The 91,737-nt window shown below is 46.3% G+C and carries 65 protein-coding genes; 32 read left to right on the forward strand and 33 right to left on the reverse strand.

The annotated features are described in order from the left end of the window. Window positions 1-161 precede the first annotated feature (161 nt). Window positions 162-1,142: an ABC transporter ATP-binding protein gene (locus QUB33_RS10015; RefSeq protein ID WP_333349938.1), complete on the reverse strand. Its 981-nt coding sequence runs from the start codon at window positions 1,140-1,142 to the stop codon at window positions 162-164. A 110-nt stretch (window positions 1,143-1,252) separates the two neighbouring features. Here QUB33_RS10015 and QUB33_RS10020 point away from each other — a divergent pair, with 110 nt between their 5' ends. Continuing rightward, a complete protein-coding gene (locus tag QUB33_RS10020) occupies window positions 1,253-1,441 on the forward strand; it encodes a hypothetical protein (RefSeq protein WP_333283429.1) in 189 nt (62 codons plus the stop codon). 89 nt (window positions 1,442-1,530) lie between these two features. Here the strand turns inward: QUB33_RS10020 and QUB33_RS10025 are convergent, their stop codons facing one another. Beyond that, the gene (locus QUB33_RS10025; protein WP_039887089.1) at window positions 1,531-2,460 is read right to left on the reverse strand and encodes a phosphoribulokinase; all 930 of its coding nucleotides are present in this window, start codon (window positions 2,458-2,460) and stop codon (window positions 1,531-1,533) included. 624 nt (window positions 2,461-3,084) lie between these two features. On the opposite strand from QUB33_RS10025, the gene QUB33_RS10030 reads away from it, so the two are divergent. After that, on the forward strand, window positions 3,085-4,218 hold the full coding sequence (locus QUB33_RS10030) for an adenylate/guanylate cyclase domain-containing protein (RefSeq protein WP_333349942.1): 1,134 nt from the start codon (window positions 3,085-3,087) through the stop codon (window positions 4,216-4,218). A gap of 74 nt (window positions 4,219-4,292) precedes the next feature. Here the strand turns inward: QUB33_RS10030 and QUB33_RS10035 are convergent, their stop codons facing one another. From QUB33_RS10035 to QUB33_RS10050, 4 genes are all read right to left on the reverse strand, one after another. After that, the gene (locus QUB33_RS10035) at window positions 4,293-5,936 is read right to left on the reverse strand and encodes a GTP-binding protein (RefSeq protein ID WP_333349944.1); all 1,644 of its coding nucleotides are present in this window, start codon (window positions 5,934-5,936) and stop codon (window positions 4,293-4,295) included. Between the two features lie 619 nt (window positions 5,937-6,555). After that, on the reverse strand, window positions 6,556-7,689 hold the full coding sequence (locus QUB33_RS10040) for a hybrid sensor histidine kinase/response regulator (RefSeq protein ID WP_333349946.1): 1,134 nt from the start codon (window positions 7,687-7,689) through the stop codon (window positions 6,556-6,558). A 54-nt stretch (window positions 7,690-7,743) separates the two neighbouring features. Beyond that, window positions 7,744-8,820: a hybrid sensor histidine kinase/response regulator gene (locus QUB33_RS10045; RefSeq protein WP_333349948.1), complete on the reverse strand. Its 1,077-nt coding sequence runs from the start codon at window positions 8,818-8,820 to the stop codon at window positions 7,744-7,746. 9 nt (window positions 8,821-8,829) lie between these two features. Next, window positions 8,830-17,070 (reverse strand): PAS domain S-box protein, encoded by an 8,241-nt coding sequence (locus QUB33_RS10050; protein ID WP_333349950.1) that lies wholly within the window; start codon window positions 17,068-17,070, stop codon window positions 8,830-8,832. Between the two features lie 1,164 nt (window positions 17,071-18,234). Here QUB33_RS10050 and QUB33_RS10055 point away from each other — a divergent pair. Both QUB33_RS10055 and QUB33_RS10060 read left to right on the forward strand, forming a co-directional pair. Next, window positions 18,235-20,166 carry a HAMP domain-containing sensor histidine kinase gene (locus QUB33_RS10055; RefSeq protein WP_333349953.1) on the forward strand — a complete coding sequence of 644 codons (1,932 nt, stop codon included), beginning with the start codon at window positions 18,235-18,237 and terminating at the stop codon, window positions 20,164-20,166. Window positions 20,167-20,419: 253 nt separating this feature from the next. Next, window positions 20,420-20,950 carry a DUF937 domain-containing protein gene (locus tag QUB33_RS10060; protein ID WP_333349955.1) on the forward strand — a complete coding sequence of 177 codons (531 nt, stop codon included), beginning with the start codon at window positions 20,420-20,422 and terminating at the stop codon, window positions 20,948-20,950. Between the two features lie 117 nt (window positions 20,951-21,067). On the opposite strand, the gene ilvD is transcribed toward QUB33_RS10060, so the two are convergent. Next, window positions 21,068-22,753 (reverse strand): dihydroxy-acid dehydratase, encoded by a 1,686-nt coding sequence (gene ilvD / locus QUB33_RS10065; RefSeq protein WP_333350051.1) that lies wholly within the window; start codon window positions 22,751-22,753, stop codon window positions 21,068-21,070. Between the two features lie 418 nt (window positions 22,754-23,171). Between ilvD and QUB33_RS10070 the strand changes: the two genes are divergently transcribed. Together QUB33_RS10070 and QUB33_RS10075 are read left to right on the forward strand one after the other, a co-directional pair. Further along, window positions 23,172-24,014 (forward strand): pentapeptide repeat-containing protein, encoded by an 843-nt coding sequence (locus QUB33_RS10070; RefSeq protein WP_333349957.1) that lies wholly within the window; start codon window positions 23,172-23,174, stop codon window positions 24,012-24,014. Between the two features lie 73 nt (window positions 24,015-24,087). After that, window positions 24,088-24,948, forward strand: coding sequence for a sulfite exporter TauE/SafE family protein (locus tag QUB33_RS10075; RefSeq protein ID WP_333349959.1), 861 nt, complete (start codon window positions 24,088-24,090; stop codon window positions 24,946-24,948). 94 nt (window positions 24,949-25,042) lie between these two features. Here QUB33_RS10075 and QUB33_RS10080 read toward each other — a convergent pair whose 3' ends face one another. Then, complete coding sequence (locus QUB33_RS10080) at window positions 25,043-25,843, reverse strand: hypothetical protein (RefSeq protein WP_333349961.1); 801 nt, start codon at window positions 25,841-25,843, stop codon at window positions 25,043-25,045. Window positions 25,844-26,216: 373 nt separating this feature from the next. Here QUB33_RS10080 and QUB33_RS10085 point away from each other — a divergent pair, with 373 nt between their 5' ends. Continuing rightward, window positions 26,217-26,543: a hypothetical protein gene (locus QUB33_RS10085; RefSeq protein WP_333349963.1), complete on the forward strand. Its 327-nt coding sequence runs from the start codon at window positions 26,217-26,219 to the stop codon at window positions 26,541-26,543. Window positions 26,544-26,602: 59 nt separating this feature from the next. Next, window positions 26,603-27,142 carry a GIY-YIG nuclease family protein gene (locus QUB33_RS10090; RefSeq protein WP_333349965.1) on the forward strand — a complete coding sequence of 180 codons (540 nt, stop codon included), beginning with the start codon at window positions 26,603-26,605 and terminating at the stop codon, window positions 27,140-27,142. A 301-nt stretch (window positions 27,143-27,443) separates the two neighbouring features. Here the strand turns inward: QUB33_RS10090 and QUB33_RS10095 are convergent, their stop codons facing one another. The 3 genes from QUB33_RS10095 to QUB33_RS10105 all read right to left on the reverse strand — a co-directional run bounded on the left by QUB33_RS10095 (window position 27,444) and on the right by QUB33_RS10105 (window position 38,907). After that, window positions 27,444-28,766, reverse strand: coding sequence for a response regulator (locus tag QUB33_RS10095; RefSeq protein ID WP_333349967.1), 1,323 nt, complete (start codon window positions 28,764-28,766; stop codon window positions 27,444-27,446). Between the two features lie 105 nt (window positions 28,767-28,871). Continuing rightward, complete coding sequence (locus QUB33_RS10100) at window positions 28,872-33,002, reverse strand: ATP-binding protein (protein WP_333349969.1); 4,131 nt, start codon at window positions 33,000-33,002, stop codon at window positions 28,872-28,874. Window positions 33,003-33,399: 397 nt separating this feature from the next. Next, window positions 33,400-38,907: a PAS domain S-box protein gene (locus tag QUB33_RS10105; protein WP_333349971.1), complete on the reverse strand. Its 5,508-nt coding sequence runs from the start codon at window positions 38,905-38,907 to the stop codon at window positions 33,400-33,402. 229 nt (window positions 38,908-39,136) lie between these two features. On the opposite strand from QUB33_RS10105, the gene QUB33_RS10110 reads away from it, so the two are divergent. Further along, the gene (locus QUB33_RS10110; protein WP_333349973.1) at window positions 39,137-42,949 is read left to right on the forward strand and encodes a sugar-binding domain-containing protein; all 3,813 of its coding nucleotides are present in this window, start codon (window positions 39,137-39,139) and stop codon (window positions 42,947-42,949) included. 84 nt (window positions 42,950-43,033) lie between these two features. Here the strand turns inward: QUB33_RS10110 and QUB33_RS10115 are convergent, their stop codons facing one another. The 6 genes from QUB33_RS10115 to dnaK form a co-directional block, all read right to left on the reverse strand. Then, complete coding sequence (locus QUB33_RS10115) at window positions 43,034-43,279, reverse strand: HNH endonuclease (protein WP_015179287.1); 246 nt, start codon at window positions 43,277-43,279, stop codon at window positions 43,034-43,036. Window positions 43,280-43,329: 50 nt separating this feature from the next. Continuing rightward, complete coding sequence (locus QUB33_RS10120; RefSeq protein WP_333349975.1) at window positions 43,330-43,797, reverse strand: KGK domain-containing protein; 468 nt, start codon at window positions 43,795-43,797, stop codon at window positions 43,330-43,332. Window positions 43,798-44,118: 321 nt separating this feature from the next. Continuing rightward, window positions 44,119-46,554: a dynamin-like GTPase family protein gene (locus tag QUB33_RS10125; protein WP_333349977.1), complete on the reverse strand. Its 2,436-nt coding sequence runs from the start codon at window positions 46,552-46,554 to the stop codon at window positions 44,119-44,121. A gap of 384 nt (window positions 46,555-46,938) precedes the next feature. Beyond that, complete coding sequence (locus QUB33_RS10130) at window positions 46,939-48,135, reverse strand: J domain-containing protein (protein WP_333349979.1); 1,197 nt, start codon at window positions 48,133-48,135, stop codon at window positions 46,939-46,941. Between the two features lie 234 nt (window positions 48,136-48,369). Next, entirely contained in the window at window positions 48,370-48,552 is a 183-nt protein-coding gene (locus tag QUB33_RS10135; RefSeq protein WP_333349982.1) for a four helix bundle protein, read from the reverse strand. A 182-nt stretch (window positions 48,553-48,734) separates the two neighbouring features. Next, window positions 48,735-50,879, reverse strand: coding sequence for a molecular chaperone DnaK (gene dnaK, locus QUB33_RS10140; protein ID WP_333349984.1), 2,145 nt, complete (start codon window positions 50,877-50,879; stop codon window positions 48,735-48,737). 55 nt (window positions 50,880-50,934) lie between these two features. On the opposite strand from dnaK, the gene QUB33_RS10145 reads away from it, so the two are divergent. The 10 genes from QUB33_RS10145 to crtB all read left to right on the forward strand — a co-directional run bounded on the left by QUB33_RS10145 (window position 50,935) and on the right by crtB (window position 60,461). Beyond that, window positions 50,935-51,111, forward strand: coding sequence for a hypothetical protein (locus QUB33_RS10145; RefSeq protein WP_333349986.1), 177 nt, complete (start codon window positions 50,935-50,937; stop codon window positions 51,109-51,111). An 85-nt stretch (window positions 51,112-51,196) separates the two neighbouring features. After that, window positions 51,197-52,447: an FAD-dependent oxidoreductase gene (locus QUB33_RS10150; RefSeq protein WP_333349989.1), complete on the forward strand. Its 1,251-nt coding sequence runs from the start codon at window positions 51,197-51,199 to the stop codon at window positions 52,445-52,447. Between the two features lie 180 nt (window positions 52,448-52,627). Further along, the gene (locus QUB33_RS10155; RefSeq protein ID WP_333349991.1) at window positions 52,628-52,882 is read left to right on the forward strand and encodes a hypothetical protein; all 255 of its coding nucleotides are present in this window, start codon (window positions 52,628-52,630) and stop codon (window positions 52,880-52,882) included. Next, on the forward strand, window positions 52,879-53,286 hold the full coding sequence (gene vapC / locus QUB33_RS10160) for a type II toxin-antitoxin system tRNA(fMet)-specific endonuclease VapC (RefSeq protein WP_333349993.1): 408 nt from the start codon (window positions 52,879-52,881) through the stop codon (window positions 53,284-53,286). The genes QUB33_RS10155 and vapC overlap by 4 nt, the downstream gene beginning before the upstream one ends. 80 nt (window positions 53,287-53,366) lie before the next feature. Beyond that, a complete protein-coding gene (locus tag QUB33_RS10165) occupies window positions 53,367-54,137 on the forward strand; it encodes a Uma2 family endonuclease (RefSeq protein WP_333349995.1) in 771 nt (256 codons plus the stop codon). Between the two features lie 122 nt (window positions 54,138-54,259). After that, complete coding sequence (locus QUB33_RS10170; protein ID WP_333349997.1) at window positions 54,260-55,348, forward strand: SPFH domain-containing protein; 1,089 nt, start codon at window positions 54,260-54,262, stop codon at window positions 55,346-55,348. Between the two features lie 86 nt (window positions 55,349-55,434). After that, window positions 55,435-56,697, forward strand: coding sequence for a hypothetical protein (locus QUB33_RS10175; protein WP_333349999.1), 1,263 nt, complete (start codon window positions 55,435-55,437; stop codon window positions 56,695-56,697). Window positions 56,698-57,165: 468 nt separating this feature from the next. Continuing rightward, a complete protein-coding gene (locus QUB33_RS10180; RefSeq protein WP_333350001.1) occupies window positions 57,166-57,795 on the forward strand; it encodes a TraX family protein in 630 nt (209 codons plus the stop codon). A gap of 271 nt (window positions 57,796-58,066) precedes the next feature. Then, complete coding sequence (gene pds / locus QUB33_RS10185; RefSeq protein ID WP_333350003.1) at window positions 58,067-59,440, forward strand: 15-cis-phytoene desaturase; 1,374 nt, start codon at window positions 58,067-58,069, stop codon at window positions 59,438-59,440. 91 nt (window positions 59,441-59,531) lie between these two features. After that, window positions 59,532-60,461, forward strand: coding sequence for a 15-cis-phytoene synthase CrtB (crtB, locus tag QUB33_RS10190; RefSeq protein WP_333060155.1), 930 nt, complete (start codon window positions 59,532-59,534; stop codon window positions 60,459-60,461). Window positions 60,462-60,615: 154 nt separating this feature from the next. Here crtB and QUB33_RS10195 read toward each other — a convergent pair whose 3' ends face one another. Together QUB33_RS10195 and QUB33_RS10200 are read right to left on the reverse strand one after the other, a co-directional pair. Further along, window positions 60,616-61,113 (reverse strand): hypothetical protein, encoded by a 498-nt coding sequence (locus QUB33_RS10195; RefSeq protein WP_333350005.1) that lies wholly within the window; start codon window positions 61,111-61,113, stop codon window positions 60,616-60,618. Window positions 61,114-61,332: 219 nt separating this feature from the next. Continuing rightward, complete coding sequence (locus tag QUB33_RS10200; protein WP_333350007.1) at window positions 61,333-64,098, reverse strand: valine--tRNA ligase; 2,766 nt, start codon at window positions 64,096-64,098, stop codon at window positions 61,333-61,335. A gap of 156 nt (window positions 64,099-64,254) precedes the next feature. On the opposite strand from QUB33_RS10200, the gene QUB33_RS10205 reads away from it, so the two are divergent. Further along, window positions 64,255-64,590: a hypothetical protein gene (locus QUB33_RS10205; protein WP_333350009.1), complete on the forward strand. Its 336-nt coding sequence runs from the start codon at window positions 64,255-64,257 to the stop codon at window positions 64,588-64,590. Continuing rightward, entirely contained in the window at window positions 64,583-64,957 is a 375-nt protein-coding gene (locus QUB33_RS10210; RefSeq protein ID WP_333350011.1) for a type II toxin-antitoxin system RelE/ParE family toxin, read from the forward strand. The genes QUB33_RS10205 and QUB33_RS10210 overlap by 8 nt, the downstream gene beginning before the upstream one ends. A gap of 317 nt (window positions 64,958-65,274) precedes the next feature. Here QUB33_RS10210 and QUB33_RS10215 read toward each other — a convergent pair whose 3' ends face one another. Further along, window positions 65,275-66,927 (reverse strand): FAD-dependent oxidoreductase, encoded by a 1,653-nt coding sequence (locus tag QUB33_RS10215; RefSeq protein ID WP_333350013.1) that lies wholly within the window; start codon window positions 66,925-66,927, stop codon window positions 65,275-65,277. A gap of 112 nt (window positions 66,928-67,039) precedes the next feature. Here QUB33_RS10215 and QUB33_RS10220 point away from each other — a divergent pair, with 112 nt between their 5' ends. The 4 genes from QUB33_RS10220 to QUB33_RS10235 all read left to right on the forward strand — a co-directional run bounded on the left by QUB33_RS10220 (window position 67,040) and on the right by QUB33_RS10235 (window position 70,846). Continuing rightward, window positions 67,040-67,363 carry a hypothetical protein gene (locus QUB33_RS10220; protein ID WP_333350016.1) on the forward strand — a complete coding sequence of 108 codons (324 nt, stop codon included), beginning with the start codon at window positions 67,040-67,042 and terminating at the stop codon, window positions 67,361-67,363. A 197-nt stretch (window positions 67,364-67,560) separates the two neighbouring features. Continuing rightward, window positions 67,561-67,764 carry a PIN domain-containing protein gene (locus QUB33_RS10225; protein WP_333197174.1) on the forward strand — a complete coding sequence of 68 codons (204 nt, stop codon included), beginning with the start codon at window positions 67,561-67,563 and terminating at the stop codon, window positions 67,762-67,764. A gap of 198 nt (window positions 67,765-67,962) precedes the next feature. Beyond that, a complete protein-coding gene (locus QUB33_RS10230; RefSeq protein ID WP_333350018.1) occupies window positions 67,963-69,645 on the forward strand; it encodes an AAA family ATPase in 1,683 nt (560 codons plus the stop codon). 7 nt (window positions 69,646-69,652) lie between these two features. Then, window positions 69,653-70,846 (forward strand): 5-methylcytosine restriction system specificity protein McrC, encoded by a 1,194-nt coding sequence (locus tag QUB33_RS10235; RefSeq protein ID WP_333350020.1) that lies wholly within the window; start codon window positions 69,653-69,655, stop codon window positions 70,844-70,846. A 91-nt stretch (window positions 70,847-70,937) separates the two neighbouring features. Here QUB33_RS10235 and QUB33_RS10240 read toward each other — a convergent pair whose 3' ends face one another. Then, window positions 70,938-71,942 carry a phosphoribulokinase gene (locus tag QUB33_RS10240; protein ID WP_332956917.1) on the reverse strand — a complete coding sequence of 335 codons (1,005 nt, stop codon included), beginning with the start codon at window positions 71,940-71,942 and terminating at the stop codon, window positions 70,938-70,940. Between the two features lie 587 nt (window positions 71,943-72,529). Between QUB33_RS10240 and petH the strand changes: the two genes are divergently transcribed. The 3 genes from petH (at window position 72,530) to QUB33_RS10255 (ending at window position 76,304) form a co-directional block, all read left to right on the forward strand. Then, window positions 72,530-73,735: a ferredoxin--NADP reductase gene (petH, locus tag QUB33_RS10245; protein ID WP_333350022.1), complete on the forward strand. Its 1,206-nt coding sequence runs from the start codon at window positions 72,530-72,532 to the stop codon at window positions 73,733-73,735. A 182-nt stretch (window positions 73,736-73,917) separates the two neighbouring features. Further along, window positions 73,918-75,234 carry a homoserine dehydrogenase gene (locus tag QUB33_RS10250; protein WP_333350054.1) on the forward strand — a complete coding sequence of 439 codons (1,317 nt, stop codon included), beginning with the start codon at window positions 73,918-73,920 and terminating at the stop codon, window positions 75,232-75,234. 218 nt (window positions 75,235-75,452) lie between these two features. Next, the gene (locus QUB33_RS10255) at window positions 75,453-76,304 is read left to right on the forward strand and encodes a hypothetical protein (RefSeq protein ID WP_333350024.1); all 852 of its coding nucleotides are present in this window, start codon (window positions 75,453-75,455) and stop codon (window positions 76,302-76,304) included. A 17-nt stretch (window positions 76,305-76,321) separates the two neighbouring features. Here QUB33_RS10255 and QUB33_RS10260 read toward each other — a convergent pair whose 3' ends face one another. The 3 genes from QUB33_RS10260 to QUB33_RS10270 all read right to left on the reverse strand — a co-directional run bounded on the left by QUB33_RS10260 (window position 76,322) and on the right by QUB33_RS10270 (window position 78,575). Further along, window positions 76,322-76,798 carry a hypothetical protein gene (locus tag QUB33_RS10260; RefSeq protein WP_333350026.1) on the reverse strand — a complete coding sequence of 159 codons (477 nt, stop codon included), beginning with the start codon at window positions 76,796-76,798 and terminating at the stop codon, window positions 76,322-76,324. Between the two features lie 117 nt (window positions 76,799-76,915). Further along, window positions 76,916-77,554, reverse strand: coding sequence for a type I restriction enzyme HsdR N-terminal domain-containing protein (locus QUB33_RS10265; protein ID WP_333350028.1), 639 nt, complete (start codon window positions 77,552-77,554; stop codon window positions 76,916-76,918). Between the two features lie 136 nt (window positions 77,555-77,690). Beyond that, window positions 77,691-78,575 (reverse strand): PhzF family phenazine biosynthesis protein, encoded by an 885-nt coding sequence (locus QUB33_RS10270; protein WP_333350030.1) that lies wholly within the window; start codon window positions 78,573-78,575, stop codon window positions 77,691-77,693. 4 nt (window positions 78,576-78,579) lie between these two features. Here QUB33_RS10270 and QUB33_RS10275 point away from each other — a divergent pair, with 4 nt between their 5' ends. Both QUB33_RS10275 and QUB33_RS10280 read left to right on the forward strand, forming a co-directional pair. Continuing rightward, window positions 78,580-78,711 carry a hypothetical protein gene (locus tag QUB33_RS10275; RefSeq protein ID WP_333350032.1) on the forward strand — a complete coding sequence of 44 codons (132 nt, stop codon included), beginning with the start codon at window positions 78,580-78,582 and terminating at the stop codon, window positions 78,709-78,711. Window positions 78,712-78,753: 42 nt separating this feature from the next. Then, window positions 78,754-80,082 (forward strand): WD40 repeat domain-containing protein, encoded by a 1,329-nt coding sequence (locus tag QUB33_RS10280; protein WP_333350034.1) that lies wholly within the window; start codon window positions 78,754-78,756, stop codon window positions 80,080-80,082. Window positions 80,083-80,217: 135 nt separating this feature from the next. On the opposite strand, the gene trpE is transcribed toward QUB33_RS10280, so the two are convergent. The 8 genes from trpE to QUB33_RS10320 all read right to left on the reverse strand — a co-directional run bounded on the left by trpE (window position 80,218) and on the right by QUB33_RS10320 (window position 88,409). Continuing rightward, window positions 80,218-81,765, reverse strand: coding sequence for an anthranilate synthase component I (gene trpE / locus QUB33_RS10285; protein ID WP_333350036.1), 1,548 nt, complete (start codon window positions 81,763-81,765; stop codon window positions 80,218-80,220). Window positions 81,766-81,863: 98 nt separating this feature from the next. Then, the gene (locus QUB33_RS10290; protein WP_333350038.1) at window positions 81,864-82,724 is read right to left on the reverse strand and encodes a GNAT family N-acetyltransferase; all 861 of its coding nucleotides are present in this window, start codon (window positions 82,722-82,724) and stop codon (window positions 81,864-81,866) included. 163 nt (window positions 82,725-82,887) lie between these two features. Beyond that, entirely contained in the window at window positions 82,888-83,313 is a 426-nt protein-coding gene (locus tag QUB33_RS10295; protein ID WP_332949173.1) for a photosystem I reaction center subunit II PsaD, read from the reverse strand. A 297-nt stretch (window positions 83,314-83,610) separates the two neighbouring features. Beyond that, entirely contained in the window at window positions 83,611-84,111 is a 501-nt protein-coding gene (locus QUB33_RS10300; RefSeq protein WP_333350040.1) for a peptidoglycan-binding protein, read from the reverse strand. Between the two features lie 622 nt (window positions 84,112-84,733). Then, window positions 84,734-84,916 (reverse strand): hypothetical protein, encoded by a 183-nt coding sequence (locus tag QUB33_RS10305; protein WP_333350042.1) that lies wholly within the window; start codon window positions 84,914-84,916, stop codon window positions 84,734-84,736. Between the two features lie 29 nt (window positions 84,917-84,945). Next, the gene (locus QUB33_RS10310; RefSeq protein ID WP_333350044.1) at window positions 84,946-86,931 is read right to left on the reverse strand and encodes a DICT sensory domain-containing protein; all 1,986 of its coding nucleotides are present in this window, start codon (window positions 86,929-86,931) and stop codon (window positions 84,946-84,948) included. Window positions 86,932-87,609: 678 nt separating this feature from the next. Further along, the gene (locus tag QUB33_RS10315; RefSeq protein WP_190662628.1) at window positions 87,610-87,921 is read right to left on the reverse strand and encodes a DUF2973 domain-containing protein; all 312 of its coding nucleotides are present in this window, start codon (window positions 87,919-87,921) and stop codon (window positions 87,610-87,612) included. Between the two features lie 158 nt (window positions 87,922-88,079). Further along, window positions 88,080-88,409, reverse strand: a complete 330-nt coding sequence (locus QUB33_RS10320; RefSeq protein WP_190662629.1) for a DUF2605 domain-containing protein — start codon at window positions 88,407-88,409, stop codon at window positions 88,080-88,082. Between the two features lie 410 nt (window positions 88,410-88,819). Between QUB33_RS10320 and thrS the strand changes: the two genes are divergently transcribed. Together thrS and QUB33_RS10330 are read left to right on the forward strand one after the other, a co-directional pair. Next, window positions 88,820-90,649 carry a threonine--tRNA ligase gene (gene thrS, locus QUB33_RS10325; protein ID WP_333350046.1) on the forward strand — a complete coding sequence of 610 codons (1,830 nt, stop codon included), beginning with the start codon at window positions 88,820-88,822 and terminating at the stop codon, window positions 90,647-90,649. Between the two features lie 168 nt (window positions 90,650-90,817). Continuing rightward, on the forward strand, window positions 90,818-90,949 hold the full coding sequence (locus QUB33_RS10330) for a DUF4058 family protein (protein ID WP_333350056.1): 132 nt from the start codon (window positions 90,818-90,820) through the stop codon (window positions 90,947-90,949). Window positions 90,950-91,017: 68 nt separating this feature from the next. Here the strand turns inward: QUB33_RS10330 and QUB33_RS10335 are convergent, their stop codons facing one another. After that, the gene (locus QUB33_RS10335) at window positions 91,018-91,563 is read right to left on the reverse strand and encodes a hypothetical protein (protein WP_333350049.1); all 546 of its coding nucleotides are present in this window, start codon (window positions 91,561-91,563) and stop codon (window positions 91,018-91,020) included. Between the last annotated feature and the right edge of the window lie 174 nt (window positions 91,564-91,737).

A 91,737-nucleotide genomic window follows, 5' to 3' on the forward strand; every position in this document is an offset into this window, starting at 1 on the left:
ACTACAAAAAACTACAGAGAAAATTATTCATATAAGTGTAGCATATTTTGGGTTAAAGTTAAGATGCGTTTACCCTGGCATCTTGCCCCTTTTCTTATTATTAGTCAGGGCGGGCAAGATGCCCAACCCCTACTCCCCACAATCAACTTGATGTATGGACTTCAACCACTAGAATAAATCCCTCTTTCTTGCAGTTGCTGCATAAAAAACTCTTCCAAACTAGGCTTAGCCAAATTCATCCCAATTAGCTGCCCTCCCGTACCGCTCAGACTAGAAAGAAACTCCTTCGGATCGCCCTGCAAATGACCGTACCACAAATCATTATCCACTTCCATATCCGGTATCCATTTTTTCAGGATATTCAAGTGGCCGCCCCTACCTTCAACCCGGTAAGTTTCAGTATTACCCAATAGTTCGTCGATCGCACCAATGCAGATTAACTCACCCTTCGCCAAAATAGCCACTCGATCGCAAATCTTCTCCACATCTGACAATATATGAGAATTAAAAAAAATTGTTTTTCCTTGATTTTTCAGCGATAAAATTATCTCCCGCATCTGATAGCGTCCCATCGGATCTAAACCCGACATCGGCTCATCCAAAAATACCACATCTGGATTGTTAATCAAAGCTTGAGCCATGCCGATCCGTTGCAGCATTCCCTTAGAATACTGGCGCAACTGTTTTTTAATTGCCGCCGATTTAGATAGCCCAACTAAGTCTAGCAAATTCGGAATTCGCTGTCGCTGAATTGAGGGGGGAATTTCAAACAAGCCCGCCGCAAATTGCAAGAATTCCCAGCCGGTGAGATAATCGTAAAAATAGGGATTTTCTGGCAAATAGCCGACTCGCTGCTTCACGGTGCGATCGCCCAAAGGCTTCCCCAACAGCAGCGCCCGCCCAGAAGTGGGGCGCACTATACCCAGCAAAGTTTTCAACAGCGTAGTTTTCCCCGCTCCATTTTGCCCTAACAACCCGAAAGTTTCGCCCTCAGAGACAGTCAGAGTGCAATTTTTGAGCGATTCAATTTTTTCATTCATCCAGAAGCCGGTACGGTAGAACTTCCCCAGATTAAATGTTTCCACCACTGGGGTAGCTCCGGGCATCTCGGTGAAAGTTGGCGCATCTATAAGAGGTTCCATTTTTGTCAGAGAAATAACTAGCACCTGATTATATTCTATTGCATAAGTTAAGTAATAATTGCTGTTTTTAATGTTAAACTAATATTAGCTGTACTTAAAATTGGCAGAATATGGATCGTTCAAAAATTATTGCTATTATCACTGGGGTGATTTCTATAATTTTAGCAGTTGCCTACCTGCTGCTCGTCACCCTCCTCGACTTCCGAGGCGAAATGCTGCCCGCACCTCAAAGTCAGTTGCCAGTCTCCATGCCACTTCAGCAATTAGGCACGGCTAACCCGACTTTGCGAGTACATTAGTTATTGGTTATTGGTTATTGGTTATTAATCATTGCAATAGCAACTAACAACTAACAACCAACAACTGCCAACTAACAACTAACAACTAACTAATAAACATGAATTGCTTTCATCATGTGATAGGCAACTAGCAACTGCGTCAAAGCTAGCGGATAACTTTGCAAAACTTCACCAGTGGTGCCGATCAGTTTGCCAATTTCCGGGTTGCCTTGGGCGGTGCAAAATCCCCGCAGGTGTGGCAACTCGCTGCACAAGAGCATTTCCAGTTCGTTTACTTGATCGCTGGTAGCGTGCGAGTCTACTTCCAAAACGTCAACAGGTTTGCCCATATCCCGATCGAGTCCCAAGCGAATTGCAGGTTTAAAGCTCTCGCTGCCTCGACCTAAAATTTCAGTAAAATCAGGGTGAGGAATTGTCGGCCTGAGAACTAAACGGACGCTCAAATTCGATTCATTGTCCGCTTCTGGCGGGTAAAAACTAACTACAACGTCGGCCGATTTGCGCTGAGGGCGAATGAAGTCTTCAGAGTCCGGTTCCCGTTTTTTTATTTCTGCAAGCACCTGTTCTTCAGTATAGCCGCGCTTCATAATATCGCGCTTAACTTTCCACTGAGTTCGCAACTCTTCGGGAGGAGCCAGATACACTTTTACGTCGTAAGAATCGCGGATTGTTCGAGTTGCGTAACCCAGCAAACCTTCAACTATTACAAATTTGCTGGGCTTGATATATTCCGGCGGGTCGAATGTACCTGTCGTGTGGTTGTAGATGGGTTTGAGAATTGCTTGTCCGGTACGCAGCAGGCTGAGGTGCTGCTGCATGATGTCGAGGTAATTGCAGTCGGGATGCAATGCTGTGATTCCGATTTCGGCCCGCTGCTTTCTGTCGTAGCGATGATAGTCGTCAGTGCAAATCACAGTAACATTTTCTGGCCCCAATACTTGGGCAATTCCCCGCGTCAGGGTGGTTTTGCCCGCTGCGCTGTCTCCGACAATACCGAGAATAATTGGTCGATCGCTCATTGTTTTTACCCGGACGCACAATAGCAAATTTTGTTGTCAATCTTAAATAGTATCAAAATTGTGTTCGATCCGATCGCTCGGTTTGACTTTATCCCCCCGGAGTCTTCCCCACGTGTAAAATTATTGTTATATTTCTTAATATAATGCGGCACCGCAGACTCAGGGAGCATCTGATTAAAAAATCACGCCAATTTATCAACCCCCCAAGATGTCGAGCGTACTTTTGAATCCAGCTATTGTCACAATTTCGGAAAAATTATCTCTGCAAAGTGTCTCGCTAGTCTGTTTCGTAGTGCAAATTGCAGCAGAGGTGGAGTTCGTATGATATTTGTGGTTTCAAAACCGGCAACAAGCAGTGCATCAACTTGCCCATCACTCAATCGACGCGAAGGTCGATTAAATTTACGCGCAATATGAAGTTTTAGCCCCAGCTTTCGCTGTTTTGAAAAATTAGTATAATAAATTTGAGTTCAGGAGGCAATCAGGCCCTCATAAACCTGTTTTTTTCCTCTTGCTAGCCTTCGGCAATGCGTCTTTCCGGGGAAAAAAATAGGTTGGGACGCACCCGTGCGTAATTTATAAATTCAAACAAATTTTAAGTTTACCTAAGCCCGTAGCAAGCCGATGAATCAACCATCTTCAGAAAAATTAAGGGGCAGTATTTTAATTGTGGACGACAGTCTTAACAATTTATTGTTACTGGAGCTGATCTTATCGAGGAAAGGCTATAAAGTAGAAGCTGCATCGAGCGGTCAACTGGGACTCGATTCTGTGGATTTGGCTCAGCCTGACTTGATTTTGCTGGATATTATGATGCCCGATATGGATGGCTATGAAGTTTGCAGTCGCTTGAAAGCGAGCGCTAGCACTCGTGGCATTCCCATTATTTTTCTGAGTGCTGTGCTAGAAGCTTCTGAGAAGGTGAAAGCCTTTAATTCTGGCGGGGCGGACTACATTACTAAACCTTTTCAACCTGTAGAGGTGGTAGCTAGGGTAGAAAATCAGTTGCGGCTGCGGGAACTAGAGTTGCAACTGAGGGATAAGAATCTGATGTTGCAGCAGGAAATCGCCTCTCGGGAACAGGCTGAAATGGAAACGCGGTTGCTGTTGGAAACAACCAAGTCTCAGAAAGAAAAAATTGAAGAATTGCTATTAAATATTTTGCCGAAACCGATTGCAAAGTGCTTGCAGGAGAGACAAAGCATAATTGCTGACAGCTTTTCGGATGTCAGCGTTTTATTCGCCGATTTGGTGGGATTTACGAATTTTGCATCTCAAACAAGCGCGGCAGAAACAGTGAAAGTTCTGAATCAAATTTTTAGTCAATTTGACGAGTTGTCGTTACGGCACGGTTTGGAGAAAATCAAAACTATGGGTGACGCTTACATGGTAGTGGGTGGTTTGCCCGAACCCCAGGAAAATCACGCTTTTGCGATCGCCCAAATGGCACTGGATATGCAGGCTGCTGTCGCTAGCTTCAATGTCGAAAACAATCACAACTTTAGTCTCCGCATTGGAATAAATATTGGTGGGGTGGTGGCAGGAGTCATTGGTTTAACTAAATTTAGTTACGATTTGTGGGGGGACACAGTAAATGTTGCTCAGCGGATGGAATCAAACGGTATTGCGGGGGAAATTCAGGTGACTCCTGCGGTTTACGATCGTTTAAAAGATAAATTTTTGTTTAAAAGGCGCGGTGCTGTTGAGATTAAAGGTAAAGGAGAAATGATGGTTTATTTGTTGGTAGGGCGAAATTAGTTATTAGTCAGTTGTGAGTTGTCAGTTGACAATGCCCAATGCCCAATTCCCCGTTCCCAATGCCCAATTCCCAATTACCACTCATCGTTGCGTTTGTTGCTGTAAGTTTCCCAGTCGTCTTGTTGCGGCTGCTGATACAAAGGTTCTGGTTCTATTTCTGATTCCAATTCGGCGGACATTTCTAATTCGGGTTCCGATTCCTGCTGATAAATATTCAGAGGTTCGACAACGCGGGCGATCGCATCTTTGACAAATGCTTTGACAAACTCGTCTTTTCTATTTAACTGAAACTGCCTTTGCACAACTTCGGCGATGCCGCCGTCGCCCCAATCTTGGTCGTGGCGGAAATATTCAATAAAACTTTTACCCGCAATTCTGGTTAAATAAGCCGCACTGACGGCTTGAATTGCTTTGCCCAGTACAAACCCGGCTACGCTCAACTGCAGCGCCCTTGACACTACTTGAATTACGCCTTCAACTATTCCCAAACTTGCTAGGGTTTTTGCTAAAGACAATGCCAATTCTTTCGCGCGATCGATATTTAACTCGCAGCCGTAAATCTTGGCAATTTCTACTACCATTTGAGCGTTAACTGCTGCTGTCGCTAACAAATCCACAACTGGCAAAGGCGTGACAGCAATTACTCCGGCTCCGATCCACTGAAATCGCTCTACTGCCTTATCAGCTTGCCGCCTTCTTTGAGCATCAATTAACTTGCGCGCTTGGTCTCCCAAGTGCTGAGATTGCAGCAAAATATTGTCCGCAATTAAGTCTTCGCCTTCAGCTCGCAAAATCGCAGCGACGCGCCGAATTAATGGCATAATATCCGGGTCGGGCTGAAAAATTGTGCCGTCTTCTAGTACAACTTTTTGCGGATTGGCGCTAATAGCGACTACATCCATTGCTGATACAAAACCTTTGACTCGCTGCCGCAGCCGATCGAGAATTTCATCTCTGTCGGTGTCGGGATAAAGGTCAACTTTATTAAAAACCACGATCGACCTTTTGCCAATTTCCGCCAAAGTCCGCAGCGGTTCGTACTCGGATTTTCGCAAATCGCCGTCCAAAACAAATAAGATCAAATCTGCCCTCGCCGCCAACTGCCTCGCCAATTCCTCTCTGTAAGTCCCCGCAACTCCCGCTTCCAAGATGCCTGGGGTATCGGTAATTGCTAATTCTCGATCGATTCCTTTCAATTTCAGAGTGTAAGTTTCCCCAACTTCGGTAGTTCCCATCGGCGCGCCCACCTGTCCCGCCATCCGCCCCACCAGCGCATTCACAGCGGAAGTTTTGCCCGCAGAACCGGTGCCGAAAACAACTACTCGAACGCTGCCCCTAGCCATGCTAGCTTCAATTTCGCGGGCTCTCAACAGCAAAGCTTGCCGCGCTACTTCATCTTGAATGCGATCGACTTGTTGCCTGATTGCTTTAAGATTTTCCGAAGCTGCTTCACTTTTTACAACAGGAACCTTCGGAGTAATCGGCCGTTTTCCCTTAACTTTCTGAGGGCGTTGCAGCAGCCTAAAATAGTAAACCAGCGCAAAAATTAGGGTTCCCAAAAGTACAATTATCAGGAAAATCAGCAAATTAGCCAGCAGCGGAGAAGCAGACCACGCAACTTGACTGTAAAGCCCTGTTAAGGAACTCACCAGCCCAATAATCAGCCCCAGGGCGAGGCAGAAAGCAGCAATTAAGGTTAACAGGCGCGGCAAAGGCATGAGGGGAGTGGCAAATAAAAGGGTTATGCTTTGATTTTTACATTACGCCGATCGTCATCAGTCATTGCAAATCTAAAATCTAAAATGGCGAAGCGCCCGATCGTACTGCGCGAACCCGCAAATCCCGATTCTGTCGCACTGCGGGCGCGATTTGCGGGGTTTTAGCGGTAGCGGGTGCAGATGGAGTGCGATCGCGCCCGAGCCTGCAATTGTAGCTTGCACGAGAACTAAGTAAGTCGGTGGGAAAATTCGCCAGTATGTAACAAAAGATTAAGTAGGGTGAATCGAGTTAAATTTAATAGGTTGTGTAAGGTTGTGTACGGTTTTTTCTTTACCTTCTACCCCATGAATTACCCCAGAAGCAAGCTCTAATTCGGAGTCAAATATTTGCCCTGCTCGTTCATCTTTTTTGATGTGTTGCCACTCCCATGCAAACCAAATTTATTCCTTCTCATTTTCCCTAACGATGCCACCGGACTTGATATAATATCATTTCCCGTTACACTCCTTATGATGTTGACTGTTGACGCCGTGAACAGTCAACAGTCACCAGTCAACAGTCAACAGTGAACTCGAATTTACTATTCCGATGCTAACGGATTTGATATAAAAACTCATGCTAATTGCCGACAATCGGCAGAGTGAGATGTACCGTTGTTTCCTTTTGATAGATACTGGTAATTGAGAACTCTCCTCCTGCCAGTTCGACAATTTTCTGGACAATTTTTAAGCCGATACCGGTGCCCTGTTGCTCATACTTTTTGCGCTCAAACTGCATGAAGGCACCAATTTTAGCAATTTGCTCTTCTGTCATGCCCTGCCCCGAGTCTTGTACAGATAAATGCAGCATCTCCCCTAGGACTTGACTACTAACTTGAATGGTTGTCTCTGGTGGGGAGAATTTCAGTGCATTATCAATTAATTCATAGAGCAGCCTTGATAGATATCGCTCTGATAGAGCGATCTCCGCTTCCTCAAGAGTTAACAACAGATCGTTGCTACGGTTGACCTTCTGAGCCTGGTATTTCAACTCGGCTTCAATGGCGGAAGCTGAAAATTGAGTCCGGGCAGATTCGAGCTTGTGCTGTTGACTTGCCGATAGTTCTAACCCTAAATAAATCAGGAATTTTTTCGTTAATGTTTCTAGGCGACGGGCAGAGTCATGTGCCCAGCCTAATATCTCCCGGATTTGGGCGATCTCCATGTCTTCCATCTCGTCCTTGAGCCACGCGATCGTGCCTAAGATGCCATTGAGGGGCGTATTCAGTTCGTGGGATAGAGTAGAAGCTAAGTTGCCACGCAACTCATTGAGGGTGCTGTCCAAGAGATTGATGGTATTTTCTTGGATGTGGTATAAGTTCTGGATATTATCATACTGTTGCTTGATTCTGAGCATTGAATGCACGCGAGCACGCAGTTCAATAGCATTTACAGGTTTACTGATGAAGTCGTCAGCACCGGCAGTTAGACAGTTGGCAAGGTCTGATTTTGAGCTTAATGCTGTCACCATAATGATGGGAACGGCTTGCCATTTTGACATGGCTTTGATTTGCCGACAAATCTCGATGCCGTCTATTCCCGGCATCATCACATCCAGCAAAATAAGATCCGGATCAAATATCTCCAGGGATGCGATCGCTTCTTGCCCGCTGGCAGCATAATGCAATTGATAATCCTGTTCTGATAACAGGGTTTCAATCACATCAAAGTTATCCGGCTCATCATCAACAATTAAGATAGAGAATTGAGACATAATCACCCGTTCAACAATGTAAAAAATTTTATGACTTCACGTGATAGCCATCAGCTAGGCTGCCAAAGTGATTTCAAAAATGGCTCCTTGGGGTTGGTTATTTCTTACACAAATGTCACCCCCATGTGCTTCAACTACCATTTTGCAGAAAGCTAAACCCAACCCTATTTGAGAAACCTCCGACATCAGATTTCCAATCTCGTATTTCTCAAAAATCTTGTGCCGCAATGTATCAGGAACACCCGGCCCCGAGTCGATAACCTGGATTTTGGCGTTGCCCGATGTGGGGAATTCTACATTCACTATGACTTGACTATTGCGTGGGGAAAACTTAATAGCATTCGAGAGGAGATTATCCAGCGTTCGATGTATCATGGTGGCATCAACCGAGACTTTCCTACTGGTTTCTTCGGGTAATTGAGCGACCAGCGACTGATTTTTTTTAGCAGCGATAGCTTCAAAGCTTGATATGGCAGAGTTCACGAGTTGGGACAAATCGACCTCTGTGTAATTGAGACGATTTTTACCGGATTCTAGTAAAGCAATTTGCAATAAATCATCAATTAATAGCTGTATTGCTTGTGCTGAAGAGTAAAGTCGAGCCAGTTGAGTTTGTAGTTTTTCTCTAGGATACTCTATGCTTTTTAGGAGTTCCAAGCCAAGCAAGATACCAGCCAGGGGATTGCGTAAATCGTGGACTACCATTTTAACCATATCTTCCCGCAATTTGAGTAAGCTTTGCAGGTCGTCATACTGGTGCTTAATTCGCAGCATAGAGTGAATTCGGGCACGCAGTTCAATACCATTTACAGGTTTACTAATGAAGTCGTCAGCGCCGGCCGTGAGACAATGGGCAAGGTCGGATTTTGAGTTTAATGCTGTCACCATAATGATGGGAACGGCTTGCCATTTTGGCATGGCTTTGATTTGCCGACAAACTTCGATGCCATCTATTCCTGGCATCATCACATCCAGCAAAATAAGATCGGCCTCAAATATGTCGAGGGATGCGATCGCTTCTTGCCCGCTGGCAGCGTAATGCAATTGATAGTCTTGCTCGCTCAAGAGGGTTTCAATTACATCAAAATTATTGGGATCGTCGTCAATGACTAAAACGGATGGTCTGTTCACGGGTTATCTTTACTTAGAAGCTAAAAGTTGTTGAATAGTGCTTGCCAATTGCTTCAGCTTGACGGGTTTGGTGAGGTAATCATTGGCTCCGGCGGCAAGACAACGATCGCGATCGCCCGTCATGGCTAAGGCAGTTAGGGCAACGATCGGCAGATCGACTAAGTTTGGATCGCTGCGAATACGCTGCATAGCTTCTAGACCATCCATACCGGGCATTTGAATGTCCATCAAAATTAGATTGGGGTTTTCAGACTTTGCCAGGGCGATCGCCTCTTCTCCATTCTTAGCCAAGAGAATGCGATAGCCTTTAGCTTTCAAGTAGCTCGAAATCGTAGTGATATTGGCTTCGTTATCTTCCGCCAGCAAGATTAAGGGAGAGGCTCCCCCTTCGGGCTCGCTGGGTTCGATGCGGGGCTCTGTCTGGGATTCGAGGTCAGGAGGAGAAGATGGCGCACAAGCAGTGCAGGGAAGGTCGATCGTGAAGCAACTTCCTACACCCACAGTGCTGGTGAGCCCCACCTGCCCGCCGTGGAGTTCGACGATGCGTTTCACCAGGGCAAGCCCCAAGCCAGTGCCTGTATATTGACGATTCAGGGCGCCATCGATTTGGATAAAGGGCTGAAACAGTTTGTTGATATGTTCTGGGGCAATACCAATACCTGTATCGATGACGGCAATTCGCAGAGTCTCTTTGACCAAAAAATGGGGTGGGGAATCGGCAGAACCTGGGTCGGCAGGGCGCTGTTGACCGCTGACTTCTAGGGTTATGCGTCCTCCGTTAGGAGTGAATTTGACAGCGTTATTGAGCAGGTTGATCAAGACTTGGCGCATCCGCCGTTCATCAATCAATAATTCGGGCAGATTGAGTTGCACTTTAATCTCTAGTTGGATGCGTTTTTGCAGGGCTTGTTGTTTGATAAATGCCAGACTGGATTGACAGAGATTATTGATTGAAACTGGGGTGCAATCGAGCTCCATTTGACCCGATTCAATTTTGGCGACATCCAAAATGTCGTTGATTAACTCTAGTAAGTGAGAGCTACTCCGCTCGATGGTTTGTAAAGCTTTGATTTGTTGTTCGTTGATGATGCCAAAGACTTGCTCTTGTAGCCCCTCGCTCATGCCCAGAATGGCGTTGAGGGGGGTGCGGAGTTCGTGGCTCATGTTGGCAAGGAATTCGTCTTTGAGACGGGTAGCACGGGCCAGTTCTTCGTTAGAGGCTCCCAGTTGTTGGTTGCGCTCGGTGAGTTGCTGCTGGGCTTGTTGTCGTTCTGTGAGTTCTTGCTGCAACTGCTTAAATAGGCTAGCTTGTTGAATTGCGATCGCCAACTGGTTGGCAATTTGTTGCAGGAGTTGCGCTTCAGACTCTTGCCATACTCGTTTTTCTCGACAGGCATGGACGACTAACACCCCCCAGAGCTTATTGGTTTGCCCAGGGGCAACCCATCTATGGCTTTCGCTGCTTCGGACTTCTTGCAGGATAGGTGCAACCATTTTGGACTGGACTTGACCAGCGGTTGCGTATTCCACCAAGCAATCAGTCCAGATATCCGTCATTACATCGGGGACGATGCGGGGCTTACCCTGCCAGTACCGGTTGAGGATTTCTGGAGACCACTGTTCGCCCTCCCAGTGATGGCCTTTGAGCGCGGGGAACTCGCTAGACACAGCTTCTTCAACAATTTGACTTCTGCCATCGCCAAATAGCCGGAACACGATGATCCGATCGCCTTGCAAGATTTCTTTGACTTGTGGTATCACAGTCGCCAAAATTTGGTTAATATCCAACGATTCGCGAATTTGCTGTGCTATCGCTCCCAAAGTTCGCTGCCGTTTCAGTTGTAAAGCGATCGCGTTTTCTGTTTGCTTGCGGATAGCCAGTTCTGATTGTACCTGTTCGTAGAGGTAAGATTGCTGAATTGCGATCGCTAATTGGTTAGCAATTTGTTTAAGTAAATTGATTTCCCAGTCTTCCCACTGGCGCGGACGATCGCATTGATGAACAATCAGCAACCCCCAGAGGGTTTGATTCTGAATAATTGGAACTACGAGTTTGGCTCTGACCTCGATGTCTGCGAGGAATTCAGCCAAGCAGGGTACGATTGACTCGTTTTCATCTTCGCTATCGTTGAGGGCATAAACTCTTCCTTGGAGATAGCGCTGGTAGTTCTCTTCGGGGAAAACCTCTTCTGGGAAGAGGATATCCAGGAGCTTAAGCCTATTTGGCGAAACAGATTCAGCAATGGCAGCCCCCGTCCCTTCAGGAAAAACTCGATAAACCAGCGTTCGGTCTGGTTGCAAGACCTGATGGATTTCCTCAACAGTGCTATTGAGAATCTCGTCGAGATGCAGAGACGATCGCATCCGTTTAGTAATCGCTCCCAGCAAACGTTCCAGGTCTGTTCGTTGTCGCACTTTCTCTTCGGCTTCTTTGCGATCGGTGATATCCTGAAACGTGCCTACCAGACCAATAACATTATCTGAGCAGTCTCGCAGGGGAGCCTTGTGGGTTTCGATAAATAGTGCTTTACCATTGGGTAGGGTTAGCGTTTCTTCGATCCCTAATATAGATTCACCCGTTTCTACTAACCACCGATCCATCGCACAATAGCTGCTCACCTCGACTTTTTTCGGGCAAATATCTAAATCTGTTTTACCTATAATTTCGGTCGTAGATGGCAAGCTTAGAGTTTTGGCAAACTTCTGATTGCATCCTAAAAAAACAGACTCTCTATTCTTCCAAAACACGGCGAGCGGGATGGTATCGAGTACCGTTTGCAGAAACTGCTGAGATTCCTGCAAAGCCTTCTGGGCCTGTTTGCGATCGGTGATGTCTACTAATACACAAATAGTTTGATCCTCTGAGCCTGGAAGAAGTGCGGCTCCGAGCAGGACAGCAATCCGGCTGCCATCCTTACGGTAGTATTCCTTTTCCAAGGACTCGATCTCGCCTTCCAGTCTCAGGCGATCGAGCGCTATAAAATCAGCGGGGAGATATTCGGGGGGGGTCATGGCATCCCAATGAATCATCCCAGCATTTAGTTCCTCCCTAGTGTAGCCAACCATCTGTAAGAAGCGATCGTTGGCCTCGGTAATGTTCCCCTGAAAATCGGCAAACATCATGCCGCTCACACAGGAATCAAACACCCGGCGGAAGCGCATTTCACTGCTTTCCCTGGCGAGTTCAGCTTCTTTGCGATCGCTGATATCCGATAAAATTCCCTGGATGCTAATCAATTCCCCTTCAGCATTTATAACGGGTGTGGCGCTGCTTCTCACCCAGACATAATTGCCATTTCGGTGGCGGTGTCGGAACTCATAATCACTTGACTTTTTACCGAATTTGATATTCTCCTGATAACCAGTAACCACCAAAGGGCGATCCTCTGGATGCACCAGAGATATAAACGACTTACCAATCCATGCACCCTCCTCCCAGCCAAACATCGTCTTGAATTGCGGTGACAAATAAGTGAGTAGGCCATCGGGTTCACATGACCAGATCAAATCATTAGCCCCTTCTACCAGCCGTCGGAATTTAGCTTCACTCTCTGCTAATTCGGCTTCGATCTGTTTGCGATCGCTGATATCCCGGCATACACAAATCAATAATCCATCGTCTGTGAGGGTGAGGGATAGCCCTTCGGCAAAGGTAGAACCATCTTTGCGCTTGGCGATCGCCTCTCCCTCCCAAGGGCGATCGCGCCCCAGCATCGGCAAGACTTCCCGCTCAAACCGTTCTACCTCGTGTTGGGGATACAAAAGTTGCCAGGTTTTGCCCAGCAGTTCTTGAGAATGTTCGTAGCCAAACAGTTCTAGATGGGCTTGATTCACATAGAGGTAGGTATCTCCTTGGATAATCCCAATGCCGTCGATCGCCGCCTCAATTGCCGCCAGTTGTCTTTTTAGGGTTTCTTCCGTTTGTTTGACATCGCTAATATCCGCAAAATAGCCAACAATCTCGGTTGGGCGACCTTGTTCATCTCGCACCAGGCGCAGTGCATCCCGTATCCAAACGTAGTGACCATCGCGATGCAAAAATCGATATTCATGCTGATGAGTGTCGTACTCAAAGAGAGCCGATAGATGTGTAAAAACTATAGGGGCATCTTCTGGGTGAATATGGTTAACCCAGAAGGCTGATTCCGAGAGAAATTCTTGTGGTTTGTAGCCCAAAATGGCTTCAATATTTTTGCTCATGAAGGTTGCTGCATAGTCGCCATAGGGCTTACAGCTATAGATCGTGGCGGGACTGGATGCCAGAAGAAATTCGAGGCGTTCTTTCAACAGGCGATTTTCTCGCTCTGTCTGTTGGCGATGGGTAATGTCTTGGATCAGGGCCAGCGAATAGAGATGTCCATCATCACACGATAGGACAGAGGTCGAAATGGAGATAGTGCGCCGCTGTCCATCTTGACGCTGGATTTCCCTTTCCACAGCGATCGGCTGCATCTGTCTAAAGTTGGCGATCGCCTGTTCTCGATCTTCTACATTCGGGTACAAGCTTTGATACCACCCCAGACGGTTAATTTCTTCTAAGGTGTAACTCGTAATCTCTTGCATTTGCTGATTCCAGACTGTGAAGCGGACAAAGGGAAACTCCTCAACTGGATGGAAAACGCACAGCCCTTCTGCCATGTTTTCTACAATTTGTTGACGGAAAGTATTTTCCTGCTGAAGCGTTGCTTCGGCCAACTTGCGATCGGTAATGTCGAAGCCAATGGCTAGATACTGAAAAGGTCGCCCTTGTTCGTCCAAAAAGGGGACGAGGGTGGTGGCAACCCAGTACAGGCTACCGTTTTTTGCGCGATAGCAAATTTCACCGCGCCAAATCAGACTGCTGTTAATGGTTCGCCACAAGTCTTGGAAAAAAGCAGGGGGATGATAGCCAGAGTTGACAATGCGATGGCTGTGTCCGATCAGTTCATCGCGGGAGTAGCCAGAGACTAAACAGAAGCGATCGTTGACGTAGGATATCACCCCTTCGCGATCGGTGATGACCACAATGGCAGACTGATCCAAGGCCTGTTTAAAGGCTGATAATTCTTGAATTAACTGCTGTCGTTGGAGTTCAGCCTGTTTGCGTCTGCTAATATCCAAGTTGACCCCAATCATGCTCTGGGGATTGCCTTGGGCATCTCGCAGGACCATACCAAAGGTTTTAATAAAGTGGAGGCTGCCATCGGGATGCAACACTCGAAATTCGGTATTAAATTCTGCCTGTCCTAAGACGGCTTGCTGGAGCAAGGTTTCGGTGGCGGTGCGGTCTTCGGGATGTAGCCGGTTTGCCCAAATCTCGTAAGGCAGAGGGGAATCAGATTGTTTTGTGACACCGTAAAGTTCGTACATCCGCTCATCCCAAAAGACGGTGTTCTGTACAATATCGAAGTCCCAACAGCCGATCGCCCCTGATTTGAGAGACAAGGCGAGGCGATCCGATACTTTCTGTAGTTCCACTTCTGCACGTTTGCGATCGCTAATATCTTGGGCGATGCCTAAAAAGCCGATAATTTGCTGATTGACATCCTTGAGGGTGCTGATGGATAGCGACATAGGAAATCGACAACCATCTTTGCGGATATAGCTCCACTCTTCTTCGCTGACAATACCTTGGCGTGCTTTGGCAACAAGAACCTCAAAGCCGGGGGGAATATTTTGCCCTAGTTCGGCAGATAGTGATGCTGCCCGGTCAATTACCTCATTTGCATCGTGGAAGAGTGCGGGGGAGGCTTTGCCGATGATTTCTTGAGCCGTGTAACCCAGCATCCTTTCGGCTCCAACATTAAAGGTCTGGATGATGCCAGTTGGGTCAGTGGAGATGATGGAGTAATCAGCACCATCAAGTATGGCGCGTTGCAGGCTGTTGACTTGCCAAAGCTCTTGGGTGCGTTCTTCGACTTTTGCTTCTAGCTGTTGGTTGAGTTCCTGGAGTTGTTGTTCGGCAAGTTTGCGATCGCTAATGTCTGTAGTAGTTCCTACATACCCGACAACTTGCCCGTCTGCATCCAGTTCGGGAACGGACTGCCCATATACCCAAACCACAGCACCGTCGGGATGTTGAAAGCGATATTCGAGTTGGAAAGAGCCCTTTTCTTGGAGAGATTGCTCCCATTCGGCGATGACCCAATCGCGATCGTCGGGGTGTAGCCCTTGTTGCCATCCTTCCCCGATGGCGGTTGTTGGGGTAAGTCCGCTGATGAGACACCACCAATCGTTAACATAGATGCACTTGCCCACAGCATCGGCGCGGAAAATCCCCACTGGTACCGCTTCCACTAGGCTGACGTAGCGTTCTTCGCTCTCTTGCAGGAAGGCTTCTGTTCGTTTGCGATCGCTAATGTCGGTAATGGTGCCTATATAGCCACTCGGATGTCCATTGGCATCGAGTTCGGCGACGCACTGCCCATAAACCCACGTTACCCCACCGCCGGGACGTTGAAAGCGATATTCGAGTTCAAAAGAGTGGTCTCCTTGAATGAATTGCTTCCATTGGGCGATGACCCAATCGCGATCGTCGGGGTGTACTCCTTGTTGCCATCCCTGTTGGATAGTGGCTCCTGGTGTGAGTCCGGTGAGCTGAAAGTAGCGATCGTTGACATAGGTGCATAGCCCCTCCGGAGCGGTGCGAAAAATCCCCACCGGAGCGGCTGCAGCAAGGGCGGCGTAGCGTTCTTCGCTCTCGATCAGGGTGGCTTCGATCCGCTGTCGCTTTACCAGTTCATTCTGCAATTTTTGCTGGATCATGGATTGCCCAAGGGCGATCGCCACCTGTAGAGAAACTTGTCGCAGGAGTTCGATCTCGTCAGTCGTCCAAGAGTGTGCAGTGGCTCGATAACTGGCGATCATTAATCCGCGCAGTTGTTGCTCAATCACGATCGGCACCATCAGCTTGGCACGAATATCAAACCCCACTAACATTTCCTCATGGCACTGGGTCATTTCTTCGTCGTAGATGTCGTTGATGACGCGAATTCTGCCCTGGCGATAGGGTTCAAGCCATTCTGGGCTCATGCAAGGATCGTGGGCTTCCCTATGGAGCACCGATCGCCCCGTGTCGGTAATAGCTTCCGCAATCACGGTGCCGCTATAGTCAGGCCGAAACTGGTAAATGATGACGCGATCGCACCCCAGAAGCGAGTGAATTTCGTGCACTGTAGTATGCAGAATATCTGACAAATTCAGGGAGGAGCGGATCTGTTCGGCAATGGTATTGAGAAGTTGCTCTCGATCGGCCTTTGCTTTGAGGGCGGCTGTCCGAGCTTCCACCTGCTGCTCGAGCTCAAGGTTGCGATTTGCCAGCAGCGCTACCTTTTCCGCCTCTAGGCGCACCACCTTCTCTTCCCACTTCTGAACCAGTTTGTATAGCTCCAGCGGGTTGAGGGCTTGCAGCAAACTGGTCTGGGTGACGATGCCTAATAGTTCTCCTAGCTCGCCTGTCACCGCCAACCGACGGATCGATCGCTGCTCCATGATCTGCTGCACAGTCCAGAGCGACTCCTCTGGCTTGACCTTAAAAATCGGCGTACTCATTACCGCCTCAGCTAGACAGGTTTCCAGGTTCAAGCCCAATGTCTGAAATTGCACAATATCCCGCTCGGTGAGAATCCCCACTGGAATTTGTAGCGGTTCAGTAGAGATTCCGCCCGGGTGTACAATCATCACGGAACTGACGCGATGCTCTGCCATAAGTTGAGCCATGACCAGTAGGGAAGAATCTGGCGCAGCACAAATCACTTCGCGGGTCATCACTTCTGCTACCATACGCAACCGCAGCAGGTCGATCGGTCGAGAGGTTTGGCGCAGACTTCCGTGAGTCACTAGGCCCACTAGGCGATCGAGTTCGTCCAGGATGGGCAAATGGCGAATGTGGTGCTGCAGGAGCAGATTAATCGCAAAAAATATATCGGTGAAGGCGGACTCGCGGAGGGTGACGACGGGATATGCCATCACCTCCCGGATCGCCAAATTTTCCAAGGAACGCTGCTGGGTAATCAGCCGCACCACGTCTCGCTCGGTCAGTACGCCGACCAATTCCTCGTTTTCCACTACAAACACGCAGCTCGATCGCGCCTCTAGGTGGAGGTCGTCAAGTTGACCATCGGCCGTTCTAGGGGTGTTGCAGAGCGATCGCACGCCGCTCATTTGGGCGATCGCATCCATCACCGTCGTATCGGGCGAAACCACCAAGGGTTCCCGGACGATCGCAGTCCTGATCTCTATTGGAGTGAGAGCCGTAGTACGCATGAACATGAGTTTATAGGGTTTTATTGCTGATTATTTTTGTAAACACTTCGCCTTAAACACATGAGCTGATAGCGTAGCCTGGGGTCAGCCATAGTAACGAGAAAAGTTACTTAGCTGCACGACATTCTCTAAATATTATATTTACTTACAGTTCGCTTCTGCATGAAATTAGTTAGGGAAATGTGGCGACTCTAAGGTAAAGATTTCTTATCACTTTCATGAGATTATAAAAAGATAAAGTAACAGTCTTTCATCACTTTCATGAGATAATAAAAAGATAAAGTGCCGTAAACCATTTATCACTATGTTTAAGCTCGGAGAACTCGGCGTAAAGATAAAATTTGTTGACGATTGACGATTACGGTGAATTATACAGAGCATACAGAACAATATTCCCAGAAGTGAGAAGTTGTGAGGCGTTTAATTACTTTCATATGGGGGTTTTCTGAGATTAAGCGTAAAATACTACCAGCAATATCTCGTGTAGTGGGATTAAGCAATGAACAAAAACTCTGGCATTTTCTAAGCGAATTGCTTGAAAATTAGAAGGCTTGAGAGAGCTAGATTAAACCTTATTCTACAAGAACTACCCGCATAATATTTTTTTATAATTATTGTTGATAAAGTCAATACTCCGGACAGTTTTGGGAACGATACTACAAGCTTACGCGGGGCAAGGATCATAAAAAAGTCGAATTAAATGTAAGTCAGGGGTGGAGCTGACATTGATTTAATTATCCACAGGGGCTGCGAAGTCCTACAGAATAAGCCATTGGGCCATATAAAAACTGTCCGGACTATTGTAAAGTAGGAAATTAAAATAAAGGGAAGACAACCGATTATCTGAAACGATGTCACCAATTAAATAGAGTTTAAGTAAGTCGGGGTGAAAAAAACGAACTCTGTTAAAAAAACCAGTGAATACAGAGAATGTTTCTACTGAGGCAACTCAATATATGGGCGCTATATTAACAGAAACCCGGTTTTTTAACACCAGTGCCTGCTGGAAGCTCCGAAAGTAGAAACGAGAAACCGGGTTTCTTACGCCAGGTAAGAGCGTCCTAATTTACAAAAATTATCAAATTAACTATCGATGCGGTACTCTCAACTCAGCCGCGAGTTAAGTTAGACTGAATTGTCAGTGCGTGAATTATTCACAGGTTAGCATCTATGCAGCTCAAACATCTGAATCAGCCTTCACAAGAACTCTCTACCTCTTGCGAGCATAACATCAAAGAGACCCAGCCACCAAAGCCCAATTATTTCGCTCACATAGCCCGTTCCTTGGGCAACCTCAGTATTCATGACAAAATCTGGCGTGGGTACGCACTGGCTCTTTGTGTTGCGATTGGGGGAACGACTGTCGGGATGTTGGTGGGCACTCATTACTATCGCAGAATTAACAATCAAGTACACCTCGATCGAGAAAGTCAGCTTTTACATAAGTTGCAGGTGGCTTTAGTGCGGACGCAAAACAGCCAAGAGTGGCTGATTTACGGCATCGACAAGCCCCAAATATTTGACAGCAAATACAAACAGCTACAAAAGAATATTTACAGCTTAAAAGTGTTGCTATCTGAAGTTAAGAAACCTAAATACCTGAAACAAATAAAAGGGATAGGTAAATTTAGAAATACTTGCGATTCGCTACTGTCTAAATATATTTATCAACTAGAAATAGTTAATAAAAAAGTTAGTCAGTTGCCTAATAACCCCGCTCAACAAAGCGTAAAACGTAAGTTGCTGTCGAATTTCGCTCGAAATAAAACAGGGTTGCAACTAGATACGGCTGTCAATGATATAGCAGCAATTATCGATCGCACCCAAGAGCAAGAAGATGCAGGGCGGGAGGATCTGCTGCGAGCCCAGACGCTGCGGGTGCAAATAATTTTGGGTAGCATGGCACTGTCGATCGTCGTTGCAGCAGTGCTGGCGCGCTTCACCAGTCGGGCGATCGCCAAACCCCTCGCCGCTGTAACTAAAATCGCTCAGCGAGTGACTGAAGAATCTAATTTTCAGTTGCAAGTACCAGTTACCAGCACCGATGAAGTGGGAGTATTAGCAGCTTCGCTGAATCAACTGATTCAGAAAGTAAATCAGTTGCTACAAGAATTGAAATCTGAACAACAAACCCAGATACTTCAAAATGAAAAAATGGCAACTTTGGGGCGGATGTTAGCCGGTGTTGCTCACGAAGTTAACAACCCAATCAATTTTATCTATGCCAATATCGACCCAGCCCGAAATTATGTTGAAGATATTTTAGATTTGCTCAAAACTTACGAAACACAAATTGCCAACCCGCCTGCCGCAGTGCTGGCGAAAGGCGAAGAAATAGACATCGATTTTCTCAAAGAAGATTTAATCAAAATATTTGACTCGATGCAAGTAGGCGCTGAAAGAGCCAAAGCTATTATCTTAAGTTTGAAAGATTTTTCTCGCCTCGATGAGGCAGCCCCTCATCCCGTCGATTTGCACGCCTGCATAGACAGCAGTTTGCTGATTCTCAACAGCCGCATCAAACAGGGCATTGAAGTGGTATGCAATTACGGGAATATTCCGAGTGTAGAAGGCTATATGGGTTTGCTTTACCAGGTATTTGTGAATCTTCTGAACAATGCACTAGATGCTGTGGAAGAGAAAGCGAAAATTGAGAAAACTAGCTCGGAGGAGGCGAAAAAACAATCGGCTTCCGACTCAAGCAAACAAGAAGCACCGAGTTTTTCGCCGAGAATTGTGATTGCTACAGAATATTTGGACGACGACTCCGTGGTAATACGAATTTCTGATAACGGTATGGGAATAGCGCCCGAGAGTCAAGAAAAAATGTTTGAAACATTCTTTACTACTAAACCGAGAGGTGTAGGTACTGGTTTGGGATTGGCAATTGGTCGCGAAATTATCGTTAAGAAACACGGGGGGACGATTAACTTTTGGTCGGAGGTGGGAACGGGGACGGAATTTTCGATCGCCCTGCCGATTAAGTATGAGGATTCAATGCCAAATCCGCTCTTACCACCTCCAATTGCTCGGGAATCAAATTCCCTAGGCAACGAGAAAGTGTCAACCAAGACCGAAAAAAGAGGAACTGTAAAAACTTAAAAATTATCCGTTTTTATCCCTGTTTGAAGAAAGAATGCAACTGCAAGCAAGCTCCCCACTCTGATGTCATAATTCATTCCACCTCTAAAATCTAAAATCTAAAATCTAAACTTGTATGAGATTGGTTAGTGAGTGGCTGTCGCTAGCCCACTCACTGAGTGATAATACCAAAATAAAAAGTATTTTCCATAATCTTGAAAAACAGGATTTGCTATAATTTAAAGTTGAGCAATCACTGTACGGAGCGAAAATTATGGGACTATTTGACCAAATTTTGAGCGCGATCGACAATCCTAACCAACAAGCAAACCCCAATCAGTTGGGCAACATTCTCGGTGCGGTAGAGCAGTTGAGCAGCAACCAGGGCGTCAATACGGGCACGACTCAGCTAGCAATGTCGGTTTTGGGCGGACACGTGCGATCGGCATTGCAAGACGTGCGAGCGCAGTCGGGAGACGCACAAGCTCAAGAAGTTGTCAACCAATTTAGCGGCACAAATCCCAATCCGCAGGCGGTACAGAGTTTGTTCGGAGCCGGCCAACTGACGCAGATAGTGAACGATATCGCCCACAGAACCGGTTTGAATAACGCCACAGTGCAGGCGATGATACCTGTTTTGGTGCCGCTGGTGCTGAATTTGCTAAAAACCGGCAGCAACGCCCAAAACCCAGCCCAAGGCAGCAATCCTGTTTTGAATACGTTTTTAGATGCAGATGGAGACGGCGACGTAGATATTACTGACGCCATGTCGATGGCAGGCCGCTATTTGAATCAGGGCCGTTAATTTGAAATTTTTGTAACCGCAGATATTAGCGGATGGACACAGATGAACGCAGATAGGATTTTATCTGCGTTCATTTGCGTTTATCTGCCTTCATCGGCGGTTACAAAAATTCCAACTTTAACCCAAACCCAAATCAGTCACAGCACCCACACTGCTAGAAGAAACCAACTTAGCGTATTTAGCCAAAACGCCCTTAGTATAGCGAGGTTTAGGAGGCTGCCAAAGAGCCCGCCGCTGCTCCAATTCTGCATCAGAAACATTGAGCTGCAACAAGCGATTTTGAGCATCAATCGTAATTGAATCGCCCTCTTGTACCAAAGCAATTGTCCCGCCAACTTGTGCTTCGGGTGCAACGTGACCGACAACCATGCCGTAAGTTCCGCCAGAGAAGCGACCGTCAGTAATTAACCCTACAGAATCCCCCAAACCAGCGCCAATAATTGCCGAAGTTGGTGCTAACATTTCGCGCATTCCCGGCCCGCCTTTGGGCCCTTCGTAGCGGACGATAATCACATCTCCGGCTTGAATTTTGCCCGCTAAAATTGCCTCCAAACAATTTTCTTCAGATTCAAATACGCGCGCCGGGCCAGTTATTTGCGCTTTTTTAACGCCAGTAATTTTAGCAACTGCTCCTTCTGTTGCCAGATTTCCCCTGAGAATTGCTAAATGTCCTTGGGCGTAAATCGGGTTGTTCCAAGGGCGGATGACATCTTGGTCGGTGCGGGGTTCGGCTGGAATATCTGCCAACACTTCCGCAAGAGTTTGACCGGTAATTGTCAGCGCGTCTCCGTGCAGCAAACCCTGTTCTAGCAGGATTTTCATTACTTGGGGAATGCCGCCGGCTTTGTGCAAATCGGTTGCTACGTATTTGCCGCTGGGTTTGAGGTCGCACAGCACCGGCACTTTTGCTCGAATAGTTTCAAAATCGTCGAGGGACAACTCAACGCCGATCGCATTGGAAATGGCTAATAAATGCAGCACAGCATTGGTTGAACCGCCGACTGCCATGATTACCGCGATCGCATTTTCAAAGGCCTTGCGAGTCAAAATTTGGCTCGGTAACAACTGTTTGCGGATCGCTTCCACGACAACTTTTGCAGATTCGGCAGCGCTGTCAGCTTTTTCGGCATCCTCAGCAGCCATTGTCGAAGAATAAGGCAAACTCATGCCCATCGCTTCAAAAGCGCTCGACATCGTATTTGCTGTGAACATTCCGCCGCAAGAACCCGCACCGGGACAAGCATTCTGTTCCACTGCATTGAGTTCTGTTTGGTCAATTTTGCCCGCGCTGAATTGACCGACTGCTTCAAAAGCGCTGACAACGGTTAAATCCTGTCCGTTGTGGTGTCCGGGCTTGATCGTGCCGCCGTAAACAAAAATAGCAGGAATGTTCATGCGGGCGATCGCAATCATCGCCCCCGGCATATTTTTATCGCAACCGCCGACAGCCAGCAACCCGTCCATACTTTGGCCGTTGCAAACAGTTTCGATGGAATCAGCAATTACATCTCTCGACACCAGAGAATATTTCATCCCTTGAGTTCCCATCGAGATCCCGTCGCTGATAGTAATCGTACCGAACACCTGCGGCATTCCCCCGGCTTCCTTTGCACCCGCAATAGCCCGCAAAGCGAGGTCGTTCAATCCCATATTGCAGGGCGTAATCGTGCTGTACCCGTTGGCAATCCCCACAATCGGCTTAGTGAAATCGCCGTCACCAAAACCGACTGCCCGCAGCATTGCTCGGTTGGGCGCGCGCTGCACGCCCCCAGTCACAGCTTGGCTTCTCAAATTTTCAGGCATTTTAAAATTTCCTTTGTCTGTTGACAGTTGACCGTTGACCGTTGACAGTTGACCGTTGTCAGTTGTCAACTGCCAGCTCGCCCAAAAACGAATACAAGTTTCCGATAATCGTCGTGGTGAGCCCATAATTTTAGACCAAAGTTCCGGCTCCCAGATGAATCTGTGGAGCAAATCTAAAATCTAAAATCTAAAATCGACTGACTCAGTTCCGAGCGCCGAGAGTTTTACCCTATTGTTGATTTTCTCAGAAGCTTTGATATTTGTCAGACCTTTTAGGAGGCAGTGGCACAGCAGTGCCCGGAAAGCTGTGCAAAGATTCTACAGATACTACAGCGTGCAGAGTGAATACCGTGGTTATCTGGGATGATGTGGTAACACCCATCACTCTAACGTTTAAAAAAATTGCGAGGCGAATGACATGGAGGCCGATCGAATTCTGAGGCAATATGCGGCCGGAGAAAGAAATTTTCGAGAGATTAACCTCGTCGGGGCCGACTTAAAAGGGGTAAACCTCAGCGAGGCTAACTTTACCAGAGCGAATTTCCAAGACGCAAACCTCAAAGGCGCTAACCTGACGGGAGCGAACTTGCGCGAGGTGAAATTGGCAGGGGTGGACTTGACGGAAGCCAACCTCAGCGAAGCAAATCTCATCGGTACCGATTTGAGCCGCGCCAATCTCAGCGGGGCTAACCTGATGGGAGCCAACCTGCGCGGCTCAATGGCCAGAGAAGTCAACATGACCAAGGCTAATTTGACCGAAGCTAATTTGACCGAAGCCAACTTTACCGAAGCGAATTTGTTTGCGGCCAACTTAACCGACGCTAGCATGATTCGCATTAATTTGATGAAGGCAAATTTGAGTTGGTCAACTCTCAAAGCGGTAAACCTGACAAATGCCATTCTTAGCCAGTCGCTTTTAGAAAGAGCTAACCTGAATCAGGCAATTCTCAGCGGGGCGATGCTCAGCGGGGCTAACCTGACTGGTGCAGACTTGCGCCAAGTAACGATGGTGGGAGCTAATCTGAGCGAAGCTAATCTGAGCAATGCTAATTTGAGAGTTGCTAATGTGAGTTGGTCAACGCTAGCAAAAGCTAATTTGAGCGGTGCGAATTTGTACCGGGCCAAGCTGTGCTGGTCTAATTTTAGCGGGGCTGTTTTGTTGGAAGCGGTTTTGATTGACGCTAATCTCAATCGAACTAACTTCCGCGATGCAGATTTGAGGCGGGCAATTATGCCGGACGGCACGACTAATGATTCTTAAAATTTGATTGTTAACTGTTAACTGTTGACTGTTGACTGTTAACTGTTAACTGTTAACTGTTGACTAATAACTAATGATGGCTGAATTATTGATTCTCGGTGCGGCAGGAATTTTTGCCGGAATTCTAGCTGGATTTTTGGGTATCGGTGGCGGTACGGTGCTCGTACCTTTGTTGGTTGCTCTCAAGTACGCCCCGGTAGAAGCGGTTGCTACTAGCGGTTTGTCGATCGTCATTACAGCTATTTCTGGCAGTATCCAGAATTGGCGCATGGGCTACCTCAGCTTGAGCCAAGTCGCAGGCATCGGATTTCCAGCCGTCATTACCGCACAAATCGGTGCTTATTTGGCGGGGATATTTCCGCCTTACTTGCTGTTACTTACTTTTGGGTTGTTGCTGTGGCTCAATATTTATTTGATTGAAGTTCGCAAGCACCTGACAGCTAAGAAGAAAGCGGAAGCAGAACGAGAGGAACTAGGAGGAGAAGCGGGACAAGGAGAAAAGGCTCAATTACCAATTACCAATCACGAATTACCCAATAATTCAAATATTTTATTCAATCCAACTTTTGCTAAAATTGCTACCGGCAGTGCTGCGGGTTTATTAGCGGGTTTGTTCGGCGTAGGCGGCGGCGTAATTATGGTTCCCCTGCAAATTTTGCTGTTAGGAGAAAGCATTAAAACCGCAATTCAAACCAGCTTGGGCGTCATCGTCATCACGGCTATTTCTGCGACGGCGGGACACGCGGCGCGCGGGAATGTTTTGTGGGTTGTGGGGTTAATTCTTGGCTGCGGCGGTTTGTTGGGCGCGCAGGTGAGCACGCGGTTTTTGCCGAGATTGCCCGATCGCATTGTTAGTTTAGCTTTTCGATCGCTCTTGGCAATCTTATCGATTTATGTTTTCTGGCAAGCTTGGCAAAAATTTAGTAACGGGTAATGGGTAATTGGTAAGGTGCGCGGCAGAAGAGCCCCCTACGAAAAAATCCCGGAAGGTGCCCGCGCAGCACCCTACGAAAAACGAATAAGTAAGACTAATTTGCTGATAGTTTCTTCACGGCACGAGTTAGACGCTGCAAATAAGGCTTGACAATTTCTTGATTTTGCCTCTGCAACTCGGAAACTTGCTGCTGCAAATGCTGAATCTCGGTTTGCAACATCCCTGTGTCTATTGTGGGTCGATCGAGCAAATCCTGCAATTGCTTGAGAGAACCTTGGATTTGATCCAAGTCTACTTCGTTCGATCGCTCCTGCAACTGAGCCGTAATAGTTTTAACTTCAGTTAACTTTTCGCCCATCAATAAAAATCGGACGTTGACATTTTCCCAATCATGTTCTCTGAGGGCGCTATTTTCCAAAAGGCGGACTTTCTGCTGCAAATCCGACAGTTGCGTGTTGAAATCCTGAGAATCTGCCGGCAGCGCCTGCGCTTGGCGTTCGAGGGAGGCTACGGCAGCTTGTACCTCGGCGATGACGCCGGATTCCAAGCCGAGGAGTTTCTGCTGCAAGTCGGAGACGGCGGTGTAGAGTTCGGCAGGTTCTCCAGGTGGTATCTGAACTTGCTGCGATCGACGTTCTACTGCAGCCTGTACGTCCGTAATCGCAGAATTTGCCTTTTGTTGCAATTGTTGCTCGAAACGCTGGCGATTGGCGAGATTCAGCGAGAGTGCTGCGGTTAAGGGGGCGGCAGCGTAGAGAATTTGGCCCGACAATACAGCAGTAATCGTGCCAATGGCTGAACCAGCCACAGAGGCGTATTCTGCCAATTCTAGCCAGTCCGGCTGGTTCGGGGCACTTCTCAAAGCTGGGAATGATGCTTTTTCAATCTTCTGCATAGCCTTTTAGTCGTAGTCGGATAGATGGCGATAGGGACATGATAAAAGCGATCGGCAAATAAATCAGGGCTATTTGTCAAAATTTCCGGATTGTGGTATTCTCATTGACCGAAAGCATCAAGCATACAAGCCCCCGGATTCATCCGTCCAGAAATAAAAAACCTGTATCCGACAAAACTTGCGCCCCGAATTTATCCGTGGGGTCAATGCTTCAATTCTTTAATCTAAAATCTAAAATCTAAAATCTAAAATCGATTGACATCCTGCCGAATACCTTCTGACTTCAAAACGGTCAGTCTCAGGTAAAATTCAGGATTGAGTCGATCGCTTAAGAGTTAACCATTAACCGCCGTCTGTCAGGAGTCTACAGAAAATGGGTCTCAAGATTATTGAAAGCTACGATAGCAGTTTTGTCCTCGAACCCGATGCTAAAACGGCACTGTTCGCTTTATTAACCGGTGAAAGCTTTGTCAAACAAGTAGCGCTACAATTGCAATGCTCGCGCATTGAGTTTGCCGAGTTACTTTTTCAGCCAGTCCCTTACAGCAGCGAGACGCCAAAGGGAATGCCTGCGGAATTTGAAAAGTATCATCAATCGAGCGATTTTGCGATCGTCAACGTCCCGCCTAATTTCATGTTCCAAGCCAAAATATTTAAACCCAGCCGCCTCTGTGCCGTTTATCGAGTTTTTAAGAGTTAGGTAAAGGCTCGTTAATCTGTGGTTAAATCTAAAATCTAAAATCTAAAATCTAAAATCGGATGACAGAAGACATTCAATCTCTCGCCAGCTTAGAATTCATTCCATACATAGACTCCGAGGGGAAATTGCCCGATTTTGTTCAGGGAAAAATCGGCGTTTACGCAATTTTTGACAGCGAGAAAGTCCTGCAATTTGTCGGCTATTCTCGCGACATTTACCTCAGCCTCAAACAGCATTTGGTACGCCAAACCCAATATTGCTACTGGCTGAAAGTCCAAACTATTGACAAGCCCAGCCGCACTATCCTAGAAAGCATTAGAGAAAGTTGGATTGCCGAAAACGGTTCCCAACCCCAGGGTAACGGTGCCGATGCTGCCAAGTGGAACGATCCCATCGACACCAAAACTGTGATGACTGCCCAAGAAACGGCAAATTATGAAGGTATCTTTGCCGATGAAATTGCCAAAGATAAATTGTTGAAAAATGTAGCGCGGCGCGTGGAAAATGAAATTTTCTCGCTGTTGAAAGCTCGCGGCGTAACTGAAGAAATTCGGTTTAATCCCAAACTAAAAACTAGCGGATTGCTGGATTTAAAGTAAATACCGCTCACCCGGCACTCCGCCAGGGAATGAATTCCCTGTCTAATAGCGAAAGTCCTCTAAAAGAGGACTGAATAATTTATTAGTCCTCGGAAGCGAGGACTTTCGCTTTGAGGCAGGGGTTTCAACCCCTGACGGACTGACGGAATATCGGTTTTACCTTAAGGGAACACCAATAGCCATTGCCGTGTCCATAATTTCCGTGCCGCGACAGCTTAATGCCGTTTCCCTACAGATGCTCGCGTACAATCTATGTGATATATTCTCTGGGTCTGATTAAATTTTAAAAGGTTAAAATTTATTAAGATTTAACACATATCGGAATCTGCAAAATTAACTCTGTTCCTCGACCCGGAGCAGAAATACAACTGATGTGACCTCGATGTTTTTCCACTACAATATCGTGACTGATTGCCAACCCTAATCCAATACCACGGCCTACAGGCTTCGTAGTAAAAAATGGGTCAAATATCTGGTGGCGCACTTCCTCACTCATCCCACAACCGTTATCGGCAATGTGAATAACAACGGATTTATAGTTGTGAGTGGCTAATTTTAAATCTTGATTGTGCAGGGCCGATTCTGACTCAGAACTTACTGAAGTGCTGATGGTAATTTTTCGGGGAGACGGTTGAGTTTCCAGGGCATCAATAGCATTACTTAGCAGGTTCATGAACACCTGATTTAACTCACTGGCGTAACAGGTGACTCTTGGCAGTTGGCTGTAGTGTTTAATGATCTCTATCTCACCAGCTTTGTTTGCTCCCTTCAGCCGGTGCTGCAAAATAACTAAAGTATTGTCAATGCCTTCATGAATATCCACTGGCTTGCACTTTTGTTCGCCAAGGCGGGTGAATTTCCGCAAAGACATTACAATCTCGCTAATCCGAGAAGCACCCTCTGTCATCGAATTCAGCAGTTTTGGATAATCCTCTGCGATGAATTCGGGTTGAATCTCGTCCAATTCGCCGATAATTTCTGCAACGGGGTGGGGGTAGTAATGTCGGTACAATTCAACGAGGCGAAGCAAATCTCGCGCATACTCCGCCGCTAGAGCAATATTGCCGTAGATAAAGCTGACGGGATTGTTGATTTCGTGAGCAATTCCTGCCGCTAGCTGACCTAAAGAAGCCATTTTTTCCTTCTGTATTAACTGAGCTTGAGTTTTCTTTAGTTCAGTTACGCTTTGTTCGAGTTGCTGGGCGTAGGATTGTGTTTGCTGGAACAACTGGCGCTGCAGGAGTTGATTGGAGACGCGGGCGAGAACTTCTTGTTCGTGAAACGGTTTTGTAATATAATCTATACCACCAACTTCAAAGGCTTTGACTTTATCTAATACTTCATTCAAAGCACTGATAAAAATAACCGGAATGTCCTTGGTTGTGGGAGAAGCTTTCAATGCTTGGCAGACTTTGTAGCCGTCCATACCGGGCATCATGATGTCGAGCAAAATCAAGTCAGGAGGAGTTAACTCGATCGACCGCAGGGCTAGTTTGCCGTCGGGTGCGGTGCGTGTTTTGTACCCTTGCTGCGAGAGTATTTGAGCTAAAAGTTGCAAATTAGCCGGAATATCATCAACAATTAAAATATTCCCTTTTAAGACGGGAGTTGGTTCGTAATTCATATCTAGTTGGGTAAAATAACCTTTATAGGTTTGTAGTGAGTACGATCGCCCGATGGGGTTTTATGAGGGCGATCGTACTCACTACAAACCTATCTCATATCCTTATTATTTTGGTTCGGGATGGATGAGAGCTAGTATTTGATTGAACTGAAACTCGTTAGCCAATGCGGCTAGAGCGCTAGCTAAAGCGTCATTGCGATCGCGAATTTGCTCAATTTGGATCAGAATTAACTCTAAATCGCACTCAATTGTGGCTTTCTCTAAAGCAGCCAGCCAATCTGCGGGTAAAGCTGCCAGAGTCTCTGGAGTCGGAGCCTCGATTTGAGTTGACTCGGGCACACTCTCCGGTTCACCGTAAATGTAACGCACTCCCAGATGTTTGTGCAGGGTGGCAAAAATTTCTGTATCTCGAAAGGGTTTGTGGATAAAGTCATCGCAATCATCTGATACAGTAACGGTTTGCGCTTCCTCGGCGTTACCCGCACTCACGGCAATAATTGCCGTAGCTTGACCTTTAACGGTGGCTTTAATGCGTTTGGTCGCTTCATTTCCATCCATCACGGGCATCCACATATCCATAAAAATTAAGTGTGGCTCAAAACTCGACCACATTTCAATAGCTTCTATGCCGTTGGTGGCTTCTTGGAGTTCAAAGTTAAAGGCAGCGAGGAGTTTGATCAGCAGTTGGCGGTTGTCCGATCGATCGTCCACAATCAAAATACGATAGCGCGGCTGGTTGCGTTCCAGCGCTATCACCCGACGCGGTGGCTCTACGGGTTGAGTCGCCGGGGCATCAACGGAGCTGACGGGAATATCAAACGCGAAGGTGGTGCCGCGTCCTACTTCACTGCGTACAGTAATCAGGCCGCCCATCAGGTTGACAAACTGTTGGCTGATAGCCAGTCCCAAGCCTGTTCCTTGCTGAGATTTTGTTCCTGTTTTGGTTTGCACAAAGGCTTGAAAAAGTTTATCTAACTCATCAGCAGCTATGCCGGAGCCAGTGTCTTCTATTTCAAAATGTAATTGGTAATTACTGATTGGTAATTGCTGAGCTTCCCCCTCCCTAACCGCACTTACTCTTACCCTAATTTCTCCTTCTTTCGTAAACTTAATGGCGTTAGAGAGGAGATTGATTAAGACTTGGCGCAACTTAAGTTGATCGGTTTGTACGTATTCGGGAACTTCGCTAGAGCAGTCAAATATTAACTGCAATTGTTGCTCCATTGCCTGGAGTTGAAACATCTCTTCCAAATCGTTCAACAGGCTCCTTAATTGAAAGTCTGTTGGGTTGATTGTCATGCGTCCCGCCTCTATTTTGGCTAAATCTAATATTTGATTGATTAGAGCGAGCAAGTGTTCTCCGCTGCGGTTGATAATGCGGATATTTTCCTGTTGTTCGCGATTCAGGTTGGTCGAACGCTGCATCAATTGGGAGAATCCCAGAATTGCGTTTAGCGGGGTGCGAAGTTCGTGGCTCATATTTGCCAGGAAAGTGCTTTTGGCAAGGTTGGCGGCTTCTGCAGCCCACGCGGCTTGTTGAAGCTGTACTGCTTGCTTTTGAGTGGCTTCGAGCAATTGAGCTTGTTGTAAGGCAACTCCCAGTTGAGTGCTAATTTGCAGCCCAATATTGATTTCAGCTTCGCGCCAAGTGCGGGGTTCAGAATTTTGATAGCTGGCGAGCAAACCCCAAAGTTGACTGCCGCAAAATATGGGAAAAATAACGTAGGCTCTAGCTTGAAATTGTTTTAACAGTTCTATGTAACAAGGACTCAACCCAGCGCTGTATATGTCTTCAATTATGCGGTAAGGAACGCCTCTAGCGTACATACCGCCTTGATTTTTTTGTAGATAGGTATCCAGCACTGGTGTACCGCCGGCTTGCATAGTTTTCACGGTACAGCGAGAGTGTTCGACGAGAGTGTTTGGCACATTACAATCGTCGGTTTGTTGCATCAGAGATATCCAGCCGGGAGCCATTGATTCGGCAACAAATTCCCCGCTCCAATCAGGATTAAAGCGATAGATACCGACACGATCGCATTTTAGGGTTTGTCGCAGTTCAGAGGTTGTGGTTTTGAATATTGTGTCAATATCTAAGGATTGACGGATGCGCTCGATCGATCGGGCGATGGCTTGTTCTCCCTCGGCGCTTTCTCGCAAAGCTGACTCGGCTTGTTTGCGATCGCTAATATCCAAAACAGTGCCGAACAAACGGAGCAATTGCCCTTTTTCATCATAAACCGGTTTCCCTCGAACTTCTATGTAACTGAGCGAGCCATCTCTTCGCATCAGCCGCAAATCAATTTCAAAGCTTTTTCCCGACATAGCTTGCTCGCGCACCATTGTCAGATAGCGCGATCGATCTTCTGGATGAAAACGCTCGATTAATTGTTCGGTTGGGAGCGGTTTTTGAGTCGGATCGAGCTCGTAAATGCGATATAGTTCTTCGCTCCAAGTAGTTGTTTTTGTGGCGATATCGTGTTCCCAACTGCCAATACGGGCAATTTTTTGGGCTTCCAGCAGCCGGGCTTCGGCAAACTGGCGATCGCTAATGTCGCGGGCTACCCAAACAGCGGAGCTATCGGACAGCGGCGAAATTTTAGCAGCAAACCAAACTTCTTTGTTATTAATCCGCAGACTGTAATCGAAACTAATAGTTTGTTGGGTTTCCAATGCCTGTTGAACTTGAGCGAAATAAATCTCCTCCCTTTCCTCGTGAAATAATTGTTCGATGATGGAGTCGATCTGATTCGTCTCATAGTTGTATTGACCAATACCCTTGGTAGGTATAATTTGAATGCTTTTTTCGGTTTGGTTAAAAATCAAGACAACATCGGTTATCGACTCAAATATTTTTACAACTTGCTCGGCAGAAGTGTAAAGTTTTTGTTCGAGCAATTTGCGATCTGCCATTTCATATTGTAATAGTTCGCTAGCACGAGCTAAGGCGCAGGTACGTTCGGCAACTTCGGCTTCTAAAGTGCGATTGTAGTCAGTTAATATTTTTTCATATTGTTTGCGCTGTGCGATGTTAGAAAAAGCAATGATGGCATAAATAATGTTTCCGTCTTCGTCGAAAATGGGTGTGGCGCGCACCTCAAAAGGAATAAATTTCCCATTTCTATAAAGTTCTATATCTTCAAGGAATACCGTTTCGCCGTGCAGTGCTCGGAATGCAGGCAGTTCTTCAATTGGATACGGCTGGTTTTGGCGGTACATTTGATAAACTTCTACTGCTTCTTCTAAGGTCGCATCGGGGATAGTTTCTACACCGAGCCAATGCTTGGCAGTTTCGTTAAAGTACACGACTTTACCCGAGGCATCGTGGATAGATACTCCTGCGGGTATGGCTTCGATAAATTGCTGGAGTTGGCTCTCGCTGTGCGCTAAAGCTTCATTTAAAGATTTTTGGTCTGCAAAAGCCTGTTGCAGTTGCGCTGCCATAAGATTGAAGGAATTGGCGAGTTCTCCGACTTCATCCAAGCGCTTAATTTCTAAAGGTCGATCCCATTCTCCTTTTGCAACATTTTTGGCAGCGGTATTCAAGCGCATAATTGGCTTTGTCACCCAACGGGAAGTCAACAATCCGATCGCGATTCCCAGCGGCAGTGTACCGGCCAACAACCACAGTGTGTTGCGCGTATTTGCTTGAATCGGAGGGATGAAATCAGACTCTGGCACCACCACCACAATTAACCAATCCAAACCACGGATATCTCGATAGGGAGTGACGCGGACAAACTGCCTATCGCCCTTGCTCGCCAGGGTAAATTTCTCGGTTGTTTGCAGCGTGCGGAAGTTGCCAAATCGGTTGGCGAGTTGTCGAGCAATATCTCGCGTTCGGGCATCCTTGCTGTTGGTGGCTAGCAATGGCGTCGGTTGCTTTTTTGCTGGCGTCACCAAGGGTGTTTCTAGTGTGGATGTGGCAATCAGATTGCCCGATCGATCCATAATAAAAGTTTGTCCTGAAGCCGAGAATTGCAGCCCAGCCAGAAAGGTATTGATTGCCGACAGTCCATTATTATCGGTGAGGCGATCGCTAATTCGCTCTCCTACTTGTTCGATTAACTGATGCGCTACATCTTCGACTGATTCCTGACTACTTTTGAAAGAAAGATAGCCCACTAGCCCAACAACACTTACCGTTTGCAAAACCAACGGAACAATCAGAACCGTTCGGAGCGGCAGCTTGCTAAAAAATTTGGCGGTTAGGCGGTTGAAGCGATAAATGGGCATGGGTGTGAACCAATTGCGCTGATAATCGTATTTTAACTGCTGTAGCGTGCTTTTCCCGGCAATTTGCTCGCCCTAAAAACTGTGAATCCGCCTAGTTTAATATAGCCAACTACTAGCGAAGATTGGACGCGGATGCGAAAATTTGCTTCTGTCAGTTCAGTTTCTAGCTGTTTGGCATTTGATTCATTTTTACTTACAAAAACAGTGAGAACTTTTCTAATTTATTTGTGTGTACCGGCAATCATGTCGTTAATGAAAAGCCAGCGGGGGCGGGTTTATGAGATTGTAGATTATGGGCAATTATTATTGGTGAACCCGCCCCTACAAGATTTAACATCATACAAATCCGAATCAAACGGAAATGATATTATTTGTGTGTTCATCGAACCCGATCGCCCTAATGCAAATTTGTTAACTTGGCTAAAACGGTGGCGAAGTGAGCGGGTTCGATCGGCTTTGTTAAATGTTCGTTGTAACCAGTGGCGATCGCCTGATGGCGGTCTTCTTCGCTAGCATAAGCTGTCAGCGCCACGGCCGGCAAGCGCTTGATTTTGTCTGATTCGGACGATCGCACTTTGCCGATCAGCGAGTAGCCGTCCTCAACGGGCATACCGATATCACTAACTAAAATATCCGGCGGCGACTGGTGTAAAATGTCGATCGCCTCTGCAGCCGAAGCAGCCGCAGTCGCAGTCGCCCCGCACTGTTCCAGGGCAACCATCAAAAACTCGCGGTTGTCGGGTTCGTCGTCAACTACCAACACCTTTAAACCAGTCAAAATACCCGGATGCCTTGGATTGGATTTCCTTTCTCCTCTCAAGTGCGGCTGCTTACTCCGAGGCTGTTTGAGTGGCAGTGTCACCGTAAATGTCGCACCCTGGTCTGGACCGGGACTTTCCGCAGTCACAGTACCCCCGTGGAGTTGCACCAAGTGCTCGACGATCGCCAATCCCAGTCCCAAACCGCCCTCAGCCTTAGTTTTCGAGGCGTCTGCTTGTCGGAAGCGATCGAACACGTAGGGCAGAAAATCAGCAGGAATGCCCTTTCCGGTATCGCTGACAGTAATTTGCACGTAATTGGGTGATGAGGTATCGGTAACAGCCACCGCAGACAAGCGCAGTTCGACATTTCCCCCCGAAGGCGTAAACTTCACGGCGTTAATCAGCAAATTCCACACTACCTGCTGCAACCTCTGGGCGTCGCCCCACATCAAGCCGACTGCGGGGTCAAGTTCTAACGAAACGGTGACAGACTTGGCCTCGGCTGCCAAACGAACTGAATTATGAGCCGCCTCGATCGTCTTTACCATGTAGAACCAGCCTGGTTTCAGGGCCAGCTTGCCTTGAATAATCCGGGAAACGTCGAGCAAATCTTCCACTAGCTGGATCTGCACCTTCGACTGACGCTCGATGGCTTCCAAACCCGAAGCTAATTTATCTTGGTTGTAGGGGTGGGCGCGCAGGATCTGTGCCCACCCCTGAATCACATTTATAGGCGTTCGCAATTCGTGGGAAAGAGAGTCGAGAAACTCGTCTTTCCGGCGGCTGATAGCTTCTGCTTCCGCCCGCGCGACTTGTTCACGCTCGAACAACTGAGCGCGTTGGGCCTCGATTTGCTTGCGATCGCTGATGTCGGCGATAATCGACATACAGTTGATGTTGCCGTTGCTGTCGCGGACTGGAGTTGCCCACAAACTGATGTCGATCGAGGTGCCGTCTTTCCTTTGGCGCTGGGTTTCCATGCCGGCGATCGCGTTTCCTTCGCGAATTTTTTTCAAATTAGCCGTGAATTCCTCGCGCTTGTCTGCGGGAACGCTGGGTATAAATTGACCTAGCGCTTCTGATTCATGCCAGCCAAAAATCCTCTCGGCGGCTGGGTTCCACATTTTCACAGTCCCGTCGTCGCAGTCCAAAACGGTAATTGCTAGGGGACAAGCCTGAATCAAGGCTTCTAAAGTTTGATGGATGTGCGATCGCGCTGCTTCTGCTTGTTTGCGATCGCTGATATCGACGTTCACCCCGATCATCCGCAAAGGCAAACCCCCATCGTCGGGAAACATCTTAGCCCTGCAAGCAATCCAGCCCACGCTTTTGTCCGGGCGGCAGATGCGGAACTCAATGTTTAATTCCTCCCCGGACGCCCTCGCAGCCTTTACCTGCTTTTGAATAACAGCGCGATCGTCTGGATGCACCATTTGGGCCCAACTTTCATAGCTGTCGATACCGCCTGCAGGCAGCCCGTACAAAGCCTCGAACTCCGGCGTACACGCGAGCTCGCCGGTTTGGACGTTCCATTCAAAAGTTCCGATTTTGCCTGCTTGCTGAGCGATTTGCAGCCGTTCTTGATTCTTTTTGAGTTCTGCTTCCACCCGCGAGATATCGGTCAAGTCGATGAAGAATGCGACGATCGTCTCTGGTTCGCCCTTGTCCGGGCACAGAGTGGTTCCCCCCATCAGAAGCGGCACGCGGCTGCCATCTTTGCGGATGTACTCTTTCTTGAAAGGAGTTGCGACTCCCTTAGCCCGCAGTTCCCCGGCCGCCAGGGCGTCGAGGTGCAGGTATTCGGGGGGGGTCATTCTGTCCCAGCGCATTTGACCGGAGAGCAAGTCTGAGCGGGTGTAGCCGACCATGTTGAGCAGCGATTGGTTGGCGTAGGCGATGCGGCCGCTAAAATCGCCGATCGCGACTCCGAAAATATTTGACTCGAACAGCCGCCGGAATATGGATTCGCTTTGCTGTATTACTCGTTTTGCTTGTTTGCGATCGGTGATTTCGGCTACCACAGTGCTGACTCCCAGCAGCGTTCCGGATTCATCGCTCACGGGGTAAAAGCTGATTTGCCAATCCCGCAAAACTCCCGGCTGTTGCTTGGTTTCGGCCTTAACTTCCAAGTCGAGCACGGGGGTTTGCGTCGCCAGCACTTGGCGGTAAATCCGCTCTACCATATCGGCCATTTCGGGAATTACTTCTCTAACGGTGCGCCCGAGGTGATCTGCGATCGATCGGCCGTTGATCGCAGCGAGGCATTCGTTCAGGCGGATGTAGCGCAAATTGGTATCGACAAAGCACAGCCCGACTGGTGTAGTCTTGTAAACTAAGTCGAGTTCTGCTAGTTGGCGGCGAATGCGTATTTCGTTTTCTCGAAGTTGGTTTTGGGCTTGTTTGCGATCGGTGATATCTAGTACGAAGAATGCTCCTTTGTCTGTGCATCCTTGGAAGTTTCCGCCGCCGACTAAAACTGGGAACCGCGTGCCGTCTTTGCGGAGATATTCTTTTTCAAAAGGCGCGCAACTTCCTTCTGCTTCGACTTGCGCCAAGGCGATGCGATCGAGTTCTAGATATTCCGGCGCCGTAAGTTCGAGCCAGCGGATCTGTCCCGAAGCTAAGTCTTCCCTTGTATATCCGATCATTTCCAGCAAGGCGTCGTTAGCGTCCGTAACTTCGCCGCTGGCATCCCAAAAACCGATGCCGATCATGTTAGATTCTACCACGCTGCGGAAGCGCATTTCGCTTTCCCGCAAAGCTAATTCTGTTTGTTTTTCTGCGGTAATATCTGTGATAATTAGGCCGACTCCGATTATTTCTCCCTTTTCATTTTTCACGGGGTAGTAGTTGGCGAGCCAGTAACCGAAATATCCCGGTTTCCCATGAGGTTCGCCGCTCATTTCTAAGTTTAAAACAGGCTGGCCGGTTTCTAAAACTTGCTGAATTATCGGCGCAAATTTGGCTGCATGTTCGGGCAACAATTGGCGAAAGTCTTGGCCGAGATGCTGTTCTATCGGCAAACCGTTAAGTTCTGCTAATACTTGATTGATACGGATGAAGCGCATTTCGCGATCGAGAAAGCAAATCGCTAGGGGAGATGCTTCTAACAGCGCGTCAATTAAGGCAAAGGATTGCGATGTTTGAGATAGTGCTTGTTGCGCTTCTGTGTAAAGTCTGGCGTTGTCGAGGGCGATCGCCACGCGGTATGCTAAATCTTCTAGCATTGCCATGTCTTCTGCACTGTAGCGGCGGCCAAACTTCGAGGTAAAGCAAGAGATGGAACCCATTACCCGCCCGCGAGCCTTCAGCGGTACGCAAGCGTGAGAACCGATATTGAGCGATCGCAATTTTTCCATTTCTGCTGCATTGTCGGCTCCTGCTGCTAAAATTTCCTCATCCACGTCGGCAATTAGTTCGGATTTTCCGCTGCGGATTACCAGCGGATAGCCGTTAACTGCATTGTCCGCGATCGAACTGCGAATTCTCAAGTTATTAATAGTATCAACCGTGGAGGGGTCTGCGTGAGCCACAGCCACTCGGCGCACTTTTGAGTCGGTTTCGGCCAAATGAATGCAGCACCCGTCGGCGATCGAATTTATTGCTAATTCTGCTACCTTTTGCAGCACCGTTTCCCCGTCAAACGCATCAGCCAGCATTTTGCTGACTTCTGCTAAAAATGCCGAGCGCTGCTGTTCTATTTCCGCTTGTTCCCTTGCTGTTTGCTCGATTGTTAACTGCAATCTTTGAGTTTCCGCAAGTTTTATTTCTGTGATATCGCGGGCGACAATTAAGGCTGATTCTGGTACGCCATTTTTGTCAAATTCTGGAACTACGCGGGATTGATAACTTCGGAGACCGTTGATTGACCAAGCCTCAAATTCGACAATTTCTTCTTGACCTGTTTCTAACACTTTGTGCAGTGTTTCATCCCACTTCTGGCACAGTTCCGGCGGCATTCCTATTTCTTGACTGGTTTTACCCAGGAAGAAGGAAATTGGTTTTCCTTGGCTTCTTTCAACTGCTTGATTGACATAAATATAACGCAGATTTTTGTCAGTGCGGATAATTACATCTGGCGTATTTTCTAGCAGCGTTCTCAGTTGCTGTTCGCTGCTGGCCAAAGCTGCTTGCGCTTGTTGTCTTTCCGTGACATCTCTCACCGTGCCCACGTATCCGATGAGTTCGCCGGAGTCGGAGCACATCGGCGAGGAACAAACGTTAATCCAGCGCACAATCCCCTCTGGTGTTTGCAGGCGGTACTCGATCGCATATTCCCCACCTTGCCGAGTATAATCCAGCCATCGGCTCAATACGCGATCGCTGTCTTCCGGGTGAATGCAATTCTCCCAACCGTCTCCTAAAAGTTCTGTCAAACTTAAGCCACAAATAGCCTGACAGCGTGGGTTTGCATAGGTATAGCGCCCCTGGGAATCGGCCATAAAAATGCCGACTGGCGAACACGAACTTAAACAGCGAAATCGTTCTTCTTGAGCTTGCAGCGCTTCTTTAGCTACTGTTAGTTCTGCTGTGCGCTCTTTAACGCGACTTTCTAGCTTAGTGTAGGATAAAGCCAGGGCTATTTCTGCTTCTTTGCGGTCAGTAATATCAATGCCAGTCCCTATGACATATTCCACCACGCCCTCGCCATTTAGGGTCACAGTATTAGACCAAGAAATTAAGCGCTTCTCGCCATTTTTAGTGCGCCAATAGTTTTGATATTCGCTGTAAAAATTTTCGACCTTAAGCTTGGTAAAAACTGTTTTAACTGGCTCTATTTCTTCGGGAATCAAAAATAAATCCCAAACATATTTATTGATTACTTCTGCTGCCGAGTAGCCTGTAGTTTTTTCGCAAGCTTGGTTAAACCGGACAATCCGTCCTTGGCTGTCTAGGACTACAATCAAGCAAGCCGTTGTGTCAACTATTTTTGAAATAATATTACGTTCTATTTCTACTTTTTGTTCTGCGGAATTTAAGCCAGCATACCAAGCGATAACCATTGCAGCGGCCAAAAGTAAGATTGCAGGAGCTGCCTGGAAGGAAAACAGTAACAGAGTTGTCAGCAGTAAAGCGGTGCTGGCACTAAATAGAGCAATTTTGTAAGATGTAATGGGTGAGGCCAAGACCTGAAACCAACTCATTTTTGTTGACCTGTAGCGATGGCGCGATCGCACTATTGCTTATTTCGATGAAACAACCTCGTTAAAACTTAGTTAAAACTAAGTATTTATTTTTTCTATACGAAACCACATTTGTGGGTCGCGTGCCATCTTCCCAGAGACAGATTGGCAGCGGGATTGGTGCTGAATCAACTGCTATCATAGATCCAGGGACAAATTAGATTATCTAATTTTTGGGAGCAATAAGCGAGTGAATCACAAGCTGGCAAAAATTATCGGGTTATTTTTCGCAGCCGCCACCGTCTTTGGGTTCATCGGTTACGCGCTGCAAAATCCCAACTTCGCAAGCAACTCAGCGATATCGATCGGCTTCCCCAATCTTACCACCCTGGCCGTCGGGGCGATCGACAACAAACGCGATCAAATCTATCTCAACGGAACTTGGCAATTTGTTCCCGCAGTTGGCAACCCCCAAAACCCCCCTGTCTCCCCAAATTGGGGTTCCATCCAAGTACCTGGAGACTGGCAAAAAGAAAACAACGAATCCGTACCCGGAATCATCACTCGCGGCAGTGGCAAAGATTGGGAAAACTTCAACAGTAAACAACTATCAAAAGCTTGGTATCAGAGAAATATAGACATTCCCGGCGACTGGACAAACCGCCGAATTTTTATCGACTTAGCCAGAGTCAGCACCGATGCAGTCATATTTATCAATGGCATTAACTGCGGTCAAATTCCATGGCCCTACGGCACTATTGAAATTACCAAAGCAGCCAAACCAGGTCAAAACACCATATCTATTTTAGTGGTGGCAGTATCCGACGAAAAGGAAAAAGCCGTGATCATGGGCCCCACAGAAATCTACACAGAAAAATCCAAGTTGCAATCGCGGGGAATTATCGGCGAGGTACGACTTCTGAGCCTTCCCCCCGGCCCGCTGATTAGCGACGTATTCGTCCAAACTTCCACCAGAAAAAAGCAAGTTAAATTAGATGTAGAACTCAAAGAGGTTGCCCAAAACGGTCAAGTTGAATTAATCGCGCAAATGCTCGACGAAAAAGGCAAAGTACAACAAAAGTTCACCGCAAATGCCAAGGTTCAAGCTAAACCCATTCAAACCGTACAAGTTCAGTGGAATTGGCCAAATCCCCGTCTTTGGGATGTCGGGCAACCAAACCTTTACACCCTGCAATTAGAAGTAAAAGGCAGCGGTATAGACACGCAATACGACCAACCTTTTGGCTTCCGCGAATTTTGGATAGAAGGGCGCAAATTTTTCTTAAATGGAACTGAATTTCGGCTGCGACCAAACTTGCACTCCGAGTCTTGGCAAGGCGGGACAGTAGAAGTTGCTGACAGGTTAATTGATGGCTACGTAAAAGCAGGTTTTAACATAACAGAAATGTGGCCTTGGAATCACGACGAACGGGGTACGTGGCACTTCCGAGAGTTATTTTCGGAAAGAGCAGACCTCAAAGGTTTTCCAATTATGGCTCCCGCTTTAGACATTAGTCGTCTCGCTTTGAACGGCAAGTGGAAGAACCCCCTGTGGAAAAGCCGCTGGAAAGCCCGAATGGTGACTGAAATGCATCGCTACCGCAATCATCCATCAGTATTAATGTGGGCGACAAGTCCTAATTTTTTCGGCAACGGTGACGACCTAAATCCCCGTCGCATCGGCAAAAGCAAGGTAGAAGGAACTCTCAGTCCCTCGGAAAACCAGCGTTTGCGGGCCAACACTCCCCTAGGAAATGACGCTATAGCTGCGATTAAATCGGCAGACCCAACCAGACCTGTGATGGTACACCAAGGCGCCCACTTCGGTGATGTTTATGCGCTGAATACTTATTTAAATATGATTCCCTTACAAGAACGGGAAGAGTGGATTTCTGAGTGGAGTAAAACCGGAGAAATGCCCTACATGGCAGTCGAGTTTGGGACTCCTCTGCACGCAACGATGATGCGGGCCCGCAAAGGTTTTGGTCAGGCGATTCTCAGCGAACCTTGGATGACTGAGTTTACTGCAATTTATTTTGGCAAGCAGGCTTACGAGTTGGAAACTGCCGCTTATAAAGCTACAATTCGCGAGCAATTTGTCAAGGGTCAGGAGTATCAAAGCTGGCATTTTAAAAAAGAGTTAGATTTTGCACCAGCTTTTCAAAAGTTGCAGCAGTTATTCAGTACAAATACTTGGCGGAGTTGGCGGACTTTTGGAATGTCTGGGGGGATGATTCCTTGGAATGACGGACATGGTTGGGAAGTTTCCGAGGCTGGCAAAAATAAGGTGGATATTGGGGCATTTCAACCTGGTCGCCGGGGAGTTTATTTGAAGCAAGTCTCGAATAATCTTTTGAATTATTACCAGCCAGAAGCTTACACTGTTCATCCTGGCGGGGAGGCAATTATGAAGAATAATAGCTCAACTTTGGCTTGGATTGCTGGTGCGAACCCGGTTTTTACTGCGAAAGATCACAATTTGTTTGTGGGCGGAAAACTGGCCAAGCAAGTAGTGTTAATTAACGATACGCGGGCGCCACAAGAATTTTCGTTTAAGTGGCGGGTTTTGGTCGGAGGAAAAGAAGTAAAAAAAGGCGAGCAAAAAGGGAAGATTGAGTCGGCAGGCACGCTATTTTTTCCAATAGATGTAAATTTGCCAAATACCATTTCTAGCAAGGCTGACGGCGAAATTCGCTTGACGGCACGGGTGGGCGAGCGATCGCATTCTGATACATTTGCTTTCCGCGTTTTTCCCAAACAATCCACAAGCAAGGATACGCTGACAATCTTCGATCCAGCGGGCAAAACATCGGCCATGTTAAAACAGTTAGGTCATCAGCTTGTACCGTGGAATGGTTCGCAAGTTTCATCGCTATTAATTATCGGTAGGGAAGCGTTTTCAAGTGGGGAAAATTTGCCGGGAAGTGTAGAAAATTTTGTGCGGAACGGCGGCAAAGCAATTGTGTTTCCTCAGCGCAGGGAATGGCTGAAAAATACGGGTTTCCGAGTTGCTGTCCACGTCAGCCGCCGCGCTTATCCAGTTGACAGCAACCATCCGGCAATTAGCGGTTTAGACAGTGAAGATTTGCGGGATTGGGTGGGGGAAAGCACGCTGGTTGAAGCTTATCCAGATACGATCCAAACTGGCCCTAAATTGAGTCCGGTAAATAAACCTTGGTACGGCTGGCATTGGGGAAATCGCGGCGGTGTCAGTAGCGCTTCTATTGAGAAGCCACACCGCAGCGGTTGGCGCCCCATTTTGGAATCTGAGTTTGATTTAGCTTATTCGCCGCTGATGGAATTGGATTACGGAAAAGGGCGGCTGATTTTAAACGAGTTGGATTTGGAAGATCATTATTCTGTAGATGCTGGGGCGGCGCAGTTAGTGCAACAAATTGTGAGTTACGGGATGAATTCTCCGGTACTTGGAAAGCCCGATAAAGTGGTTTTAATAGGGGGAGATGGAGATGCCCAAAAGTTGGACAGTTTGGGGGTAATTTATCAGCGCGTTAGTTCGCTTTCTAATGATGTTGGTTTGGTGATTGTGGGGAGACAGGCGAATCTGAAAGATGCAGATTTGCGCGGTTATTTGAATGCTGGCGGGAAGGCGTTTTTCTTGCCGCGTCAAGTGCCTGTTGCGGGTTTGGGCGTGGGTTTGCAGCAAGCGCAGGATTTTGGGGGCTCGCTGGCGGTTCCGAGTTGGGATGAGGTGAAGGGGGTTAGTGCCTCAGATTTGCGATCGCGCTCTTTTTATGATACTTGGTTGATTAAGTCTGGGGGAGAAATCGGTGCTGACGGTTTGTTAAGTCGGGTAAAAGTTGGCAAGGGTGTGGCGATTTTTTCTCAGATTGAACCGGACAGTTTGAATGCTGATACTAAGACTTATTTGCGTTTTACTCGCTGGCGGCAAACCAGGGCAAATGCTCAGATTTTGGCTAATTTAGGGGCGAGTTTTAAGGCGGATGGATCTGTGTTTAACGGTTCGAGTCGGGAGTTTTATCACTGGGATTACAAGACGGATTTTGAGAATGGGGACGATCCTTATCGGTATTATCGATGGTAGATTTTTTAACCGCAGAGGGCGCAGAGGACGCAGAGGAAGAGAAGAGAGAGATGAATAATGCTGATTTTATTATACTGTTAGATATCAAAGGTCAAAGTGACGGCGGAAGCGGGGGTCTAGTTTGTCGGTTTTCTTTTGGTTGCAGGTGCCGCAGAGGGTTTGCAAGTTGCTGATGTCGTTGCTGCCACCGCGCGCTAGGGGGATGATATGATCGATCGTCAATTGGGTTTCTAGTTTGGTTTGGCCGCAGCTTTGGCACTGGTATTTATTGCGAGTAAATACGTATTTTCTGACTTCTGGGGGAATCGGGATTCTGGGGGTTTTAGACATGATGATTTTTAACCGCAGATGAACGCGAATTAACGCGGATGTTTGATGGATTAGCTGGGTGAGTTTTCTTGATTGAGAAGTTGGCGCCGCAAATCGTCAAGGGGAGATTCTGGTTTGCTAGTTTCTGATTCGTTGTTTTCTGATGTTTCTTCAACGTCTGGTTCGTCGGGGCAAAACTCTATAGTGACATTGAGTTTGAGCTTCATCTTTCCTTTCTTCCAGCCCTGAGCACCCACTCTGAGAATTTCACAATCTATACCATGACCAAACCAGTTCTCATAAGCATTAGGTTGTTGGTCAGTATTTGAACCTACATAAATGTAGAGTTTTTGTTGACTCAACAAGTGAGTGAGTTTCTCTCCTAACCCATATTCAGGCAAAACTCCATTTACTGTTTCCTTGAGTTTTTCTACTTTAAGCATTGCGTTACCGAAAGATAAAGCATCCTCATTACCGCAGTTGTGAAAATCAAATTTATCTTCCATATTGATATCTAACCTAATAGGTTTTTTAGCCATGAGTTTGAACCGCAGATGAACGCGAATGAACGCGGATGTTTGATGGCTCAGTCGGCAAATAGTTCGTCATAAATGTCATTTTCCGCACTCAGCCAATCTTGATAAGCTTGGGATACAAGCATCGGTTGAACAGATTATTTCCCTGTTTTCAATAACAGCGCTAGGCTGAGAAGTATTGCTAACTTATCCTCGGAAAGTTGCTCGATTATTGTTAGAAGTTTTTGGCGAATGTTCATAGGATTAAAGTCGCTCTTTGTTGGCTATTATATCACAATAAACAGAGTAAAGAAACCAGGTGAATATAATTCACCCGGATTTCAATTATTCACCATCCACCGAAACACTATCATTTTGCCCAATAACAGGCAACAAATGCTCATGCAACTTCATCGCCTGCAAACAACTATTAATCCCAGAAACCGCCCGATCGTACTCTTGAATCTTCTGCTCATTCTCAGCTTGCCGCCGCAGATTGCCAGCAATCTTTTCCTCCGCTTCCTGTGCCAAAGTTTGCTCTAAATAATCGCGGGCTTGACTGTATTTCTGTAAAATATCATCAGCTTGCTTTTGGGCCAGCGGCAACAAATGCTCTTTCAGGGTTTGGTTGACAGTTTGGCGGAAAGTTTGCCGAATAGTTCTCGATACTTTTGGCTCAAAATCTAGCCGCAATAATTGCCGAATTGCAGGTTGGGCGTCCACCATATTTTCGCAGTCGAAACCTTGAGAAGTTTGCTGCAATGTTTCCCGGAATTGATAAATTGAAAATGTGCCTTCGTCGTAAAAACGGGGACTTTCTCGCACGTAGCGATCGCACTCAACGCCCGCCGCATTTACCAAAGCATCTGAAACCCGCTTTGATAACTCCTCTAACTGCTGTTCAATTCCCCCGTCGTTCCCCAACAACCGATAGAGTAATCGATAGTATTCAGACTTGCGAACGCTGTCTTTCAAATACTGGAAATAATTATCAACCAGTGACTTAGTAGCCTCTACTAAAATGTCTTCCAACTGGTTCGCTAAATAATAAAGCGCTTCAACTAAAACCGCAATTAAAGGTGCTGTGGCATTGCGGGGATGATTCCGCAAAGTACGTCCGTAAGCCGCCTCAACAGAAAATCCATCTAACAATTCATCCAAGCGGCGGATCATCCGAGATTGCAATTGCCGAAAGTCTATATCGAAAATATCGCATCTGTTCATAATCATTTCATTGACTTCTTCGGCGATATGTTCCCGAAAATCCTGTCCGACTTGCTGCAATTCTTGATTTAGCCGCAAAAGTTCCTGTGCTTTCATCGCTTCAATTTCGCGGGGCTGGCTGTCCAAATTCCGCTGGATTGTTTGGTAATGTTTCCGCAGTTGAATGCACAAATCTTCTAAATCGTCAGCGAGATTTTTGAACAGTTGCGGGCGTTTTTCTTCGGTGAGGTAACGGGTGATGGCTGTGCGAAAATCTTCGATACCGCTATCTTGAATTAATTGAGCAATTAATGGTTGTCCTTGCTCTGCAAGAATCCGCACGTAGTTTTCATTAGGTGTTTCGTAGCTGTTAACTGAAATGCGAAATTTGCTCGGCGATAGCTTGCCAGAATTCGCACAGTAGCGATTAAATTCACTAACAAATTGCGGAGTTTCTTCACTATTACCGAGCAATTCTGAATCTAATTTATCATTGGCAGAAACTCGTCCTTGATTGGTGGCAAAGATTGTATTTAAACCAAAGCGATCGCGCCCTGTTGTCCCTCGAATCAAACTCCCGTAAAATCCCAACAATCCGCTAGTTTTGTAAACTCTCGCAGTATCGCGAAAGTCAGAATTAATCAGATTTTCTAAGCGCTGTCGCAGTTGCGTGTTGTACCAAGTTTCGTCAATGCGGTTGAAAATGTAAAACAGTCGATCGCGAATTCCCGGATTTCCCCGTGTTTTTTCCATCAACTCGGTTTCTTCCGTCGTCATTTCCCCAGACGAAGCTGCTTTCAAAACGCAGACTACCGCCGAAGTATCGGGGCTTTCAATCTTATCATAAGTCAATTCTGCATCCCGCTGCACCGGCGCATCAATCCCCGGCGTATCGATAATAATATTGCCATCTTGTAGCAAAGGATGATAACAGTAATATTCAACTCGCTTGAGTACAGCACTGTTACTACCGCGACGGGCATAACTAGCAGCTTCCTTGAGATTGGAAAAATTAAACTGTTCCATCGAGTAGGTAGCGTTTTCGAGAGTTTGGATGCGATCGCGATTTGCCTCAAAACCTTCTAACAGCAGCATCAAAGCCTTAGCTTTTTTGGCTACCTCGGATTTATTTTCGCCGCCTTCCGTTTCAATAATTATGTTACATCCCTGAGACAACAGCGACACTACATCTGTTTGATTAATATTAAGTTCAGTAGCTAAACCTAACTGATGGCAAAGCACAGAAGCTTGCTGGCTAATCTCAAACTCGCTCAAAAAAGTGAGAACAACGCGCTCTTTTTCCGGCTCCGCAAAGGCTATATAACATTCAGTACCTGTCGCGTGTCCCTCTGCACTGTAGAGCAATTCTCGCTCCAGCAAAGCATTAATTAACATAGATTTTCCCGCACTGAAAGCGCCAGCAAACACAATTTCAAACTCAGGAGAAATTGCCTTTTTCAGAGAAGCTTGTACCGCCGTGATATCTTGTTGTCGCAAAGACGATTCCTGACGCAGCAGTTGCAGTAAAGAGTCAACGTGCTCTTGCAGATTGTTGCATTGAGGGGGCATTTGAGTCATCGCGGCAGACTGCTCCTGATTTTGGGAAAATTACCTTATTGTTAATTCTCTGCTAGTTCAGGAATAATCACAACAGTAATTTTACTTATGGGATCCAGGATTGCTGAAAGTACGATCGGCTATTCTGGCGACAAATCCTATCGTTTACGGTTGTTTCGGAATTATTAAACCGCAGAGGCCGCAGAGGGCGCAGAGGAAGAGAAGAGAGAAATGAATAATTCCGATGCCAACGGATTTGATATCATCTATTTACAGCCAAGTGGCTAAATGTAATATGTCAGTAAAATTTAGCCAAGCATTTCCTAATTTTTCGTACAGAATTAGTAGTAAGGCGCGCATTATTGCGCCCCTACAAAATTAAACGAGCGCATTGCGGACTCTACATTAAACCGATAAATCCTGACGCGGTTTAAAAGACTCAACCTGGCGCAACTTTTCGTATAATTCCCGTTCCTCCTCGCTAATTTCTTTGGGAATTAACACCTGAATTTCTACCAATTGATCGCCCCGATCGCCATTTCCTGTTGGATAGCCCTTGTTAGCCATTCGCAACCGCTTTCCAGACGTTACTCCCGGTGGCAATTTCATCTTTACCAGGCCATCCAGCGTCGGTACTTCCACATCTCCACCCAACACCGCTTCGCTGGGAGTCAGTGGCAATTCGCAGCAAACATCGGACATTTCCAATCGAAAAAATGGATGGGGAGAAACCGTGATTTTCAAATATAAATCTCCGCCGCCCATACCTTGATTTCGCAAGCGAATCCGCTGACCTGATACCATAGCAGGAGGCAGATTCACCTCGATCGCTCGCCCATCTTCCAGACGAATTCGCTCAGTACCGCCCGAATAAGCCCTTTCCAAAGGCAGAGTTAGCCTGGCCTCAATGTCTCTTCTCGTTTCGCGATCGACTGTTTCCCTAATTTCCCGTCGCATTTCCCGATCGGCTATATCCTTTCTGATTTCGCGATCGACTATCTCCCGTCGCATTTCCCGATCGACTGTTTCTCGTCGCATTTCGCGATCATCGAAATCCCGTCGCATTTCGCGATCGTCGAAATCCCGTCGCATTTCGCGATCGTCCAAATCCCTTCTAGGTGGGCGAGAATTAGCAACATAACTCGTTTTCTTAGAAGCCGTACTCCACGGTTCAGAGGAGGCTACTCCCGCTGCATCATTCGCTGTCGCCATCCTCACTTCCCGGCGTCTTCCGAGCACTTGGTCGAGAAATTTATTAAAATCCGAGTAATCGCTAAAATCGACCTCTTCGGCCGGTTTTTTGCGGGTAGTTTTACTGTTTCCCCAAGTTTTGAAATTGGGAAGTCGCACCCCTTGCTTTCCTTGAAATCCTTTTTGTTTCCAGAATTTACTAAACTGATCGTATTGAGCGCGCTTGTCGAGATCGGAAAGAATATCATAAGCTTCATTAATATCCTTAAACCTATCTTCAGCAGATTTATCACCTGGATTTACATCGGGGTGCAACTGTCTGGCTAGCCGTCGATAGGCTTTTTTTATCTCATCAGCCGTGGCATCTTTGGGCACTCCCAAAATTAAATAGTAATTGCGAAAATTCTGCATAGTTGGAGAAGGAAGAAGGAAGAAGGATGAGGGATGAGGAATGAGGGATGAAGGATGATGTTTTATCCTTCTAGTTTGTTGATTGTACTGACAATTAATCGTGTGAGTTCATCTGCTTCTTTGATAACAGGTAAGATTTTTTCTGGTGCTGCTTGCTAACCCTACTCTTTCAGAAATCACTCGATGAGTATCCAGTTGTCTGAGCGAACCGAGAGCTATTCGCAAATATCGAATCTACTCTTGTCTAGTAACACGCCCATATCCCTCCGCAATGTTAGCTGGTACTGATACAGATGCACGGCGAATTTGACTGGTAATACCATAAAGTTCAGACGAATGAAAAGATTTAGTTAATTCGTAGCAAACTTGACAAAGATAAATACTCCGCTGCCAGATGTATTGTTCTCTATGGGTCATACAACATAATTTTCTCCTTACTTATCATAGTAATCTTTATCTAATTCAAAGAAGTCTAGTGTAGGAGAGAAGAAAGAAAGGATCTGAGAAGAATTAGAAAAAGAGCTGTCACAAATTCTCTGCTGAAAATCCGTTATTTTCCTTCTTCCTTCTTCCCTCTTCCTTCTTCCTTCTTCCTTCAATTACAGCCAATCGTCGTCATCATCCCAATCGTCGCTTTGATTTTGATAAGGGCGAGTGGGGCGATTAGCACTGCTTCTACGATCGCCCATACGATCGCCCATACGATCGCCCATACGATCGCCCATACGATCGCCCATACGATCGTTCATGCGATCGCCCATGCGATCGTTCATACGATCGTATGGGCGATCGGGAATTGGATCGACAGTCGATCGCCTGTACGGCTTAGCATTGGTATAATAGCTGCTGTCATCGCTGCGCCGCTTGGTACCGTCGCCTGTAAAAGTCCGCTTTACCGACTCAAAGAAATCGTCATCGTCGTCATCCATCGCAAACGCTGAAACTTCCCGGCTCAAATCGTAAAGAGCATCTTGCAAATCCGAACCAACTTGGTCAACTCCGCGCTCATCATTGCGTTCCAAACTGTCTCGCAATTCGCGAATTAAAGTTTCAATTCGCTGGCGGCTTCTTTGAGCAAACTGCATTCCGCGATCGAGCGCAACTTCCCGCAACTGCCGCTCGGCTTGATAAGCTAAAGCTTCAGCGCGATTGCGTTTTTCCACCTTTTCCCGCTGCAACTTATCAGCTTGAGCAAACTGTTCCGCATCGCGAATCATTTGATTCACTTCCTGCTGAGTCAGCGTCGAAGCACCTTGCACAGTAATGCTTTGTTCCCTGCCGGTAGTTTTGTCCAAAGCAGTCACCAACAGCATCCCGTTAGCGTCAATATCAAAAGCTACTTGCACCTGCGGAATCCCTCGCGGTGCCGGCGGAATTCCAGTTAGTTTAAACCGTCCCAAAGACTTATTATCTCTGCCTAATTCCCGTTCCCCTTGGATCACGTGAATTTCTACCACAGTTTGGTTGTTTTCAGCAGTCGAAAAAATGTCCGATCGCCTGACGGGAATAGTAGTATTGCGAGGAATCAATTTTTTCATCACCCCGCCGATAGTTTCCAAACCCAGCGACAGCGGCGTCACATCCAACAGCAGCACATCGCGGACATCCCCACCCAAAATACCCGCTTGAATTGCCGCACCCACCGCCACAACTTCATCGGGATTCACATTTTGATTGGGTTCTCGATCGATCAAACTGCGAACCACTTCCTGAACTAAAGGAATGCGAGTCGAACCGCCGACCAACACAACTTCATCAATGCGAGAAGGACTCAAACTTGCATCAGCCAAAGCTTGTTTGACTGGCCGCCGCAACCGCTGCACCAAATCTGTGCACAGCCCCTCAAATTGACCGCGAGTCAGCCGCGTTTCCAGATGCAAAGGGCCATCTTCGTTCGCATCGATAAACGGCAAATTAATCTCGGTGACACCGACTCCAGACAGCTCAATCTTGGCTTTTTCTGCCGCTTCGATCAAGCGCTGCAAAGCTTGGCGGTTGCGTCGCAAATCAATTCCTTCTTTTTCTAAGAATTGTTCGGCCAACCAGTCAACAATTTTAGAGTCAAAATCATTGCCGCCCAATTGAGTATCGCCGCTAGTTGCTTTAACTTCAAATACTCCGTCTCCCACGTCTAAAATCGACACATCAAAAGTACCGCCGCCCAAATCAAACACTAAAATAGTTTGACTTTCTCGCCTCTCCAAACCGTAAGCCAAAGAAGCCGCCGTCGGCTCATTTAAAATCCGTTTGACATCAAGTCCGGCAATTCGTCCCGCATCGCGCGTCGCCTGTCGCTGCGAGTCGTTGAAATAAGCGGGAACAGTAATTACAGCCCCCGTCACCTCTTGTCCCAGATAGCGGCTGGCTTCATCGGCCAGTTTCCGCAAAACCATCGCCGAAATTTCCTCTGGGGCAAAATCTTTTTTCAGGCGGGGACACTTGATTTTGATGTTTCCGTTTTCGTCGCGGCGAGTTGTGTAAGGGACGCGCTTTGATTCTGGAGTCAGTTCGGTATATTTGCGCCCGATGTACCGCTTGACGGCGTAAAAGGTGTTTTGCGGGTTGAGAACAGTCTGGCGTCTGGCCATCTGTCCCACCAGGCGTTCTCCTTCCTTTGTGAAAGCGACTACCGAGGGAGTTGTCCGCATCCCTTCTGCATTGGCAATCACAACCGGTTTGCCGCCTTCCATGACGGCTACTACTGAGTTTGTTGTTCCGAGGTCAATGCCAACTACTTTACCCATGCGTCAGTTGTCTCCTGTGGCGTTGTGTGTAGCCTTTTCAATATAAGCGTTAAGTATGATTGCATTTATTGTACCGCGTCGAGAAGCGGGGGCTGCGGGGGGATTGCCTCACTTTGGTCAAGTGGCTGCGGTTGGCTGGGTGCGATCGCTCCCCTGGTGGATGTGCGAGATCCTGCGAGGAGTAGGAGTGTCAACTTTGGAAAGCCGTGTATGTCCATCTTTTGAGAGCTAAAAAAAGTTGAGAATTGATTAACTACTGCCTTTTGCTAAACTAAAAATAGCTAGCAGGATTGTTGAGCAAACAGGAACATAAAAATATGACTGTCAACTCTGTTCAAAATTCAGAAGCTTGTCAAGAACACTCGATCGTTGACGTGCAGCATACCAACTGCTGCATTGTGGGAGGTGGCCCGGCAGGTGCTGTTTTAGCATTACTTTTAGCGAGGCAAAATATTCCAGTCATGCTGCTAGAAGTACACAAAGATTTCGATCGAGAATTTCGCGGCGATACGCTGCATCCGTCAGTAATGGAAATTATGGATCAATTGGGTTTAGCAGAAAAATTGCTGGAATTGCCCCATACAAAAATGCGCCGCCTCACCATCCAAGCTGCTGGAAATACCGCCACCCTCGTAGATTTGTCCAGTCTCAAAACCAAGTATCCTTACATCACTATCCTTCCGCAAGTCAAGTTTCTCGAATTCATCACTGCCGAAGCGCAGCGCTACCCATGTTTTCAGCTAGTAATGGGAGCTAATGTCCAAGAAACGATTGTAGAAAATGGGGTTGTGTGCGGAATTCGATACCGGGGACGCGGGGGATGGCATGAAGTGCGATCGACCCTCACTGTCGGTGCAGACGGTCGCTTTTCCCGCCTTCGCCAATTAGCAGGTTTTGAACCGATTAAAACTTCCCCGCCGATGGATGTCCTTTGGTTTCGTTTTCCGCGCACTCCCCATGATGTCCAAGATTTCGGCGTGGGAGGTCGAGCTGTTGGAGGTCATTTATTAGCCATAATTGACCGCTTGGATTATTGGCAACTCGGTTACATTATTCTGAAAGGCAGCTATCAGAAATTGCGCGAATCAGGAATAGAAGCTTTGCAAAAATCTGTTGCTGAATTAGCACCAGAATTTGCAGATAGGGTCGAGCAACTGAAAGATTGGTCGCAAATTTCTTTTCTGTCCGTTGAATCGAGTCGCCTTCCCCGCTGGTATCGTCCCGGTTTGCTCTTAATTGGGGAGGCCGCTCACGTCATGTCGCCCGTAGGCGGTGTGGGAATTAACTATGCTATTCAAGATGCTGTCGTGGCAGCTAATGTACTCAGCGCGTCCCTGAAAAATAATCACTTGCATCTGTGGGATTTGGCAGAGGTGCAGCGACAGCGGGAGTTGCCTACACGCATCATTCAAGCATTTCAGTCGTTTGTACAGGAGCGAATTATTAAGGGGGCATTAGATACAAATCGACCGTTTACACCGCCACTTTTGTTGCAGTTACCAATTTTGCGAAATATTCCAGCGCGATTAATTGGTTTTGGATTAAACCGGGTTCGCGTGCGAAATTAATCAGATACACCAATCCTAAATATAGAGGTAGAATGACGCACTGGTGGTCAGAAACCGGGTTTTTTGACGAAAATCTTTCGCACTCACCCACATATTCGGTAAAAAACCCGCTTTCTTTGGCATAGATGAGTAATTCCTGACAAGATTGAATTTCAGTACAAACTTAATGAGGCCAGAGTTATGCAAAGTATTAAAGTACGATCGCACGTCGGTTCGGACGGGATGTTGCATTTGCAAGTCCCGGTTGGGATTACAGATACAGATTTGGAAGTTATTGTAGTTTTCCAGCGCATAACACCAGCAACTGAGGGTAAAACACCGGAAGATTTAGGCTGGTCGCCCGGTTTTTTTGAGAGAACTTTTGGGTGCTTTCAGGATGAACCTTTAGTGCGGGAAGAACAAGGGGAATTTGAGGAACGGGAGGAATTGCTGTGATTTATTTGCTGGATAGCAATACCTGTATCGGTTACTTGAACGGTAGAGCAATTGGAGTTTTGCAAAGGTTACAGGCTCTACCTTCTGAGGAGGTGGCAGTGTGTTCTATTGTTAAAGCTGAACTGTTCTATGGAGCTAGTAGAAGCAACAATCCCGATCGCTCGCTCGCCCAACAGCAAGATTTTTTTAATGGCTTTATATCTCTTCCCTTTGATGACCAGTCTGCCGTAATTTACGGTCAAATTCGCGCTCAACTAGCTGCATCTGGGACACCTATCGGCCCTAATGACCTCTTGATTGCCTCTATTGCTCTTGCCAACCACCTAATTCTTGTAACTCACAATACCCGCGAGTTCAGCCGCGTTGAGGGTTTGCGTCTGGAGGATTGGGAGATAGAGGTCTGAGTTAGATGTATCGAGTTTGCATCTACTCAAAATCAAAACTTATTTCAAAACAAAACAATGCTTGCGACCCAAATAACATTATGAAATTCACCCTAGATATAGAAAACAACCCTACAGGCTGGCCTGACCACACTCAGCTACCCGAATCAGACGGTACTTTTGTGAAGAATTTTCAAGAACATCCCCAAAGCATCCTGTTAACCGATTCAATTACTCCCCTCTTGCAAAGTATTCATCCAGATGGTAACTATTGTATCGGTCAAGACAGCGGTATTTATTGGCGATTAACTGAGCCGCTAGAACGGGGTGCGGAAGCACCGGACTGGTTTTATGTGCCTAATGTCCCGCCAACTATTGACGGTCAATTGCGCCGTTCTTATGTGATGTGGCAAGAATTTGTAGCACCGTTAATTGTGTTAGAATTTGTATCGGGCAATGGTGCAGAAGAACGGGACAGAACGCCTTTATTGCGATCGGGTCAACAGGAAACTAAGCCGGGTAAATTCTGGATTTATGAAAATGTGATCCGTCCGGCATTTTACGGGATTTATGAAGTAACTAAGGCTAGCGTTGAAGTCTATCACCTGATCGAAGATAGGTATCAATTAGTTGCTGCAAACGATCGCGGTCATTATCCCATTGAACCGTTAGGGGTGGAATTGGGAATTTGGCAAGGAAGGTATCAAAATGTTGAGTTACCTTGGCTGCGCTGGTGGGATAGTGCAGGAAATTTGCTGTTATCGGGAGCAGAAAGAGCCGATCGCGAACAAGAAAGAGCTCAACAAGCAGAAGACCAATTAGAGCAATTGCGCGCTCAGTTGCGATCGGCTGGAATTGAACCGGAATTGTGAATTGTCTGCAAGGGCGATCGCACCCATCCCCAACGATCGCACGTAAAAACTTTACAATGGCGATTGGGAACTCCGCTCGCTCTTCTTGAAGCTAAAATCAAACAACAACCCAAAATAAATCTATGGGACTCTTTGACAAGATTCGCGGCGAATTTGTCGATATCATCGAATGGTTGGACAATACCAGCGATACCATTGCCTATCGATTCGAGCGCCACCAAAACGAAATTAAACAAGGTGCTAAACTAACTGTACGGCCAGGACAAATAGCAGTCTTTGTCAGCGAAGGCCAAGTTGCCGATGTCTTCGATCCGGGAATGCACGAACTGTACACCCGCAACTTACCCATTCTCAGCACTTTAAAAGGTTGGCCCTACGGTTTCAATTCTCCCTTCAAAGCAGAAGTCTACTTTTTTAACACCAAAATATTTACCAACCTGAGATGGGGAACCTCTAACCCTGTAATTATCCGCGATCCAGAACTCGGCCCAGTGCGAATGCGGGCTTTTGGCACATACAACATTAAAGTTTCCCATCCAGAACAACTCTTAAAACAACTAATCAGCACTGACGGACTATTTCAAGTAGATGAAATCAGCGAACAGCTACGCAATACAATAGTCAGTGCCTTTGCCAATTGGGTTGGCAATTCCCGCGTTCCCCTGCTAGACTTTGCCGCCAACTACACCCACATGGGCGAACAGGTGCGAGTTGCCATAGGGCCAAGTATCCAGCAGTTTGGGTTAGAGTTAACTCAGCTATTAATTGAAAATATCTCGATGCCGCCTGAAGTTGAAGAAGCACTCGACAAACGAGCCTCGATCGGACTTCTGGGAAATATGCAGCAATATACCCAATATCAAGCTGCTAACGCCATAGAAGCATCAGCAAATAACCCTAGCGGCGGCAATCAAGCATTAGAATTTGGCATGGGAATGGCACTAGGTCAACAAATGACAAATATGATACAGTCACCAGCATCGCAAACTCCACCACCACCTCCCCCGCCAATACAAACTCAGTGGTATATTGCCCAGAACGGTCAACAATCAGGCCCTTTTGAATTGCATCAACTTCTGCAAAATGGTTTAACACATCAGGTAATGGTGTGGCGTGCGGGTTTTGACGGCTGGAAGTTAGCATCGCAAGTGCCGGAATTAGCATCTTTGTTGGCAACAGTCCCGCCGCCTCCCCCGCCAGCCGCCGCCTAAAATTTTGCATATTTAGTTAATTGGTAATTGGCAATTGGTATGCTTTCCCGATTACCAATTACCAATTACATCACCAATTAACCATTATGAATACTTCGGAACCTGCTGTTAAACGTTTTCCCTGTCCTAGCTGCGGGGCTTATTTAGAGTTCAACCCCCAAGCAGGAAAGCTCAAGTGTGCTTACTGTGGCTGGGAAGATGCAATTCCCCAAACTGCTGAAGAGGTAAAGGAGAACTCTTACGAACAATATCTCCAAATCGATCGCACGACGCTGACAACTTTATCAACAACAGCCCTGGAAGTAAAATGCAATGATTGCGGAGCAAGTGTTACTTTTGAACCGCCGAAAGTAGCGGGTAAATGCCCATTTTGTGCTTCTCCAATTGTGACGCAACCTGCAAAGGCTAGCCCTAGCGTACACCCAGAGGGAATTGTACCCTTTGAAGTTAGTGATAAACAGGCCAGAGAAAGCATTCAGAAGTGGCTCAGCAATCGCTGGTTTGCTCCCTCTGCTTTGAAATCCCTAGCCCAACAGGAGAAAATTCAAGGGGTTTATTTGCCGTTTTGGACTTACGACACTTATACGGTTAGTTACTATAGGGGCGATCGCGGAGAACACTACTACGTGACTGAAACTTATACGGAAACAAACTCGCAGGGCGAAACAGAAACTAAAACTCGCCAAGTGCAACATACCAGGTGGTGGCCTGTTTCTGGCAGAGTCGATCGCTTTTTTGACGATATTCTGATTCCCGCTACAACTTCGATCGATCGCCCGCGTCTGGATGCGTTAGAACCTTGGCATCTCAAGGAGTCGCTGCGCGCTTACAATTCATCTTATTTAGCTGGGTTTGAAGCGCAGCGATCGCAAGTTTCTCTCACTCAAGGGTTTGAATCTGCTAAAAATGTCATGGCCGGTACTATTCACTTCGATGTTTGTAGGAATATTGGTGGCGACGAGCAGCGGGTTCACAGCATTTCCACTGATTACAATGCTATCACTTTTAAGCATATTTTGCTACCTGTGTGGCTGTGCGCCTATCGCTATCAAAACCAGCGATATCAAGTAATGGTTAATGCACGCACCGCTGAAGTTCAAGGCGAACGTCCCTACAGTGTTTGGAAAATTACTGCTGCTGTTGTTAGCGGTGTCGTGCTTGCGGGTGTTATGTACCTATTATTTACTGGTAATTGGAGATATATCCGTGTTCCCGGTCTCCCTCAACCCCAACCCCAACCAACTTCGCTACCTGTACCGAGCCAAAAATTACCAACAGCGCCTATTCCCTCTACCACACCTGTACCGAACAAAAAATTACCGCCAGCGCCTATTCCCTCTACACTCTAGTAATTCTGGATGGAGCAGTCACCGGAGGCGGCGGAGGCATCGTCGTCGGTGTAGTACTCGCGATCGAGGTCAGTAAAATTAACTCAATCATTATTTTGTCCGAATCAATAAATTTAATGTAAATCTGCCTTAAGGAGTACACAACAGTGTTTTTAGGTATATTTTTTAAAACACCTAAATTAAAGAGAAGTTTTTCTCTTTAATTTAGGTGTTGCTTTAAGGATAGATTATGAGTACAGTCGATTTAATTCTGCTGACGATTTTAATAAAAACCAATACTATTTTTATTAAAAATAGATAAAATACGAACCCTCGATATTTAAAAACACCTTCAATAACTGCATATTATAACATATAAAACATACTGATCGACCGAAAAATTGTAAACATATTGTGTCCCAAACTCAAACAAATATTTAATTAGTACAACCAAAGAACTTTTAATAACTCAATTGGAGAATCAATTGTATGAATCAAAATCAAATTAAATGGTTGGCGGCAGCTCTAATGCTAATAGACCACATCGGATTGATGATTGAAGCAGAACCCATGCGTATCATGGGCCGCCTCAGTTTTCCGTTGTTTAGTTGGGTGTTTGCTCAAAACTGGAAACGACCGGGGGACAAAAATCCTCTAATTACTCGACTGATATTATTTGGGGTAATTTCTCAAATACCTCATATGTTACTTTTTGGCAATTTACAGTTAAACATCATGTTTAGCTTTGCCGTAGCAGCACTAACTTTGAGCTACATCCGACGCTTCGATCGCAAAATTGCAGTTTTAAGCATAGGTCTAGTAAGTGCTCAAATTTTAGGAGTGACTTACGGCTGGTATGCAGTGGCTTGCCCGCTATTGATGATTAGGTGGAATGGAGGAGGCGATCGCCTTTGGTGGTTCGGCTGGACTATAGCGAATATCGGATATGCAATTAGTTGCAAAAGCTGGATTCAAATTTTCGCTATATTCACACCGCTAGTTCTGGCATACTACGATACCTCTAAAGACAAAAAACCAACGGCTCTAGAAAAAAGATTTTTCTATTATTTTTACCCACTACACCTTGGGGGGCTAGCGGCACTGCGAACAATTGTTTAAATAATACTGGGGATTCTAATTAGTTCATTGTTGATTTTTTATTGAAGCGAAGTACAACCGCGTCTCTGAGCGATCGCCCTCACAGAAGAGTGCGATCGCTTTCCTGTAACTTGCCTTCACTCTGTCATCCAGGACAATCTGACAGAAGTCGGGGATCTTTGCTGGCTTACCCGTCTGTGAGATTTTTCCCTAGGCTGAGAATGACAAAATATTGTAACGAGTTGTAAAGTATAATTAAACCGAAGCGAACACAGAGGCCAAGTAGTATCAAATGCGAGTTGCGATCGCCGGAGCAGGCTTAGCAGGACTTTCCTGCGCTAAATATCTTACCGACGCGGGCCACACCCCCATCCTCCTAGAAAGTCGGGACGTACTCGGCGGCAAAGTAGCCGCCTGGAAAGATGCAGACGGCGACTGGTACGAAACCGGCCTCCACATCTTCTTCGGCGCATACCCGAATATGCTCCAACTCTTCAAAGAACTTGACATCGAAGACCGGCTGCAATGGAAAGAGCACTCGATGATTTTCAATCAGCCGGAAACCCCCGGAACCTATTCCCGCTTTGACTTTCCCGACCTTCCGGCTCCCTTCAACGGCGTCGCAGCCATCTTGAGCAACAACGATATGCTCACCTGGCCGGAAAAAATCCGCTTCGGTATAGGTTTGATTCCGGCGATGCTTCAGGGTCAAAACTATGTCGAAGAAATGGACAAATACTCGTTTTCCGACTGGCTCAAAAAGCAAAACATCCCCCCCAGAGTCGAAAAAGAAGTATTCATCGCCATGTCCAAGGCGCTCAACTTCATCGACCCCCACGAAATATCTGCAACCATACTGCTGACAGCCCTCAACCGCTTCTTGCAAGAGAAAAAAGGCTCGAAAATGGCCTTTTTAGACGGTTCCCCCACAGAAAGGTTGTGTCAGCCGATGGTAGACTACATAACTGAGCGCGGCGGCGAAGTCCGCCTGAATGCACCCATCAAAGAGTTTTTGCTCAACGATGACAAGACGGTGCGCGGCTTCCACATTCGGGGAGTAAAAGGGGCAGAGTCAGAAATTCTGACGGCCGATATTTACGTTTCCGCGATGCCGGTTGACCCGCTCAAGTTGATGATGCCGAAACCTTGGGGCGAAATGGATTATTTCAAACAGCTCGAAGGCTTGGAGGGAGTACCCGTCATTAATGTACACTTGTGGTTCGATCGCAAGCTAACTGAAATCGACCATTTGCTGTTCTCGCGATCGCCCCTGCTGAGCGTCTACGCCGACATGAGCAACACCTGCCGCGAATATGCCAACCCAGACAAATCCATGCTGGAACTGGTTTTAGCACCGGCCAAAGACTGGATAGGCAAGTCTGACGAAGATATCGTCGCAGCCACAATGGTCGAGTTAGAAAAACTCTTTCCCGATCAAATCCCAGAACCAGCCAAACTGCTCAAATATCACGTAGTCAAAACCCCACGTTCCGTCTACAAAGCTACTCCCGGACGCCAGCAGTGCCGTCCCACCCAAACAACTCCCATTAGCAATTTCTATCTAACGGGGGATTATACGATGCAGCGTTATCTTGCGAGTATGGAAGGTGCCGTGCTTTCTGGTAAGCTGACAGCGCAGGCTATTTCAACGGCCAATAACCAATGAAAAATTAAGAATTTTTCATAAAGACGTAAAAAATCTCCCGTTTTCTAAACGGGGGAAAATCAGTTCTAATCTTTAAATTTCTTATTCTCGGATGCTGCAACTGTCAAAACTCCAGTGCATGAGAACTCTGGCTTCTGTGGATGACTCTTACGAACTGTGCCGCCAAGTCACGGCGAGTTATGCCAAAAATTTTTATTTAGGCACTCAACTCATGCCCGAAGCCAAGCGTCGGGCGATTTGGGCGATTTACGTCTGGTGCCGCCGCACCGACGAACTCGTAGACGGGCCGGGTTCTGATGCAACGACCCCTGAAACCCTCAATCTGTGGGAAAAACGCCTAGAATCTGTGTTTGCCGGCCATCCTCACGATGACTACGACGTAGCTTTGGTGGATACGCTGTCTCGTTTCCCGATCGACATTCAGCCGTTTCGAGAGATGATTGCGGGCCAGCAAATGGACTTGTACCGCAGCCGCTACGAAACTTTTGAAGAGCTCAATCTTTACTGTTATCGAGTAGCGGGTACTGTAGGGCTGATGTCGATGTCTGTCATGGGTGTAGGCGAATCGAGCTCCGCTGCTAACTGGAATTGGCACTGGGGGAATAGAATTCCCAAAGAAGAAGCTATAGCCCTGGGTATTGCCAAGCAGTTGACTAATATTCTGCGCGATGTCGGAGAAGACGCCCGCCGCGGCCGCATTTACATTCCCTTAGAAGACTTAGCCTTGTTTAACTACACCGAAGAAGATTTATTCAACGGTGTAATTGACAACCGCTGGCGGGAATTGATGCGGTTTCAAATTCAGCGAGCTCGCAAATTATACGCCAGCGCCGAACCGGGAATAAAAGTGCTCAGTCCCGATATCCGCTGGACTGTTTGGGCGGCTACTATGCTGTACAGCAGGATCTTAAATGCGATCGAACGCAATCAGTACGATGTTTTCCAGAAGCGGGCTTATGTTAGCAATTCTCAGAAACTGCTGTGTCTCCCCGCCGCTTGGATGAAGTCAAAAGTGCTTTAGCCGCAGGCAATTTTGCTGGGGATTCGGCAACGGGTAAGGGGTATTTGTCAAGTTACAAATTATATGATGTCCAGCAAATTGCATATGAGGTTTGTGGGGATGCGCTAGTGCCGTGTCCCTAACTTTAGTGGGTTAACTTAAGTCAATTTATAAGTCAAATTAGTGGAGTAGCGGGCGGAATTTTCAATTGGGCGATCGAACTTTCCAACAATTGCTTTTCCTGCTGGAGTTTTGCTTCTAAATTTTGAATTTGTTCTCGGCGGGCTTCAACTTCAATCAAGCGGCGAGACAATTCTTGACTCTGCAAAGTGAGAGATTGCCTCCAATCTTCTGCTTTCTGGGCTTCTTGCTGCAAAAAATCGGGAGTAAAGCCTGTTGTTAAATATTTCTCAACTAATTGTAGTACCCAGTTTGTAGCTGCTTGAATATTTACAACCTGGTTATTTTCGCCAATATCTGCTAATACTAGCATCCCTTCATTTAAAACATTAGGTGCAGAGTTAATTGGATTTTGAGCAAAATCTGGCGGTAGGGTCAAGACAGTTTCTTCAAAAAGCATAGCCCAAGTATCCTCAGCATTTTGGCAAGCCAGCAATTGCAGACTTATCTCGCCTAAAATTTCCTGATTTTTTACTTGGGCTAAATATAACATGAGGGTAATAAGTGATTGCTTATTAGTTATTCATAACTGGTAATGGGTAAAAACAGCTATCCGTGTATCCGTGCATTCCGCGTCCTGCTATTGGTAATTGATAATTGTAGGATTTGCGATATCGTAGGGGCGGGTTTTACAAACAATTTATGCTTGAAACTAACTATCTCGTAAACCCGCCCCGGCCACAGTCAACAGTCAACAGTCAACAGTCAACTCTTAAAACAACTTTAGCCGATCGCGCAAAATCTCAGCTTGTTTTTCGGCTTCCGCCAAAGCATCCCTCGCCCCCTGAACCACATCAGGAGTAGCCTTATCCACAAACTTCTGATTAGTCAAGCGCGCCGCAGTATGCTTAATTTCAGCTTCCACCTTGCTCAACTTCTTCTCTAATTTAGCACGCAAAGCGGCCAAATCCACGACCCCAGCCAGAGGAATCAATACTTGCACAGTACCGACAACCCCGGCAATTGACCCCCCTTGCCCCCCATTACCAAGGGGGGATTCTGCATCCAAACTAGCAGTTACGGTCAGATTTTCGACTTTTGCCAAATCCTGAATGTAAACGCTTCCATCTGAGATTATTTGGCGTTCTTTCTCGCTTTCGCTTTGCAAAATCGCCGTGACCTTCACACTCGGTTTGATATCAGCATCTGCCCGCAAATTGCGAATAGTGCGAATAGTACCAAACAATAACTCAAACTGCTGTTCTAATTCAGCATCAATTAGCGAGATATCGGCTTCAGGATAAGCTTGCAAAGCCAAACATCGATCGTCACCTGTTTGAGTCAGAGTGTGCCAAATCTCCTCAGTAATGTGTGGCATAAAAGGATGCAGCAGTTTCAGAATCCCTTCCAACACAAAAGCAAAAGTTTGCTGTGCCACTTTCTTAGAATTTGGTTCCGCATCCTGCTGCAAGCGAGACTTGACTAACTCAATATACCAGTCACAGAAATCGCCCCAGATAAACTCATAAAGTCCCTTCGCTGCTTCCCCCAAACCGTAATTTTCCAAACAATTGCGGCTTTCTTGCACAACTTGATAATAGCGAGACAGAATCCAGCGATCGCACAATTCCAACCCTTCTTCTTTCCCCCCCTTGGTAAGGGGGGGTTGAGGAATTCCTAACTGCTGCGGCGTCTGTCCCTCCAAATTCATCATCACAAACCTGGCCGCATTCCACAACTTATTCGTGAAGTTCCGCGAAGCTTCCACTGATTTCGATTCATCAGTTTTGCGATCGTACTCCATGCGAATATTTTGGCCGGCCCCTACCACTTCCTTAACCAAAGTGTAGCGCAAAGCATCAGTACCGTACTTGCCAATCAACAGCAGCGGGTCGATACCGTTATTTTTACTCTTAGACATTTTTTGACCGTTTTCATCCAACACCAAACCGTGAATGTAAACAGTATCAAAAGGCATCTTTTCTGTAAAATGTCCGGCCATCATCGTCATTCTAGCAACCCAGAAAAAGATGATATCAAAACCTGTAACCAAAGTAGTTGTCGGATAGTAAAACTCCAAATCTTTAGTTTTGTCAGGCCATCCCAGAGTTGAAAAAGGCCACAACCCGGACGAAAACCAAGTATCCAATACGTCGGGATCTCTTGCTAGCTGCACGTCATTACCAAATTTAGCCGTAGCTTTTTCCTTAGCTTCAGCTTCAGTTTTCGCCACTATAAAAGGTGTTGTATCAGTAATTTCTCCTTGGGTTTCGCTAACAGCATACCAAGCCGGGATTTGGTGTCCCCACCACAATTGGCGGGAGATACACCAATCTTTCAGCTTCACCAACCAATCGCGATAAACCTTTGTCCATCTGTCAGGAACAAAGACTGGTGAGTTACTTTGATCTAATGCTTCTAAAGCGCGTTGAGAAAGAGGGTCTATCTTCACAAACCATTGCGTAGATATCAAAGGTTCGACCGGAACTTTGCCGCGTTCGCTGTAGGGAACTGTATGCTTATAATCTTCTATTTTAACCAAAACCCCGTCAGCTTCTAAGCGCTGCACCACATTTTTCCGGGCAACAAATCGGTCTTGTCCCTGGAACTCTCCGGCATTTTCATTTAAAGTGCCGTCCTTATTCATGATGTTAATAAACGGCAAATTGTGACGCTTACCCATCTCGAAGTCATTCGGATCGTGGGCGGGAGTTACTTTGACACAACCTGTTCCGAAAGTCGGATCGACAAACTCATCAGCAATGATTGGTATTTCGCGATTCACGATCGGCAAAGTGACAGTTTTACCGATAAGATGTTTGTAGCGATCGTCCTGTGGATTCACCGCCACCCCTGTATCGCCCAACATCGTTTCCGGCCGAGTCGTCGCCACCTCCAAATAACCAGAACCATCCGTCAAAGGATAGCGGAAATGCCACAAATGCCCGTCAACTTCCTGCTGGTCTACCTCCAAATCCGACACAGCAGACTGACTGGCCGGACACCAATTCACCAGGTAATTACCGCGATAAATCAGCCCCTCATCGTACAGGCGGACAAACGCTTCTAAAACCGCAGCGGATAAGCCTTCATCCATCGTAAAGCGTTCACGCGACCAATCGACAGACACGCCCAAACTGCGTAATTGATTAGTAATAGTATTGCCCGATTCAGCTTTCCACTCCCAGGCGCGTTCCAAGAATTTTTCTCTGCCTAAATCGTGGCGAGTTTTGCCTTCTGCTTTGAGTTGCTTTTCGAGAATAGTTTGAACTGCGATGCTAGCATGATCCGTTCCCGGCAACCACAGGGTATTGCGTCCAGTCATGCGGTGATAGCGGACGAGAACATCAATCAGCGTCTCTTCAAAAGCGTGTCCCATGTGGAGGCTGCCGGTCACGTTGGGCGGCGGGATGACTACGCAGTAAGGTTCGCCGCCGGCTTCTGGGTCAGCTTTGAAGGTTTGGTTGTCTTCCCAGTATTTTTGCCATTTGGCTTCGGTGGCTTGGGGGTCGTATTGGGGAGGTAGGTTTGCGGTCATGGTGGCTTGAGAGTTTGATCTTATTTAGATTGTGCCATAGAAGGGAGGAGAAGAGTTTTGAAGCGCATCCGCGTCAGAGGCAGAGGGAAGAGCGATATTCAAGGCGGGGCGGGTTTACGTTAAAATGAAGGTAAAATTAAAAGGTTTGATGGCATTATGAATGTAGCAGCACTTCGACATCAAATCGATCGATGGCTCGATCGACTTTCTCCAGAACATCTGGCATTAGTTGCGAGTTTTATAGAGTTTCTAAGCCAAAAGCAACGGCAGGGGGTAATCATTTCGCAAAATAATCTGCCAGAGGTTTTCTCAGCAGAAATCCAAGAGATGCCTCCTGCTAATTCTTTTAATATTCCAGAACCCTCAGAAATTGACGGAGAGGGGCAATCTAAAGCAGCGCTTCTACAAGATTTTCGGCAAGCTTGGCACGAAGCCATGACTGGGCAAACCATTTCGGTTGCTCAAATGTGGGAAGGAATTGAAAATGACTGACTTGCCCTTAATTCAAGTTATAGTTTCACCAACCTTCAATCGCAATTTACGCACTCTTGCAAAAAAATACCGCAGCATTCGCAATGATATTCAACCCATTATCGAACTACTTACACGGGGAGAACTGCCCGGAGATCGAATTGCTGGAGTGGGTTATGCAGTCTTCAAGTTGAGAGTCCGAAATAGCGACACTCAAAAAGGTAAAAGTGGTGGATACCGTTTAATTTACTACGTCCAAACAGCAACGGGAATCATTTTGCTGACCCTTTACACCAAATCCGAACAAGTCGATATTGCAGCAGAGGATATTCAAAACATTATTACAGAATACGAGCAGCAGCAGAGCGAAGATCGAGAGGATATCTAAGAGTTGGGGAATCTTGCGCCGTCGAATATGAGGTCTCGACATCTTCAGTGGTTAAATCCTTTTAATATCTTATTTGACAGAAATCCCTAATCCAAAACCCGCCTTCTCTCGGAGAAAGCCACGATTTTGCAGAGAAATCGGTTTTCTTTTTGCCTTAGTCCTAGTGGTAAAACAACTTGCAATAATTAAGGAGCGCAATGAATAACAGCTATCAAACTCCAGGAATTGAGTTTTTTGTTCTCAAACTCAAACAAAACTTTATAGTTTGTAGGCGGGTTTAACATCGTATAGCAACACGGGCGACTGCTATATGTCGATTATTTCACCTCCTTATAATCCACCCCATAACTCGTATCTCTCCCCGACAAATACGTCGTTTTCCCCGTTAAAGTCTCCAGAGTTTTTTTCGTTTCAGCCGAAGTAATCGAATTCAGCGGCACGCCGAACTTGCTAGCCAAACCAGCGGCCACGCCCACACCTTGTCCTTGATAAATATTCACCGTCGCAATTCGCCCGACAGATACAGCCATACCGACATAACCGGACGATCGCCCGACAATGGCTAAATTCTTGACTTTGCTAGCCAAAGCGCTTTCTATGCCGAAATTATAGACTGGCAGCGGCGGAATTCTCGCAGATAAATTCTTGACTCCGCCCCGCATATCGAAATCGTAGGAAAAACTGCCGATCGACTTTTCGGGTACTGTTCCCCCTTTGATAATCTCCTTCCCCGTCAGCGGATCTACCACATCGCGAACGTTCAAAGTTTGCCTGATATAAATCTCGTCGGGAATAAATACTCTCACATCTTTACCAGACTTCTTTTGTAGCCAGTATTGGAGAAATGACATTTCTCTAATCATTTCAGGAGTCGGTTTTCTGCCGTTAGCTTCCATCTTCATGATTTGGTCAACTTGGTATTTAAACAGAAACCCGTTCCATGACAGCACATTTTTGTTATAAACGCAGACATTGCCTTTATCAAAAAAGAATCCTTTATTTTGACTGAAGGGCAGCTTTCTGTCTATGTGATACGCTGCTCCTATCGCTACACTTCTGATATCGTAGCCGTCTGTATATGGCTGATAAATCGTACTCCAGAAATTCCTCATCCAGAATTTTGTACTAGCCGGATCTTTCGATTTCATAATGCTTTCTTTAATTTTTTTTACCAAAGGCCGGTTGTAGAGAATTTCATCTTCTATTCTGCGGAATTCGGACATCGTTATACCTGTAATTCTCGGAACTACAGAGACTGCTAAAGTTTCATTTTTGGATTTTATATTTTGAGATTGATATCCTGTATAATAAGATAATCCGGCTTTTCTGGCTAATTCCGCGTCTTGAGTTACGTCAATAAAAGAGTTGGCTTTAATTTTTAAGGTGCTGCCTTTTACTTCGGCATATTCGATTTTTTTATCTACGACGTGGGGAGTAAGAGTTGAGTTGGAAATAACTCTGACTTTGGCTGCAGAAAGCATTTGCCTGAGAGCTTGATCTGCTCTTTTTGGGTCTAAGCAAGATTCGCGCGCATTCGCTTTATCTAAGAATTCCTTAAAACATTGGGCGTAGGGTTGGCGGTACCAATCGGGGATTTTATCTAAATCGATGTAAGCTAAACCGCCGCGGGTGAGTAAGCCACCCAAAGGTGCTCTTCCGTAGTTCGATCGCACGATCGCAACTTTGCCCTTTGCGCCTAAAGTCTTCTTAGCCCATATCGCCGCACATATCCCCGGTACTTCATCACCATATACTACTACATCAAACTTTTGCTCCGGTGATTTTTTGGGAACTACCGGAGGCGGGCTGCTGGGTTTTTGCGGCAGATTTCCAGCGTCTAAGGTTGCACTTGCTGGGTCTCTATTTGCGATATAATTTTCTATTTCTCTGAACGGCGGGTAATTAAGTAAAAGTTTTAGCGCTGCAAAGATGATTGCAATTGAAGCTAGTTTCTTGAAAGTAGAGAGCATTCAGTTGACTCGTGGATAAATTTGCAATACCTGAAAGGGCAGTTCAGGGTTTACGGAGTTGAATATAGCACGTTTAGATAATTTCGACACAAGTTTAAATTTTCCGGGAACCGTGGTAAACGAATCTTCTCAACCCAAACCTGGTGATGCTGTCCTTGGCAGCCAAAATGCTACAATTACATCAATCATCAATTTAAACATAAAAAACATGACTTTTGAGGCAGTTTTAAATCTTGTTAAGCACTTGTCTCTAGCCGAAAAGTTACGATTGATTAAGTGGATTGTTCCTGAAATAGAACGAGAATTAGTGGTTCGGCCCGCTCCCCGCAAATCATTGTGGGGTTTATGTGCTGACTTGGGAATTGCACCTTCTGCCGCTGATATAGATGAAGGTCGCAGCGAAGAATGGGCGAATTTCCCAAGGGAGGATTTCTAATGCTGCGTGCTGTACCTGATACTCATGCTGTTATCTGATATATCTTTGCCGATTCACGACTTTCGGTGACTGCTAGAACGACAATAGAACAGATAGCTGCCGAGGGAAATCAGGTGGCTTTTTCATCAATTACATTAGCAGAAATTGTCTATCTGAGCGAGTGAGGGCCGATTAATTCAACTACTGTCGCTCTATTATTGAGAGAAGTTGAGAGCGATGATGCCTTATTGGTTGAAATTCCTTTCGATCGCAATATAGCTTTGACTTTAAGGCAAGTTGACCGATCGCAAATTCCCGATTTGCCCGATCGCATTATTGCTGCTACTGCTTTGTATCTTAATGTACCCGTTATTAGTCGCGATCGCCGGATTCAATTATCTAGTATAGACACAATTTGGTAAATCTGAGTCACTCGGCGCAAGTTTAAATTTTCCGGGAACTGTTGTTAGCGGTTTTGCCTGTGTTACTGGTTTGGGAGGGCTATTGATGTGGGTAAAGATGGGGGGTGCGATCGCATCTCAGATATCTGGTGTCGGGAAGGGCGATCGGCTACAATAATTTAAGAACAACAAGTGAGTCACCTTAAACATACAGAAAAAATGGAAAAAGTTTTTGTACATCCTGAATGTCCTTTTTCAGTAGAGACATTTAGCTTATTGACCGAATTTTATGAAAACCCCATGTGGGATTTTTACCGGGAACACAAAAAAGATTTCTTAAAATATGTAGAAGAGCCAGTCAAGTATATTTTAAGCCAGGTAGAAGAGCAGTTGCCTGATTATATTAACAAACATATAAATATTAACTATGAGAGCTGTTGGTTCCTTCCAAAATATTGCGAATCTAGAGTAGTCTACAGGGTAGACTACTCTAGTTTTAACAGTATAATTCATCCCCAATCTCCTCAGTTAATGTTAAGAATTGAGGATCGGACATTAAGCTTTGGCTTGGAGGTCAAAGAAAATCTGTTTCAATTAATGCTATATAGTTACAAAGAAAATTATAGAGATGAGGTTTATTTTATCGAAACTCTCAAAACTTACAAGCTTAGTAATCAACATCATTTTTATTTAGAATCTAGCTGGATAGAAGATTTTGATAATGATGAGTATTTTTTTAAGGGTTTAAATAGGAAGGATATTTATTACCAAATGGAATCTGAAAAAAACTTTTATGAATTATTAGAAATTTTTTTGGAAAATGTTACTATCGATTCACAAGAATTTGAAAAACTTAAAGGTTTTTTGTTTCGTAATATTTTTGCTGGTATATCACTGGAGTCAAGACAAATATTAGGATGTTCTGCCAAACAACTAATTTATAAAGTAGCCCAAACATTTAAAAATTTATTTCCATTGTTTTTAATCTCTAATCTCTACGCTGACCCGTATTCACCTCTTCTTCTCCATGAATATCTTTCAGTATATGAAAAGGGATTTAATGCAGTGTATCAACTAGAAACAATTTCAGAAATTACTGGTTTTAAAACAAACCAACTAACTCAGTGGATACAGGCCATTAACCGCAAACGCCAAACCATCATCCAAGGCCCGCCCGGAACCGGAAAAACATTCATTGCTGAAAAATTAGCCAAACACTTAATCGGCGGCGGTGAGGGTTTCTCAGACATTATCCAATTTCACCCCGCCTACACCTACGAAGACTTTATCGAAGGCATCCGCCCAATCACTCAAAACGGACAATTAACCTACTCAATAGTTCCCGGTAGATTCCTAGAATTCTGCGAAAAAGTCGAAGCCTGTGAAGACACTTGCGTTCTCATTATTGATGAAATTAATCGCGCCAATCTCTCTCAAGTCTTTGGCGAATTAATGTATCTCCTAGATGACCGACAAGACACAGCACGCTTTATTACACTAGCCAGCGGTAAACTATTTAGAATCCCTACAAATGTCCGCATTATCGGCACAATGAACACAGCAGACCGTTCTATTGCCTTAGTCGATAACGCACTCCGCCGCCGCTTCGCATTCATTCCCGTCTATCCAAACTATGAAGTCCTGCAACACTATCACCAAAAATGGCAAACTGGTTTTCCAGTTTATAAATTAACTAGCATTCTAGAAGATGTCAATCGCGCAATTAACAACAAACACTATGAACTCGGCATCTCCTTCTTTTTGACAAAAACCTTAGCTGAAGATATCCAAGATATTTGGCAAATGGAAATCGAGCCATACCTCGAAGAATACTTCTTTGATAACCAAGCAAAAATGAAGGAATTTCTCTGGAATAAAATCAAAGATAAATTGAGCCAGTGATAATTTTATGAAACGAGAATCACCCCCCATCGAACTGACAGAATATGAATTACGAATTTTAGATCGAGACTTAATCCCCGAATCAGTAGGAAAAAAAATACACCATAATTATGCCAAGGAAATCGAGATAGAATTTCCCAACCCTAAAACACAAGATAAATGGCACTTGAAATCTAAAGGCAGAGTTGGCAACATTCCCATCACTCCAGAATTTCACATTATCATCCGCCCAAAGGTTCGCATAAACGACCTCTTCGGAATGCTTGACTATGCCTACAACCTTAAGATAAAATTTCCCCAAGGCTCGATTCAGTGCCAATCTTTACAAGAAACTTACGAGAGATTAGCTAACATTCTTGCCCAAAAAATTCTAGAACGCTGTCGCAAAGGATTATATCGCGATTACTTATCCAAAACAGAAAAACTCGCCTACATTCGCGGCCGCGTCGATGTGCGGTCAGCCCTGCAAAAACCTTGGGATGTTAAACTAAAATGCCACTATAACGAACAAACAGGCGATATCGAAGATAATCAAATACTCGCTTGGACACTCTTCATCATTGGCCGCAGCGGTTTCTGCCGTGAATCTGTTTCATCCACTGTGCGAAAAGCCTTTCACGCACTCCAAGGATTTGTTACATTAAAACATTTTAAATCAGAAGCTTGTATTGATAGAAATTATCACCGTTTGAATGAAGATTATCAACTTTTACACGCCTTATGTCGATTCTTTTTAGATAACACAGGGCCCAGTCACGAAACAGGCGATCGCGAAATGCTCCCTTTTCTCCTAGACATGGCTAAATTATACGAACAATTTGTCGCTGAATGGCTCAAAGCAAATACACCAAAAGGCTTTTTTGTCAAACCACAACACCTAGTCATTCATGACCAAAACTATTTCGATCGGATTGACTTACTGCTGTGCGATATAGAAACCAATGAAATCCTGTATGTCCTGGATACAAAATACAAAGCTCCCGATAAAGTAGACAATACGGATCGTAATCAAGTAGTTACCTACGCCACGCTATTAAACTGTAAAAATGCAATTCTCATCTACCCTCAAACTCTCAAAGCGCCCATAGACCAACAAATTGGCGCTATCCGAGTTCGCAGTCTAACTTTTTCCCTAGATAGCGATCTGAATGAAGCCGGAAAAACCTTCTTAACCTCTCTACTTCCACACACCCTCCCCTAACTCTACTCTGCGCCCTCTGCGCCCTCTGCGGTTCATTTCTCCACAAAAAAAGAGGCGCAATTGCGCCTCCCAAATCTTTCATGTCTGCGTTTTAAACACTAACAGCCACTTTCGCTTCTTTTGCAGTCAACTTCTCGTAAGTCGCCCGCATCTTCAATCCGACTAACACTTGGAACAAACCAGTTCCATTGTTGGAACCAGGATACTCGCGGTGCTGGAGCAACAGGTGAGTTAACTCGCCTTCATACTTCGCAGAAGTCTTGCTCAAATGGCTTTCGATGTAAATAACTTCTTCGAGATTCTCGAATTGACCATCTACTTCCAAAATCGAGACTTCGTGACCGTAGAAAGCATCGGGCCCGTAGTACATCTTAATTCCCGGATAGGAACAAGTCAGCTTGCGGCCGCAAGGAACCCAGTTAATTGTTGAACCTTCGTCAAACAAATACGCAGGCTCAAAATTGGCGATGCCTTCGCGCTGGATCATTTGCACGCGCAGAACCTTCCGCTCCTTGTCATCTTTGATCAAGTTGGTCGGCAACACTTGAATTACCACATCAGCATATTGCTTTTGCGGGTCGATGTAGGCCGTAAAATCAGGTTTGCGAGCATTGATCGCAAACAGCACGTCTTCGTAACGGTGGCCCCGTTCCGCCATGTCGCGCTGGATTTTCCAAGCAATTTTTACCTCGTCGCTAATGTCGAGGTAGACGCTGAAGTCGAGGAGCGATCGAACTCGCTCGTCGTACAGCGGGTGCAGCCCCTCAATCACAATCACGTGATTCGGCTCTACCCTTTCGGGCGGGTCGATCATACCGGTTTCGTGGTTGTAGATCGGCTTGTCGATCGCATGACCTTCTTTGAGGGCCTTCATTTGCTCGGCCATCAGGTCAAAATTGTTGGCTCTGGGGTCAAGGGCTGTAATCCCTGTTTCCTTGCGCTGCTTGCGATCGAGACTGTGATAGTCGTCAAGGCAGATTACAGTCACGAAATCTTCCCCGAATAAATCTGTCAATCGGCGTAAAAAAGTAGATTTTCCGCATCCGGAATCTCCGGCAACGCCAATTAAAACCACGCGATCCGGCTTACTGGTCATAGTTTCCCTCTAAAACAATCACGGTTTACTAACTAACTCAAGTCTAGATTCCACAAAATTTCAGCCCGCAGGTAGCGACCAGCAGGCTTTGTGCTGCTTTGCTACCCCGAGAGGATCGAGTTCTCACCAGCATACAGCAGTGAGTTGACTGCCTGCCCGGGAAGACCCAAGCAATCTTCAAGGCAAGTAATTAATACTAACTTTAGCGGTTAATCTTACCAGAATGCGTCCGCCCCCTACAAGCTCAACCTCATTAAACTGCTCGAATCTTCCTTTCTCTGGTGGGGCGCTCCCCAAATCAGAATGACTTATCGGGGCAGATCCCCCGATCGGGTAAAATATTGGCAGTACGCAGACAACAATAGCTATAGGTCAACAGCCGAACGCAATAGGGCTCGGTGAGCGCGGCGTTCGGCTAGTAGGGATTTGATACGCGAGCGATCGCAACTTCAACACTCCTGCCGGCGTGGCGAGGCCCAGAAATTGGCGCGGCCAATTAGTCCCGATGGCCTTAAGAAAAAAGTAAATTGAGTCTAACGTCACATTCTCTTTCTTTATAACTCTGTATCGTGAAGGACAAGCAACAAATGTACAGCCCAAGCTTATCTGGTGGAGCGGCAAACTCAGAATCAGGCAGCCGCATCTTTGTTTACGAAGTGGAGGGTATGCGTCAGAGCCAAGCAACTGACCAAATAAATAACCCGATTCGCCGTAGCGGCAGCGTATTTATCTCCGTGCCCTACGAGCGCATGAATCAGGAAATGCGCCGGATTGCTCGCATGGGTGGAAGAATTGTCAGCATCCGCCCCTCAAACAGCGCTCCCGAAACAAATGGCAAAGTCGCACCAGAAGCAGGGCTACAGAGTCAGAAATCTGGAGAAGAAACTAAGCCCATGACTCAAGCCAAGGAAAAAGTTCAGGTTCCTGTTAACCTCTACAAGCCGGCCAATCCCTATATTGGTAAGTGCATTTCTACAGAAGAATTGGTCAGAGAAGGCGGCGAGGGTACAGTCCGTCACGTCAAATTTGACATTTCTGGAGGCAATTTGCACTATCTCGAAGGTCAAAGTATCGGGATTATTCCTGATGGGACGGATAAAAACGGCAAACCTCACAAAATTCGGCTGTATTCGATCGCCTCCACCCGTCACGGAGACGATGTAGACGACAAAACAGTCTCTCTGTGCGTCCGCCGCCTAGAGTACAAAAGCCCAGAAACTGGTGAACAAGTCTTTGGTGTTTGTTCGACTTTTCTCACCGGTTTGCAACCTGGAGATGATGTCAAAATCACCGGCCCCGTCGGCAAGGAAATGCTGTTACCCGACGACGAAGAAGCCACCATTATTATGATGGCTACCGGTACGGGTATTGCTCCTTTCCGGGCTTATTTGTGGCGGATGTTTAAAGAAAACAATCCCGATTACAAATTCAGAGGTTTAGCTTGGTTGTTCTTTGGAGTTGCTTACACTCCCAACATTCTTTATAAGGAAGAGTTGGAGCAATTGCAGCGCGAGTTCCCCGATAATTTCCGCTTGACTTATGCCATCAGCCGCGAGCAAAAGAATGTTGACGGCGGCAAGATGTACATTCAAAACCGGATTCAAGAGAACGCAGACCAATTGTGGGAATTGGTTCAAAAGCCCAATACTCACACTTATATCTGCGGTTTGAAGGGTATGGAAGGCGGAATTGATGAGGGAATGTCGGCTGCGTCTAGCAAGCACGGTGTTGACTGGGCTGGCTATCAGAAACAGTTGAAGAAAGAGCACCGTTGGCACGTTGAAACTTATTAATGTGTTACCTGATTTAATCTGATTTGTAGGGTGGGCTGGGCTCGCCCTACAATTGTTTTTAGGGCAATTGTATCCAACTCGTAAGCTAGGGAATGCGTACCCTACAATACTATTTTGATTGCTCCGGTACGGGAATAGCCTACAATGGTTGTGGCTTAATTGAGTTTCTACGGGTCAAAGTCGTGGCTTTCAAAATTGGTTTGTTAGGTTTGGGTACAGTTGGCGCGGGAACAGCAGAGATTTTGCTCTCCCCAGATGGTCGCCATCCGCTGTTGCAGGAATTGGAAATCTATCGGGTGGGAGTGCGCGATATTTCTCGAACTCGGTCTTTACAATTGCCAGAAAATGTGCTGACAACTGACCTAGAAGCGATCGCAACTGACCCGGAAATTGATATTGTAGTAGAACTGATTGGCGGATTGGAACCGGCGCGATCGCTCATTCTGCAAGCTATTGCCAGCGGCAAGCACGTCGTCACTGCCAACAAAGCAGTTATCGCCCGCTACGGTAATGAAATCTTCGAGGCCGCCAACAAAAAAGGCGTTTACGTAATGCTAGAAGCTGCTGTCGGCGGCGGCATTCCGGTCATTCAAAGCCTCAAACAATCTTTAGGTGCAAACCGCATTCAAACTGTCACCGGCATCGTCAACGGCACAACTAATTACATCCTGACGCGGATGCAAACAGAAGGCGCAGACTTTGCCGAAGTGCTCGCCGACGCTCAGCAATTAGGTTATGCTGAAGCTGACCCCACAGCAGATGTAGATGGATTTGATGCGGCCGATAAAATTGCTATTTTAGCCTCGCTAGCTTTTGGCGGACGCATCAAGTTAGCAGATGTTCACTGCGAAGGTATCAGAAAAGTTAGTGCGGCGGATATTAACTACGCCGACAAGCTGGGATTTGTGATTAAATTGTTGGCTATTGCTCAAGAAACCTCCCGCTACAATGGCAAGCAAGCGCAGGGAGAAAGCGAACTGCTGTCAATTCGAGTGCATCCGAGTTTTGTGCCGAAAACTCATCCGCTGGCGAGTGTTAACGGGGTTTACAATGCAATTTTAGTCGAAGGAGAGCCGATCGGGCAATTGATGCTCTACGGGCGCGGCGCCGGTGCGGGCCCAACAGCTAGCGCCGTAGTCTCCGACATTATAAATGTGGCGGCCATCCTGAAAAGCCAAGCTGTTCCGACTCCTCATCCTTTGCTGAGTTGCAGTCACCAACACTACTGCAAAATTGCTCCGATGCAGGAACTTGTTACTCGCTTTTATGCCCGTTTTCTGACGCGCGATACTCCGGGGGTAATTGGCAAACTCGGCACTTGTTTCGGCAACCACAAAGTTAGTTTGGAATCAGTTGTGCAGACGGGAATTCACGGCGATTTAGCAGAAATTGTCGTCGTGACTCACGATGTTAGGGAAGGGAATTTTCAACAAGCACTCGATGAAATTCGCGCGCTGGAAGCAGTCGATAGTGTTGCTAGCACGTTGCGAGTTTTGTAAAAGTGATTTGCTAGGGGCGGGTTTCACATAAAATATTTGCTAATAATTGACAATCTCTAAAACCCGCCCTATCACTCCCCCAACGGTAAATGTCATGTAGATTTTTGCTATCTGATAAAAGTAAAAGTTAATTTAGATTCTTCGTTGCGCGGTGGCGGGTTTATGTAGCTTTTTTGTACTTATTAAATATTGTTGGTAAAATCGGCGGCTACGCGATAATGAAAGGAACAGAATTCGATTTGGTCGATCGCCAAACGGGAAGGCACTTGCTAGATTCCCTGTATGAAAAGTTTGCAAAACCCCAACTGCACGATACTTTTAAACCCAATAATCCTTCAATTTACATTCGGCACGAAGAAGGGCAAGTTATTGATGGAAATTATATCATAGAAAAAGTGTTTGAAGACTCTCGCACTGGTTTTTATGCTGAAAGTCGCCTCCCCATTTCTGGCAATAATCCGCCTGTTTTAGTGATTCGCGGCTACGGTTCTTGGTATCCTTTCGAGCGCGTTTTGGAAGATACGCCCGATGTATTTATTGCCAAACTAGAACGCCAGTTAAAATCGGCGCAAACTGCGGGTGCTATTGATTGGATAAAGCAGCAATTTCACAGCGGAAATCCGCCGGATGTCATCGGAGAAAGTTTGGGCGGCAAAGTTGCTCAGCAAATAGCAGCAAAATACCCGGATTATATTAGATCCACTGTAATTTTTAATTCTTTGGGCGTTTCGGAAAAGTTAGCTAAAACTTCCACGGCTAACAATGTTTTTCACTACTTTACTTTAGGCGAAAGGTATGCTTTCTGGGCAAATGAAGGCGATTACATACCGGGAACGATTTTTGTGATTTCCCAGAAGGGGAAAAGCTGTTGTTATAAAATCGAAGAGGCGATCGTCCGAATGGCGCGTTTTAAAGGCAATTTTCCGAAAAGACGAGCCGTGGTGGTAGTATTGGCTCAGTGGCTTCTGCTAAACAGACACAATGCGATCGTCCTCAACAAGCGACGGCCGGTAGTCGTTGAGATCGATCGCACTCAATTGCAAATTTTCCGAAAAAAGCGCTTTGTTTAAACTCAGACAGAATTGCTTCAGGCCGCAGATGGCTGATTTTCCCGCGCTGCGACTGCCAGAACCAGACAAAGTGCTGCGATCGCTTTTTCCCATTCTTGCTTTACAGCGGTGGGTTGAACTTCATCAAAGGCGCTAACTAAACGAGGGATCGCTCGTTCTAATGCCTGTCTGGGAATTGATTTGTGCAATTCAACTAAACGAGTTAAACTTTCTTGATTCTTCAAAAAACCGACTACCCATTTCGTAGTATGATCGGGACTCTCAGGGACGTTTTTAATTCCTAGTTCTGTTTGCAACCAGTCGTAAAAAGGCGGCAGTTTTTGAGCTAAAACAGTTCCTGCTGTTGGCAAAGTTTCTTTGAGCAAAGCACTATCCAGACTTGCGAATAATTGATTGAATTCCGGTGAATCGAGCAAGCTGGTTAATGGAAGTGAAAGCAGGGCTTCAGAAGCGTCAGGGGATACATTTAAAGTCCGCGAAAATGTTTGCAGCATTGGAAAGTCTCTGGTATTGATGACTTTTTTAGCCTAACAATCACGCGACTCAATGAATATGAGCTACCTCATACAATTCTAGGATTTACTGAACTTACCATGTGAATTAATCCTTTTTTATGTGTAATATTTCACAATTTGAGCGATTCGCTTCATAATTTTGAGTACATTGTACAATTCATTTCCTCGATCGCGCAAATCAAAGGAATTAGATAAACCGTACTGCGGTGTACCTTGATACGTCATTTTAATGAACTGAAAATTCCTGCCGTTGCTTAGCATTCCAAAGGACGCCATGCTAGGATTAGGATTAGCCAGCATATAAGCTAATATTTGCGCTAATCCTGTTTCTATGGAAATTTGAGCGCTTTTTGACTCGATAACCATTACCCAAAACTGCTGTTTTAAAACCAGGACATCCATCCTACCTCTGATAATTGTCTCGTCTTCGTCTTCAAAGAAAATTTCTACTTCAGGTTCAGCTTTGATATGAAAGGGAGGTAAATAGAAACCTGCAAAATGTAGCAAGGGAGATAAGACTACCATTTTGACGGTAGTTTCTAGCATTGGAGGATACTCGACTAAGTTGAAATAGCTAGCTTTCACTTGATCGAGAAATTGTTTTTCAAATTCGCTGATTTCTGGTAATTCGTCAATCCATTCACGAAAAAATTGGTCGTCATCAACGAGTTGGATATTAAATTTTTCCCTTAAGTAGGAGAGAGTAACTTCTCTAGCTTGGATTGTTGCCGTCATAGTTTTTGATGATTATTCCTAATCTTAACTACATTATACAACATACAATTCATTTCCTCGATCGCCAACATCTAATTTCAACCGGGCTGTACATATCTGCGTGCATCTGCGGTAAAAAAAAATCCCCTTAAAAATTCTACACAAATTCTCCCTTAGCAACCATCACCACCTTACCACCAACCAAAACTGCTATTTCCTCTTCATTTTTGGCTGCTTGTAGCAACAGCAAAGAAGGTCGATCGATTTCATAACCCTGCTCAACTCTGACATCAATTTTAGCTTCCCCATAATAAGCATATTCTACCAAATACCCAGCCAAACAACCGTTAGCACTGCCAGTCGCTGGATCTTCTGGAATTCCTAATGAATGGGCAAAAACTCGCACGCTTAAATCATTAATGTCGTTGTAAGTTTCAGGGCAAAATATCAATATTTCCTTCGCTTCCATTGTATTAACTAGCTCAAAATATTTATCTAAGTTGACTTGAGCTTTTTTGAGCGAAGCGAGAGTTTTTAAGGGTACAATAATAAATGGCACTCCGGTCGAAACTTCTTGAATGGGGAATCTCGAATCAATTTCATCTAATTCTAAATTCAGGACACTTGCTAGACTTTCGGCTGATAACACTTCACCAAAACTAGGCGGGTTTTGTCGCATCCACAAAATATCGGCAGAGTCATTTTGATAATTAAAAGTAACTGGAATTTGACCGACGGCTAAATTGAGAATTACTCGATCGACCTTTTCGCGAATAATCTCTTGCTGCAACACAAAGGCAGTGCCCAAAGTCGGATGACCGGCAAAGGGCAATTCCTTCTTGGGCGTGAATATCCGCACGTCATAGCCGCCATCTCGCGGATCGGGCGATCGAATAAACGTAGTTTCTGAATAATTGATTTCCCTCGCTATCAGCAGCATTTGGGCCTCAGATAGTTCGGCAACTCCCGCACCGCAAAATACAGCTAGCTGATTGCCAGCATATTTTGACTCCGCAAACACGTCAACTATATAAAAATTCATAATTATGCCTTTGGTAAAAGTCGCTCGACAACTGATATTTTACATCCAGCGTTACAAAGCAGATTTATTTTATCGATCGAGTCACTGCGACGATTTGACGCAGTTTAAAGAAGCGCTTAGAATTGGAGCGATATAGAGAAACAGGGATTTGTAAGAATTTGTTGAGGGATTTGTAACGATGAGTGAGTTTAAACAAGAGTTAGGGGAAATGTCGCGGGAAAAGCGACTTTATACTTTAGAAACTCTGCTCAGGCATTTAGTAGAGAGTGGGCAAGGGGAAAAGCTGCACCAGTTGTTAACGGATTTCGATTTTATTGAGGCGAAACTGGATGAATTGGGGGTTCAATCGTTAATTGAGGATTATGATTTAGCGACAGATTCTAATTTGTTGCGTGAGCAGGATAAAAGTCGAAATCTCTACTTGATTCCCTACGCACTTCGCCAGTCAGCGCCAATTTTGGAAAGGGATAAAACGCAATTAGCAAGTCAATTATGGGGGAGATTGCTTGCTTTTGAAAAGCCTGAGTTTCAGAGGATGTTGGAACAAGCCAAGCAGTCGAAAAATAGTCCTTGGCTGCGGCCTTTGAGGGGGAATTTAGTAGCGCTGCCTTTTGGAGGATGTGGGCTTATGCTCGGCGGCAATCATAGCGGGGTACAAGCAGTGGCGATCGCACCCGACGGCAAACGAGCAATTTCGGCTTCATCGGATCAAACCCTTAAAATCTGGGACACAGACACTGGCAGAGAACTGAGAACTCTCACCAGTCATACTGGCTCGGTAAGGGGAGTCGCGATCGCACTGGATGGCAAAAGAGCGATTTCGGCTTCAGAGGATAACACCCTAAAAATCTGGGACGCCGAGACAGGTAGAGAACTTCAAACCCTCACCGGTCATACAAACTCGGTAAGGGGAGTCGCGATCGCGCCCGACGGCCTGACAGCGATTTCGGCTTCAGACGATAACACCCTAAAAATCTGGGACTTGGCCAGTGGCAGCGAACTGAGAACGCTCACCGGTCATACTAACTCGGTAACGCAAGTCGCGATCGCACCCGACGGTCTGACAGCAATTTCGGCTTCACACGATAACACCCTAAAAGTCTGGAATTTGGTCAGCGGAACCGAACTGAGAACTCTCACCGATACTGGCTATGTATCTGCAGTGGCGATGGCAGCCGACGGCTTCATAGCGATTTCGGTTTCACAACTTAAGACTCTGAAAATCTGGGACACAGACAGCACCAGGGAACTTCAAATCCTCACCGATGATGATAGCTTTGTATCTGCAGTGGCGATCGCACCCCACGACAGACCAGCAATTGTGGTTTCACTCGATAAGACCCTTAAAGTCTGGGATCTGCTTAGCGACAAAGAAATTGCTAGTTTCAGCGGAGATTATTGGTTTCTTTGCTGTGCGATGGCGCCTGATGGGATGACAGTGGTAGCGGGGGATTTACCGGGCAGGGTACATTTCCTGCGATTGGAGGGAGTTAGCGGCGGGGGATAGGAGTTTTAAGTGCGATGGAGTTGGCGGGCGATCGAAAAAGTTCGGTTCATCGGGGCGATCGAGTCTTCAACCCGCTCTCGTCGGGTAAAGTTTCGTGTAGACGGGGTTTCAACCGCCGAGTCCTATATTTATTCGCTACTTCAAACAGCGAATTGCCTCTAACATTCCCCTGGCTTTATTAAGCGTTTCTTCGTACTCCATATCTGGGTTAGAATCAGCCACCAAACCAGCACCTGCTTGCACAGAAACCGAATGTTTATTGCCTCCTTGAGAGCGAACAACCATAGTCCGAATGGCGATCGCAGTATTCAACTGTCCCTCAAAATCATAATACCCGTAAACCCCAGAATACGGCCCCCGGCGACAACCTTCCAACTCGTGCACAATCTCCATCGCCCGAATCTTCGGAGCACCGCTAACCGTACCCGCAGGAAAACCAGCTTTCAACAAATCCCAAGCTGTCTTATCCTCAGCCAATTCTCCCACCACATTGCTCACAATGTGCATGACGTGAGAATAACGCTCAATTTCCATTAATTCGTCAACTTTTACAGTACCGTTTCGGCAAACTCTTCCTAAATCGTTCCTGCCCAAATCAACTAACATGACGTGTTCCGCAATTTCCTTCGGATCTTGCAGCAATTCAGCAGCCAAAGCATCATCTTCTTGAGGAGTTTTACCCCGGCGGCGAGTGCCGGCGATTGGTCGCAAAGTTGCAATCTTTTTGCCATCAGCAGTATTTTCCGCCTTCACCATAATCTCGGGACTCGAACCGATAATCTGCCAATCTCCGAAATGAAAATAAGCCATGTACGGAGAAGGATTAATCAGACGCAAAGATCGGTAAAGTGCAAAAGAATCGCCACTGTATTCAGCCTCTAGTCGCTGCGAAATAACTACTTGAAAAATATCTCCGGCTTTGATATAATCCTTAGCTTTTAATACATTAGCACAATACTTTTCACGGGTAATATTGCTAGTGTAAGCCAATTCTGTATTTCCGGTTGTGGAACGGGAATCTTGCCCGTTATTGGGAGGTGTCCATTCTATGAGAGTAGATTGCCGGGAAAGCGGCGATTGCAGCTTCTGAACTAACTTGCCAACGCGATCGCACGCTTGCTGATAAGCCTCGGCCAAATCAACACCAACCTCCCGCAAATCCGCATAGGCGACTGCCCAAATTTTCCGCTTCACCTGATCGAAAATCAGCAAATTATCAACCTGCATCCACAATCCATCCGGCAAATCATTCTCACTTGCTGGATGCACGGGAACTCGCGGTTCTATCCACTTAATTAACTCGTAACCCCAAAAACCAAATAACCCGCCAATTCCCGCCGGCAACTGCGGCAATTTCACCGGTTGATAAGACTCCAAACATTCTGTTAAAGCTACAAACGGATCGCCCGTAAATACTTTTTCGGAACCGTCACGGTAAACTTGAGTTGTGCGATATCCCCTTGCCTCCAAAATCCACAACGGATCGCACCCTAAGAAACTATAACGCCCAAGTTTTTCCCCACCTTCGACCGACTCCAGCAGAAAACTGTAAGGTTGACCCGCACAAACCCGATACCACGCAGACACCGGCGTATCCAAATCAGCAACCCATTCTTGATACACGGGTACAAAATTGCCTTGTTTCGCCAGTTCCGAAAATTGTGAGAAATCGGGAAATATCATATATATCAGAAGGAAGAGGGAAGAAGAAAGAAAGAAAGAAGGAAAATTCAATCCTGGCAATAATTTCAGCGATTAAAAGCGTCCTAACCGTCTTGGGCTCAATAAACAAAAGACGGAAAGCAAAATCCGTGAGGCTGTTGGTACTCGCCAACTGCCATCACCGCCATCGGTTTGAGCGCGCGCAGCCCCTCTTGCAAACACCAGCGAAACAAACTTGCGTAACGCACCGGCAAGTGGAAAGAAACCTGTGCTTCGGAGTTCGACGCGGCCGCCCCCAAAAGCAAAGCCTGCATATCCGCCTCAGTTTCTGCGACGCTGTGGCTCAAAGCCGACACCGCACAAGTATAAGCCACAATCCGACCTTGTTTGCAAGCAACCCAAGGAGAAAAGAAATTCAGGGCGTACTCAATATCGCTAGTTCGATCGCACCTGTATAATTTCTTGCACAAAACCGCACATTCACCAACATCCTCACTAGCCAGCGGTCGCACCTCAAACCCATGCTGCGGCTGGCTGCGGAACTTCCCTTCCATTAACACGAAAGGTTCCTTCACCTCAAAACCCAAAGAAGCGTACAGCGACAGCGACGCCATATTAAAAGATTCCTGAACCAAACGGATGCCCACAGCGTCCTGTCCGCGTTCCAGCAAAGCTTTCATGATTTCGCGTCCCGTGCCGCGACCTTGAAAAGTTCGATCGACACTGACGGGCCCGATACCGCGAATCGGGCTGCGTTCGTCCATAAACCCGCAGCCGACAACAGCACTCTCGCTCTCGGCTACGATTCCAAAAAATACCGGACTCTCGATTAGCAAGCTAGTTATTTCGGTTGCAAAATCCAGCGTTGGAAAATCTGTAGGGAATTGATGGCGATCGGAAATATCTTTAAAAGCTTCATAAGTAATGCCAGCGCAAACATCGATATCAGAAGGCTGCGCTCGCCTGATTACGACATTCATTTTTAATTTAACGATTAACTTTTAATAAGATTAGAAGTTTGCAGTAGTATTTTGGCGCTGCCGGCTTAGCCTCCTGCGCCAGAATACTACTGCAAAAACAAGTTTACAAGCTGAGCCTTACAGGGAATATTACCTATGTTTTGCTCAGCCATGCAGTCATTGTCTAAGGATCGAAAGTCTTCTTACCGCTGAACTTCAGCTTAGCCGGATTTGGATTGCTGCCAATATTGCGGTCAATCTTACCGTTGTAGGGACGACCTTCGTTCACCTTCTCAGGGAACACGCCATCCTTGGGATGCAGGTACTCAGTAGTACCGTCTGGAAACACGCGGTAAATTTTGTAGTTGGTGATTTTGAATTTAGCCCGCAGTTGCTGGCCGCCCAAAGCGATGCACTGCTCCTTGCGGGGCAGATGCAGCAAGTTGTCGCCTTGACGCATAATCGCAGCGCCACCCGTAGGCATTTCAAACACCTGCTCCTTGGGGCTAGTCCAAGTGATAGCGTACTTCTCTTCAACTAGCGCCTTGGTCAGCAAGCCGCCTGTGCTGCCGCCGAAGATTGGGGGTTGTCCAGTAAGTTGTTCGGCCATAGATATATCCAAAGGATTTTTACGGCATCGTATCATCGAGACTGCACGCTGTTCTCGAAATTGTAAGGAAAATTAACAGTTTTTTGGCGATCGATCTTTTCTGATAATTGATAATTAGTAATTAATAATTGATAATTGGTAATTTCCACCAAAGTTAGAAAACAGAATTAGGTAGCCCGAATCCCGAAAAAATAATCAAAAAAAAACAGCAATTATTCGGGTGCCCACAAGCACCCGAATAATCACACATTCCCCCAACTCCCCCCCACACACGATCGAACAATTTACCGCGCAACCCTAAGTCAAGAACCAATTAGGGTCATAGCCGCGCGGAATTTGGCTCAAAGCCTTCCAAGTTTCTTGATTGACAATCCCGTCGGCCTCAATCCCAAAGCTTTTTTGAAATGCGCGAACAGCTTTGTCCGTCAAAGTAGCAAAGTCGCCGTCAATTTTACCGCCATAATGCTTGGAAAGTTTGAGAACTTCCTGAACAGTAGCGACTGCTTCCCCAGAACTGCCCAGTCTGAGTACCGGCATATTAACTGGAGCTCCAGTATAAAGCGCCTGCCAAGTGAGCGGCCCGACAATGCCATCCGGCGACAAGAAAACCCGAAACTGAAACAGTTTCACAGAAAATTCAACTGCTTTGTTAAAAATTCCTTTAGCAGGGTGCCGATAAAGTTGCAACTTGGTTAGCAGTTGTTCCAGTTCCAATACCGCTTTACCTTGAGAACCTAATTGTAGTTGCGGCTTGTTGGCCATAGGTTGAGTAGATTTCATCTGGGTTGTAGGTGACATAATCGATTTTCCTACCCTCTAGCTTTGAGTATTCTTCTGGGAAAAAACTTTTTCCGGGCGAAACATTTGCATTCTCAACTTTTCACGAATCAACACTGGCGTCGGCAGTGCCTCAACAGATTCGCTCGACTTGTACCATCTCACGACTTGTGGACAAGAGACTTATACCATTTTAGATTTTAGATTCGACATGACTGAGGACTATTGGGGTTTGCACCTTACCTACAGTTGGATTCTTTGTTTAAACTGATATTAATTTTCGGCAGCCTCCCTAGGTATTCTGTCGCCAAACCGGGTTTAAGACGGCAAGCGCATCCTGAATCTGCTTTGATACTTTCGATTTTAAAGCTGAACACCGCGTGGCCATATCACCTTTAAGGCCGATCTAAGAGGGTGAGGGTTGAGGGTGAGAGAGGGTGTAGCAGCGGAGGCTGGTTTTGGGGTGAAGACTTTTCTGTGCGAGCGTGTCTCGGTCGATCGATTAATATCGATTTCGGTTGCACTCCTCATCATTGTTGACTGTGTGACTGTTGACTGTGAGTCAAAAAAATGAAAATTGCGCTCCTGATTTTTTGGCAGCTTGATTCGACTTTACACCCGAGGATGAAGCGCGGATTTGAGATCATTCCGGCGCAGCCGGATTTGATATAACTTGAGCGATTTTTGCGCGTTCAGACGCCCACAAACTCGGCTTTTTACCGTATGTTTCATGTAGATGTATATCGCGAGAAACCGGGTTTCGAGCAACAGAATCAGTAAGGATGCGAGAACTGTAAAGAAACCAGGTTTCTGGGGTGTAATTCATAAACCTGGAATACGCTGTATCAATTCAGTCTAAACAGTGGGAATAGTAAAGTGAAATTCACTTCCTCGGTCTTTTCCAGCGGAATCTACCCAAATTTTACCGCCCCAGCCGGCAACAATCTGTTTGCAAATTGCCAATCCCAAACCGGTACCGCCGGCGCTGCGGCGCAAAGCTCCTTCTTCTTGATAAAATCGATCGAACACTACTTTTAAACTGTTCGCCTCTATTCCCCTCCCCGTATCAGCTACGAGCACTTCCACCATCTGAGAACCGTTGCATTTCGCTCGCACTGTCACGCTTCCTTGAGGTGTGGTGAATTTGCAAGCGTTGTCTAGCAGTTTGGATATCACCTCCACCAACCACTCTCCGTCAGCTTGCACTAAAGGCAATTCTGCGGACACCTCGGCGATAATTTCCGGTAACTGTCGATCGACCGTGCGCGATCGCACGCTGCTGAGGGCCAAATCAACGCATTCTTGCAGCGTCAGCGATTCTACATTCCATTGGACTCGCCCGCTTTCTAAGTGAGAAAGAGTTAAGAAATCCTGCACGAGTTTCCGCATTCTATCGGCATCGCCGAGGGCAGTTTCTAACATGATTTGCCGCAATTCTGCGGGCATATCTGGTTCGGAGTTCAAACTTTCCAAACAAACTTGAATCGTAGAAAGAGGGGTGCGGAGTTCGTGTCCGGTGATGGCAATTAGATTGCTGCGAGTGCGGTCTAATGCTTCTAATTGTTGGTTGAGTTCTTCTAAATGAGCGTAGGTTTCTGCTTGAATTAAGGCCGCCCCGAGTTGGGTGGCGATCGCCTCTACTAAAGCAATTTCGTCTTCTTCCCAAGGTAAAACCGAGCGGCACTGGTGCATTTCCACCATTCCCAAAACCCGCCCCTGATAAAGCACTGGCACCATTAACCAAGAGACAATTTGCCAATTTTTTACAGTTTTTCCCAGCAATTTTGTATTGACAATCAGCGGGTGTTGTGATGTGTCTTGGATGTAAACTCGCTCTTGCCGCGCCACCGCGTCGCTCCATATTTGATTTTCCTGCAACAGCCAAGTCTGATCAAGCATGGAACTAGCGCCGGGTTCCAAAAACTCGCGATCGATTTTGACTGCCACATCTGTGGCTTTGCACCGATAAATCAAACATCGGCTTGCCGACAGGGCAGTGCCCAGTTCTTGGACTGCAACTTCGACGATTTCTTGTGGGTTGAGAGACTGCCGCATTGCCGTTGTAATTAAGTTTACGAGGCGTTCTTTGCGTTCCTGGGCGGCGATGGCGGCGTATGCTTTGAGCAGTTTGTGCTGGCCTGCTTGCAAGTAGGTGACTAAGCGTTCGGTAAAAGCATCGCTCAATTTGGGATTGGGAATTTTTGAGCTTTTTCCCCTACTTATGTCGGGTTTGGCGGCTTTGGAAGTGGCGGATTTCCTCGTTTTTTTCGGTGTTTTGAGCTTGTAAGTAGTTCGCGCTCGATCGATCTTTTCGGCCAATTCCGGGCGATATGTGACAATTCTATCGAGCAACAATGCGGCAGCTTTGGAGCTTACCTCGCGGTCGAACGTCCAAATTCCTTCAAATCTGCGAGCTTGATCCATCACCTGCGGCCCGCGCTCGTCCTGATTTTCGATCGGCACAATTTTTTCTTGACAAATCAAGCAAGTTGAGTAGTGTTGGCCGAGCACCACTAAGTGCCACTCTTTACTTAATCCGTCCTCCGGTGCAAACGCGACAGTTTCGTGACACTCCGAAGCATTTTTAAAGTCTGTTTCCGGTGCTGCCAGCACGTATACCTGAGACGAGCGTGAGGCAATTCGCTGGTAGCGGTGAGCTTCTTGGCGGTAGAAGCGCTCTCGCTGAAAACTTGCAATGACTAGCGGTTCGTCGGAACCCGCCAAAACTAAGTCTTCCATCGCGTGAGACAGGGCTGTCATGGAAGATTTGAAATAAATTTGTGCCCGCAGTTGGGGCAAAGCTTGCAGAAGTTCTGCCAGTAGCGAAATAGGGACGATCATCTAGCCTTAAACGTGCATTTTTGCCGATGACAAAACAGGATCGATAGGAGGTTTAGAGCGATCCCTTTTCAGTATCTGATACATTTATGCTTCATAACACGACTGTTTAAGTCATATCATGCTAGCCATATCATTTAGACGAATCTAAGCAAAGCTATCCCTCCAAGACCTTGAGATCATCCCAAAGTCACCTGTTTTTACGTCTAGGTTTTGACGCTAACTCATCTATTCACGCTGGGATTCGGGCGTTAGCACTCCCACCATTGAGACTTGTTAGGCACCGCTTGCGGATCTCTTGCATTATACTATTCTTGAGCTATTTGATATCAGTGCCATCTGTATCGGTTTTTGGCGAACCGGTTTTTGGCGATCGATCGGGCTAATCGGCAATTAAACTTTCAAAAATCACAAATAATTGGCCATTAGTTAAAAACTAACGGCCAATTATTTTGAGGACTTATATCCAATCTGGTTAGATGCGGAATGATGCCAAGGGTGCGAGCATCATCGCGAGCTCTTAAGCTCGCACTGAACTCGGAAAATTATTATTCCGATGAAGCCCGGAAACGATTTTCACCAAAATCTATGAATAAAAAGGGTTTCGGACACCTAGCTTGTAAGTCCTATATTTTTTTTGAGGCATAGCGCCTAAGTATAAATGCTGCGGCTGTGGTTGTATTAGGCTAGTTCGCCCCCTTCGTCGCTGCCGCCCGGAGATGATTTGTAGAGAGCATCTAATTGTTCGCGGGCGTCTTGGACAGTCAGCGAACGCATCACTAACAGTGGCTCATTGACTATGTTTCCCTGTTCGTCTAAAAGTTCTGGATGCGGTACAGATTGAGAGCCAGGATAGGATGGGTGGCGATTATTTGCCATGAATTGTTGAGGACGCTGAGACTCCATACCAACGGTGACTAGACTGCGGATTAAGTTACCGACTGCCAGAAAGGCAAGAACGGTAAAAGCTAAAATATAAAGCAGGTGCAACATTATCTTCTCCTCCGGGCTAAACAGCCACACAGCAATTTACAAAAGTGTTTCAGCAAGTAATAACTTATTAACTGGAAATCTGATTGAGGTTGTCAAGTGGGCCGCCACATTTCCCTAGGTTGGGGATTTGACTGCAAATTTAACTTGAACTCGCTTCGTTATTTTCCAGGGGGAGCTGACTGCAATGAGCGAAAGCGTGCCGATACTTGCCAGCATTCGGCGAGCAGTCTGTGCCACGGCATCAGTGCTGTGGTTTCAATCCCAACTTGACCTCCGGTTGCTTGAAATAGACCTTTAGCTGCGCCTACTTCTTGCTGAGCCTGTTTGACTCGCGCCAGCAAGTCAGATTGCTCCTCGTCGCTGAGAAAGGGCATTTCCTCAGTTTCTAAGAGGTTTGCCGATCGGTCGAACCAGTAATTGAAATCCTCTAACAGCGGTTCCAGTAACGCTTTGAGCAATTCTGGCTCGGGCAAATTGGAATTAAGCATGGATCAAAATTGGGTTATTTATCTATTATAGTCTTAGGCGGTCTTTACAAATTGTAACATATTTTTAACAAAAATTCAATAATTTAATAACAATTAGCCGGTGGATGTGAATAAATTTAACTGTGCCAGCAGCGATGTTTGAGTCAAAATCCCCAAATTCTGCCAAATTAGTTCGCAACCTAACGGGTGGTTAAAAAACGGGTTTTTTCAGGCCATACTTCGTTACAGCCCACCAAAATAGTAAAAAATCCGGTTTCTGAGAGTCGGAGTGCCGGAGGCACTAAACGTCGCAACCATCAGGGCCGTTGTTGTAATTTCCCGGAGTGTCCCCCAGCCGGAAGTCGGCGCTTACTGTCCCAATCTTAGTAAGATAGAAGCAACTGCAACTAAATTAATTGTTAATTCAGCCGATGTCTAGCTCACAATCCATGTCCCCTCCAGAAGAGTCCGTTAAGATTGAGTTGCCCCGCACGAGTGAGTCGGAGGCACTAAAAAAAATTCGCCACACCACCTCCCACGTTATGGCGATGGCGGTGCAGAAGTTATTTCCCAAGGCGCAAGTGACGATCGGTCCTTGGATTGAAAACGGTTTCTATTATGACTTTGACACTCCCGAACCTTTTACGGAACAGGATTTAAAAGCCATTAAAAAAGAGATGATCAAAATCATCAACCGTAAATTGCCTGTAATTCGGGAAGAAGTCAGCCGCGAGGAAGCGGAACGCAGAATTAAGAAGATTAACGAACCTTACAAATTAGAAATTTTAGAAGGTTTGATCGAACCGATTACTCTTTACCATGTGGGCGAGGAATGGTGGGATTTGTGCGCCGGGCCTCACTTAGAAAATACCAGTGAGTTGAATCCAAAGGCGATCGAGCTAGAAAGCCTAGCAGGCGCATACTGGCGCGGCGACGAAACCAAAGCTCAATTACAGCGCATTTACGGCACAGCTTGGGAAACTCCCGAACAATTAGCAGCATACAAACACCGCAAAGAAGAAGCATTAAGGCGCGATCACCGCAAATTAGGCAAAGAATTAGGCTTGTTTATCTTTGCCGATCCAGTTGGGCCAGGTTTGCCTTTGTGGACGCCGAAAGGCACTGTTTTGAGAAGTATTTTAGAAGATTACTTAAAACAAGAACAAATCAAGCGCGGCTATTTGCAAGTTGTGACTCCCCACATTGCCAGAGTCGATTTGTTCAAAATCTCCGGCCACTGGCAGAAATACAAAGAAGATATGTTTCCGCTGATGGCGGAAGATGAGGAAGCGGCAGCAAACGAACAGGGTTTTGTGATGAAACCCATGAATTGCCCTTTTCACATTCAAATTTACAAAAGCGAATTGCGTTCCTATCGCGAATTGCCGATGCGCTTAGCGGAATTCGGCACAGTTTACCGCTACGAACAATCGGGAGAGTTGGGCGGTTTAACGCGGGTACGCGGCTTTACCGTGGATGATTCCCACTTATTTGTCACGCCGGAACAATTGGATGCAGAATTCTTGAATGTGGTGGATTTGATTCTATCAGTATTCAAGAGTCTCCAACTGAAAAACTTTAAAGCGCGTTTGAGTTTCCGCGATCCGAACAATTTAGAGAAATACATCGGTTCCGATGAAGCTTGGGAAAAAGCTCAAGGTGCAATCCGCCGCGCAGTGGAAACATTGGGAATGAATTATTTTGAGGGAATTGGGGAGGCGGCTTTTTACGGGCCGAAACTCGATTTCATTTTCCAAGATGTTTTGGATAGAGAATGGCAATTAGGAACTGTTCAGGTAGATTACAATTTGCCAGAACGTTTTGATTTGGAATACGTCGCTGAAGACGGCACTCGCAAGCGCCCGGTGATGATTCACCGCGCTCCTTTCGGTTCTTTGGAACGCTTGATCGGGATTTTGATCGAGCAGTATGCGGGCGATTTTCCGCTGTGGTTGGCGCCGATTCAGGTGCGGTTGTTGCCTGTCAGCGCCGAGTTTTTGCCGTTTGCGAAGGAAGTGGCGGCGAAGATGAAGGCGCTCAATATTCGCGCTGAAGCTGATGAGGATAGCGAGCGTTTGGGCAAGTTGATTCGCAATGCTGAGAAGGATAAAATTCCGGTGATGGGTGTTGTGGGTGCGAAGGAAGTTGAGGCGAATAGTTTGAATATTCGGACTCGGGCTTCTGGGGAGTTGGGGGCGATTTCGGTTGATGAAGTGATTGGGAGGTTGCAGGCGGCTATTAGTAGTTACGGCGATTTTTAGGGGATTTTAACCGCAGATTTTAGAACGGGCGAGACGCCCGTTCCACTATTCACTTAATGGGCGTCTCTCCTGTTCCACGATTAACTTAACGGGCGAGACGCCCGTTCCACAATTAATGCAAATGATAAGCTGTTGTGCATTTAATTTTCACAATCCTCTCTCTTGCCTTTGCGGGCGGCCGATGGGGAACCAATTGTAGATTTACAAGGGTTATTAAATGGGGTTTACGATCATTGCGCCGCCTATGACTTTAGAATAGATTATACCGCCGCACCAGTTCCCCCGCTGTCGGAAACTTAAGCTGCTTGGGCGGATGCTTTGTTGGAGAAGAGGGGATTGAAAGGGCGATCGCAAATAACAACCGATAGTTAAGGGCCTAACCGCTTTTTCAAAGCATCCAAAAAATGAACAGACCAATATTCAAGAAATCGGCTTTTCAGAGGTTTGATGAATTTATCCCAAGGATTGAGGTCAACAATATAATTCCCGATTTTGAGGCCAACAGGCTCTAAATGTTTGCCTTGTATTTCCTGGCTCAATAAAGGCAATTGTCTATTACTTAGCTGTTGTAGAAGCCAAAGTACATCGCTGTTTTTTTGTTGTTCTGGACTTTTGTTGATATCATTGGTAGAACCAGCAATATCATCTCGATTGAAAGAAATTATTGCAGTCAAATTAAACAGAGAACTATTAGCAATAAAGCATTGAGTTTGTTCTCTGGTTGGTAGCACTCCTAAGCGGAATTTGTCTAACAGTTTTGCTAGCGATCGCACTGGAATAGCGCTCTCTGTATTGCTGATATCAGGAGCAATTAATAAGGACGGCTGGTCTTTAATTGAAGGTCGGTCGATGCCCAGGTTTTCGATAAACCTTTGAATCCGTTCGTAGTCAGGGCGATCGCAGAATTTCTCCACAATATTTGGATACTGTAGTTTAGACTAACCAAAGATGAGAACGGTGGCAAAAGAAGAACTAGAGCCACCGCGCCAGGAGAGAATGAGGGTGAAAAAGAAAACCTATCCACTCCTTAAATGAACAGTGAACGATTAAAGGACTTTCGTCAAGCAGCATACGAGTTATTGGTACGA

This window comes from Microcoleus sp. B3-A4, from assembly GCF_036705385.1.
GTDB lineage: Bacteria > Cyanobacteriota > Cyanobacteriia > Cyanobacteriales > Microcoleaceae > Microcoleus.

What these genes read in the sequence shown, in the direction of transcription:
- QUB33_RS10015 (WP_333349938.1), bottom strand. Translation starts at nt 1,142, where the DNA reads ATGGAACCTCTTATAGATGCGCCAACTTTCACCGAGATGCCCGGAGCT.
- QUB33_RS10020 (WP_333283429.1), top strand. Translation starts at nt 1,253, where the DNA reads ATGGATCGTTCAAAAATTATTGCTATTATCACTGGGGTGATTTCTATA.
- QUB33_RS10025 (WP_039887089.1), bottom strand. Translation starts at nt 2,460, where the DNA reads ATGAGCGATCGACCAATTATTCTCGGTATTGTCGGAGACAGCGCAGCG.
- QUB33_RS10030 (WP_333349942.1), top strand. Translation starts at nt 3,085, where the DNA reads ATGAATCAACCATCTTCAGAAAAATTAAGGGGCAGTATTTTAATTGTG.
- QUB33_RS10035 (WP_333349944.1), bottom strand. Translation starts at nt 5,936, where the DNA reads ATGCCTTTGCCGCGCCTGTTAACCTTAATTGCTGCTTTCTGCCTCGCC.
- QUB33_RS10040 (WP_333349946.1), bottom strand. Translation starts at nt 7,689, where the DNA reads ATGTCTCAATTCTCTATCTTAATTGTTGATGATGAGCCGGATAACTTT.
- QUB33_RS10050 (WP_333349950.1), bottom strand. Translation starts at nt 17,070, where the DNA reads ATGTTCATGCGTACTACGGCTCTCACTCCAATAGAGATCAGGACTGCG.
- QUB33_RS10055 (WP_333349953.1), top strand. Translation starts at nt 18,235, where the DNA reads ATGCAGCTCAAACATCTGAATCAGCCTTCACAAGAACTCTCTACCTCT.
- QUB33_RS10060 (WP_333349955.1), top strand. Translation starts at nt 20,420, where the DNA reads ATGGGACTATTTGACCAAATTTTGAGCGCGATCGACAATCCTAACCAA.
- ilvD (WP_333350051.1), bottom strand. Translation starts at nt 22,753, where the DNA reads ATGCCTGAAAATTTGAGAAGCCAAGCTGTGACTGGGGGCGTGCAGCGC.
- QUB33_RS10070 (WP_333349957.1), top strand. Translation starts at nt 23,172, where the DNA reads ATGGAGGCCGATCGAATTCTGAGGCAATATGCGGCCGGAGAAAGAAAT.
- QUB33_RS10075 (WP_333349959.1), top strand. Translation starts at nt 24,088, where the DNA reads ATGATGGCTGAATTATTGATTCTCGGTGCGGCAGGAATTTTTGCCGGA.
- QUB33_RS10080 (WP_333349961.1), bottom strand. Translation starts at nt 25,843, where the DNA reads ATGCAGAAGATTGAAAAAGCATCATTCCCAGCTTTGAGAAGTGCCCCG.
- QUB33_RS10085 (WP_333349963.1), top strand. Translation starts at nt 26,217, where the DNA reads ATGGGTCTCAAGATTATTGAAAGCTACGATAGCAGTTTTGTCCTCGAA.
- QUB33_RS10090 (WP_333349965.1), top strand. Translation starts at nt 26,603, where the DNA reads ATGACAGAAGACATTCAATCTCTCGCCAGCTTAGAATTCATTCCATAC.
- QUB33_RS10095 (WP_333349967.1), bottom strand. Translation starts at nt 28,766, where the DNA reads ATGAATTACGAACCAACTCCCGTCTTAAAAGGGAATATTTTAATTGTT.
- QUB33_RS10100 (WP_333349969.1), bottom strand. Translation starts at nt 33,002, where the DNA reads ATGCCCATTTATCGCTTCAACCGCCTAACCGCCAAATTTTTTAGCAAG.
- QUB33_RS10105 (WP_333349971.1), bottom strand. Translation starts at nt 38,907, where the DNA reads ATGAGTTGGTTTCAGGTCTTGGCCTCACCCATTACATCTTACAAAATT.
- QUB33_RS10115 (WP_015179287.1), bottom strand. Translation starts at nt 43,279, where the DNA reads ATGTCTAAAACCCCCAGAATCCCGATTCCCCCAGAAGTCAGAAAATAC.
- QUB33_RS10120 (WP_333349975.1), bottom strand. Translation starts at nt 43,797, where the DNA reads ATGGCTAAAAAACCTATTAGGTTAGATATCAATATGGAAGATAAATTT.
- QUB33_RS10125 (WP_333349977.1), bottom strand. Translation starts at nt 46,554, where the DNA reads ATGACTCAAATGCCCCCTCAATGCAACAATCTGCAAGAGCACGTTGAC.
- QUB33_RS10130 (WP_333349979.1), bottom strand. Translation starts at nt 48,135, where the DNA reads ATGCAGAATTTTCGCAATTACTATTTAATTTTGGGAGTGCCCAAAGAT.
- QUB33_RS10135 (WP_333349982.1), bottom strand. Translation starts at nt 48,552, where the DNA reads ATGACCCATAGAGAACAATACATCTGGCAGCGGAGTATTTATCTTTGT.
- dnaK (WP_333349984.1), bottom strand. Translation starts at nt 50,879, where the DNA reads ATGGGTAAAGTAGTTGGCATTGACCTCGGAACAACAAACTCAGTAGTA.
- QUB33_RS10145 (WP_333349986.1), top strand. Translation starts at nt 50,935, where the DNA reads ATGATTGCATTTATTGTACCGCGTCGAGAAGCGGGGGCTGCGGGGGGA.
- QUB33_RS10150 (WP_333349989.1), top strand. Translation starts at nt 51,197, where the DNA reads ATGACTGTCAACTCTGTTCAAAATTCAGAAGCTTGTCAAGAACACTCG.
- QUB33_RS10155 (WP_333349991.1), top strand. Translation starts at nt 52,628, where the DNA reads ATGCAAAGTATTAAAGTACGATCGCACGTCGGTTCGGACGGGATGTTG.
- QUB33_RS10165 (WP_333349995.1), top strand. Translation starts at nt 53,367, where the DNA reads ATGAAATTCACCCTAGATATAGAAAACAACCCTACAGGCTGGCCTGAC.
- QUB33_RS10170 (WP_333349997.1), top strand. Translation starts at nt 54,260, where the DNA reads ATGGGACTCTTTGACAAGATTCGCGGCGAATTTGTCGATATCATCGAA.
- QUB33_RS10175 (WP_333349999.1), top strand. Translation starts at nt 55,435, where the DNA reads ATGAATACTTCGGAACCTGCTGTTAAACGTTTTCCCTGTCCTAGCTGC.
- QUB33_RS10180 (WP_333350001.1), top strand. Translation starts at nt 57,166, where the DNA reads ATGAATCAAAATCAAATTAAATGGTTGGCGGCAGCTCTAATGCTAATA.
- pds (WP_333350003.1), top strand. Translation starts at nt 58,067, where the DNA reads ATGCGAGTTGCGATCGCCGGAGCAGGCTTAGCAGGACTTTCCTGCGCT.
- crtB (WP_333060155.1), top strand. Translation starts at nt 59,532, where the DNA reads ATGCTGCAACTGTCAAAACTCCAGTGCATGAGAACTCTGGCTTCTGTG.
- QUB33_RS10195 (WP_333350005.1), bottom strand. Translation starts at nt 61,113, where the DNA reads ATGTTATATTTAGCCCAAGTAAAAAATCAGGAAATTTTAGGCGAGATA.
- QUB33_RS10200 (WP_333350007.1), bottom strand. Translation starts at nt 64,098, where the DNA reads ATGACCGCAAACCTACCTCCCCAATACGACCCCCAAGCCACCGAAGCC.
- QUB33_RS10205 (WP_333350009.1), top strand. Translation starts at nt 64,255, where the DNA reads ATGAATGTAGCAGCACTTCGACATCAAATCGATCGATGGCTCGATCGA.
- QUB33_RS10210 (WP_333350011.1), top strand. Translation starts at nt 64,583, where the DNA reads ATGACTGACTTGCCCTTAATTCAAGTTATAGTTTCACCAACCTTCAAT.
- QUB33_RS10215 (WP_333350013.1), bottom strand. Translation starts at nt 66,927, where the DNA reads ATGCTCTCTACTTTCAAGAAACTAGCTTCAATTGCAATCATCTTTGCA.
- QUB33_RS10230 (WP_333350018.1), top strand. Translation starts at nt 67,963, where the DNA reads ATGGAAAAAGTTTTTGTACATCCTGAATGTCCTTTTTCAGTAGAGACA.
- QUB33_RS10235 (WP_333350020.1), top strand. Translation starts at nt 69,653, where the DNA reads ATGAAACGAGAATCACCCCCCATCGAACTGACAGAATATGAATTACGA.
- QUB33_RS10240 (WP_332956917.1), bottom strand. Translation starts at nt 71,942, where the DNA reads ATGACCAGTAAGCCGGATCGCGTGGTTTTAATTGGCGTTGCCGGAGAT.
- petH (WP_333350022.1), top strand. Translation starts at nt 72,530, where the DNA reads ATGTACAGCCCAAGCTTATCTGGTGGAGCGGCAAACTCAGAATCAGGC.
- QUB33_RS10255 (WP_333350024.1), top strand. Translation starts at nt 75,453, where the DNA reads ATGAAAGGAACAGAATTCGATTTGGTCGATCGCCAAACGGGAAGGCAC.
- QUB33_RS10260 (WP_333350026.1), bottom strand. Translation starts at nt 76,798, where the DNA reads ATGCTGCAAACATTTTCGCGGACTTTAAATGTATCCCCTGACGCTTCT.
- QUB33_RS10265 (WP_333350028.1), bottom strand. Translation starts at nt 77,554, where the DNA reads ATGACGGCAACAATCCAAGCTAGAGAAGTTACTCTCTCCTACTTAAGG.
- QUB33_RS10270 (WP_333350030.1), bottom strand. Translation starts at nt 78,575, where the DNA reads ATGAATTTTTATATAGTTGACGTGTTTGCGGAGTCAAAATATGCTGGC.
- QUB33_RS10275 (WP_333350032.1), top strand. Translation starts at nt 78,580, where the DNA reads ATGCCTTTGGTAAAAGTCGCTCGACAACTGATATTTTACATCCAGCGT.
- QUB33_RS10280 (WP_333350034.1), top strand. Translation starts at nt 78,754, where the DNA reads ATGAGTGAGTTTAAACAAGAGTTAGGGGAAATGTCGCGGGAAAAGCGA.
- trpE (WP_333350036.1), bottom strand. Translation starts at nt 81,765, where the DNA reads ATGATATTTCCCGATTTCTCACAATTTTCGGAACTGGCGAAACAAGGC.
- QUB33_RS10290 (WP_333350038.1), bottom strand. Translation starts at nt 82,724, where the DNA reads ATGAATGTCGTAATCAGGCGAGCGCAGCCTTCTGATATCGATGTTTGC.
- QUB33_RS10295 (WP_332949173.1), bottom strand. Translation starts at nt 83,313, where the DNA reads ATGGCCGAACAACTTACTGGACAACCCCCAATCTTCGGCGGCAGCACA.
- QUB33_RS10300 (WP_333350040.1), bottom strand. Translation starts at nt 84,111, where the DNA reads ATGTCACCTACAACCCAGATGAAATCTACTCAACCTATGGCCAACAAG.
- QUB33_RS10305 (WP_333350042.1), bottom strand. Translation starts at nt 84,916, where the DNA reads ATGAATTACACCCCAGAAACCTGGTTTCTTTACAGTTCTCGCATCCTT.
- QUB33_RS10310 (WP_333350044.1), bottom strand. Translation starts at nt 86,931, where the DNA reads ATGATCGTCCCTATTTCGCTACTGGCAGAACTTCTGCAAGCTTTGCCC.
- QUB33_RS10315 (WP_190662628.1), bottom strand. Translation starts at nt 87,921, where the DNA reads ATGTTGCACCTGCTTTATATTTTAGCTTTTACCGTTCTTGCCTTTCTG.
- QUB33_RS10320 (WP_190662629.1), bottom strand. Translation starts at nt 88,409, where the DNA reads ATGCTTAATTCCAATTTGCCCGAGCCAGAATTGCTCAAAGCGTTACTG.
- thrS (WP_333350046.1), top strand. Translation starts at nt 88,820, where the DNA reads ATGTCTAGCTCACAATCCATGTCCCCTCCAGAAGAGTCCGTTAAGATT.